At 71.5% G+C, this 115343-nt stretch carries 96 protein-coding genes, 1 other RNA gene and 2 pseudogenes (2 of these 99 cut by a window edge); 66 read left to right on the plus strand and 33 right to left on the minus strand.

Going from position 1 to position 115343, the window contains the following annotated elements:
- The 4 genes in view from ACWCSU_RS01945 to ACWCSU_RS01960 are tightly spaced (at most 58 nt apart) and all read left to right on the plus strand, a layout consistent with a single transcriptional unit that may run on beyond the window.
- Positions 1-682: the final stretch of a glycosyltransferase family 39 protein gene (locus tag ACWCSU_RS01945; RefSeq protein WP_449932921.1), read on the plus strand. The gene continues 1343 nt to the left of window position 1, outside the view; the window shows 682 of its 2025 coding nt (coding positions 1344-2025); its start codon lies off the left edge, out of view; it ends in the stop codon at positions 680-682.
- Positions 683-715: 33 nt separating this feature from the next.
- Positions 716-1543 carry a hypothetical protein gene (locus ACWCSU_RS01950; protein WP_449932923.1) on the plus strand — a complete coding sequence of 276 codons (828 nt, stop codon included), beginning with the start codon at positions 716-718 and terminating at the stop codon, positions 1541-1543.
- Between the two features lie 58 nt (positions 1544-1601).
- Complete coding sequence (locus ACWCSU_RS01955) at positions 1602-2531, plus strand: glycosyltransferase family 2 protein (protein ID WP_357702668.1); 930 nt, start codon at positions 1602-1604, stop codon at positions 2529-2531.
- Positions 2532-2534: 3 nt separating this feature from the next.
- Positions 2535-3599 carry a glycosyltransferase family 4 protein gene (locus ACWCSU_RS01960; protein ID WP_449932926.1) on the plus strand — a complete coding sequence of 355 codons (1065 nt, stop codon included), beginning with the start codon at positions 2535-2537 and terminating at the stop codon, positions 3597-3599.
- Here the strand turns inward: ACWCSU_RS01960 and ACWCSU_RS01965 are convergent.
- The gene (locus ACWCSU_RS01965; protein WP_357702672.1) at positions 3500-4459 is read right to left on the minus strand and encodes a lysylphosphatidylglycerol synthase transmembrane domain-containing protein; all 960 of its coding nucleotides are present in this window, start codon (positions 4457-4459) and stop codon (positions 3500-3502) included. The genes ACWCSU_RS01960 and ACWCSU_RS01965 overlap by 100 nt on opposite strands.
- A gap of 144 nt (positions 4460-4603) precedes the next feature.
- Here ACWCSU_RS01965 and ACWCSU_RS01970 point away from each other — a divergent pair, with 144 nt between their 5' ends.
- The 7 genes from ACWCSU_RS01970 to ACWCSU_RS02000 all read left to right on the plus strand — a co-directional run bounded on the left by ACWCSU_RS01970 (position 4604) and on the right by ACWCSU_RS02000 (position 14063).
- Positions 4604-5431, plus strand: coding sequence for a class I SAM-dependent methyltransferase (locus tag ACWCSU_RS01970; protein ID WP_357702674.1), 828 nt, complete (start codon positions 4604-4606; stop codon positions 5429-5431).
- Positions 5428-6336 (plus strand): lysylphosphatidylglycerol synthase domain-containing protein, encoded by a 909-nt coding sequence (locus ACWCSU_RS01975; protein WP_364086376.1) that lies wholly within the window; start codon positions 5428-5430, stop codon positions 6334-6336. The genes ACWCSU_RS01970 and ACWCSU_RS01975 overlap by 4 nt, the downstream gene beginning before the upstream one ends.
- A 95-nt stretch (positions 6337-6431) precedes the next feature.
- Positions 6432-7550 (plus strand): glycosyltransferase family 4 protein, encoded by a 1119-nt coding sequence (locus tag ACWCSU_RS01980; protein ID WP_357702678.1) that lies wholly within the window; start codon positions 6432-6434, stop codon positions 7548-7550.
- Between the two features lie 32 nt (positions 7551-7582).
- The gene (locus tag ACWCSU_RS01985) at positions 7583-8662 is read left to right on the plus strand and encodes a sugar phosphate nucleotidyltransferase (RefSeq protein ID WP_449932930.1); all 1080 of its coding nucleotides are present in this window, start codon (positions 7583-7585) and stop codon (positions 8660-8662) included.
- Positions 8663-8736: 74 nt separating this feature from the next.
- Complete coding sequence (locus ACWCSU_RS01990; RefSeq protein ID WP_357702735.1) at positions 8737-9630, plus strand: DNA-3-methyladenine glycosylase family protein; 894 nt, start codon at positions 8737-8739, stop codon at positions 9628-9630.
- Positions 9631-9681: 51 nt separating this feature from the next.
- Positions 9682-12234, plus strand: a complete 2553-nt coding sequence (locus ACWCSU_RS01995) for a bifunctional FO biosynthesis protein CofGH (protein ID WP_449932932.1) — start codon at positions 9682-9684, stop codon at positions 12232-12234.
- Positions 12235-12350: 116 nt separating this feature from the next.
- Positions 12351-14063, plus strand: a complete 1713-nt coding sequence (locus tag ACWCSU_RS02000; RefSeq protein ID WP_397040584.1) for a substrate-binding and VWA domain-containing protein — start codon at positions 12351-12353, stop codon at positions 14061-14063.
- Between the two features lie 41 nt (positions 14064-14104).
- Here the strand turns inward: ACWCSU_RS02000 and ACWCSU_RS02005 are convergent, their stop codons facing one another.
- The 4 genes from ACWCSU_RS02005 to cofD all read right to left on the minus strand — a co-directional run bounded on the left by ACWCSU_RS02005 (position 14105) and on the right by cofD (position 17584).
- Entirely contained in the window at positions 14105-14530 is a 426-nt protein-coding gene (locus ACWCSU_RS02005) for a DoxX family protein (protein WP_357702686.1), read from the minus strand.
- Positions 14531-14545: 15 nt separating this feature from the next.
- Positions 14546-15277, minus strand: a complete 732-nt coding sequence (locus ACWCSU_RS02010) for a lytic polysaccharide monooxygenase (RefSeq protein WP_357702688.1) — start codon at positions 15275-15277, stop codon at positions 14546-14548.
- A gap of 100 nt (positions 15278-15377) precedes the next feature.
- Positions 15378-16649: a coenzyme F420-0:L-glutamate ligase gene (locus ACWCSU_RS02015; RefSeq protein WP_449932935.1), complete on the minus strand. Its 1272-nt coding sequence runs from the start codon at positions 16647-16649 to the stop codon at positions 15378-15380.
- Positions 16646-17584, minus strand: a complete 939-nt coding sequence (gene cofD, locus ACWCSU_RS02020) for a 2-phospho-L-lactate transferase (protein ID WP_357702692.1) — start codon at positions 17582-17584, stop codon at positions 16646-16648. Before cofD ends, ACWCSU_RS02015 begins: the two co-directional genes overlap by 4 nt.
- A gap of 182 nt (positions 17585-17766) precedes the next feature.
- Here cofD and ACWCSU_RS02025 point away from each other — a divergent pair, with 182 nt between their 5' ends.
- The 4 genes from ACWCSU_RS02025 to ACWCSU_RS02040 all read left to right on the plus strand — a co-directional run bounded on the left by ACWCSU_RS02025 (position 17767) and on the right by ACWCSU_RS02040 (position 25243).
- Complete coding sequence (locus tag ACWCSU_RS02025) at positions 17767-20445, plus strand: hypothetical protein (RefSeq protein ID WP_449932938.1); 2679 nt, start codon at positions 17767-17769, stop codon at positions 20443-20445.
- A 321-nt stretch (positions 20446-20766) separates the two neighbouring features.
- Positions 20767-21027: a WhiB family transcriptional regulator gene (locus ACWCSU_RS02030; RefSeq protein ID WP_020546325.1), complete on the plus strand. Its 261-nt coding sequence runs from the start codon at positions 20767-20769 to the stop codon at positions 21025-21027.
- Between the two features lie 104 nt (positions 21028-21131).
- Positions 21132-23942 (plus strand): glycosyltransferase, encoded by a 2811-nt coding sequence (locus ACWCSU_RS02035; RefSeq protein ID WP_449932940.1) that lies wholly within the window; start codon positions 21132-21134, stop codon positions 23940-23942.
- Positions 23939-25243: a DUF5719 family protein gene (locus ACWCSU_RS02040; protein WP_357702698.1), complete on the plus strand. Its 1305-nt coding sequence runs from the start codon at positions 23939-23941 to the stop codon at positions 25241-25243. The genes ACWCSU_RS02035 and ACWCSU_RS02040 overlap by 4 nt, the downstream gene beginning before the upstream one ends.
- A gap of 24 nt (positions 25244-25267) precedes the next feature.
- Here ACWCSU_RS02040 and ACWCSU_RS02045 read toward each other — a convergent pair whose 3' ends face one another.
- Positions 25268-25627, minus strand: a complete 360-nt coding sequence (locus ACWCSU_RS02045; RefSeq protein WP_357702700.1) for a metallopeptidase family protein — start codon at positions 25625-25627, stop codon at positions 25268-25270.
- 133 nt (positions 25628-25760) lie between these two features.
- Complete coding sequence (locus ACWCSU_RS02050) at positions 25761-26060, minus strand: ArsR/SmtB family transcription factor (protein ID WP_357702702.1); 300 nt, start codon at positions 26058-26060, stop codon at positions 25761-25763.
- Between the two features lie 207 nt (positions 26061-26267).
- On the opposite strand from ACWCSU_RS02050, the gene ACWCSU_RS02055 reads away from it, so the two are divergent.
- From ACWCSU_RS02055 to ACWCSU_RS02075, 5 genes are read left to right on the plus strand one after another with little or no spacing between them, the layout of a single operon-like run.
- Positions 26268-26636: a DUF3499 domain-containing protein gene (locus ACWCSU_RS02055; RefSeq protein ID WP_352323386.1), complete on the plus strand. Its 369-nt coding sequence runs from the start codon at positions 26268-26270 to the stop codon at positions 26634-26636.
- 41 nt (positions 26637-26677) lie between these two features.
- Entirely contained in the window at positions 26678-28030 is a 1353-nt protein-coding gene (locus ACWCSU_RS02060) for a phosphomannomutase/phosphoglucomutase (protein ID WP_364086398.1), read from the plus strand.
- Positions 28027-28194, plus strand: coding sequence for a Trm112 family protein (locus tag ACWCSU_RS02065; RefSeq protein ID WP_352323388.1), 168 nt, complete (start codon positions 28027-28029; stop codon positions 28192-28194). Before ACWCSU_RS02060 ends, ACWCSU_RS02065 begins: the two co-directional genes overlap by 4 nt.
- The gene (locus tag ACWCSU_RS02070; protein ID WP_449932944.1) at positions 28191-29297 is read left to right on the plus strand and encodes an SIS domain-containing protein; all 1107 of its coding nucleotides are present in this window, start codon (positions 28191-28193) and stop codon (positions 29295-29297) included. The genes ACWCSU_RS02065 and ACWCSU_RS02070 overlap by 4 nt, the downstream gene beginning before the upstream one ends.
- Before the next feature lie 48 nt (positions 29298-29345).
- The gene (locus tag ACWCSU_RS02075) at positions 29346-30272 is read left to right on the plus strand and encodes a cation diffusion facilitator family transporter (protein WP_357702708.1); all 927 of its coding nucleotides are present in this window, start codon (positions 29346-29348) and stop codon (positions 30270-30272) included.
- Positions 30273-30275: 3 nt separating this feature from the next.
- Here ACWCSU_RS02075 and ACWCSU_RS02080 read toward each other — a convergent pair whose 3' ends face one another.
- The gene (locus tag ACWCSU_RS02080) at positions 30276-30611 is read right to left on the minus strand and encodes a MerR family DNA-binding transcriptional regulator (protein ID WP_357702710.1); all 336 of its coding nucleotides are present in this window, start codon (positions 30609-30611) and stop codon (positions 30276-30278) included.
- A 96-nt stretch (positions 30612-30707) separates the two neighbouring features.
- Between ACWCSU_RS02080 and ahcY the strand changes: the two genes are divergently transcribed.
- Together ahcY and ACWCSU_RS02090 are read left to right on the plus strand one after the other, a co-directional pair.
- The gene (ahcY, locus tag ACWCSU_RS02085) at positions 30708-32141 is read left to right on the plus strand and encodes an adenosylhomocysteinase (RefSeq protein WP_449933718.1); all 1434 of its coding nucleotides are present in this window, start codon (positions 30708-30710) and stop codon (positions 32139-32141) included.
- Between the two features lie 65 nt (positions 32142-32206).
- Positions 32207-33442, plus strand: a complete 1236-nt coding sequence (locus ACWCSU_RS02090) for an adenosylhomocysteinase (RefSeq protein WP_449932946.1) — start codon at positions 32207-32209, stop codon at positions 33440-33442.
- 17 nt (positions 33443-33459) lie between these two features.
- Here the strand turns inward: ACWCSU_RS02090 and ACWCSU_RS02095 are convergent, their stop codons facing one another.
- A complete protein-coding gene (locus ACWCSU_RS02095; protein ID WP_357702716.1) occupies positions 33460-34092 on the minus strand; it encodes a DUF305 domain-containing protein in 633 nt (210 codons plus the stop codon).
- A 167-nt stretch (positions 34093-34259) separates the two neighbouring features.
- On the opposite strand from ACWCSU_RS02095, the gene ACWCSU_RS02100 reads away from it, so the two are divergent.
- Positions 34260-35666, plus strand: coding sequence for an LVIVD repeat-containing protein (locus ACWCSU_RS02100; RefSeq protein ID WP_449932949.1), 1407 nt, complete (start codon positions 34260-34262; stop codon positions 35664-35666).
- Between the two features lie 15 nt (positions 35667-35681).
- Here the strand turns inward: ACWCSU_RS02100 and ACWCSU_RS02105 are convergent, their stop codons facing one another.
- Positions 35682-36608 (minus strand): RDD family protein, encoded by a 927-nt coding sequence (locus ACWCSU_RS02105; RefSeq protein WP_449932951.1) that lies wholly within the window; start codon positions 36606-36608, stop codon positions 35682-35684.
- Between the two features lie 51 nt (positions 36609-36659).
- Here ACWCSU_RS02105 and ACWCSU_RS02110 point away from each other — a divergent pair, with 51 nt between their 5' ends.
- Positions 36660-37652: a stage II sporulation protein M gene (locus ACWCSU_RS02110; RefSeq protein WP_357702721.1), complete on the plus strand. Its 993-nt coding sequence runs from the start codon at positions 36660-36662 to the stop codon at positions 37650-37652.
- On the opposite strand, the gene ACWCSU_RS02115 is transcribed toward ACWCSU_RS02110, so the two are convergent.
- From ACWCSU_RS02115 to ACWCSU_RS02135, 5 genes are read right to left on the minus strand one after another with little or no spacing between them, the layout of a single operon-like run.
- Positions 37649-39022, minus strand: coding sequence for a DUF58 domain-containing protein (locus ACWCSU_RS02115; protein ID WP_364086415.1), 1374 nt, complete (start codon positions 39020-39022; stop codon positions 37649-37651). The genes ACWCSU_RS02110 and ACWCSU_RS02115 overlap by 4 nt on opposite strands.
- A 55-nt stretch (positions 39023-39077) precedes the next feature.
- Positions 39078-40034, minus strand: coding sequence for an AAA family ATPase (locus ACWCSU_RS02120; RefSeq protein WP_357703060.1), 957 nt, complete (start codon positions 40032-40034; stop codon positions 39078-39080).
- Positions 40035-40047: 13 nt separating this feature from the next.
- The gene (locus ACWCSU_RS02125) at positions 40048-41226 is read right to left on the minus strand and encodes a DUF4350 domain-containing protein (protein WP_449932955.1); all 1179 of its coding nucleotides are present in this window, start codon (positions 41224-41226) and stop codon (positions 40048-40050) included.
- Positions 41223-41849 (minus strand): DUF4129 domain-containing protein, encoded by a 627-nt coding sequence (locus ACWCSU_RS02130; RefSeq protein WP_364086420.1) that lies wholly within the window; start codon positions 41847-41849, stop codon positions 41223-41225. Before ACWCSU_RS02130 ends, ACWCSU_RS02125 begins: the two co-directional genes overlap by 4 nt.
- Positions 41846-43153 carry a glycerophosphoryl diester phosphodiesterase membrane domain-containing protein gene (locus ACWCSU_RS02135; RefSeq protein ID WP_357703054.1) on the minus strand — a complete coding sequence of 436 codons (1308 nt, stop codon included), beginning with the start codon at positions 43151-43153 and terminating at the stop codon, positions 41846-41848. The genes ACWCSU_RS02130 and ACWCSU_RS02135 overlap by 4 nt, the downstream gene beginning before the upstream one ends.
- Before the next feature lie 268 nt (positions 43154-43421).
- Here ACWCSU_RS02135 and mtrA point away from each other — a divergent pair, with 268 nt between their 5' ends.
- The 6 genes from mtrA (at position 43422) to ACWCSU_RS02165 (ending at position 50626) form a co-directional block, all read left to right on the plus strand.
- Positions 43422-44099 carry an MtrAB system response regulator MtrA gene (gene mtrA / locus ACWCSU_RS02140; protein WP_043620615.1) on the plus strand — a complete coding sequence of 226 codons (678 nt, stop codon included), beginning with the start codon at positions 43422-43424 and terminating at the stop codon, positions 44097-44099.
- 17 nt (positions 44100-44116) lie between these two features.
- Positions 44117-45865 carry an MtrAB system histidine kinase MtrB gene (gene mtrB / locus ACWCSU_RS02145; protein WP_397040605.1) on the plus strand — a complete coding sequence of 583 codons (1749 nt, stop codon included), beginning with the start codon at positions 44117-44119 and terminating at the stop codon, positions 45863-45865.
- Positions 45852-47576 (plus strand): LpqB family beta-propeller domain-containing protein, encoded by a 1725-nt coding sequence (locus tag ACWCSU_RS02150; protein ID WP_357703050.1) that lies wholly within the window; start codon positions 45852-45854, stop codon positions 47574-47576. The genes mtrB and ACWCSU_RS02150 overlap by 14 nt, the downstream gene beginning before the upstream one ends.
- A 203-nt stretch (positions 47577-47779) precedes the next feature.
- The gene (locus ACWCSU_RS02155; RefSeq protein WP_449932958.1) at positions 47780-48373 is read left to right on the plus strand and encodes a ComF family protein; all 594 of its coding nucleotides are present in this window, start codon (positions 47780-47782) and stop codon (positions 48371-48373) included.
- A gap of 627 nt (positions 48374-49000) precedes the next feature.
- Positions 49001-49663 carry a ribosome hibernation-promoting factor, HPF/YfiA family gene (gene hpf, locus ACWCSU_RS02160; protein ID WP_357703046.1) on the plus strand — a complete coding sequence of 221 codons (663 nt, stop codon included), beginning with the start codon at positions 49001-49003 and terminating at the stop codon, positions 49661-49663.
- A 264-nt stretch (positions 49664-49927) separates the two neighbouring features.
- Positions 49928-50626: a response regulator transcription factor gene (locus ACWCSU_RS02165; protein WP_357703044.1), complete on the plus strand. Its 699-nt coding sequence runs from the start codon at positions 49928-49930 to the stop codon at positions 50624-50626.
- 625 nt (positions 50627-51251) lie between these two features.
- Here ACWCSU_RS02165 and ACWCSU_RS02170 read toward each other — a convergent pair.
- Both ACWCSU_RS02170 and ACWCSU_RS02175 read right to left on the minus strand, forming a co-directional pair.
- Complete coding sequence (locus tag ACWCSU_RS02170; protein ID WP_357703042.1) at positions 51252-52445, minus strand: winged helix-turn-helix domain-containing protein; 1194 nt, start codon at positions 52443-52445, stop codon at positions 51252-51254.
- 251 nt (positions 52446-52696) lie between these two features.
- Positions 52697-52957 carry an HGxxPAAW family protein gene (locus ACWCSU_RS02175; protein WP_357703040.1) on the minus strand — a complete coding sequence of 87 codons (261 nt, stop codon included), beginning with the start codon at positions 52955-52957 and terminating at the stop codon, positions 52697-52699.
- Positions 52958-53182: 225 nt separating this feature from the next.
- Between ACWCSU_RS02175 and secA the strand changes: the two are divergent.
- Both secA and ACWCSU_RS02185 read left to right on the plus strand, forming a co-directional pair.
- A pseudogene (gene secA / locus ACWCSU_RS02180) lies at positions 53183-55699 on the plus strand (preprotein translocase subunit SecA); the annotation flags it as partial.
- Positions 55700-55801: 102 nt separating this feature from the next.
- A pseudogene (locus tag ACWCSU_RS02185) lies at positions 55802-55972 on the plus strand (SEC-C metal-binding domain-containing protein); the annotation flags it as partial.
- Between the two features lie 77 nt (positions 55973-56049).
- Here ACWCSU_RS02185 and ACWCSU_RS02190 read toward each other — a convergent pair.
- From ACWCSU_RS02190 to ACWCSU_RS02200, 3 genes are all read right to left on the minus strand, one after another.
- Entirely contained in the window at positions 56050-57312 is a 1263-nt protein-coding gene (locus tag ACWCSU_RS02190) for a PTS transporter subunit EIIC (protein ID WP_449932962.1), read from the minus strand.
- Positions 57313-57391: 79 nt separating this feature from the next.
- Positions 57392-58708: a PTS transporter subunit EIIC gene (locus ACWCSU_RS02195; protein ID WP_357703034.1), complete on the minus strand. Its 1317-nt coding sequence runs from the start codon at positions 58706-58708 to the stop codon at positions 57392-57394.
- A 69-nt stretch (positions 58709-58777) separates the two neighbouring features.
- On the minus strand, positions 58778-59518 hold the full coding sequence (locus tag ACWCSU_RS02200; RefSeq protein WP_357703032.1) for a GntR family transcriptional regulator: 741 nt from the start codon (positions 59516-59518) through the stop codon (positions 58778-58780).
- Between the two features lie 176 nt (positions 59519-59694).
- Here ACWCSU_RS02200 and ACWCSU_RS02205 point away from each other — a divergent pair, with 176 nt between their 5' ends.
- From ACWCSU_RS02205 to ACWCSU_RS02250, 10 genes are all read left to right on the plus strand, one after another.
- On the plus strand, positions 59695-60729 hold the full coding sequence (locus tag ACWCSU_RS02205; RefSeq protein WP_357703030.1) for an SIS domain-containing protein: 1035 nt from the start codon (positions 59695-59697) through the stop codon (positions 60727-60729).
- 51 nt (positions 60730-60780) lie between these two features.
- Entirely contained in the window at positions 60781-61017 is a 237-nt protein-coding gene (locus ACWCSU_RS02210; RefSeq protein WP_125632338.1) for a glucose PTS transporter subunit EIIB, read from the plus strand.
- A gap of 10 nt (positions 61018-61027) precedes the next feature.
- Positions 61028-61474, plus strand: coding sequence for a PTS sugar transporter subunit IIA (locus ACWCSU_RS02215; RefSeq protein WP_357703028.1), 447 nt, complete (start codon positions 61028-61030; stop codon positions 61472-61474).
- A gap of 170 nt (positions 61475-61644) precedes the next feature.
- The gene (locus ACWCSU_RS02220; protein WP_357703026.1) at positions 61645-61908 is read left to right on the plus strand and encodes an HPr family phosphocarrier protein; all 264 of its coding nucleotides are present in this window, start codon (positions 61645-61647) and stop codon (positions 61906-61908) included.
- Positions 61905-63569: a phosphoenolpyruvate--protein phosphotransferase gene (gene ptsP, locus ACWCSU_RS02225; protein ID WP_357703024.1), complete on the plus strand. Its 1665-nt coding sequence runs from the start codon at positions 61905-61907 to the stop codon at positions 63567-63569. The genes ACWCSU_RS02220 and ptsP overlap by 4 nt, the downstream gene beginning before the upstream one ends.
- Before the next feature lie 70 nt (positions 63570-63639).
- Complete coding sequence (locus tag ACWCSU_RS02230; RefSeq protein WP_449932968.1) at positions 63640-64935, plus strand: glycoside hydrolase family 3 protein; 1296 nt, start codon at positions 63640-63642, stop codon at positions 64933-64935.
- Positions 64936-64994: 59 nt separating this feature from the next.
- On the plus strand, positions 64995-65642 hold the full coding sequence (locus ACWCSU_RS02235; RefSeq protein ID WP_357703020.1) for an HAD family hydrolase: 648 nt from the start codon (positions 64995-64997) through the stop codon (positions 65640-65642).
- Between the two features lie 31 nt (positions 65643-65673).
- Complete coding sequence (locus tag ACWCSU_RS02240) at positions 65674-66186, plus strand: DUF6912 family protein (protein WP_357703018.1); 513 nt, start codon at positions 65674-65676, stop codon at positions 66184-66186.
- 12 nt (positions 66187-66198) lie between these two features.
- Positions 66199-66825: an HAD family hydrolase gene (locus tag ACWCSU_RS02245; protein WP_357703017.1), complete on the plus strand. Its 627-nt coding sequence runs from the start codon at positions 66199-66201 to the stop codon at positions 66823-66825.
- 94 nt (positions 66826-66919) lie between these two features.
- Positions 66920-67627 carry an HAD family hydrolase gene (locus ACWCSU_RS02250; RefSeq protein ID WP_364086448.1) on the plus strand — a complete coding sequence of 236 codons (708 nt, stop codon included), beginning with the start codon at positions 66920-66922 and terminating at the stop codon, positions 67625-67627.
- A gap of 43 nt (positions 67628-67670) precedes the next feature.
- Here the strand turns inward: ACWCSU_RS02250 and ACWCSU_RS02255 are convergent, their stop codons facing one another.
- Positions 67671-69278 carry a penicillin-binding transpeptidase domain-containing protein gene (locus ACWCSU_RS02255; RefSeq protein ID WP_449932971.1) on the minus strand — a complete coding sequence of 536 codons (1608 nt, stop codon included), beginning with the start codon at positions 69276-69278 and terminating at the stop codon, positions 67671-67673.
- Positions 69279-69364: 86 nt separating this feature from the next.
- Here ACWCSU_RS02255 and ACWCSU_RS02260 point away from each other — a divergent pair, with 86 nt between their 5' ends.
- Genes ACWCSU_RS02260 through ACWCSU_RS02270 form a run of 3 tightly spaced genes read left to right on the plus strand, consistent with a single transcriptional unit; the run spans position 69365 to position 73168 of the window.
- Positions 69365-70294: a LysR family transcriptional regulator gene (locus ACWCSU_RS02260; protein WP_397040624.1), complete on the plus strand. Its 930-nt coding sequence runs from the start codon at positions 69365-69367 to the stop codon at positions 70292-70294.
- Positions 70291-71148 (plus strand): serine hydrolase, encoded by an 858-nt coding sequence (locus ACWCSU_RS02265; protein WP_357703009.1) that lies wholly within the window; start codon positions 70291-70293, stop codon positions 71146-71148. Before ACWCSU_RS02260 ends, ACWCSU_RS02265 begins: the two co-directional genes overlap by 4 nt.
- A 58-nt stretch (positions 71149-71206) precedes the next feature.
- On the plus strand, positions 71207-73168 hold the full coding sequence (locus ACWCSU_RS02270) for an acetoacetate--CoA ligase (protein WP_449932974.1): 1962 nt from the start codon (positions 71207-71209) through the stop codon (positions 73166-73168).
- 13 nt (positions 73169-73181) lie between these two features.
- Here ACWCSU_RS02270 and ACWCSU_RS02275 read toward each other — a convergent pair whose 3' ends face one another.
- Entirely contained in the window at positions 73182-73817 is a 636-nt protein-coding gene (locus ACWCSU_RS02275) for a GNAT family N-acetyltransferase (RefSeq protein WP_449932976.1), read from the minus strand.
- Between the two features lie 441 nt (positions 73818-74258).
- On the opposite strand from ACWCSU_RS02275, the gene ACWCSU_RS02280 reads away from it, so the two are divergent.
- A complete protein-coding gene (locus ACWCSU_RS02280) occupies positions 74259-75023 on the plus strand; it encodes a L,D-transpeptidase family protein (protein ID WP_449932978.1) in 765 nt (254 codons plus the stop codon).
- A 1-nt stretch (position 75024) separates the two neighbouring features.
- On the opposite strand, the gene ACWCSU_RS02285 is transcribed toward ACWCSU_RS02280, so the two are convergent.
- The 4 genes from ACWCSU_RS02285 to ACWCSU_RS02300 all read right to left on the minus strand — a co-directional run bounded on the left by ACWCSU_RS02285 (position 75025) and on the right by ACWCSU_RS02300 (position 80566).
- On the minus strand, positions 75025-76524 hold the full coding sequence (locus ACWCSU_RS02285; RefSeq protein WP_449932980.1) for an FAD-binding oxidoreductase: 1500 nt from the start codon (positions 76522-76524) through the stop codon (positions 75025-75027).
- 86 nt (positions 76525-76610) lie between these two features.
- Complete coding sequence (locus tag ACWCSU_RS02290) at positions 76611-78218, minus strand: NADH-ubiquinone oxidoreductase-F iron-sulfur binding region domain-containing protein (RefSeq protein WP_357702999.1); 1608 nt, start codon at positions 78216-78218, stop codon at positions 76611-76613.
- Positions 78219-78249: 31 nt separating this feature from the next.
- The gene (locus ACWCSU_RS02295) at positions 78250-79080 is read right to left on the minus strand and encodes a ferric reductase-like transmembrane domain-containing protein (protein ID WP_449932983.1); all 831 of its coding nucleotides are present in this window, start codon (positions 79078-79080) and stop codon (positions 78250-78252) included.
- 55 nt (positions 79081-79135) lie between these two features.
- Positions 79136-80566, minus strand: coding sequence for a DUF1996 domain-containing protein (locus ACWCSU_RS02300; RefSeq protein ID WP_449932985.1), 1431 nt, complete (start codon positions 80564-80566; stop codon positions 79136-79138).
- A gap of 218 nt (positions 80567-80784) precedes the next feature.
- On the opposite strand from ACWCSU_RS02300, the gene ACWCSU_RS02305 reads away from it, so the two are divergent.
- The 3 genes from ACWCSU_RS02305 (at position 80785) to ACWCSU_RS02315 (ending at position 86665) form a co-directional block, all read left to right on the plus strand.
- Positions 80785-81339: a sigma-70 family RNA polymerase sigma factor gene (locus tag ACWCSU_RS02305; RefSeq protein ID WP_364086468.1), complete on the plus strand. Its 555-nt coding sequence runs from the start codon at positions 80785-80787 to the stop codon at positions 81337-81339.
- Positions 81339-81536: a zf-HC2 domain-containing protein gene (locus ACWCSU_RS02310; protein WP_357702991.1), complete on the plus strand. Its 198-nt coding sequence runs from the start codon at positions 81339-81341 to the stop codon at positions 81534-81536. The genes ACWCSU_RS02305 and ACWCSU_RS02310 overlap by 1 nt, the downstream gene beginning before the upstream one ends.
- Positions 81537-81805: 269 nt before the next feature.
- On the plus strand, positions 81806-86665 hold the full coding sequence (locus tag ACWCSU_RS02315; protein WP_449932988.1) for an NAD-glutamate dehydrogenase: 4860 nt from the start codon (positions 81806-81808) through the stop codon (positions 86663-86665).
- Positions 86666-86684: 19 nt separating this feature from the next.
- Here ACWCSU_RS02315 and ACWCSU_RS02320 read toward each other — a convergent pair whose 3' ends face one another.
- Entirely contained in the window at positions 86685-87716 is a 1032-nt protein-coding gene (locus tag ACWCSU_RS02320) for a hypothetical protein (RefSeq protein ID WP_449932990.1), read from the minus strand.
- Positions 87717-87763: 47 nt separating this feature from the next.
- Here ACWCSU_RS02320 and prfB point away from each other — a divergent pair, with 47 nt between their 5' ends.
- From prfB to ssrA, 6 genes are all read left to right on the plus strand, one after another.
- Positions 87764-88879, plus strand: coding sequence for a peptide chain release factor 2 (gene prfB, locus ACWCSU_RS02325; RefSeq protein ID WP_357702985.1), 1116 nt, complete (start codon positions 87764-87766; stop codon positions 88877-88879).
- 378 nt (positions 88880-89257) lie between these two features.
- Positions 89258-89947, plus strand: coding sequence for a cell division ATP-binding protein FtsE (ftsE, locus tag ACWCSU_RS02330; protein ID WP_020541427.1), 690 nt, complete (start codon positions 89258-89260; stop codon positions 89945-89947).
- A gap of 20 nt (positions 89948-89967) precedes the next feature.
- Positions 89968-90876 (plus strand): permease-like cell division protein FtsX, encoded by a 909-nt coding sequence (ftsX, locus tag ACWCSU_RS02335; protein ID WP_449932992.1) that lies wholly within the window; start codon positions 89968-89970, stop codon positions 90874-90876.
- 23 nt (positions 90877-90899) lie between these two features.
- Complete coding sequence (gene smpB / locus ACWCSU_RS02340; RefSeq protein WP_357702981.1) at positions 90900-91367, plus strand: SsrA-binding protein SmpB; 468 nt, start codon at positions 90900-90902, stop codon at positions 91365-91367.
- A 20-nt stretch (positions 91368-91387) separates the two neighbouring features.
- Complete coding sequence (locus ACWCSU_RS02345) at positions 91388-93253, plus strand: penicillin-binding transpeptidase domain-containing protein (protein WP_449932994.1); 1866 nt, start codon at positions 91388-91390, stop codon at positions 93251-93253.
- Positions 93254-93554: 301 nt separating this feature from the next.
- Positions 93555-93939: a transfer-messenger RNA gene (gene ssrA / locus ACWCSU_RS02350) on the plus strand.
- Positions 93940-94016: 77 nt separating this feature from the next.
- On the opposite strand, the gene ACWCSU_RS02355 is transcribed toward ssrA, so the two are convergent.
- The 3 genes from ACWCSU_RS02355 to ACWCSU_RS02365 all read right to left on the minus strand — a co-directional run bounded on the left by ACWCSU_RS02355 (position 94017) and on the right by ACWCSU_RS02365 (position 96210).
- The gene (locus ACWCSU_RS02355; protein WP_449932996.1) at positions 94017-95387 is read right to left on the minus strand and encodes a hypothetical protein; all 1371 of its coding nucleotides are present in this window, start codon (positions 95385-95387) and stop codon (positions 94017-94019) included.
- 71 nt (positions 95388-95458) lie between these two features.
- Positions 95459-95707 (minus strand): SRPBCC family protein, encoded by a 249-nt coding sequence (locus ACWCSU_RS02360; protein WP_449932998.1) that lies wholly within the window; start codon positions 95705-95707, stop codon positions 95459-95461.
- Positions 95708-95805: 98 nt separating this feature from the next.
- A complete protein-coding gene (locus ACWCSU_RS02365) occupies positions 95806-96210 on the minus strand; it encodes a hypothetical protein (protein WP_357702973.1) in 405 nt (134 codons plus the stop codon).
- 99 nt (positions 96211-96309) lie between these two features.
- Here ACWCSU_RS02365 and ACWCSU_RS02370 point away from each other — a divergent pair, with 99 nt between their 5' ends.
- The 3 genes from ACWCSU_RS02370 (at position 96310) to ACWCSU_RS02380 (ending at position 98470) form a co-directional block, all read left to right on the plus strand.
- A complete protein-coding gene (locus ACWCSU_RS02370) occupies positions 96310-97278 on the plus strand; it encodes a GlxA family transcriptional regulator (RefSeq protein ID WP_357702971.1) in 969 nt (322 codons plus the stop codon).
- Positions 97279-97362: 84 nt separating this feature from the next.
- Positions 97363-97944, plus strand: a complete 582-nt coding sequence (locus ACWCSU_RS02375) for a hypothetical protein (RefSeq protein ID WP_449933001.1) — start codon at positions 97363-97365, stop codon at positions 97942-97944.
- On the plus strand, positions 97928-98470 hold the full coding sequence (locus ACWCSU_RS02380; protein WP_449933003.1) for an OmpA family protein: 543 nt from the start codon (positions 97928-97930) through the stop codon (positions 98468-98470). Before ACWCSU_RS02375 ends, ACWCSU_RS02380 begins: the two co-directional genes overlap by 17 nt.
- A 24-nt stretch (positions 98471-98494) precedes the next feature.
- Here ACWCSU_RS02380 and ACWCSU_RS02385 read toward each other — a convergent pair whose 3' ends face one another.
- Together ACWCSU_RS02385 and ACWCSU_RS02390 are read right to left on the minus strand one after the other, a co-directional pair.
- A complete protein-coding gene (locus ACWCSU_RS02385; protein WP_357702965.1) occupies positions 98495-99574 on the minus strand; it encodes a S1C family serine protease in 1080 nt (359 codons plus the stop codon).
- Between the two features lie 19 nt (positions 99575-99593).
- The gene (locus tag ACWCSU_RS02390; protein ID WP_449933005.1) at positions 99594-101024 is read right to left on the minus strand and encodes an AMP-binding protein; all 1431 of its coding nucleotides are present in this window, start codon (positions 101022-101024) and stop codon (positions 99594-99596) included.
- Between the two features lie 869 nt (positions 101025-101893).
- On the opposite strand from ACWCSU_RS02390, the gene ACWCSU_RS02395 reads away from it, so the two are divergent.
- The 8 genes from ACWCSU_RS02395 to ACWCSU_RS02430 all read left to right on the plus strand — a co-directional run bounded on the left by ACWCSU_RS02395 (position 101894) and on the right by ACWCSU_RS02430 (position 115074).
- On the plus strand, positions 101894-102676 hold the full coding sequence (locus ACWCSU_RS02395) for a hypothetical protein (protein ID WP_449933007.1): 783 nt from the start codon (positions 101894-101896) through the stop codon (positions 102674-102676).
- A gap of 70 nt (positions 102677-102746) precedes the next feature.
- Entirely contained in the window at positions 102747-104924 is a 2178-nt protein-coding gene (locus ACWCSU_RS02400) for an acyl-CoA dehydrogenase (protein ID WP_357702959.1), read from the plus strand.
- Positions 104925-105001: 77 nt separating this feature from the next.
- A complete protein-coding gene (locus ACWCSU_RS02405; RefSeq protein WP_449933009.1) occupies positions 105002-106555 on the plus strand; it encodes a hypothetical protein in 1554 nt (517 codons plus the stop codon).
- 124 nt (positions 106556-106679) lie between these two features.
- The gene (locus ACWCSU_RS02410; protein WP_260477562.1) at positions 106680-106811 is read left to right on the plus strand and encodes a hypothetical protein; all 132 of its coding nucleotides are present in this window, start codon (positions 106680-106682) and stop codon (positions 106809-106811) included.
- 85 nt (positions 106812-106896) lie between these two features.
- Positions 106897-108117, plus strand: coding sequence for a glycosyltransferase family 4 protein (locus ACWCSU_RS02415; RefSeq protein WP_449933012.1), 1221 nt, complete (start codon positions 106897-106899; stop codon positions 108115-108117).
- Positions 108114-112265: an alpha-(1->3)-arabinofuranosyltransferase domain-containing protein gene (locus tag ACWCSU_RS02420; protein ID WP_449933014.1), complete on the plus strand. Its 4152-nt coding sequence runs from the start codon at positions 108114-108116 to the stop codon at positions 112263-112265. The genes ACWCSU_RS02415 and ACWCSU_RS02420 overlap by 4 nt, the downstream gene beginning before the upstream one ends.
- Positions 112262-114100 (plus strand): hypothetical protein, encoded by a 1839-nt coding sequence (locus ACWCSU_RS02425; RefSeq protein ID WP_449933016.1) that lies wholly within the window; start codon positions 112262-112264, stop codon positions 114098-114100. Before ACWCSU_RS02420 ends, ACWCSU_RS02425 begins: the two co-directional genes overlap by 4 nt.
- Positions 114097-115074, plus strand: coding sequence for a DUF3068 domain-containing protein (locus ACWCSU_RS02430; RefSeq protein ID WP_449933018.1), 978 nt, complete (start codon positions 114097-114099; stop codon positions 115072-115074). Before ACWCSU_RS02425 ends, ACWCSU_RS02430 begins: the two co-directional genes overlap by 4 nt.
- Here the strand turns inward: ACWCSU_RS02430 and ACWCSU_RS02435 are convergent.
- Positions 115015-115343, minus strand: the 3' portion of a protein-coding gene (locus ACWCSU_RS02435) for a class I SAM-dependent methyltransferase (RefSeq protein WP_449933020.1). 409 nt of this gene lie beyond the right edge of the window; the window shows 329 of its 738 coding nt (coding positions 410-738); the start codon falls outside the window, past its right edge; the stop codon is at positions 115015-115017. The genes ACWCSU_RS02430 and ACWCSU_RS02435 overlap by 60 nt on opposite strands.

The following is a 115343-nucleotide window of genomic DNA, read 5'->3' on the forward strand; positions in this document are numbered from 1 at the left end:
GCTGCGCAGGCTGCTGCGCGACGGCAGGCCGTTCGTCTGGCTGCTGCCGCTGGCGGTGATCGGCTGGACGACGGTCACCACGCTGCTGCGCCCCGAGATCACCCCCGACCAGCCGTGGGCCTCGCGGCGGCTGGTCCCGGTCGTGATCCCCGGGCTGATCGTGCTGGCGGTGTGGGGGCTGGGCTGGTTGCGTGAGCGGTCGTGGCCGCGCGAGCCGGTACGGCGGTGGGCGACGGTCGCGGGGGTGCTGCTGGTGCTCGCGCCGCCGGTGGTGACCTCGATCGGCACCGCGTTCACGCCGGTCGAGCGGGGGGAGGCGGCGGCGGTCCGGACGATGTGCGCGGCGATCCCGCCCGAGGCGTCGGTGTTGTTCGTCGAGCGGGTGACCGGCGACCGGTTCACCCAGCTCGTCCGCGGGATGTGCGGCCGTCCGGCGGCGCAGGTGACGCGGCCCCCGACGCAGGACCTGGCGGAGGAGCCGGCGGTCCGGGCGGCCGTCGAACGGGTCAGGGCGGCCGGCCGGGTGCCGGTCGTGCTCGCCGCGGACCCCGCCCAGGTAGCCCCCTACGGAACCCCGCGCCAGATCATGGGCCTGGTGACCCGCCAGGACGAGCGCTCGCTCGTGGATCCGCCCGACGGCACGTGGTCTCTGCGGGTGAACGTGTGGATGGCGGTGGGTTGACCCCGGTCCGGGAAGATCGCGATAGTTCTGGACATGTCTGACACCGACGAGCTGTCGTTCGGCGACGACCGGGAGCCCTGGTTACGGCCCTGGATCAGAGCCCACCAGAGGACGGCGGCGATGATCGTGGCGGCCGTCCTGGTGGTGGCGGCGCTCGGCGGGGGCGGCTGGTTCCTGTACCGGCGCTCGCTCCTGCCCTCACCTCCTCCCGTCGGCGCGCTGCCCGTCGTGGACGGCTTCACCGTCACGCTGTGCACCGAGGGGACCCAGGGCTGCCCGGAGGGGACCGCCGAGCGGGTGCTGGCGCTGGTCCGGCAGATTCCCGAGGCGGTCGCGCCCACGCTGGTGCCCGCCGACGAGATCGAGCGGCGCTGGGCCCAGAAGGTGATCATCGACGAGGGACTGGCCAAGCCCCGCGAGGCGAGCTGGATCCCGCAGATCGAGGCCGGGCTGCGCGGCCCGGCCGACTACGGCGCCGTCCGGCGGCGGCTGGCCGGGGAGCCGGGCATCCTGGTCATGCCCCGGATGCCCGGCTTCTGGGAGGGCAAGGCCGACCTGAGCGTCGTGATGTGCAGCCGCCGGCGGCAGTACCCCGCCTGCCGGGCCGCGGCGACCGAGGCCCAGCGCGACGCGGTCGTGGCGCGGCTGCGCGAGCTGGACGGCGTGGACGAGGTGTTCCTTCAGGACAAGCCGTTCGGCCTGCGCCTTTCCCGGCTCTACCAGGGCGACGTGCCGGCTCTCACGCTCGACGCCGTCTCCGAGGTGTTGTGCGTACGGTTCGACGACCCGGCAAGGGCCAAGGCCGTCGGTCAGGAGATGCTCAGGATGCCCGGCGTAGGATGGTCGCAGCTGATCAAGTGAGTCTGAAGCCCGTCGATGTGGACTCGGCTTCCAGCGGGGCAGAGTACCCTCGACCCCCGTGAGCACGCTTGAGACCCCCAAGAGTGGACCTGCCGTGGAAGAAGCGCCGTACGTCACGATCGTCCTGCCCTGCTACAACGAGCAGGACCACGTCATCGACGAGGTCGAGCGCATCACGCGGGCGATGGACTCCAGCGGCTACACCTACGAACTGGTCGCCGTCGACGACTGCTCGACCGACCAGACCCTGGCCCGGCTCAAGGAGGCCGCGCCCGACTATCCCCACCTGCGCATCCGCGCCTTCCACCGCAACGGCGGCTCCGGCACCGTGCGCCGGATCGGCACGCAGGAGGCCAAGGGCGAGATCGTCGTCTGGACCGACGCCGACATGACCTACCCCAACGAGCGCATCCCCGAGCTGGTGCAGATCCTGGAGAAGGACCAGACGGTCGACCAGGTCGTCGGCGCGCGCACCAGCGAGGAGGGGTCGCACAAGATCCTGCGGGTGCCGGCCAAGTGGGTGATCCGCAAGGTGGCCGAGAAGCTCGCCGGGCAGAAGATCCCCGACCTCAACTCGGGCCTGCGCGCCTTCCGCAAGTCGGTGGCCCGGCCGTACCTGCGGCTGCTGCCGCCCGGGTTCTCGTGCGTCACGACGATCACGCTGTCGTTCCTGTCGAACCAGCACGACGTCTACTACCTGCCCATCGAGTACGCCAAGCGGGCCGGCAAGTCGAAGTTCAGCTTCGTCTCCGACGCCTACCGCTACATCCTGCAGGTGCTGCGGATGATCATGTACTTCAACCCGCTCAAGGTGCTCATGCCGCCCGCGCTCTGGCTGGTGGCGATCGGCATGGTGAAGGGCGTCTGGGACATGATCCGGCAGCCGTTCTACTTCCCGGCCAACACGGTCATGATCTTCCTGTCGGGCCTGCTGATCGGCTCGGTGGCGCTGCTGGCCGACCTGATCGTGCGGTCGCGGGGGGAATAGCGCGTGCGCATCGCGATCGTCGGCCCGACCTACCCGTACAAGGGGGGCGGGGCGCAGCACACCACCGAGCTGGCGCACCGGCTGGCGGCCCAGGGCCACGACGTGGTGATCGAGTCGTGGCGGGCCCAGTACCCGTCGTTCCTCTACCCGGGGCAGCAGACGATCTCCGAGCCCGAGGGCACGCCGTACCCGAGGACCGCGCGGCGGCTCGACTGGCGGCGGCCCGGCGGGTGGTTCGCGGCGGGGCGGCGGCTGCGCACGGCCGACCTGGTGGTGCTGGCGGTGCTGAGTCCTGTGCAGGTTCCTCCGTATCTGGGGATCCTGTCCGGTATCGGGCGGAAGGTCCGGACGGTCGCGCTCTGCCACAACGTGCTGCCGCACGAGCGGAAGCCGTACGACCAGCCGCTGATGAAGGCGCTGCTGCGGCGGGTCGACGGCGTGCTGGCCCACTCCGAGCAGCAGGCCGAGCTGGCCAGGGGGCTCGCTCCGGGCAGGCCGGTCGGGGTGGCGGGGCTGCCGCCGCATCTGCCGTCCACGTCGGCCGAGCAGTCGGGCGGGGTGCGCGGGCGGTTGCTGTTCTTCGGGATGGTGCGCCCGTACAAGGGGCTCGACCTGCTGTTGCGGGCGTTGCCCGAGGGCGTCTCGCTGACCGTCGCGGGCGAGTTCTGGGGCGGGCTCGACGGCACGAAGGCGCTGATCGACGAGCTGGGCCTGGCCGACCGGGTCGAGCTGCGGCCCGGGTACGTCCCCGCCGCCGACGTGCCCAAGCTGTTCGCCGCGGCCGACGCGCTGGTGCTGCCGTACCGGAGCGCGACCGCCAGCCAGAACGTCTGGCTCGGCCACGAGCACGGCGTGCCGGTGATCGCCACCCGGGTGGGCGCGCTGGCCGACCACGTGACCGACGGCGTCGACGGCCTGCTGGTCGAGCCGGGCGACGCCGGGGCGCTGCGCGCGGCGATCGAGCGCTTCTACGCCTCGGGCGAGCCGGAGAGGTTGCGGTCGGGGGTCAAGGCGGTCGATCCCGAGCCGTTCTGGGCCGCGTACGCGGGCGCGCTGCTCGCGCTCTGACGGCCGAGCACGAACGCGACCCCCGCGGCGACCGCGTCGGCCAGCGTGAACGCCAGCCGCGACACGATCGCCACCGCGATGGCCGGGGCGGTGCCGATGACCGGCCCGAGCACCAGCACGAGCGCGCCCTCCCGCACGCCCACCCCGGCGGGCACCACGAAGGCCAGGATGCCGGTGCACCAGGCGAACGCGTACGCGCCGGTCGACACGAGGTAGAGGTCGGGGCGGCCGGACAGCAGCCAGGTGTGCAGGCCGTAGACGAACCAGCCGAGCGCCGTCCAGGCGACCGTGACGACGACCGTGCGGCCGGGCAGCACGCTCTCCAGCGGTTCCTTGCGGGCGATGCGCAACGCCAGGTTGAGCCCCCAGGTGAGCACCTTGGGATGCAGGCACACGATGATCACCGGCACGAGCAGCACGACGTACCAGGCCCGGCGGACGGCCTCGTGCGAGCTCAGCGTTGCGGCGGCGATCGAGATGCCGACGCCCAGGTTGACCACCAGCCCGAGCGAGATCGTGGCGAACGTGCGCCGCGGCGGGCTCCCGTGGTCGCGCCCGAGGTCCATCATGGCCGCGTACGCCCACACCGCGCCCGGGATGTACTTGCCGAGCTGTCCCACGAACATGATCCGCCCGGCCACCCGCAGCGGCAGCCGCGTGCCGAGCCCCGCCATGATCTGCCGCCAGGCCACCAGCATGCAGACCTGCCCGGCCAGCACCGCCCCGAACGCCCCGAGCACCGCCCACGGCGACAGCCTGGTCAGGGCCTGCGTCGTGTCGTGCCAGTTCCTCGCCAGGCCGTAGCCGAGGAAGGCGAGGGCGACCAGCGCGAGCAGGACGCGCAGCAGGCGGCGCAGCATCAGGCCAGGCTACGCGGGAGCCCGGGCGGAGAGCCAGCATGCCGGGCAGGTCGCGCAGAGCCGGCCTGCCGGGCGGTCGTGGAGAGCCGGCATGTCGGGCAGGTCAGCGTACCGGGGCCCGCGGCGCGGGTACTGTTGGGCGGCGTGGGCAAGCAACGCGTCGCGCAGCTCGAGTACTCCGAATTCCAGTCGGCCATGCTCGACGAGGACAAACGCCGCCGCAAGGCCGCGAAGATCATCGCCGTGCTGGAGCACTTCCAGGGGCCGCTCGGCGGGCTGACCGTGGGAGATGTCGGCTGCTCGGCCGGGTTCATCGCCGACGAGCTGGCCCAGGCCGGGGCCAAGCACACGCTGGGCATCGACATCGACGTGCCGGGGCTGCGCAAGGCCGCCGACCGGTTCGGCGAGCGGGTGGCGTTCGTCTGCGGCGACGGCACGGCGCTGCCCTTCCCCGACGGGTCGATCGACGTGCTGGTGTTCAACCACATCTACGAGCACGTGGTCGACCCCGACGCCGTGGTGGCCGAGATGCACCGCGTGCTGTCCGACGACGGGGTGCTCTACCTCGGGCTCGGCAACCGGCTCGGGGTCGTCGAGCCCCACTACAAGCTGCCGTTCCTGTCGTACCTGCCGCCCGCGCTGGCCGACCGCTACGTGCGCGCGTCCGGCCGGGCCGACCACTACTACGAGCGGTTCAGGACGCGGCGGGGGCTGCGCAAGATGTTGCGGGCCTTCCACGTCTGGGACTACACGTTCCCGGTGCTGGCCACGCCGACCAGGTTCGCCGGCTCCGAGCTGTTCCCCGGCCTGCCCGGGCGGCTGGTCAAGGCCGTGCTGGCGCGCGTCCCGCGCGAGGTGCTGCGGCTGCTGCTGCCCGTCGTCCCGACGTACCTGTGGGTGGCCACCAAGACGCCGCGCAGGCCCGCGGGGCCGGCGCTGCCGCAGCCGCCCGAGCGGGTCCTGCCGCTGTGAGCCTCGTGGAGGAGACCGGCGCGAGCGCGATCCCCAAGCGGTCGCTGCCGCGCCGGCTGCTGCGCTTCGGCTTCCTGGCCGTCGCGCTCGCCTTCGGCGCGTGGGCGGTGGCCAGGCAGTGGGACGCCGTGGTGGCCGGGTTCGCCCGGCTGTCGTGGCCGGCGCTGGCCGGGTCGCTCGTCGCGGTGGTCGCCGCGCTGCTCGGGGCCATGCTCACCTGGCGCACCCTGCTGGCCGACCTGGGCTCGCCGCTGCCGCTGCGGCCGGCCGCCAAGGTGTTCTTCGTCGGCCAGCTCGGCAAGTACATCCCCGGCGCTGTCTGGCCGGTGCTCGCCCAGATGGAGATGGGCCGCGACCTGGGCGTGCCGCGCCCGCGCAGCGCCACGGCGTTCTTCCTGATGATGCCCGTCCAGATCGCCAGCGGCCTGCTCGTCACGCTGGTCACGCTCGGCTGGCACCGGTTCGGCTGGGTGCTGCTGTTCATCCCGCTGCTGCTGGTGCTGCTGGAGCCCAAGGTCGTCAACGGCGTGATCGGCTTCGGCCTGCGCAAGCTCGGGCGGGAGCCCCTGGAACGTCCGCTCACCCGTCGTGGCATGCTCACCGCGCTCGGCTGGGCGCTGGCCGGCTGGACGGCCTACGGCGTGCACTTCTTCTTCATCGCCCCGCAGGGCGGCCTGCTGTTCGCCGTCGGGGCCTTCGCCCTGTCGTGGTGTCTGGGCATCGTGACCTTCGTCGTGCCGGCGGGGGCCGGGGTGCGCGAGGCGGCGATGGTGGCGGTGCTCGCCCCCGTGCTCGACAGCGGCGCGGCCATCGCTGTGGCCCTCTGCTCCCGCATCGTCATCGTCGTCGGGGACCTGATCTGCGCGGGCTTGGCGGGAATCGCCTCACGTCGCGACTCGGTGTGATTTGCCCCACGATTTGGGGGAGGGTGGTCATAAGCTGAATCGAAGAGGGGGCCCGCCAGGTCCCACGTCGATCTTGAGGGGAGAAGATCCACGTAATGCCTCGAGTGCTCGTCGATGCCGCCGCGGTCCCCGCCGACCGTGGCGCGTTGATCCGGTACGTGGACGGGCTCGTGGCCGCGCTCCACCGGGCCGGGAACGATCTGGCCGTGGTCTGCCAGCGTGCGGACGCGGAAAGGTACCGGCGCCTGGCGCCTTCGGCCCGGGTCATCCCCGGCCCCGTCGCCATCACCAACAGGGCCGCCAGGCTCGCCTGGGAGCAGACCGGCGTGCCGCTGCTCGCCCGCCAGACGGGGGCCGAGGTCATCCACGCCCCCTACTACTCCATGCCGCTGCGTTCCGGCGTCCCGACCGTCGTGACGGTGCACGACGTGACCTGGTTCACCGAGCCCGAGCAGCACAGCCCGGCCAGGGCCGCGTTCTTCCGCTCGGCCACGCGCACCGCCGTCCGGCACGCCCAGCGGGTCATCGTGCCGTCCAAGGCGACCAGGGACGAGCTGGTCCGCGTGCTGTCGGCCGACCCCACCCGCATCGACGTCGCCTACCACGGCGTCGACGTGGCCCACTTCCACCCGCCGAGCCAGGACGAGATCCGCCGGGCGGCCATCAGGTGCGGGCTGCACGGCCGGCCGTACGTGGCCTTCCTCGGCAACCTCGACCCCCGCAAGAACGTGCCCAACCTGATCCGCGGCTTCGCCGCCGCCGTGAAGCGGCTGGAGACGCCGCCCGCGCTGGTGCTCGGCGGCGGCGTGCACGAGGACGACGTCGACGCCGCCTGCCGTGAGGTGGAGGCCACCGTCCGGGTGATCAGGCCGGGATACCTGCGCGCGCCCGACCTGCCGGGGTTCCTGGGCGGGGCGCTCGTCGTGGCGTTCCCCTCGCGGGGCGAGGGCTTCGGCATGCCGGTGCTGGAGGCCATGGCCTGCGGCGCGGCCGTCCTGACCAGCCATCGCACCTCGCTGCCCGAGGTGGGCGGCGACGCCGTCGCCTACACTGAACCGGACGCGGACAGCATCGCCGACGCCCTGGGCGAGCTGCTGGCCTCCTCCGAGCGGAGGCGGCAGTTGCAGGAGGCCGGGCGGGCACGGGCACGCGAATTCACCTGGGAGGCCTCCGCGGAGGCGCATCTCAACTCTTATCAACGCGCAATCGAATAGTTCGCTACTCTCACGGAGTGATGGAGAGCTCTTTGCCAGACCTCGAGGCGATCCTCCTGGTCGGGGGGCAGGGCACACGCCTGCGTCCGCTGACACTGGGCACGCCCAAGCCGCTGCTGCCGACCGCCGGAGTGCCGTTCCTGGCCCACCAACTCGCCCGCGCCCGGTCCTTCGGCGTACGCCGGATCGTGTTCGCGACCTCGTACAAGGCGGCGATGTTCGAGCCCGCCTTCGGTGACGGGTCGGCACTCGGGCTCTCGCTCGAATACATGACCGAGGAGACGCCGCTCGGCACCGGCGGGGCCATCCGCAACGCAGCCGAGGCGCTCACCGCGGGGCCCTCCGACCCGGTGCTCATCCTCAACGGCGACATCCTGTCCGGGCACGACATCGGCGACCAGGTGCGCACCCACTGCGAGCGCGAGGCCGCCGTGACGCTGCACCTGACGGAGGTGGACGACCCGACGCGGTTCGGCTGCGTCCCGACCGACGAGTCCGGACGGGTCACCGCGTTCCTGGAGAAGACCCCCAACCCGGTCACCAACCGCATCAACGCCGGTTGCTACGTCTTCACCCGCTCGGTGATCGACTCGATCCCGCGCGGCGAGGTCGTCTCCGTGGAGCGCGAGACGTTCCCCGGGCTGATCGACTCCGGCGAGCTGGTGCTCGGGTACGCCGACCGGACGTACTGGCTCGACGTGGGCACTCCCGCCGCGTTCGTGAAGGGCTCGCGCGACCTGGTGCTCGGGCGGCTCGACTCGCCCGCGCTGCCCGGCCCGCAGGGCGAGCACCTGGCGCTCGACGGGGCCGAGATCTCGGCCGAGGCCAAGGTCCAGGGCGGCACCGCCGTCGGCGCGCGGGCCGTCGTCGAGGCGGGCGCGTCCGTGGTGGGGTCGGTGCTGTGCGACGACTGCGTCGTCGAGTCCGGCGCCACCGTGAGCGATTCGGTCGTGGGCAAGGGCGCGCGGATCTGCGCCGGCACGGTCGTGCGCGACGCGGTGATCGGCGACGGCGCGGTGGTCGGGCCGGGCAACGAGCTCCAGGGCGGGGTGCGCGTCTGGCCCGGCATCGAGCTGCCCGAGCGCGCGGTGCGCTACTCCAGCGACGTCTGACCCGGCCCTGACCCGCTCGGCCGGGCCGTGCGGGTGAGCGACCACCCGCCGCCGCGCGGCAGACTGGACGGGTGATGGAACGCAGGTGGGAGCCCGACGGGCCGCTCGACGTCGAGCTGGCCCTAGGCCCCCACAGGCGCGGCACCGGCGACCCCGCCTGGCGCCGCACCCCCGACGGCTCGGTCTGGCGCACCTGCCGCACCCCCGACGGCCCGAGCACCCTGCGCGTCACCGTGACGGCCGGATCCGTGCACGCCCAGGCGTGGGGGCCCGGCGCCGGCTGGTCGCTGGAGACCCTGCCCGCCCTGCTCGGCGCGCTCGACGACGTCTCCGGCTTCCGCGTCCGGCACGACGTGCTGGCGGACGTGGCCCGCAAGCACGCGGGGCTGCGCATCGGGCGTACCGGGCGGGTCATGGAGGCGCTGGTGCCCGCCGTGCTGGAGCAGAAGGTCGTCGGCCGGGAGGCGTGGCGGGCCTGGCGCCACCTGCTGCGCCACTACGGCGAGCCCGCGCCCGGCCCGGCCCCCGACGGCATGCGGGTGGCGCCCGAGCCGGTCGTGTGGCGGCAGATCCCGAGCTGGCACTGGCACCGGGCGGGCGCGGAGGCCGTCCGGGCCAGGACGATAGCCAACGCCGCCTGGCACGCCGCCAAGCTGGAGGCCGCCGCCACCACCGAGGAGCTCGACCGACTGCTGCGGGCCCTGCCCGGGATCGGCGTGTGGACGTCGGCCGAGGTGCGCCAGCGCGTCTTCGGCGACGCCGACGCGGTGAGCGTGGGGGACTTCCACCTGGCCAAGCTGGTCGGCTACGCGTTGACGGGGGAGAAGACCGACGACGAGGGGATGATGCGGCTGCTGGAGCCGTACCGGGGGCACCGGCACCGGGCGACGGTGCTCATCTGGCTCAGCGGCGTGCGTCCGCCCGCGCGGGGGCCGCGGATGCCGGCGCGCGACTACAGGTCCTTCTGACACCCGGCCCTGAGTGCGGGTCACGAACTCAGGTGTGCGTACTGTGCCTCTATGAGTGTTGTCAGTGATTCCGCGCTCCGCCGTGCCCTCGCCCGTGCCCGTGACGGCAAGGCGCTCGACCTCACCGAGGCCGTCGTGCTGCTGCACGCGCGCGGCGAACAACTCGACGCGCTGCTCGACCACGCCTCCCGCGTGCGCGACGCCGGGCTGAAGGCCGCCGGCAGGGAAGGGGTGATCACCTACAGCAGGAAGGTGTTCATCCCGCTGACCAGGTTGTGCCGGGACCGTTGCGGCTACTGCACGTTCGCCACCGCGCCGCACAAGCTGGAGTCGGTGTTCCTGAGCCCGGACGAAGTGCTGGAGATCGCCCGGCAGGGCGCGGCGATGGGTTGCAAGGAGGCGTTGTTCACGCTGGGGGACCGGCCGGAGGACCGCTGGCACCAGGCCCGCGAGTGGCTGGACGCGCACGGCTACGACGACACGCTGTCCTACGTGCGGGCCATGGCGATCAGGGTGCTGGAGGAGACCGGGCTGTTGCCGCACCTCAATCCCGGTGTGCTGAGCTGGCGTGACCTCCAGCGGCTCAAGCCGGTCGCGCCGTCGATGGGCATGATGCTGGAGACCACCTCGCGGCGGCTGTTCGAGGAGAAGGGACAGCCGCACTACGGCTCCCCCGACAAGGACCCGGCGGTACGGCTGCGCGTCCTGGAGGACGCCGGACGCACCAACGTGCCGTTCACGACCGGCATCCTCATCGGCATCGGCGAGACCGTCGAGGACCGGGCCGAGTCGATCTTCGCCATCCGCCGGGTCGCCCGCGAGTACGGCGGCGTCCAGGAGGTCATCGTCCAGAACTTCCGCGCCAAGCCGGACACGGCCATGCGCGGCCTGCCGGACGCCGACCTGCACGAGCTCGCCGCCACCATCGCCGTCGCGCGCCTGGTCCTCGGCCCCCGCGTACGCCTCCAGGCCCCGCCCAACCTGGTCGACTCCGAGTACGCGCTCATGATCCGCGCCGGCATCGACGACTGGGGCGGCGTCTCGCCCCTGACCCCCGACCACGTGAACCCCGAACGTCCCTGGCCGCAGATCGACGACCTGGCGGTCCGTACCGCCGAATCCGGCTTCGACCTGCGGGAACGCCTGACGATCTACCCCGAGTACGTGCGGGCCGGCGAGCCCTGGCTGGACCCCCGGCTGTTCGCGCACGTCGAGGCCCTGGCCGACCCCGCCACCGGCCTCGCCCGCGAGGACGCCGTGCCGGTGGGCCGTCCCTGGCAGGAGCCCGACGGCGGGTTCGCCGCCTCCGGACGGGTGGACCTGCACGTCGAGGTGGACACCACCGGCCGCGCGACCGACCGGCGCGACGACTTCGACCACGTCTACGGCGACTGGGCGGCCCTGCGCGACCGGCTCGGCCCGGTCGCGGCCTCGACGCCGAGCGACGTCCGGCAGGCGCTCAGGCGGGCCGAGGCCGACCCGGCCGGGCTGACCGACGCCGAGGCCGTCGCGCTGCTGGGCGCGGAGGGCGAGGCGCTGGACGAGCTGGCCGCCATCGCCGACGCGCTGCGCAAGGAGGCCGCCGGCGACGAGGTCACCTACGTCGTCAACCGGAACATCAACTTCACCAACGTCTGCTACACCGGCTGCCGCTTCTGCGCCTTCGCCCAGCGCCGGACCGACGCCGACGCGTACACGCTCAGCCTGGACCAGGTGGCCGACCGGGCCGAGGAGGCGTGGGCGGCGGGCGCGTCCGAAGTGTGCATGCAGGGCGGCATCCATCCCGACCTGCCGGGAACCGCGTACTTCGACATCGCCAAGGCGGTCAAGGCCAGGACGCCCGGCATGCACGTGCACGCGTTCTCCCCGATGGAGGTCATCAACGGAGCCTCCCGGACGAACCTGTCCGTACGCGACTGGCTGGAGGCCGCCAAGGAGGCCGGCGTGGACTCGCTGCCCGGCACGGCGGCCGAGATCCTGGACGACGACGTGCGCTGGGTGCTGACCAAGGGCAAGCTGCCGGCCAAGGAGTGGATCGACGTCATCACCACGGCCCACGAGGTCGGCATCCCGACCACGTCCACGATGATGTACGGCCACGTGGACCACCACCTGCACTGGGTCAGGCACATCAAGCTGATCAGGCAGTTGCAGGAGCGCACCGGCGGGTTCTCGGAGTTCGTGCTGCTGCCGTTCGTGCACACCAGCGCGCCGATCTACCTGGCCGGCATCGCCCGTCCCGGCCCCACCGCCCAGGAGAACCGCGCGGTGCACGCCCTGGCCAGGATCCTGCTGCACGGCGCGATCTCCAACATCCAGTGCTCGTGGGTCAAGCTCCAGGACGACCTGTGCCGCCAGGTGCTCCAGGGCGGCGTGAACGACCTCGGCGGCACCCTCATGGAGGAGACGATCAGCCGGATGGCGGGGTCGGAGAACGGCTCGTACAAGACGATCAGCGAGCTGCGCGAGATGGTCGAGGTCACCGGCCGTCCGGTGCGTCAGCGCACCACCGAGTACGGCAGCCCCACGGCCGAGCGGCTGGCCGCCGCGCAGGCGAGCGACGGGGTGTGCCAGAGCGTGAGAAGAATCTTGCCGATGGCGTAGTTATAACAAGTTCTAACAAGGCTTGCGCCCGGCACGGGAGGCACTGGAAGAATCATCACTCCACTGGAGAGAGGTTCATCGTGCGGTTTGGTCGACACCGTGCCGCGCTGCCTCCCGTGCAGCGACGCAGGAAGGCGCTCCAACGCGGCCTGCTGGCCGGCCTCGCCGCCGTGGCCGTCGCCGCCGGCAGCCTCTATGTGGTCCTCGGCGGCGGTCCCGCCCTGTGCGTGTCACGAGAGCCTGTTCTGGTCAGCGTGGCCGCCGCCGTGGACGTCGCGCCGGCGGTCATGGAGGCCGCCGGGCGCTTCAACGAGACCAAGACGTCGGTCGGCGGGCGGTGCGTGCTGGTCCAGGTGACCGAGCAGCCGTCGGCCACGGTGCTGCGCACGCTGATCGGCGACCGGGCCGGCGTGCTGCACGAGCGTCCCGACGGCTGGATCGCCGACTCCTCCGCCTGGATCAGGCTGGCCCGCAGCCAGGGCGCGAGCGCGCTGCCCGCGGGGGAGACCGTGGTGGCCACCTCGCCGCTGGTGTTCGCCACGCGGTCGTCGCTGGCCCGGCGCTTCTCGGTGGGCGGGACCGAGATGAACTGGCGGATGGTCTTCCCGCCGACCCTGCGCGGGCGGCTGACGCCCAACTCCGACGAGCCCGACGTCGTACGGGTGCCCGACCCGTCCCTGGTGGGGGCGGGGATCGCGACCGTCGCCGCGGCCAGGGACGTCGTGGGCACCGGGCCGGCCGCCGACAAGGCGCTGACCGCGTTCGTCCGGTGGGCGCAGGCCGGGTCGGCCCCCGACTACCGCAGCATGCTCGACGCCGTGGACGACCGCGGGTTCTGGCAGCGGCCGGTGGTCATCGTCCCGGAGCAGTCGGTGTGGAACCACAACCGGGTGCCCTCGTCCGACCCGGTCGTGGCGTTGCACCCGCGCGAGGGCACGATCGACCTCGACTACCCCTACGTCGTCACGGCGGCCGATCCGGCCGTCGCGGAGGCGTCCACGGCCTTCGCCGACTGGCTGAAGGGCGCTCAGGCGCAGGAGATCGTCCGGCGGGCCGGGTTCAGGTCGGGCGACGGCAGGCTGGGGCCGCTCTCGCCGGGCCCGCAGATCCCGTCGCAGGCGCCGCGGACCAGGCCGTCGGTGTCGCAGCAGGACATCGACGAGGCGCTGCGCGCCTGGAGCAGGCTGGCGCCGCCGACCAACATCCTCGTCCTGGCCGACACCTCCAGGCACATGGCCGAGCCGCTGAACGGCAGCACCAAGGTGCGCATCGCGCTGGCCGCGGCCAAGATCGGGCTCCAGCTCTTCCCGAACTCCACGCACATGGGCATGTGGGAGTTCGCCGACAAGGTGGGGAACACCAGGAACTACCGGGAGCGCGTCAGGCTCGGCCCGATCAGCGAGCCGGAGTCGGGCCAGGTGCTGCGGCGCAGCGTCCTAGACGAGCTGACCAGCACGATCGCCCCCCACCCCGACCTGGACAGCTCGCTCTACGACGCGATACTGAGCGGGTTCCGCAGGGTCGGCGGCGACTACCGCGACGACATGAACAACACGCTGCTGGTGATCACGGCCGGCCAGGACGACGGCAAGGGCGTCAAGCTCCCGCGGCTTCTCGGCACGCTGCGGAACGAGTGGGACCCGGACAAGCCCATCCAGATCGTCATCATCGCGTTCGGCAAGGACGTGGACCGCGGCAGCCTGTCGCAGATCGCGGCGGTCACGAACGGCTCGCTGCACGTGGCGCAGGAGCCCGGGGAGATCATCGACGTCTTCCTCGGCGCGCTGGCCCGCAGGCTCTGCCACCCCACCTGCAAGCCGGCCGCCTGAGGGGATGCCGGTCGCCCGGCACCCCCCGGCCTGGATCTGGCCTAGATCTGCTGCACGGTGGCGTTCTCGCCGCGATGGTGGAGGTGGGACACGAGCTTGTCCAACGACCACGCGCCGCTGCCCAGCAGCGCCAGCATCAGGAACGACCACGAGAACATGGCCGCGGTCTCGCCCCCGTTCTGCAACGGGAACAAGCCCTTGGGCAGGTGGACGGTGAAGTAGGCGTAGGCCATCGTGCCCGAGCAGAGCAGGGCGGCGATACGGGTGGCGAGCCCGATGAGGACGAGGCCGCCCGCGCCGAGCTCGATCACCCCCGCCCACCAGTCGGGCCACTGGCCTACGGAGGGGGTCGTTCCGCCGTACGGACCGCCGAGTACGCCGAACAGAGTGGCGGCCCCGTGGCAGGCGAACAGCAGGCCCACCACGATGCGGAACAGCGACAGCGCGGCGTCACGAAGCTTGGTCATCGACGTGTCCAGACCTCAGACCCGCTGCCAGAGTGCCGGGACGTTCGGCGGCTCCCAGCCCGCGATGGCCGTGTGGGGCTGCAGGCACCGGTAGGAGACGCCGTTGTAGGTGACCGTGCTGCCCGTGGTGTAGGCCGTGCCGGCCTTCCAGGTGCCCGAGGCCGTCGTGGTCGGCGTCGGGGTCGGGGTGGGCGTGGGGGTCACGGTCGGGGTCGGAGTGGGGGTGGGCTGACCGCCGCCGCCGATCTGCAGGTCGATGCAGGAGTAGAAGGCGTTGGAGGTGTCGGAGATGTTCCAGATCGCCAGGACCTTCTGGCGGCCGGAGTAGCCGGACAGGTTCACCGTGTGCGAGATGGTCGACGGCGGCTGCTGGCCGTTGCCGTTGAAGACGGCGACCCGGGTGCCGCCGATGTAGTACTCGTAGTTGAGCGTGGCGTGCCTGGCGGTGAACGTCCAGGTGAAGGTCACCGAGCTGCCCACGGAGGTGGCCGGCCACGGCTTGCTCTCGTCACTGAGCTGGGCGAACTGGCCGAGGTTGGCGTTGCAGCTGCGCAGGCCCTTGGGGCCTTCCACGCTCTGCGGCTCATAGACGATCTGGCCGCAGTCGGCCACCTTGCCCTGGGCGCAGTTCGCCTGCCGGCTGGGGGGTGAGTTCACATAGCCGTGGGCGAACGCGGGAGAGGTGTTGAACACCGCCGTGGCGATGGTGATCACCGCCACGGCGACTAACGTGAGAGTCCTTCGCATTGAAGCGGCTCCTTTACATGGGGGGATAGTCCAAATGTAAAGGAAAGTTTCCTAACGGTAAACGGTCGGCTTACCAGAATTCCGGACTCTCGTCAGAGGCTCAGCGCGTCACGATGTAATCGCGCGGGTCACGGGGGGCGCGCTCGCGCGGCGGCGCCGCGGCGTGCCCGATCGCCACGCAGCCCATCGGATCCCACGACTCCGGCAGGTCGAGCACCCGCCTCACCACCGGACGGCAGAACATCGTGGAGGACACCCACGCCGAGCCCAGCCCCTCGACCGCGAGCTGGATGAGGAAGTTCTCCACGCCGGCGCCCGTCGCCACGACGAACATCTCCCGCTCGGCGGCGTTGCGCCGGTCGTCGCGGTAGGTGTGGGAGCCCTCCATCACCAGGCACGGCACCACCAGGTAGGGGGCGTCGCGCAGGACGTCGCCGCGCCTGACCCGCTTGGCGATCGACTCCTCGGTGAAACCGTCGCCGCGCAGGTCCTCGATCCACGCCTCGCGCATGGCGTCGAGCAGCTCGGTGCGCGTGCGCGCCGACTCGACCAGCACGAACCGCCAGGGGGTCGTGTGGTGCGGCGCCGGCGCCGCGATGCCCGCGGCCACCGCCCTGCGCACCGCCCCGCCGTCGACCGGCCGGTCGGAGAACCCCCTGATCGTACGGCGGGCGAACACGACGTCGCGGGAGCCGAAGCGGAACAGGTCCTCGTCGGCCGGACGGACGAGCGGCCTGACCCCCGGCCCGTCGTCGTCGGTCACCAGATGGCCGAGGCCGCGCACGATCGCCACGGGAACGCCGTCGAGCTTGCCCTTGACCAGCTCGGCCGCGCTCGCGATCTCGTCGGCCAGCGCGGTGACGGTGGCGCTGAGCGCGTTGCCGTAGGAGTCGGAGGTGCCCCGGAAGTCGTCGAGCGGACGCACCCCGGAGACGCCGATCGCCACGTCGGTCTGCCCGTTGCGCCACGGACGCCCGAACGTGTCGGACACGATCACCCCCACCCGCGCGTCGAGCCCGGCCCTGATCCGCGCCGCGGAGGCGTCGGGGTCCTCGGGCAGCAGCAGGACGGTGCCGGGCTCGGTGTTGGAGGCGTCGACCCCGGCCGCGGCCATCACGAAACCGTGGCGGGTCTGGGCGATCACCGTGTCGCCGACCCTGGCGACCACCCGCTCGGTCTCCTCCTCGATCGCGCCGGCCCGGTCGGGCGCCCGGCGGACGCGCCCCTCCGCCTTGCTCACGATCTTCGAGGTGACCACCACGATGTCGCCGTCGCGCAGGTCGGCCTCCTTGAGCAGGGCCGCCACCTCGTCGCCCGGCCGGACCTCGCCGATGCCGGTGACGGCGATGACCTCGATCCGTCGCGTGCTCATCGGGCCAGCTCCAGGGCCAGGTCGAGCGCCGTACGGGCGATGTCGGCGGTTGCCTCGGCGTCGTGCATGAGGATCGGACGGGACACCACGCGCACGCCGTCGAGCGCCACCCCGGAGTCCTCCTCGGCCACCAGCCAGCCGTCGACCAGGCCGGAGCCGTAGAGGTCGAGCACGGCCTGGGCCGAGGTCTCCACGCCGATGGCCGTCAGGCACGCGTCGGCCATGCCGCGCACGGGCGCGCCGCCGATGATGGGGGAGACGCCGACCACGGTCTTGGCCGCGACCGCCTCGCGGATGCCCGGGACCTGGAGGATCGTGCCGATGCTCACCACCGGGTTGGACGGCGGCAGGATGACCACGTCGGCCTGCTCGATCGCCTTCAGCACGCCCGGCGCGGGCTTGGCCGTCTCGACACCCACCAGCGCGAACGACTCGGCCGGGACCGAGGCGCGCAGGCGCACCCACCACTCCTGGAAGTGCACGGCCCGTTTGCCGCGCTCGTCGGAGATCACCACATGTGTCTCACAGCGGTCATCGGTCATCGGCAGCAGCCGCACGCCCGGCTGCCAGCGCGCGCACAGGGCCTCGGTGATCTGCGAGAGCGGGTAGCCCGCCTCCAGCATCTGCGAGCGGACGATGTGGGTGGCGAAGTCGCGGTCGCCCAGCCCGAACCACTGCGGCTCGACCCCGTAGGCGGCCAGCTCCTCCTTGACGACGTGGGACTCGTTGGCCCTGCCCCAGCCCTGCTCCTCGTCGATGCCGCCGCCCAGGGTGTACATGACGGTGTCGAGGTCGGGGCAGACGCGCAGGCCGAACAGGGTGATGTCGTCACCCGTGTTGCCGATGACGGTGATCGAGGCGTCGGGTGCGGTGGCGCGCAGGCCGCGCAGGAAACGGGCGCCGCCGATACCGCCGGCGAGGGACACGATGTGCATGTGTCCCAGTCTTCCACCGGCCTCTGACATCCCCGTGGGGGGAGTGGTTCTGTCCTACTTCATGGCAGAGAAGTTCCAGGTATGGGGGTAAATGGGATGGAAGAGGTTCTTGGGACGCCCGCCGCGAAAGTCGGCAATGTGGCAAACTCCCTTCGGGCCAAAGGGTCCGATGGGGGTTACTCATGAGCAAACTCAATGCCGCCCGACTACGGGAGCCGGCAGCCTGGATCATGCTCGTCACCGGGCTGCTGGACGTCGTCCTGACGATCGGCCACATCCTGATCGGCGCGGGCAGCTCGCTCGACGGCGGGTTCGCCGGCCGTGCCGCCGCGAACCTGCCGGGCCTGACCAGCCCGGTCGTGACCGGGCTGTTCGTGGGTGCCGTGCTGCTGGTGACCAGGGCGGGCGAGCGCTTGCCCAAGGCCAGGACCATCGCCTACGGCTCGGCCGCCGGCCTCGGGCTCGCCGCCGTGTTCGGCGCGCTGGCGCTGATCGTCGGGCTGTTCGCCGGGGGCGGCTTCCGCGGGGTGGTCGAGTACGTCCTCACGGGCGTGCCCACGCTCGCGCTGACCGTCGTCGGCCTGGCCTACCTGCTCCCCGAGGTCATGTCCGACCGTTCCGCCATCCCCACCCTCGACGGGTACGGCCGCCCGACCACCCACTACGGCCAGCCCCAGCAGTTCGGCCAGTCCGACCAGCCCCAGTACGGCCGCCCCCAGCAGTTCGGCCAGCCGGACCAGCCCACCTACGGCCAGCCGGACCAGCCCGCTTACGGCCAGTCCGACCAGCCCGGCCACGGCTCCGACCAGCCGTCCCAGCCCGCGTACGCGCAGCCGCACGCCGCGCCGACCCCCTACGGCCAGCAGCCCGCGCTCGCGCAGCTCCCCCCGGGCCAGGACGCCCAGTCCGCCGCTCCCGACCTCCAGCCCGCCTCCTCCGGCTACGCCCCCCAGCCGCCGTCGGGCCAGATCCCCGCAGCTCCGGGCTACGCCCCCCAACCCCCCTCGGGCCAGCAGACCCCGGGCTACGCCCCCCAGCCCCCCTCCTCCGGCTACGAGCCCCAGCCCGCCTCCAATGGGTACGCCCCCCAGCCGCCGTCCGGCCAGCAGTCGACCGTCGCCTTCGGCCAGCAGTCGGCCAGCAACCATCAGGACCAGCAGGCGCCCTACGCCCAGCAGGACCAGCAGGCCCCTTACGGCCAGCAGGACCAGCAGTCGGCCTTCGGCCAGCAGGACCAGCAGGCCCCCTTCGGTCAGCAGGACCAGCAGTCGGCTTTCGGTCAGCAGCCCGGCTACGGCGCCCAGGCGACGAACCCCGGCGGGCAGCCCGGCGGAGGCTACGGCCACCAGCCCCCGAGCTACGGCGGCCAGCCGGAGCCCTCCGGCTATGGCCAGCCCGAGCCCTCCACCCCCGGCTACGGCCAGCCCGCCCCCGCCGGACCTGCCTTCGGCCAGTCCGACCCCTCGGGCTACGGCCAGCCCGCGCCCGGCTTCGGCCAGCACGACGCCACCGCCCCCGGCTACGGCCACCAGCCCGAGACCCCCGTCCCGCAGGCGGCCGACGCCCAGTCCCCCTACGCCCCCCAGCCCCCCGGCGCCCAGCCCGCCTACGGCCAGGCCGAGGTTTCGGCTCAGCAGTCCGCTTTTGGCCAGGGCGAGGTTCAGGGACAGCCCGCCTACGGCCAGGCCCAGCCGCAAGGCCAGCAGCCCGCCTACGGGCAGCCCGACCAGACGCCGTTCGGCCAGCCGTCGCAGGGGCCGTCGCAGGGCAGGCAGCCCGAGCCTCCCTTTGCCCAGCCCTCCCACGGCCAGCAGCCCGACCAGGCGCCCTTCGGTCAGCACGGCGGGCAGCCCGAGCCGTACCAGCAGCAGCAGCCCTACCAGCCGGCCAGGGCCGCGCTCCCCGCCGCGTCCACCGACCAGCCCGGACGCCAGCCCGACTCCCCGTTCCCCCCGGCACCCGAGCGCCCGTACGGCCAGGCCGACCAGCCCTTCGGGCACCCCCAGGGCCCGGCCGGACAGCCGTTCGCACAGCCGGGCACGCAGCCGGGCGCGCAGCAGGACCAGGGCTTCCCGCCGCAGAGCTTCGGCCAGGACCAGGGGTACGCCCCACCGGCCTACACCCCGTCCGAGACGCTCCCCGACTCCGGCTACCAGCCGCCCGCCGGCGAGTACACCCCCGCGCCCTACGTCCCGGCCGACAGCCAGCCCAGCGCGTACGGCCAGGCCGGCTACCCCACCCCCGACAACCCGTACGCCCCGAGGGACGGCTCCCAGAGCACCTTCGGCGACCAGGCGTACCCGAGCGGCGAGACCAGCCCGAGCGTCCCGTACCCGCAGGCGGAGCAGCAGCAGCCGTACCTCGACCGCCAGAGCGCCTTCGACCAGCAGGGCGGCCAGCCGTTCACCGGCTACTCGGGCCACGAGTACGCCACCCCCGCCTACCAGGAGCCGGACCCGCCCGTCGACCCGCGCTCCCAGCAGCTCCTGGACGCCTACCAGCAGGCCGAGACCTACCAGAGCTCGACGGCCGCCTCCGGCACTCAGCCCGACCTGAGGGTCCCCGACTACGGCGGCCAGCCGGCCAGGCCGTACGACGACCCGTTCGGCCACCCGCAGCAGGGTCAGCCGTACCAGCAGCAGCAGCAGAACGCGTTCGAGCCCCAGCAGCAGGGCCAGTACGAGCCCCAGACCTACCGCCCCACCCACCAGGCCCCGGCCGGGTGGACCGAGGCGCAGGGCGAGTCGACGATGCGGCTCGACCCCTCGCAGTTCGGGGACGCCCTCGGCGCCCAGAACCGCCCGGGTGACGACCCAATCGACCCAACGGCCATATACACGCCCAACGAGCCACGCAGGTAACGGACCGGCAAACGACGGCTAGAGAGAAGGTGGCCCAAAGGGCGGGCGTCTACCCCGCCCTGCTACGGTTCCGACCGCTGACAGCGTTGAACGAACCGGGTCGAAGCCTTGCTGTGCAGGGGGTCTCGGCCTGGTGCGAACACCACATGCCGAGCACACCGGGGCGAGAGTCGGTCTTTCCCCGGATACCGTCATGCCGCTTGACGTCACGTACGGCACGCGCGTGTAATTACAACCATGTTGTTACGCCTTCCCTTGGGTGGGTAGGAGGAAGGCGTCCATGGGGGGCTCCATTGCGGGCGGGCGGCAGGGAGGTGTGCAGTGACCGATCCGGTCATCGCACAGGATCAGCTTGACGCTGAAGAACTCGGATGGCAGGAGCGTGCGTTGTGCGCGCAGACCGATCCGGAGGCGTTCTTCCCGGAAAAAGGCGGCTCCACCCGAGAAGCCAAGAAGGTCTGTCGATCGTGTGAGGTCCGTGCCGAGTGCTTGGAATACGCACTCGAACACGATGAGCGATTCGGCATCTGGGGTGGGTTGTCGGAGCGGGAGCGCAGACGGATCAAGCGCCAGGCCGTTTAGGGGATATGAGCGAAAGGGTCACGCGGTAGCCCGCGTGACCCTTTTTCGCGTGTGGTCACACCTGTAGGGTGGGCGCGCCTGATCAACGCTGGAGTCGCCCGACCATGACACGTCCCCTCGTCACCGTGATCGTCGTCGCCCATGATGGCGGGCGCTGGCTGGGGGAGACGTTGCGCGCGCTGGCCGGCCAGAGCCGCAGGCCGGAGCGCGTCGCGGGCGTCGACAACGGCAGCAGGGACGGCTCGGCCGACCTGCTCGCGCAGACGCTCGGCCCGTCCAACGTGCTCGCGCTGCCGCGCTCGGCCTCGTTCGGGGACGCGGTGGCGGAGGTGCTGGACAAGCTGCCGCCGTGCGGCCAGAACGAGTGGCTCTGGCTGCTGCACGACGACTGCGCCCCCGACCGGCGGGCGCTGGAGGCCCTGCTCACGGCGGCCGAGCAGGACCCCAAGGCGGCGGTGCTCGGCCCGAAGCTGCGCGACTGGCTCGACCGCAGACGCCTGCTCGAACTGGGCGTGACCGTCGGCCTCACCGGGCGCAGGGACACCGGGCTGGAGCCGCGCGAGTTCGACCAGGGGCAGCACGACGGCACCCGGGAGGTGCTCTCGGTCTCCACGGCGGGCATGCTGGTCCGCCGCGACGTCTGGGAGCGGCTCGGCGGCCTCGACCCGCTGTTCCCGCTCTTCCGCGACGACCTCGACCTGTGCTGGCGGGTACGCAACGCCGGCCACAGGGTGCTGGCGGTGACCTCGGCGGTGGCCTGGCACGCCGAGGCGGCGGCGCGCAGGCGACGGCGGATCACGGTCAGCGGCGACCATCCGCGCAGGCTCGACCGGCGGAACGCGATGTTCGTCATCATGGCGAACCTGCCGTTCCGCGTGATGTTGTGGGCACTCGTCCGGAACCTGGCCGGGTCGGCCCTGCGCACCCTGCTGTTCCTGCTGGGCAAGCAGCCGGCGAACGCGCTGGACGAGATGGTGGCGCTGGGGTCGATCCTGGTGCACCCGTTCCGGCTGCTGAAGGCGCGAAGGGTCCGCCGCGACGGCCGTAAAAAGGGATTTATCCGTATAAAGCGGTTGATGACGCCGCCGGGAGGCGCCTACCGGCGGCTGACCGACATGGTGCAGAGCTTCCTCGCCGGCGAGACCCCTGTGGACTCCACCGGCCGCCACCACCACCACTCCGCCACCGAGGACGACGAGGCAAGCACGCCGGCGGACACCGGCGCGGTCAAGGGCTTCCTCCGGCGTCCGGGCGTCGTCCTCATGCTCGCCCTCGCCGTGATCTCGCTGGTCGCCGAACGGTCGCTGCTCGGCGGCGACCGGCTGGGCGGCGGCGCGCTGGTCCCGGTGACCGGCGGCGCGGGGGACCTGTGGCGGTTCTACACCGAGGGCTTCCACGACATCGGGCTCGGCTCCACCGACTGGGCGCCGCCGTACGTGGCGCTGCTGGCGGTGGCCTCGACGCTGGCGCTGGGCAAGACGTGGCTGGCCGTGTCCGTGCTGCTGCTCGGCTCGGTGCCGCTGGCCGGGGCGTCGGCGTACCTGGCGACCAGGCACATCATCCCGGCGGTGCCCGCGCGGGCCTGGGCGGCGGGGACGTACGCGCTGCTGCCCGTCGCGACCGGCGCGATCGCGGCCGGGCGGCTCGGCACGGCGGTGGTGTTCGTGCTGGTCCCGGTGTACGCCGCGCTCGGCACCACGCTGCTGTCCGGCGAGCGGCGCCGCGCCGGGCGCGCGGCCTGGGCGCTCGGGCTGCTGCTGGCCGTGGGGACCGCGTTCGTCCCGCTGGTGTACCCGCTCTTCGCGGTGCTCGGCGTGCTGGCCGCCGTCGCGTACGGCGGGGTGCGGCGCGGCGTGGTGACCTCCATGGCGGTCGCGCTCGCGGTGCCCGTCGTGCTGCTGTTCCCCTGGCTGGCCGGGCTGGTCGCGGACCCGGGCCGCATCCTGCTGGAGGCGGGCCTGCACGATCCCGCCCTGGTGGAGGCGGGGCTCGCGCCGGAGTCGCTGCTCGCGCTCAGCCCGGGAGGGCCGGGGCTGCCGCCGTTCTGGGTGACGGCCGGGCTGGTGGTGACCGCGCTGGCCGCGCTGCTCATGCGCCGCCAGCGGATGATCGTCGCGATCGGCTGGGGCGTCACGCTGTACGGCGTGCTGGCGGCCATCCTGGTCAGCCGGATCGGCGTCGAAGGGGCGCGGGCCTGGCCCGGCGTGCCGCTGGCGTTCGCGGGGACCGGGCTGCTGGTGCTCGTGGGCCTGACCGCGCACCGGCTGGCCGAGCTGCGGGCCGGCGGCGGGCTGCGCAGACTGGGCGCGACCCTGGTGGTGGCCGCCGCCGTGAGCACGCCGATCCTGGCCGCCGGCTACTGGATGGCGTACGGGGTGCGCGGCCCGCTGACCGGCGACGCGCCCGAGACGCTGCCCGCGCTGGCCACCTGGAGCACCCGGCACGGCGAGCGCACGCTGCTGATCAAGGGGCACGCCTTCACCGTGCTGCACGGCCGTACCCCGTTGATCGGCGAGGCCGAGCTGCCGGTCGCGTCCGAGGGCCGTACGAAGGTCGCGGTCGCGGCGCAGGGCCTGGTCGGCGGGCGCGGCGGGACCGACGCGGCGACGCTGGCCGAGCACGGGATCGCCATGGTGGCCGTGGCCGCGCCGGTGCCGCCGGAGCTCGCCAGGTCGCTCGACTCGCAGCCGTCGTTGGAACGCATGAGCCTGTCGGAGGCGGGCGGCCTGTGGCGGCTGGCCGAGCCGGTCACCCGCGTGGCCGCCGAGCCGGCCGACGTCCTGCACACGCCCTGGTTGTGGGCCCAGGGGGCGCTGGCCCTGATCGTGCTGGCCCTGGCCACGCCCGGACGCCGGGAGAGCGGCGCGGTCGAGGGCGTCGAAGCGCCCGTGCCCGCGCCGGCGGGGGTGCGATGAAGGCGTTCGTGGAGAACAGGTTCGGCCTGCTGGTGCTGGTCGTGGTGGCGCTGTCGGCCCTGTACGGCGTCGCGTTCGTCACCCGTCCGGCCCCCGCCCCGGCCAAGGCGGAGGGGCCGAGGAAGGTGGCCGTCGAGTCGGTGACCGCCGTCTGCCCCGGTGCCAAGGGCGCGCAGATGAACGTCTACCTGCCCGGACGCCTGTCCCGCGAGGTCATGAAGAACGCCGAGCCGTACGTGACGAACGGCCCGGGAGCGCTCGAAGCCGGATACACCACCCGGGTGACCTCAGGCGCGGCCCGCGGGCTGTCCGGGGTGCGCTGCACCGAGCCGGCGCAGGCCGCCTGGCTGGTCGGCCCCGGTCCCGCGGCGGCCGACGTGGTCCTGCACCTCACCAACGCCGACAAAGCCCCGGCCCAGGCCGACGTCGAGGTGTACGCGGCCGAGGGCCTGGTCTCCGGCGACAAGGGCCGCGGCCTGGAGCTCGCGCCGGGCGAGCACAAGGAGATCGACCTCAGGACGCTCGCGCCCTCGGCGGACGTCATGGCCGTCGGCGTCACCACCGTCTTCGGCCGACTGGCGGTGGCGGCCAGGGCGTCGATGCAGGCCGGCGGCGTGGACTGGCTGCCGCTCGCCGCGCCCCCGGCCACCCGCGTGGTGGTGCCCGGCATCCCCGGCGGCGGCGGCAGGCGCGAGCTGCTGGTCGCCGCCCCCGGCGAGAACGACGTGTCGGTGCAGGTCAAGGCGGTCAGCCAGGACGCCGAGTACGCGATGAAGGGCCGCGAGACCATCGACGTGCCGGCGGGCAGCGTGGTCGCGATGGACGTGACCACCGGGATCGGCGGCGAGTCGGCCGCGCTCGTGCTCACCGCGCCGGAGCCGATCGTGGCCGGGCTCGTCGTCGCCGGCACCGGCGTGCGGCAGGACGTGGCGTTCACGGCGGGCACGCCCCCGCTCGACCTGGGCAGCGCGGTCGCGGGCAACGGGCCCGGCACGCGGCTGCTGTTCACCGCGCTCGGCGGTCCCGGCGAGGTCCGGGTGCAGGAGGTGCCGGTGAAGGGCGAGCCGGGCAGGCCGTACGACGTGGCGGTGCCCGCCGGGCGGACCAAGGAGGTGCGGCTGCGCGGCAAGGGCGAGTTCGCCGTGGTCGTCACGCCCGTGTCGGGCCAGGTCTACGGCGGCCGGGTCATCGAGGAGCGGCAGAAGGACGGGCTGCTCGTCACGGCCCAGCCGCTCGCGCCCGCGCGCATGTGGACCATGCTGCCCGCGCTGACCGACAGCCCCCTCGCCGTGCTGCCCTGACCCGGGTCACCCGGGCCGGACGGGTCAGCGGCGGTCGTCGTAGCCCGGGTCGACGGTCTCGGGGGCGAGGCCGAGCAACGTGGCGACCTGCTCGACCACCGTGTCGTGCACCATCGCGCCCAGGGTGTCGCGGTCGCGGGCACGGGCCTCCAGCGGGCGGCGGTAGATCACCACGGAGGCGGGCGACTGGCCGCTGGCCGCGTCGGCGCGGCCGAACGGGATGGGCTCGGTGCCCATGCTCGGGCCGTCGCCCAGCTCGTTGAGCGGCGGCACCTCCTCGACCGCGAACTCCACGGCGGACAGCTGTTTGTCCCATCGCGGCCGGAGCCGGTCGACGGCGTCGAGCACGAGGTCGTCGAAGCGCTCGCTGCGGGAACGGGCCATGGGGACGTGGGAGGGGGCGAGGGGGCCGCGCAGGCCACGACCGTGGCGATCGCGCCGTCTGGGACCGCGCTTTGGAGTCACCGACCAAGTGTAAGGGCACCCGCCCGCGAACCCCCGGAACCCCCGCCCCGCGTCATCGCGGTCCGGAGCGGGGGTCGAGGAACTCGCGGTACTGCTCCATCCACGTCAGCACGTCGCGCAGCGGCTCGGGACGCAGCCGGCACGGGCGCCACTGCGCCTGCCGGCCCTGCTCCACGAGCCCCGCGCGGGCCAGCACCTTCACGTGCTTCGAGACGGCCGGCAGCGTGAGGTCGAACGGTTCGGCCAGCTCGCCGACGGTCGCCTCGCCCTCGGTCAGCCGGGCGAGCATCGCCCGCCGCGTCGGGTCGGCGAGGGCCGCGAAGACGGCGTTCAGCTGATCGTCCCGGCTCATCACTTTCCTTGGTGGTTAATTAACTGATGGAGAAAGTACAGGGCGACCGGTGTGGCGTCAACGGCGACGGGGCAAGGTTGTCCCTCAGGCGCGCGCATCGGTGCATGTGGGTGGAAAGCCTGCGACAGGTGTCCGAATTGTGGCGACACGCTCGTTAAGAGCGCTCAGATAGTGGCGCCTCGCACTCTTAGCAGATACGGTCCCTCCGTGAGCCCCGTCCGCCGCTGTTCCCGCACCGCTTGCAGCCAGCCTGCCGTCTTCACGCTCACGTACGTATACGCCGACTCGACCGCAGTTCTCGGCCCTCTGGCGACGTACGCCGAGCCACACTGTTACGACCTGTGCGCCGAACACGCCGAGCGGCTGACCGCTCCCCGCGGCTGGGAGGTCGTCCGGCTCCCCACCGACGGCAACTCCCCCAGCTCGGACGACCTGGAGGCGCTGGCCAACGCGGTCAGGGAGGCCGCCAGGCCCACACCGTCCGGCAGCGGCGAGCCGGTCGGCCAAGGGGTCGAGGTCGGGCGCAGGGGCCACCTGCGCGTTCTTCGGTCGGCCCAGCAGCACCGCGACCGGTAGGCTCGTTTCACACGACAAACGACCTAGGGCGGAGCTGAAGAGTGGGCGACCTCGCCAAGATCTTCAAGGCGTACGACGTTCGCGGGGTGGTTCCCGGCGAGCTCGACGAGCCGATCGCCGAGGCCGTGGGGGCGGCGTTCGTCGAGGTGACCGGGGCCGTGTCCGTCGTCGTCGCCCATGACATGCGCGAGTCGTCCGTGCCGCTGGCCGAGGCGTTCGTCAGGGGCGCCCGCTCGCGCGGGGCCGACGTCGTGTTCGCCGGGCTGGGCTCCACCGACCTGCTCTACTACGCCAGCGGCAGCCTGGGCCTGCCCGGCGTGATGTTCACCGCCAGCCACAACCCGGCCCAGTACAACGGGATGAAGATGTGCCGCGGCGGCGCGGTGCCGATCGGCGGCGAGACCGGCCTGAGCGAGATCCGCGACCGCGCGGCCGAGCTGGTGGGCGCCGCCACCGCCGCCCCGACCGGGTCGCTGATCGAGAAGGACCTGCTGTCCGGCTACGCCCACCACCTGCGCTCCCTCGTCGACCTGTCGGCGATCCGGCCGCTCAAGGTCGTCGTCGACGCGGGCAACGGCATGGCCGGCCACACGGTCCCGGCCGTGTTCGAGGGCCTGCCGCTGGAGCTGGTCCCGCTCTACTTCGAGCTCGACGGCGACTTCCCCAACCACGAGGCCAACCCGCTGGAGCCGCAGAACCTCCTCGACCTGCAGCGGGCCGTCGTCGAGAGCGGCGCCGACCTGGGCCTCGCCTTCGACGGCGACGCCGACCGCTGCTGGGTGATCGACGAGCGTGGCGCGTCCGTCTCGCCGTCGGCCGTCACGGCCCTGGTGGCCACCCGCGAGCTGGCCAAAGACCCCGGCGGCACGATCATCCACAACGTGATCACCTCGCTCGGCGTGCCCGAGATCGTCCGCGAGCACGGCGGCGAGCCCGTGCGCACGCGCGTCGGCCACTCCTTCATCAAGGCGGAGATGGCCCGCACCGGCGCGATCTTCGGCGGCGAGCACTCGGCCCACTACTACTTCCGCGACTTCTGGTTCGCCGACTCGGGCCTGCTCGCCGCGATGCACGTGCTGGCCGCGCTGGGCGAGCAGGACCGCCCGCTGTCGCAGGTGGTGGCGGCCTACTCCCGCTACCACGCCTCCGGCGAGCTCAACAGCGCGGTCGCCGACCAGGGCGAGGCGCTGGCGCTCGTGCGCGCGGCCTTCGCGGGCCGCGGCGAGGTCGACGAGCTCGACGGCCTGACGATCACCGGCCCCGACTGGTGGTTCAACCTGCGCGCGTCCAACACCGAGCCGCTCCTCAGGCTGAACGCCGAGGCGGCCGACGAGAGCAAGATGAAGGCGATCAAGGACGAGGTCCTCGCCATCGTGGGAAGGGTGTCACTGTGAAGATCGACGACTGGCTGCTGGAGATCCTGGCCTGCCCGGCCTGCAAGGCGCCGCTGCGCGCCGAGGCCGAGACCGAGGAGCTGGTCTGCACGGACTGCGGTCTGATCTACCCCGTGCGCGACGACATCCCCGTCCTGCTGGTCGATGAGGCAAGGAAGCCGTGACCTGGGAGCCCGGGCGGCTCGATGACCAGCATCACCTCACCGAGGCCGATCCGGGCGGCATGCTGCTCGCGGTCGCGGCCTCGGCCGCCCAGGTGCGCACGGGTCGCCGTGCCGCGGTCGAGGCCGGCGTCGACCGGCTGGTCGGCCAGGGCCGCCCGCGGGCCGTCGTGGTCGCGGGCATGGGCACGGCGGGCCTGACCGGCGACATCCTCGCGGCGGTGTGCGGCAACGGCGTGCCGCTGCCGATCATGACGCTGCGGTCCTACCAGCTCCCGGGCTGGGTCGGCGCGACCGACCTGGTCATCGCCGTCTCCGCCACCGGCGACGAGGAGGAGACGGTCTCCCTCGCCGTCCAGGCCGTCCGGCGGGGGTGCGGGCTGCTGGCCGTGTGCCCGCCGGGCTCGCCGCTGGAGGCCGTGGCCGTGCAGGCGTCGGCGATCCACGTCCCGGTGCGGCCCGACGGTCCGCCCAGGGCCGCCCTGTGGCTGCTGACGACCCCGGTGATCGTGGCCGCGTCCGCGCTCGGGCTGGTCACGGCCGGGCCCGAGGTGTTCGAGCGGGTGGCCGCGACCCTTGAGGACATCGCCAACCGCTGCCGTCCCTCCAGCGAGTCCTTCGTCAACCCGGGCAAGTCCCTCGCCATGGATCTGGCCGAGAGCATCCCGATGATCTGGGGTTCCTCGCCCGTGGCCCGTGCCGCGGCGTACCGGCTGGCCTGCCAGCTCAACGAGACCGGCAAGTACCCCGCCGTCTTCGGCGAGCTGCCCGAGGCGGGCCACAACCAGGTGGCCGCCCTGGAGGGGCCGCTGGCCGAGCGGGACATCTTCGCCGACACGGCCGGGCCGACGCTCAGGCTCGTCATGCTGCGCGACGTCGAGGAGCATCCTCAGGTGACGCGGCAGCGCGAGGCGTCGCTGCGGCTCGCGCGCGACCGGGACGTGCCGGTCAGCGAGCTGACCGCGGAGGGGCTGCATCCGCTCGAACGGCTGGCCGCGCTCGTCGGCCTGGCGGACTACGCCGCCACCTACCTGGCCCTCGGCTACGCGCTCGATCCGACGCCTGTGGCCACGATCACTGAGCTTCGGGCAAGGGTTTCGCAATAGGATCCCATGTCAGGTCCATGCAGGTGATCTTATGAGCGGAGACGACCGGTGAGCGCGAGTGGTGGCACCAAGGCAATCATTGCGGCGCTGAGCGCCAACCTGGCGATCGCGGTGGCGAAGTTCGTGGCGGCGTTCTTCACCGGGTCGTCCTCGATGCTGGCCGAGGGCATCCACTCCGTCGCCGACTCGGGCAACCAGCTCCTGCTCCTGATCGGCGGCAAACGGGCCCAGCGGGCCAGCGACAAGGCCCATCCCTTCGGCTACGGGCGCGAGCGGTACTTCTACGCGTTCGTGGTCGCCGTCGTGCTGTTCACCATCGGCGCGGTCTTCTCGATCTACGAGGGCTGGCACAAGATCTCCTCGCCGGCCGAGGTCGATGCGCCGATCTGGGCGTTCGCGGTGCTGATCTTCGCGATCATCGCCGAGGGCTTCTCGTTCCGTACGGCGGTCAAGGAGTCCAACCCGCTGCGCGGCAAGCAGTCGTGGTTCGCCTTCATCCGCCGTTCCAAGTCGCCCGAGCTGCCCGTCATCCTGCTGGAGGACCTGGGCGCGCTGCTCGGCCTGGTCTTCGCGCTGTTCGGCGTGACGATGGCCGTCGTCACCGGCGACGGCGTCTGGGACGGCATCGGCACCCTCATGATCGGCGTGCTGCTGGCCGTCATCGCGATCGTGCTGGCCGTCGAGACCAAGTCGCTGCTGCTCGGCGAGGGCGCCTCGCCCGAGGTCGAGGAGCAGATCCGGGTCGCGCTGGAGGGCGCCCCCGAGGTGACCAGGATCATCCACATGCGCACGCTGCACCTCGGCCCCGAGGAGCTGCTGGTGGCGGCCAAGATCGCGGTCGCACACGACGACACGGCCGGCGAGGTGGCCCGCGGCATCGACGAGGCCGAGCGACGCATCCGCGACGCCGTGCCGATCGCGCGGGTGATCTACCTGGAGCCCGACCTCGACCGGCTGCGTACGACTGCCGGCTGACGCTCAGCCCCGGGGCCGCAGCAGCCTCAGGGCCTTCTCCTTCTCGAAGTCCAGGGCCCTGCGCGGCACCTGGATGCGGCCGATGCGCACGCCCAGCTCGCGCACGGCCGCGGCCACCTGGGGCTCGCTCAGCACGCGCAACGCGAAGGCCAGCTCGGCGGGCGAGACGTCGAACCGCTTCTCCAGCTCCACCCCCTGGGCCACGGCGGCGAGTTCGTCAGGACCGAATCTGCGGTGCGCACCGCGCTCCCGGACGGGCGGCAGCAGGCCCAGAGCCTCCCGGTATCGGAGCATTCGTGGGGACATGCCGAGCCGCTTGGCTGCTTCCGTGATGCGCATCCTTACATTCTTACGTCAGTTTCGCCGTCTCGGAGATGCGAGGCCGCCCGAGCGCCGCCTAAACTCGTCCGCGACACCAATCGTGACGCGAGGGGAATCCCGATGGACTTCAAGGTCGCCGACCTTTCACTTGCCGACTTCGGCCGCAAGGAAATCCGGCTCGCCGAGCACGAGATGCCCGGCCTCATGGCGATGCGCAAGGAATACGCGGCCTCCCAGCCCCTCCGCGGCGCGAAGATCATGGGCTCCCTGCACATGACGATCCAGACGGCCGTGCTCATCGAGACGCTGGTCGCGCTCGGCGCCGAGGTCCGCTGGGTGAGCTGCAACATCTTCTCCACCCAGGACCACGCCGCCGCCGCGGTCGTCGTAGGCCCCGGCGGCACCCCGGAGGACCCGAAGGGCGTCCCCGTGTTCGCCTGGAAGGGCGAGACGCTGGAGGAGTACTGGTGGTGCACCGAGCAGGCCCTCACCTGGCCGAACGGTGACGCCCCCAACATGATCCTCGACGACGGCGGCGACGCCACGCTCCTCGTCCACAAGGGCGCCGAGTACGAGAAGGCCGGGGCCGTGCCCCCCGCCGGCGCCGACGACCCGGAGGAGTGGCACGTCATCATCGACCTGCTCACCCGCACGGTCGGCGAGGACAAGCGCTGGACCCGCATCGCCGAGAGCATCAAGGGCGTGACGGAGGAGACCACCACCGGCGTGCACCGTCTCTACGAGATGCACAAGAACGGCCAGCTCCTCTTCCCGGCGATCAACGTCAACGACTCGGTCACCAAGTCGAAGTTCGACAACAAGTACGGCTGCCGCCACTCCGTCATCGACGGCCTCAACCGCGCCACCGACGTGCTCATCGGCGGCAAGGTGGCCGTGGTCTGCGGCTACGGCGACGTCGGCAAGGGCTGCGCCGACGCGCTGCGCGGCCAGGGCGCCCGGGTCATCGTCACCGAGATCGACCCGATCTGCGCCCTCCAGGCGGCCATGGACGGCTTCCAGGTCACCACGCTGGAGGAGGTCGTCGGCATCGCCGACATCTTCGTCACCACCACCGGCAACTTCAACATCATCACCGCCGCGCACATGGCGCAGATGAAGCACCAGGCGATCGTGTCCAACATCGGCCACTTCGACAACGAGATCGACATGGCCGGCCTGGCCAAGCTGCCCGGCATCGTGAAGAACAACATCAAGCCGCAGGTCGACGAGTGGGTCTTCGCCGACGGCCACTCGATCATCGTGCTGGCCGAGGGTCGCCTGATGAACCTGGGCTGCGCCACCGGCCACCCCAGCTTCGTCATGTCCAACTCCTTCACCAACCAGGTGATCGCGCAGATCGAGCTGTTCACCAAGACGGCCGAATACCCGACCGGCGTCTACACGCTGCCCAAGCACCTCGACGAGAAGGTCGCCCGCCTGCACCTCGACGCGCTCGGCGTCAAGCTCACCGAGCTGACCAAGGAGCAGGCGGCCTACATCGGCGTGCACGTCGAGGGCCCGTACAAGTCCGACCACTACCGCTACTGATCCGCAGGGCGGCTCCGGGAGGGCCTGGTCCCTCCCGGAGCCGCTTCTTTCGCGAGGGGCTGGGCATGGATCTCTGGGAAAGCGGCGAGCGGCAGATCTCCTGGGCGGCGCGCTCGATGCCGGTGCTGACCGCCATCGGCGAGCGGTTCGCGCTCGAACGGCCGCTCGACGGGCTGAAGATCGCGGCCTGCCTCCACGTCACGGCCGAGACGGCCGTGCTCATGGGCGCGTTGAAGGCGGGCGGCGCCGAGATCGCGCTGGCCGCCTCCAATCCGCTGTCCACCCAGGACGACGTGGCCGAGGCCCTGCGCGCGTACGGGATCGCCGTGCACGCCCGTGCCGGGGTCGATCGCGCCACCTACTACCTGCACATCCACCGGGCCCTCGACCTCGGGCCCGACCTCGTGCTGGACGACGGCTGCGACCTGGTGAACATCCTGCACACCGAGCGCACCGACCTGCTGGACGGTGTGAGCGGCGGCTGCGAGGAGACCACGACCGGCATCATCCGGCTGCGGCAGATGGCGGCCGAGCAGGCGTTGCGGTTCCCGGTCGTGGCCGTCAACGACACCCGTACGAAGCGCATGTTCGACAACCGGTACGGCACCGGGCAGTCCACGCTCGACGGGATCATGCGGGCCACCAACACCATGCTCGCCGGCCGTACGGTCGTGGTGGCCGGGTTCGGGTTCTGCGGGCGCGGCGTGGCCGAGCGGGCCAAGGGGCTCGGCGCCCGGGTCATCGTCACCGAGATCGACGCGGTCAAGGCCCTCGACGCCACCCTCCAGGGCTACGAGGTGCGTCCCATGGCCCAGGCGGCGATGGTCGGCGACCTGTTCGTCACCGTGACGGGCAACCGGGACGTCATCAGGGCCGAGCACCTGTCGGTCATGAAGGACGGCGCGATCCTGGCCAACGCCGGCCACTTCGACGTGGAGATCGACGTACGGGCCCTCGACGAGATGGCGCACGAGGTGCACCGGGGGGTGCGCCCGAACACCGACGAGTACGTCATGCCCGACGGCAGCCGACTGCTGCTGCTGGCCGAGGGCCGTCTGGTCAACCTGACCGCCGCCGAGGGGCATCCGGCGGCCGTCATGGACATGTCGTTCTCCGCGCAGGCGCTGGCCGTGGCCTGGCTGGCGGGGCAGCGGGCGGGCCTGGCGCCCGGCGTGTACGACGTGCCGGAGGAGATCGACCACGAGGTGGCCAAGCTCAAGCTGGCCGCCGCCGGCATCGGCATCGACACGCTGACCCCCGAGCAGGAGGACTACCTCCACTCCTGGCGGGTCGGCTCCTGACGGGCTGCTGAGAGCCCCTAGAGGGCCGCCTGCATCTCCTGCATGCGGCGGATCTCGGCCGTCTGGGTGACGCTGACGTCCGTGGCCAGCTCCTCGATCTTGATGTGCGAGCCGCGGGTCAGGACTTGGTCGGACATTTCGAGCGCGCCCAGATGGTGTTTGATCATCAGTTCCAGGAACAGCCGGTCGAAGTCCTTGCCCGTGGCCGCCTTCAGCTTCGCCATCTGCTCGGGCGTGGCCATGCCGGGCATGTCGCCGTGCGCCGCGTGATGGTCGGGCACCTTCTGGTCCTGCTGCTTGAGCCAGGTGGACATGAACTGGATCTCCGGGCCCTGCGCCGCCTTGATCCGGTCGGCCAGGCTCTTGAGCTTGACCGAGTCCGCCCTGGTGGGAGCCAGGATCGTCATGTCGAGGGCCTGCTGGTGATGGACGATCATGTCCTGGACGTACGTGATGTCGGCGGCGTTGGCCGTGGGCCCGGGGACGGCGGTGGCCGCGTCGCCGGGGGCCAGCGTGCGGGCCTGCTCGCCCGGACGGCCCGGGGCGAGCACCGGCGCGGTGGAGTCGGCCCGCGGCTGGGAGGAGGCGCCCGAGGAGCAGCCGGACAGGGCAATCAGCGTGCCCGCGATGACGATGAGCGCGCCGCGCACTCGGCCTCCTGACTGGCTTGGGACGAGAATGCGGACTCTAGGCCATGAATCGCCCGAAGGAAAGAGGTCGAAACGGAACAAGATTTGACACATTGGACGCTGGCCAGGTCGCGGGGAGTGAGCGACGATGGCGGAGATTTATGCCCCCTTTATAGGAGGACCACGGAGTGTTCACCCCCCGCAGGGCCCTCATCCTGGTAGCCGCCCTCGTCGCGGCAACGGGCGCCACCCTGCCCGCCCAGGCTGCGGACATCCCGGCTCCAGGCGAGATCGTCATGAGCTCGAACATCACGCACGTCGCGAACGTGCCCAAGCCGGAAGCGCTGTCCGACATCCACACGGACATGGCCTTCCAGGGCGACTACGCCTTCGTCGGCAACTACTACGGCTTCTCCATCTACGACATCAAGCACCCGAAGAAGACCTCGCTCGTGAGCTCGGTCGTGTGCCCCGGCGGCCAGATGGACATGTCCGTCTACGGCAACCTGCTGTTCGGCTCCGTCGACTCCTCGCGCAACAACGACTCGTGCAGCAGCACGTCCCAGAGCGCCTCCGTCAAGGAGTCGTGGGAGGGCATGCGCATCTTCGACGTCAGCGACAAGTCCAACCCCAAGTACATCAAGTCGGTCGAGACGAACTGCGGCTCGCACACGAACACGCTGGTGCCCGACCCGGCCGGCAAGAACGTCTACATCTACGTCTCCTCCTACGGCCCCAACGCCAATTACCCCGACTGCAAGCCGCCGCACGACCTGATCTCGATCATCAAGGTGCCGCTGGACAACCCGACCGCCGCGGCCGTCATCGCGACGCCGAACCTGTTCCCCGACGGGGGCAACCCCGGGCTGCCGCTGCCGTACCCGAACGGCAAGTCGGCCACCACCGGCTGCCACGACATCACCGCCTACCCCGAGAAGGGCATCGCCGCGGGCGCCTGCATGGGCGAGGGCGTGCTGCTCGACATCTCCAACCCCGAGCAGCCCAAGGTCACCGCGAAGGTGCGCGATGACGTGAACTTCGCCTTCTGGCACTCGGCCACGTTCAACAACGAGGGCACGAAGGTCGTCTTCACCGACGAGCTGGGCGGCGGCAGCCGGGCCACCTGCAACGAGGCCATCGGCCCGAACAAGGGCGCCAACGCCTACTACGACATCGTCGGCGGGCAGCTCGTGTTCAAGGGCTACTTCAAGATCGCCCGTCACCAGGCCGACACCGAGAACTGCGTCGCGCACAACGGCTCGCTGATCCCGGTCAAGGGCCGCGACGTCATGGTGCAGGCGTGGTACCAGGGCGGCATCTCGGTGGTGGACTTCACCGACTCCGCCAACCCGCAGGAGATCGCCTACTTCGAGCGCGGGCCGGACGAGACCGCCCCGCCGCTCGACGGCGGTTTCTGGTCGGCGTACTACTACAACGGCTACATCTACGGCTCGGACTTCAACCTGGGCCTGGACGTGCTCAAGCTCAACGACCCGCGGACGAACCAGGCCAACAGCGTCAAGATGGGCCAGCTGAACGCTCAGACGCAGGGCTCGTACCCCGAGCACGGGCGCGGCGTCCCCGGCGGCAAGTAGTCCCGCGCCGCCGGCTCACTGCGGCGGCGCGAACCCGCCCGGAGTCGCCTTCGGCGGCTCCGGCGCGGGCCCCGGCTGAGGCCGGTGAGGAGCCTGCACCGGGTGGGGCGCCTGCTGGTACGGCCCCTGCTGCGGATACGTCGGATACGGCGAGTACGGCGTGGGCCTGGGCGCGGACCCGGCGACCAGGGCGGCGGCCTGGCGCGCGAAGCGGGCCTCCGCCCGCCGCCGGCGCTCGGCCAGCACCGCGCTCAGGTACGCGTGCGGCGGCACCCCCGCGGGCGCGGCCGGCGACACGAAGGCCGCCGTCTGCCTCGCGATGCGCAGCCCCATCTCGTGCTGGACCTGCGGCGTGAGGTCGTGCCAGCGCGTCAGGTACTGGCGGGCGGCCTGCGCGAGCTCCTCGGGAAGCTGGGAGAGCTCCAGGGTGGCGGCCCAGGCGGCCAGCGGCGGCGGCATCAGGATGGCCTGCCCGCTCTCGCGCGGCGCCCGGTCGGAGATCACGATGGTCCCGGCGAAGATGTCGCCGAGCCGCTTGCCCTGCTGCGAGACCAGCGAGGAGATCAGCGCGGGCGCCCCGGAGAGCATCCAGAACTCCACCAGCCCGGCCAGACCGCGGAACAGCGCCTGCCGGAAGCGCTCCGGACTGCCGTCGTCCGCGACCACCCGCAGGCCGAGCGCCAGCTTGCCGAGGCTGCGCCCCCTGGTGAGCGTCTCGAAGAGCACCGGATAGCCGACCATCACCAGCACCAGCAGGACGATCATGACCGCGCCGAACATGGCCTCGTCCGTGACGATCGCGAACGCGCCCAGGAGCATGTACGCGCCGATCAGCACGATGACCTGCACCGCCATGTCGATGACGACCGCCACCGCGCGCGAGGGCATCTGGGCCACCCGCACCTCGACGACGACGGCGTCCCCGGTCACAACCTCTGACATATGTGGAGCCTAACGGCAATGCCGCACTGAACGAGCGGCCACAATGGTCGGGTGGACATCGACGCGTTCGTCACAGCACACCGCCCCGTCTGGGACCGGCTCGACCACCTGGTCAAGAACCGCTCCTCGCTGACCGGCGCGGAAGTGGACGAACTGGTCGACCTCTATCAGCGGGTGTCGACGCATCTGTCCATCGTGCGCTCCTCCTCCCGCGACGCCGCGCTGATCGGACGGCTGTCGGCCCTGGTCGCCAGGGCGAGGTCGGCGGTGACCGGCGCGCACACGCCCGCCTGGCGGGAGCTGGTCAGGTTCTTCACCGTCTCCTTCCCCGTGGTCGCCTACCGGGCGCGGCGGTGGTGGCTGGCCACGGCGCTGGCCAGCATCGCGGTCGCGTGGGTGCTGGGGGCGTGGGTGGCCGCCAACCCCGACGTGCAGGCGTCGATCGCCTCGCCCGACGAGATCGCCCAGCTCGTCGACCACGACTTCGCCGACTACTACTCCGAGAATCCCGCCGCCTCCTTCGCCAGCCACGTGTGGGTCAACAACGCCTGGGTGTCCGCCCAGGTCGTCATCTACGCCATCCTGCTCGGCATCCCCATTCCCTTCATCCTCTACAGCAACGCCGCGAACGTCGGCGTCTCGGCCGGGCTGATGGCCTCCAGGGACAAGCTGGACATCTTCTTCGGCCTGATCACGCCGCACGGCCTGCTGGAGCTGACCGGCGTCTTCCTGGCGGCCGCCGTCGGCCTGCGCCTGGGCTGGACGGTGATCGACCCCGGGCCGCGCAGACGTCTGGAGGCGCTGGCCGAGCAGGGCAGGGCGGTGATGAGCGTGGCGCTCGGCCTGGTCGTGGTGCTGTTCGTGTCGGGGCTGATCGAGGCGTTCGTGACCCCGTCGGGGCTGCCCACGGCCGCGCGGGTGGGCATCGGGGTGCTCGCCGAGGCGGCCTTCCTGGCGTACGTGATCGTCTTCGGCCGCAGGGCCCTGCGCGAGAACGAGACCGGCGACGTCGAACGCGCTCCCGACGTCGCCCCCACCGCTTAGAGCCGGCCCGCGGCCTTCAACGCCAGGTAGGCGTCCGCCAGCGCGGGCGCGATGTCCTCGGGCGGCGCGTCCACGACCTCGACGCCGTGCCGGCGCAGCCTGGCCGTGATGCGCCTGCGGGCGAGCTGGGCCTGCTCGGCCGCCGCCGCGTCGTAGACCTCCTCGGTGCTGCCGCGCCTGGCCGCCATGGCCGCCACCCGCGGGTCGGACACGCCCGCGACCAGCACCAGGTGCCGCGAGGAGAGCTGGGACAGCACCGGCATCAGGCCCTCGTCGAGCGCCGCCGCGTTGAGGTCGGTGAGCAGCACGACCAGGCAGCGCCGCTTGGCCCGGGACAGCACGGCGGCCACCATGCCCTGCCCGTCGGCCTCGACCAGCTCGGCCTCGATCGGCGCCATCACGTTGACCAGCGACGACAGCAACTCGGTACGGGACGCGCCGCTCACCCACGCGCGCACCGCCCGGTCGTAGGCCAGGAAGTCGACCTGGTCGCCGGCCCTGGCGGCGAGCGCGGCCAGCAGCAGCGCCGCGTCCATCGACCAGTCGAGGCGCGGCCAGCCGGGGGCGGGCCGCGGGTCGGGACGTACCAGCAGCCCCGGGCCCTGCGCAGCGGCCCCGGTCAGGGGGACCGGCGCGTCGCCCACCCGGCCCGCCGACGTGCGGCCGGTGTCGAGCACGATCAGCACCCGCCGGTCGCGCTCGGGCCGCCAGGTGCGCACGACCACGTCGTTGCGGCGCGCGGTGGCCCGCCAGTCGATGGACCGCACGTCGTCGCCCACCACGTACTCGCGCAGGGAGTCGAACTCGGTGCCCTGCCCGCGCACCAGCGCCGGATGCCGGCCGTCGAGCTCGCGCAGCCGCGCCAGCCTGGACGGCAGGTGCTTGCGGGACAGGAACGGCGGCAACACGCGCACCGACCACGGCGAGCGGTGGTTGCCCTGGCGGGCGGCCAGGCCGAGGGGCCCGACCGAGCGCACGGTCACCGCCACCGACGACCGGTCGCCGCGCCTGGTCGGGTTGAGCGTGACCACGATCCTGCGCCGCTCACCGGCCGGCACGTCGAGCGCGGCGACCCGGGGTTCGGCCCCGGCCGAGGGCGGCCAGGCGTCCCTGATCCGTCCGCGCACCCGCCGGCGGCCCGGGTTCTCCACGATCAGCTCGACCGTGGCCGTCTGCCCCAGCCGTACGAGCGTGTCCCCCGAACGGTGGAGCCGCAGCGGCCGCACGGCGCCCGCGAACACCAGGTCCACGATGATCGCGGCGGCCAGCAGCAGGCAGACCCCGGCCAGCGCGGCGGCGGGCTGCGGCGCGAGCAGCACCACCACGATCCCGGCCGCGGCGAGCAGTCCGGCGCGTCCCGTCAGAGCCATCGGCGCCTCCCGGGCGACAGCGTCGCGGACCACTCACGTTCGTCGGAGCGGGCCATCAACGCGGGACCGGGACCGAGGCCAGGATGCCGTCGAGCAGGCCGTCGGCGGTCGCGCCCTCCAGCTCGGCCTCGGGCCGGAGCTGGACGCGGTGCCGCAGCGCGGGCCTGGCCAGCGCCTTCACGTCGTCGGGCGTCACGTAGGGCCGCCCGGACAGCCACGCCCACGCCCTGGAGGCCGCCAGCAGCGCCGTCGCGCCACGCGGCGAGACGCCGAGCTGCAGCGACGCCGAGCTCCTGGTCGCGCGGGCCACGTCGACGATGTAGCCGAGCACCTCGGGGGCCACGTGCACCTGGGAGACCGCCTCGCGGCCGGCCGCCAGGTCCTCGGCCGTGGCCACGGGCTTGACGTCGGACAGGTCACGCGGGTCGAAGCCGCGCGCGTGTCGTTCGAGCACCGAGATCTCCTGCTCGCGCGGCGGCAGCGGCACGGTCAGCTTGAGCAGGAACCGGTCGAGCTGGGCCTCGGGAAGCTGGTAGGTGCCCTCGTACTCGACCGGGTTCTGGGTCGCGCAGACCACGAACGGGTCGGGCAGCGGCCGGGCCGAGCCCTCCACGCTCACCTGACGTTCCTCCATGGCCTCCAGCAGCGCCGCCTGCGTCTTGGGCGGGGTGCGGTTGATCTCGTCGGCGAGCAGCAGGTTCGTGAAGACCGGCCCCTCCCTGAACTCGAACTCGCTGGTCTTCGCGTCGTAGATCAGCGAGCCCGTCACGTCGCCCGGCATCAGGTCGGGCGTGAACTGCACGCGCTTGAAGTCGAGCGACAGGGCCGCGGAGAGGGTGCGCACCATCAGCGTCTTGGCCACGCCCGGCACGCCTTCGAGCAGCACGTGCCCCCGGCACAGCAGGGCGATGACGAGCCCGGTGACCACGGCGTCCTGGCCGACCACGGCCTTGGACACCTCGGCCCGCAGCGCGCCGAGCGCCTCCCTGGCCGCCTCGCCCGAGGGGGCCACGCGGAATGTCTCCTCAGAGTTCACTGACCTGCCTTTCGATGGAGTCCAAGTACCCGGCCAGCGCGACGAGCCCGGCGTCGTCGGCCGGCGGCGGGCCGTACAGTGCGGCGCCGACCACCCGCGGGTCGTCGGCGATCCGCGCGGCCAGGGCCGCGACCAGCTCGTGCGGCCCGGCGCCCTGGGCCAGGCCCAGGCGGGGCGTGAGCCGGTCGATCGTGCCGGCGCGCAGCGAGTCGGCGGCCCGCTGCCTGGCCTTCCTGGCGCGGTAGAGCCTGCCCCGGCCCTCGACCGTCTCGGCGGCCCGCACGATGACGGGCAGCTTCTCGGTGACCACCGGCCCGAGGCGGCGCCCGCGCCAGAACGCGATGAGCACCACGGTCAGGCAGGCCATCAGGAGCGCCCAGGGGATGCTCGGGGGCATCAGGTCGTACATCGACTTGCCCTCGGAGCCGGGCAGGTCGAGCGGGGGCGGGTTGTCGGGGCGTACCAGCCAGGTGACGGGCCTGCCGGTGCCGACGAGGTTGAGGGCGAGGGCCGCGTTGCCGTCCTCGGGCAGGCGCAGGTTGGTCATGAACGCGCCGTCGCCGACGACCGTGGTGGTGGCGCCGTCGGGGGTGCGGTAGCTGACCAGCGAGTGGCCCTCGCCGGCCGGGTAGCAGGCGGCGGCGCCCGGCGGGCCGGTCAGGACCAGGCCGCCGATGTACGCGCTGCCGGCCCGCGTGGCGGCGGGCAGCCCGCATTCCGGGTCGCGGGAGCGCACGCGCGACGGCTCGCGCAGGGTGCGCGCCTCGGGGGCCAGCACGTCGAGGCCGGGCAGGTCGCCGACGATCAGCCGGTCGCCCGGGATCCGCGCGAGCCGGTGCTCGTCGAGGTAGGTCAGGTCGGTGACCAGCAGCAGCCGGCCGCCGTCCGCGGCCTTGCCGGCGGCCGCCTCGACCGAGTCGACCCGGTCGACCTGGACGCCCCTGGCCCGCAGCAGCTCCGCCAGCGCCTTCGACCCGGCCAGCGAGGTGTCGGCCGGGTCGAGGAAGCGCGAGGGGCCGCGCTGCGGGCCGAACAGCACCGCGGCCGCCGCGAACAGGACGACGACCAGGCCGAGCACGACGATCATGCGGCCCGCCCGCCAGGTGGAGCGGGCGGTGGGGGAGGTGGGGGCGGAGGCGGCCGGCGGCGCGGAGGTGGACAGGCTCATGACGGGACGCCTCCCACGGCCAGCGGGACGGGCCGCGCCTGGCGCAGCCGCTCGTCCAGGTCGCTCATCGCCTGGTAGGCGGCCTGCGTGCCGGGCACGCCGCCGTAGCTGACGTCGTCGAACGAGCGGGCGGCGGCGGCCAGCTCGGCGGCGAAGGCGGGCAGCGCCGCGCCCGCCTCGGCGGCCAGCTCGTCGGCCGTGCGGCCCGGCATGCCGTCGACCAGGGCGCGTTCCTCCAGGTCACGGGCGATGGCGCGAAGGCGTTCGCGGACGGCCTGCGTCCAGTCGCCCTCGGCGGCCAGGCGTTCGGCGGCCCTGCGGTGCTCGGCGGCGTTGAGCACGCGTTCGCCGTAGAGGCCGCCGACGGCCATGGCGTTCCTGCGCGCGGTCCCGCGCAACCGCCAGGCGACCAGCAGGATCACGCCGAGGATGATCAGCGCGATCACGATGGCGGCGATGATCCCGCCGGTCGAGCCGCCGCCCGTCGCCGCGTCGGTCAGGTCACCGATGAACTGGTTGAAACGCCGATAGAGCAGGTCGAACAGGGATTCCTTCTCGTATCCGGGCTTGAGGAGCTCCTCGGCCGCTCTGCGGGCCGCCTCCTCCCGGTCGACCGGGCTCACGACCCGGCTGAGTTGGACGGGTGCCAGAGCTCGTCGGCGGAGGAGTGCACCCACCCCTGGCGCTGCTGCTCGATCGCCGCGGTCTGCAGCACGAGGTCGAACGCCTCGCCGCGCATGCGCCGGTCGGCGTAGAGCAGCCCGGAGACGCCGGCCTGGAAGGGGTAGGAGAGCATCGCGCTCAGCGTGCCGCCGACGGCGATGAACACGGCCGCGGCCACGGCCGAGCCGGGCGAGCCGCCGCCGAGCACGCCGATCACCGTCCCGCCCAGCGTGAACGGCACCGACAGCACCCCGGACAACAGCCCGACCAGCAGCGACGTCAGCAGCAGGATGCCGAGCACCCGCCAGAAGTCACCGGTCACCAGGTGCCACGAGCGCCGCATCGCGTCGATCGGCCCCCGCCCCTCCAGCACCACGGCGGGCGCGGCGAACGCGAAGCGCGTGGTGATGAACAGGTAGTACGGGATGAAGAGCAGGACGAACAGGCCCATCACGCCGAGCATCAGGCCGACGCCGTCGGAGGAGGAGACGTTCATCGCGAGCGCGAACAGGATCACCAAGAACACGGCCACGGGCACGACCATCATGACGGCCATCAGCCCCACGACCCCGAACAGCGCGGGGATGCGGCCCTTGCAGAGGTGCCACGCCTCGGCCGCGGTGATCTTGCCGCCGAAGACGGCCCGGCCGAGTATGCGGGTCAGCACGCCGGTCAGCACCGTGACCACGACGAACTGGACCGCGTACGAGACCAGCATGCCGCCGTACTGGGCGATGACGCCGTTGACGCTGTCGTAGCCGGCGGAGGCCGACGCCGGGTCCTCCAGCGCGTCGCCCATCGAGCCCAGCATGAGCGCCTGGCCCACGGCCAGCGGCACCGCGCCGAGCAGGGCGGCGATGGCCGACAGGCCGAGCACGGCCTTGGGGTTGGACCTGACCAGCTTGATCGTGCCGTCGAGGATGTCGCCGAGCCCCAGCGGGCGCAGCGGGATGATGCCGGGACGCAGCGCGGGCGGCGGCATGTAGCCGTAGCCGGGCTGCTGGTAGCCGTACTGGGGTTGGCCGGGTTGCGGATGACCGGAGTGCGGGTGGCCCGGCTGGGGGTAGGGTGTTTGAGGCCCCGGCGGGCCGTAGGGCGGCGGCTGGGGGGCTTCGCCCTGCGGCTCGTACGGTTGGCCGTACGGCGTCTGCGTGGGCGAGCCCGGCGCGGTCCACGGGGAAGCCTGCGGGGCGCTGTAGGGCGGGGGCTGTTCGGCAGACCAGCCTGGGGGCGTCTCGGGCGTGCGTCCGTGACCGTCTGACATATCCCAATCCTGGCACGCTGGGCGGGTGGCTGGTGTCACGGAGGGCATTCGCCGGCTCATCCAGCCCTCATTTATCGGCGAATCAGGGCAACGAAGGCTGCCGGGGATGGCCGAAAGTCGCTCCGTTACCGCAGACTGGGTTTGTGGTTGCGGGGGGAACCTAAAATTCGCCTTTCGTGAGGCTCATGTCCCACACATGGGCCGACCAAGGGTAACCTTCAGCGATCGTGCGGGTATGTCCCACAATGCGTAGAACGAATGAGGGGCCATGAAAGGTCGCGTGCTGGTCGTCGACGACGACGCCGCTCTCGCCGAGATGCTCGGCATCGTGTTGCGCGGAGAAGGCTTCGAGCCGTCCTTCGTCTCCGACGGCGACAAGGCCCTCGACGCGTTCCGGGATACACGCCCGGACCTTGTCCTGCTCGACCTGATGCTGCCGGGCGCCGACGGCATCGACGTGGCGCGCAGGATCAGGGCGGAGTCGGGGGTCCCGATCGTGATGCTCACCGCCAAGAGCGACACGATCGACGTGGTGCTCGGGCTGGAGTCCGGCGCCGACGACTACATCGTCAAGCCGTTCAAGCCCAAGGAGCTCGTGGCGCGGGTGCGGGCGCGGCTGCGCCGTACCGACGAGCCGACGCCCGAGATCCTCCAGATCGGCGACATCACCATCGACGTGGCCGGCCACTCGGTCAAGCGCGGCGAGGAGACGATCAACCTCACGCCGCTGGAGTTCGACCTGCTCGTCGCCCTGGCCCGTAAGCCGCGCCAGGTCTTCACCCGCGAGGTCCTGCTGGAGCAGGTCTGGGGCTACCGGCACGCCGCCGACACCCGGCTGGTGAACGTGCACGTGCAGCGCCTCCGCGCCAAGATCGAGAAGGACCCCGAGCACCCCGAGATCGTCGTGACGGTCCGCGGCGTGGGCTACAAAGCCGGCCCCGCCTAGCCTTCCCCCGCCCCGCCATGCCCCCGACCAGGCCCTCGACCAGGAATGCCCGCCGACGGACGGTCCGCCAGATTCTCGGCGGCGTCCGCCGGAGGGTGCGTCGTGCGGCGGGCCGGGTGCGCAGCGTGTGGCGGCGCTCGCTCCAGCTCCAGGTGGTCACCAGCACACTGGTGATCTCGGTGACCGTCGTGGTCGTCCTCGGCACGTTCCTGTCCGACGAGATCAACAGGTCCGTGATCGCGAGCAGCCAGCAGTCCGCGCTCAACGAGGCCTACGCCGACCGGCTGCAGATCGCCGACGCGCTGATCCCGCCGTCCGACGACGGGGCCAAGGCCGCCGACGCCGACCAGAAGGTCAACCCGCTCGACCAGGTCATGGACACCGTCACCGGGTCCGGCGAGGACGGCTCCAAGAAGCGCTACGACGTCCTCATACTCAACGAGGCCACGCCCGGCATGTCGCGGGCCTCGGGCCGGGTGGTGCAGGCCGACGTGCCCGCCTCGCTCCGGCAGCGCCTGCAGAGGTACATGAACCGGGCCGAGTACGGCAAGACCGAAGTGTCCATCGAGACGATCAGGTTCGCCGGGCAGAGCCAGGCCACGCTCACGTTCGTGGTCGCCGGGGTCGTGCACGAGACCCTGACCGGCGAGGACTACCAGGTCTACCACTTCTTCCCGTTCAACGAGGAAGAGGAGCTGCTGTCCAACGTCCGGCTCGCCATCGTCGTGGTGGGGCTCGGGCTCGTCCTGCTGCTGGCCGCCATCGCGTACCTGGTCACCCGGCAGGTGGTCACGCCCGTACGGCTGGCCCGCCAGGCCGCCGAGCGCCTGGCCGCCGGCAAGCTGGACGAACGTCTCAAGGTGCGCGGCGAGGACGACCTCGCCCGGCTGGCGAACTCGTTCAACGAGATGGCCGCCAACCTGGCGCTCAAGATCCACCAGCTTGAGGAGCTGTCGCAGGTCCAGCGCCAGTTCGTCTCCGACGTCTCCCACGAGCTGCGCACGCCGCTGACCACCGTCCGCATGGCCGCCGACCTGCTGTACGACGCCCGCGAGGACTTCGACCCCATGGCCGCCCGCTCGGCCGAGCTGATGCAGGCCCAGCTCGAACGGTTCGAGTCGATGCTGGCCGACCTGCTGGAGATCAGCCGCTACGACGCCGGCGCCGCCACGCTCGACATCGACTCGGTGGACATGCGCGACGTCGTCCACCGGGCCATCGCCGACTCCGAGGCGCTGGCCGAGCGCCACTCCACCCGCTTCGACATCCGCCTGCCGCACGAGCCGTGCATGGTCGAGGTCGACAACCGCCGCGTCGAGCGCATCCTGCGCAACCTGCTGTTCAACGCCATCGAGCACGGCGAGGGCAGGGAGATCGTGGTGACCGTGGGGGCCGACCGCGACGCCGTCGCCGTCGCCGTCCGCGACCACGGGATCGGGCTCAAGCCGGGCGAGGAGACGATGGTGTTCGACCGGTTCTGGCGGGCCGACCCGTCCAGGGCCAGGACCATCGGCGGCACCGGGCTCGGCCTGGCCATCTCCCGCGAGGACGCCGTGCTGCACGGCGGCTGGCTCCAGGCGTGGGGGCAGCCGGGCGAGGGCTCGCAGTTCCGCCTCACGCTGCCCCGGCTGGCCGGGGCCGACCTCAAGGGCTCGCCGCTGTCGCTGGTGCCGCCCGAGATCGAGATGCGGCGCACCTGGCGCAGCCACATGACGCCGGTGCTGCTCCCGGCCTCGGGGGACGGAGGCGGCCATGACGAGGACTAGGCGGATGGGGGCCGCGGTCGCCATCGCCGCGGCCGTGGCCTGCGCGGGGTCGGGCTGCACCGTGATCCCGGTCACCGGGCCGTACACGGTGAGCGACGCCGGGGGCGGCGACCCGCTGAACAAGCCGTTCCAGCGCATGATCGCCGTCGCGCCGCGCGACGACTGGGACCCGGAGCTGCTGGTCAAGGGGCTCCAGGCGGCCATGGCGGCCTACCCCGACGACCCTTCCGTGCTGGCCAAGTACCTGACGCCCAAGGCCCAGGCCAAGTGGAAGCCGTCCGGGCCGGTGACGGTGATCGAGGACGTGTACCAGGTGGACCCGGTGGAGGGCGACGCCGCGGAGACGTACGGGCTCAAGGCCAAGCAGGTCGCCCGCATAGACCCCGACGACGCGTACGTGCCGCTGTCGGGGAACGCGCCGGAGCGGCTGTTCGTGCTGAAGAAGGACGCCCGGGGCGTCTACCGGGTGGACGACCTGCCGGACGGGCTGCTGCTCACCAAGTCCGACGTGGCCCGGGCGTACCGGCTGACCAACCTGTACTACCTCAACAGCGCCCGCGAGCGGCTGGTCGTCGACCGGGTGTGCCTGCGGCTCAAGCCGACCGAGACCTTCGCCCAGACCATCGTCAGGCGGCTGCTCAAGGGGCCCAGCGGCGCGCTGCGCGGCGCCGTGGGCACCGTGTTCCCCGAGGGCACCGAGGTCGAGTCGATCGGCACCGGCGACGACCGCGTCGTGATCAACTTGTCGGGCCCGCTCCTGCCGCTCGACCTCGGCGAGAAGGCCGCGCTGGTGGCGCAGCTCAAGTACAGCCTGACCAACAACAAGGTCGCCATCAGCCGCACCATCGAGGTGCAGGTCGAGGGCGAGCAGTACTGGACCGAGCCGCCCAACTCCGAGACCCACTGGCTGGACAACGGCGGCAACACGCCGTACTACACCAACAAGGGGTCCGTGCACGTCATGAGCAACAACGAGGGCGCGGGCGTCGCCGTGTCCGGACCGGCGGGGGAGTCGAACACCGACTTCAAGGCGTTCGCGCTGTCCACGCAGCAGACCGGCGCGATCGTCGCGGCCCGGACCTCCACCGGCATCTCGATCGCCGGGCTCACCCCCGAGGGCCGCTGGCAGCAGGTCATCGAGGGCGCCGACCTCACCGACCCCACCTGGCGCCGCGACGGCTCCCTGTGGACGTTCGACCAGCACAACAAGGTCGTCCTGCGGTACGACCCCAACGGCGGACACGGGCCTGAGCGCGTCTCCGCCCCCGGACTCGACGGCCTCGACGTCACCGCGCTCAGGATCGCCAGGGACGGCGTGCGGGTGGCCCTGCGCACCGGCAAGAACACCGTGCAGCTCGGCGCGCTGAGCGAGGGGCTCAACGGGCCCATGCTCGGCAACCTGCAGACGCTGACCTCGACGGAGGTCGAGTACGAGATCGAGGACATCGCCTGGGAGGACGACGAGCACCTGCTCGTCCTCATCAAGAGCAAGGCCGGGCAGATACTCAACGAGATCGACATCGGCGACGGCGAGACGATCGGGATCCCGCTGAAGGACCGGCTGGAGCGGGTGACCGCGCTGATCGGGCGGGTGCTCGCGGAGGCGAACACCGACAAGGGGCCCAAGATCATCGAGCTCAACCCGGACCGGCAGGGCTGGACGAGCAAGATCGACCCCAGCGCCAAGAACCCGTTCTTCCCCCTGGGCTGACCTCTCCCGCTTCCCCCTGGGCCCGCTTCCCTTTGGATGACCGCTGCCCGTGAGCGCGCGGGGCTCGGGTTTCCCGGAACTTGTCGGTGGCGGGGGGCATGCTGGGCGGCGTGTTCGGGGGCGTGCTCGATGTGTTCCTGCCGCAGTCCTGTGTGGGCTGCGGCCGTGCCGGTGCTCGGTGTTGTGCGGGGTGTGCGGCCGAGATGGCCGCCGTCCCCGCCAGGCGGGGGCCGCGACCGGGCCCGGCCGGCCTGCCCGAGTGCTGGTCGGCCACGCCGTACGAGGGCGCGGCGCGCAGGGCGATCCTGGCCTACAAGGAGCGCGGCGCGGTGGCGCTGGCCGGCGTGCTGGCGCAGGTGCTGGCGTTCACCGTGCTCACCGCCCTGAGTGCCGGGGCGGGTGTCGGGTGGGCGCGGGGGCCGTTCGCCGTCGTGCCGGTGCCGAGCGCGAGGAGGGCGCTGCGGGGCCGGGGGCACGATCCCATGGGCCGGGTGACCGTGCTCGTCACCCGTCACCTCGTGGCGTCCGGCCTGCGGGCCGAGCCGTGGGCGGGGTTGCGGCAGGCGCGCCGGGTGGCCGACCAGGCGGGCCTGAGCGCCACGCAGCGCGTCGCGAACCTCGCCGGGTCCCTCTGTGTCGCCGGACGCGCGAAAGGCCCTCCAGCGCCCTCTGCGCTGCTCCTGGACGACATCGTGACCACGGGCGCCTCGCTCGCCGAAGCCGCCCGCGCACTGCGCGCTGCCGGCGTACGGGTGCCGATGGCGGCCACCGTCGCCGCGACACGCCGAAGATCTTGAAAACGCTTGACATCACTGTCGGTAAAGAAAGATCCAATTCTTAGGCCCATCTTGAAGGATGGATTTCCTGTTGGGGGAAGAAGAAGTGGTGCAGCTCAGGCCGTCGGAAGGCGCGTGGCCACTGGGCTTGCCGACAGGGCGCTCCGAGGTCCCCCGGGCGTCCGGAACCCCGGAAAAGTCACGGAACGTGATCCTTTGGCCGACGCTCCGGCTGACATTCGCGCAGGATGCGGATAGCGTTCTGACATGGCACCCGTTCGGGTCCGTGGTTGCGCAGAGTCGGTGTCCCCGGCTCTGCTAGCCGATGCCAGCCGCAGGCAAAACGGTCCACGTAAGGCGACTCTTTGTCGACCGATCACGGTGCGGCTTAGGGATAAGTCCTGCCTTCCCGAGGGTCCAGATGTCCCTCGTCAGAAGAGAAGGGCAGTAGTGGCAACAGAGCTGCGAAATCCTCAGCAGGCGGATGTGGGGTCGAAGACCAGGTCGGCCGGACGGGTGCCACCCGAGAACCCGGTGACGTCGTGGCGGAAGAGGGTAGCGGTGACAGAGAGGCGGACCCGAAACCCCGTCCGGAACGCACAGAGTCGGGCGCTCTTGCTCAGTCGTTAGACGAAGGGGGGCTGTTGCATGGACATCATCGTCAAGGGTCGGCACACAGGAGTGAGTGACCGGTTCCGAGACCAGGTGACGACCAAGCTGGCCAGGATCGAACGTCTGGACAACAAACTCATCCGAGTCGATGTGGAGGTGTCGAAAGAACGCAACCCTCGCCTCGCCGACCAGCGCGAGCGTGTCGAACTCACCATCCATTCCAAGGGCCCGGCCATCCGCGCCGAAGCCTCGGCCGACGACCGGTTCGTAGCCCTCGACATCGCCCTCGACAAGCTGGAAGGCCGCCTGCGGCGGCTGGCCGACCGGCGCAAGGTTCATCACGGCAACCACTGCCCGCCCTCGGTGGCGGAGATCACCGCGACGCTCCCTGACGTCGGCCTGCCGCCTCTCGGGGCCAAGCACGTCCCTGAGCCGGCCGAGTCCTACGAGGACCTGCCGGTGCAGGACGAGAAGCTCGACGACGACATCGTCCCGATCGAGATGGACGGCGACGGACCGCTCGTCGTCCGGGAGAAGTTCCACAAGGCGGAACCCATGACCATCGACCAGGCCATGCTCGAAATGGAACTGGTCGGGCACGATTTCTACCTGTTCCGTGACAAGGAGAGCGGCCTGCCGAGCGTGGTCTACAACCGGCGCGGGTACAACTACGGCGTGTTGCGGCTCATAGAGCCCTGATCGCACGCTAAAAGATCTTCTCGACCACCCGAGGACCGTGCCATACGTGCCATCATGGCGGTCCGACGGCTCTGGCCCCCCGACGAGGAGGACACGTGAGCGAGCTCAGTCAGGTTCAGATGAGCGAGCGAAGCGAGGGTACTGACGGGACAACCGCCATGCGGACAGCCGCCACGGCCCCGACCGGGCGTGACAACGGAGCGGCCGTCCGATGAGCAGGTTCCCCGTGAGCAAGGCAGGCGCAAGACGGACCGAGGAGGGCTCGTGACCGAGTCCGGCGAGGTCCGCACGGCAGAGAGCGAGCCGATCCGCGTGCTGATCGTTGACGATCACGAGCTGATCAGGCGCAGCCTGGCGTTGACGCTGGCCGCGGAGCCCGACATCGAGGTGGTCGGTGAGGCGAGCGACGGGCAGGAGGCGGTCGAACTGGCCGATCGCCTCATGCCCGACGTCGCCCTCATGGACGTACGCATGCCCCGGCAGGACGGGATCGAGGCGACCAAGAGCATCAGGGCCTCCGTCCCGAGCACCCGGATCATCATGCTGACCGTGAGCGACGAGGAAGAGGATCTCTTCGAGGCCATCAAGGCCGGTGCCACCGGTTATCTGCTGAAGGACGTGCAGATCAACGACGTGCCCGCCGCGGTGCGCGGTGTGCACGAGGGACAGTCCTTAATCAACCCGGCGATGGCCGCCAAGCTCATCAGCGAGTTCGCGAACATGAGCCGCAAGGAGGCCGAACGCCCGCCGCAGCTCCCCGTGCCCAGGCTGACCGACCGCGAGATGGAGGTCCTGCGCCTGGTCGCCAAGGGCATGAACAATCGCGAGATCGCCAAGCAGCTGTTCATCTCCGAGAACACGGTGAAGAACCACGTCCGCAACATCCTCGACAAGCTGCAGCTGCATTCGCGGATGGAAGCGGTGGTGTACGCGGTGCGGGAACGCATGCTGGAGATCACCTGAGGCCACCCGGCCCCGCACAGAACACCCCGAAGCCCCTCCGCTGACAGCGACCACAACACGATCCCCGGCCCACCCTCGGTCCCGGTCCCGGTCCCGGTCCCGGTCGATCCCGGTCCTGGCCCTGGTCCTGGTGCTGGCTCGATTCCTGGTTCCGGTGCCCGGCCCCGGGTGTCCAGCCCCGGCCCTCGTCCGGTTTGCGAGTGCGCTGCTTCCCGGCTGTGGCTGTAGCCGGCGGCCCGCTGCTGAGAGGGCCGTTCCAGCGCCAGGAAGCGCCGAGCTCCCGTAGCGCGGGGCACCCCACCGATGCCCTCCCCGGCCCCGCCGCTCTGGCGCGCAACCCGCAGGGCGCGGCCCGTTGAGGGCGCCCAGTGGCCCCGGCACGCAACCCGCCGGGTACGGCCGGTCGAGAGCGCCCAGCGGCGCTACAACCCCCGATCCCCGCGCCCGGCTCCAGCCGGGCCGCTCGCCCCTTCAGGGCAGCCCCTCCCCGAAGCCCCCGGCCCGAGCGCGGGCTGAGGTCAGGGGCGGGGGAGGGAGTGCGGAGCGCCGAAGAGAGGGGACGGGGGGGCGGGGTGGTGTCGGGGAGCTCCGAGGCGGGTTGGTGGGGCGTCCGTTTCTCGGGGGCTTACGGCTGGGGTGCGGTCAGGAGGGGGGCCAGTTCTGGGGGATCGGTGCGTTCGACGCGTACGGAGTCGCAGCCCACCCATTCGGCGGCCGACCACAGCGCGTCGCGCAGGGCGTCGGCCCACTTGGCGGGGGACAGGCCGGGCTCCAGGTGGACCTGGCGGGCGACCAGGGTGGTGCCCTCGCGGGCCGGGTCGACCCGGCCGATCAGGCGGCCCCCGGCCAGCACGGGCATCGTGAAGTAGCCGTGGACGCGCTTCTCCTTGGGCACGTACAGCTCAAGCTGGTACTTGAACCCGAAGACGCGCTCGGTGCGGCCGCGGTGCCAGATGAGGGAGTCGAACGGGGACAGCAGCGTCGTACGGTGACGGCCGCGCGGCTCGGACTCCAGCGCCTGCGGGTCGGCCCACGCGTTGGCGTGGCCCTTCTTGGCGGGCCAGCCCGCCACCTTGACCGGCGCCAGACCGGCGGCGCCGCTGAGCAGGGCCTGGTCGAGCATCGCCGCGTACTTGCCCTTGAGGCGCAGGAAGTCGAGCAGGTCGGTACGGTTGGCCACCCCGAGCGACCGGCCCGCGATGGCGGCCAGCAGGACGATGCACTCCTCGTCGGACAGGTCGTCGGCCAGCGAGTCGGCGGGTACGACACGCTCGGTCAGGTCGTAGACGCGCCGCCAGCCGACGCGGCGCACGCAGGCGATCTCGCCGATGTCGAGCAGCCACTCCAGCCCGATCTTGGAGTCGGACCAGTCCCACCACGGGCCGCCGTTCTTGGCGCCGCCGACGTCGGACGTCGTGAGCGGGCCCGAGTCGCGCACCTGCTGCAGCAGCTTGTCGACGCTGTCGGGGACCTCGTGCCAGCGGTAGCGCCGGTCGCGGTAGGCGCGGCGCCGGAAGGCGTAGAGCGGCCAGTGCTCGATGGGCAGGATGCAGGCCGCGTGACACCAGTATTCGAAGCTCTGGGCGGGATCGTGCCAGTAGGCGCGCTCGACCGCGGGCCTGCCCACCGCGCCGAGGCGCGCGTAGGCGACCAGCTCGTGGGAGCGGGCCAGGACGGAGATCGTGTCGAGCTGTACGGCGCCGAGCCGGCGAAGCATGCCGCGCACCCCGCCCTTGCGCACGTCGGCGCCGATGAGCCCCTGGGCGCGCAGAATGACCCGACGCGCTTCGTCAGCGGTCAGGTCGGTCACGTTCGTCATACGGCGAACCCCAGGGGGCCTTGGGGGACGGTAGGGCTATCCATGCAGGAAATTTAGCGGCGCCCACCGACAGAATCGCTCCGCCCCAGGTGGGGATGGCCGGAGGCGTCCCACCGCCTGCGCGCCGGGGGAGCGACACGCCGATGTCCTGGCGTTGGGGAATTGGATGCCGAGAACAGGGGGTTCCGGAGGGGCCGGGCATGGGAACGGCGGGCGCCCGGATGGTCGGGGCCCGCCGTGTGCCGGAGTGGTCAGCGGTGGTCTTCGGCGTGCATGCCGACGCGGGGTGCGTCGATCACCACGTCCGTGAAGATGTCGAAGACGAGGGCGAGGATGCCGCCGACGACGAACGCACCGGCGCCGACCCAGACCAGCGTCCAGTTGTCGGCCGTCAGTCCGAAGCCGGCCACGATGGTGCCCACCACCATGACAGTCACGGCCAGCCACGAGGAGGCGCGCCCGCCGTGGTTGCCGAGATTCTGCGCGTGCTCGGACTTCTTCCCCTCAACCATGACTAAATCCTTCCTTTGCCGGATATCCCGCTATTGGTGCGAACCGGCGCTCAACCGGCATACCCTCTGCCTTGACCCCATTCTCCCAGACGTGTCCGGCGCCCTCGTCGTCACGGTGGCTGTGTCTGGTTGTGGAACCGCCTACGATGGCAACCGGGGAAGTTTGTCTCGGCCTCTCCTCCTGGCGGCGCCGCCGGGGTAGACCTGCGAGGAGCTTTACATAAAGTGGCAGCCATTCTCGACAAGATCCTACGTGCCGGCGAAGGCAAGACTCTGCGCAAGCTCAAGCGGATCGCCGATCAGGTCAACTCCATCGAGGACGACTTCACGAGCCTGTCCGACGCGGAGTTGCGCGCCCTGACGGACGAGTTCAAGCAGCGTTACGCCGACGGCGAGAGCCTCGACGACCTGCTTCCCGAGGCGTTCGCGACCGTCCGTGAGGCGGCCCGGCGCGTGCTCGGCCAGCGGCACTTCGACGTGCAGATCATGGGCGGGGCCAACCTGCACATGGGCAACATCTCCGAAATGAAGACGGGTGAGGGCAAGACCCTGACCTGTACGCTGCCGGCTTACCTCAACGCGCTGGCGGGCAACGGCGTCCACGTCATCACCGTCAACGACTACCTGGTCAAGGTCGGCGCCGAGAACATGGGCCGCGTCTACCGGTTCCTGGGCATGGAAGTCGGCATGATCCTCTCCGGCCAGGCGCCGGATGAGCGGCGCAAGCAGTACGAAGCGGACATCACGTACGGCACCAACAACGAGTTCGGCTTCGACTACCTCCGCGACAACATGGCGTGGTCGCTGGAGGAGTGCGTCCAGCGCGGCCACCACTTCGCCATCGTCGACGAGGTCGACTCGATCCTCATCGACGAGGCCCGCACGCCGCTGATCATCTCCGGCCCCGGCGAGCAGTCGGGCAAGTGGTACAGCGAGTTCGCCAAGATCGTTCCCAGGCTGCGCAAGGGCGTCGAGGCGAAGAACCCGGGCGAGGAGAGCACCGGCGACTACATCGTCGACGAGAAGAAGCGCACGGTCGGCGTCCTGGAGGCCGGCGTCGAGAAGGTCGAGGACTGGCTCGGCATCGACAACCTCTACAAGCCCGAGCACACCCACCTGGTCGGCTTCCTGAACAACGCGCTCAAGGCGAAAGAGCTGTTCAAGAAGGACAAGGACTACATCGTCTCCGACGGTGAGGTGCTCATCGTCGACGAGTTCACCGGCCGCGTGCTGCACGGCCGGCGCTACAACGAGGGCATGCACCAGGCCATCGAGGCCAAGGAAGGCGTGAAGATCAAGGACGAGAACCAGACTCTCGCCACGGTCACCCTCCAGAACTACTTCCGCCTCTACGCCAAGCTGTCCGGCATGACCGGTACGGCGGTCACCGAGGCCAACGAGTTCCACCAGACGTACAAGCTCGGCGTGGTCCCGATCCCGACCAACCGGCCGATGGTCCGCAAGGACCAGCCCGACGTGGTCTACAAGACCGAGGACGCCAAGTTCAACGCGGTGGTCGAGGACATCAAGGAGCGCCACGAGGCCGGGCAGCCGGTCCTCGTCGGCACGACCTCGGTGGAGAAGTCCGAGCGGCTGTCCAAGGCGCTCAAGCGCCGCGGCGTGGTGCACGAGGTCCTCAACGCGAAGAACCACGCGCGTGAGGCGGCGATCGTCGCCGAGGCGGGCCGCAAGGGCGCCGTCACCGTCGCCACGAACATGGCCGGTCGAGGCACCGACATCATGCTCGGCGGCAACTCCGAGTTCCGCGCCGACCTTGAGCTGCGCCAGCGCGGCCTCGACCCGGTCGAGACGCCGGAGGAGTACGAGAAGGCCTACCCCGAGGCGCTGGAGAAGGCCAGGGCGGCCGTCAAGGCCGAGCACGACGAGGTCACCCAGCTCGGCGGCCTCTACGTGCTGGGCACCGAGCGCCACGAGTCGCGCCGCATCGACAACCAGCTCCGCGGCCGTTCCGGTCGTCAGGGCGACCCCGGCGAGTCGCGCTTCTACCTCTCGCTCGGCGACGACCTCATGCGCCTGTTCAACGCGGCCAGGGTCGAGATGATCATGAACAGGCTGAGCATCCCCGACGACCAGCCGATCGAGTCGGGCATCGTCTCCAAGGCCATCGCCTCCGCCCAGCACCAGGTCGAGCAGCAGAACTTCGAGATCCGCAAGGAAGTTCTGAAGTACGACGAGGTCATGAACCGGCAGCGCAAGGTGATCTACTCCGAGCGCCGCCGCGTGCTGGAGGGCGCCGACCTGCACGACCAGGTGCGCGGCTTCGTCGGCGACGTGATCGACGGCTACGTCGCGGGCGCCACCTCCGAGGGCTTCGCCGAGGAGTGGGACCTGGAGAAGCTGTGGAAGGCGTTCGGCGAGCTCTACCCGGTCTCGCTCCGGATCGACGACCTGGTCGAGGAGGTCGGCAGCCGCGAGGAGCTGACCGCCGAGATCATCTCGGAGAAGATCAAGGCCGACGCCCTGGAGGCGTACGCCAGGCGCGAGGAGCAGCTCGGGGCGGAGGCCACGCGTAACTTCGAGCGCCAGGTCATCCTGTCCGTGCTCGACCGCAAGTGGCGCGAGCACCTCTACGAGATGGACTACCTGCGCGAGGGCATCGGCATGCGGGCCTACGCGCAGAAGGACCCGCAGATCGAGTACCAGCGCGAGGGCTTCGAGATGTTCGCCGCGATGCTGGAGGGCATCAAGGAGGACTCGGTCGGCTTCCTGTTCAACCTTGAGGTCGAGGTGCAGGAGAACCCGATCGTCGAGGAGGAGGACGCCGCGGTCACCGAGACGCGGTCGATCATCTCCACCGCCCTGCGCGGGCCGCAGCGCCCGGCCGAGCTCGAATACTCCGCCCCTGGCGAGCAGGGCGACGTCGAGCACACGCGGGTGCGCACCACGCCGGCCGAGCGGGCCGCGTACGGGAACGTCGAGCGCAATGCGCCGTGCCCGTGCGGGTCGGGCAAGAAGTACAAGCGCTGCCACGGCGACCCGAAGAACGCCGTCTGACAGGCTGAGGCGAGAGCCTGAGCGGGCCCCCGTCTCCCCGTGCAAAAGCAGGGGGGCGGGGGCTTCGGCATGCGTGATCAGGCGGGGGGTTCGCGGCCGGGGGTGGGGATGTTCAGGCGGCGGATCAGGAATGCGAAGATCAAATAGTAGAGGACGAAATACAGCAGCCCGAAGCCGATGATCAGGCCGAGCCGATGGGTGTTCGATTTGCTGGCGTTCAGCAGCATGTCGATGGCTCCGCCGGAGAAGGTGAACCCGAGTCGCGCGCCGAATTCCGCCATCAGGGCCATCGACAACCCCGTCAGCAGGGCGTGCACCACGAAAAGCACCGGCGCCACGAATATGAAGGCGAATTCCAGCGGTTCGGTAATGCCGGTGATGAATGCCGTCAGCCCCGCCGACAGCATGATGCCGCCCACGGACTTGCGGCGTTCCGGCGGGGCCGCCCGCCACATGGCGATGGCCGCTCCGAGCAGCCCGAACATCATCACGGGGAAGAAGCCGGTCATGAAGATGCCGGCGCCCTGCTCGCCGGCGAAGTAGCAGTTCAGGTCGCCGGCGGCGTTCCGGGTGGCGCCGTTCAGGCCCGCGTGGCACTCGGGCAGGGTGAACCAGACGATGGTGTTGAGGAAGTGGTGCAGGCCGACGGGGATCAGCAGGCGGTTGGCCACGCCGTAGATGCCGGTGCCGGCGGTGCCGTGGGCCGACAGCCAGTCGCCCATGCTGGACAGCCAGTCGCCGACCGGACGCCAGACCAGCCCGAACACGACGCCGAGCAGCAGGGCGGCAACGGCGGTGATGATCGGGACCGAGCGGCGTCCGCCGAAGAAGGCCAGCCACGGGGGCGGTTTCAGCCGGTAGAAGCGCTGCCACAGCAGTGCCGCCGTGATGCCGATGACGATGCCGCCGAGCACGCCGGTGGGGTTCTGGGCACCGAGGTTGAGCATGGGCCCCTGGGGGGTGGCGACGACGACCTTGGCGTAGACCGCGCCGTGGCCCGCGTCGTAGAAGAGCGTACGGCTGACGCGGTCGAACACCAGGTAGCCGACCAGGGCGGCGAGGGCGGTGGAGCCGTCCGACTTGCGGGCGAACCCGATCGCCACGCCGATCGCGAACAGGACGGGCAGGTTGTCGAACAGGGCGCCGCCGGCCGCGGCCAGGACGTTGGCGACGGGCAGCATCCAGGGAAGCATGCCGCCGAGTCCGTCCTTGCCGAGCAGGTCGTCCTGGCCGAAGCGGAAGAGCAGGCCCGCCGCGGGCAGCACGGCGATGGGCATCATGAGCGAGCGGCCGATGCGCTGCAGCACCGCGAACGTCGCCGACCAGGGCGACGCGCCCATGCCCCTCACCCCCGCTCGGTGGTCCGTCAGCGGGGGAATGCCAGGTTCCTACCACGGCGGGCGAGGCGGAAAACGGGCGCTAGGTCTCGCCGGAGTCGAGGTCGGGCTCGGGTTCTCGGCCCGGTGTCATGATGTCGAACCTGCGGATGAGGAACGTGAACACGACGTAGTAGACGACGCCGTAGATCAGGCCGAGCAGCAGGATGCCCGGAAGGTTCTGGGTGTTGGACTTGCTCACGTTCAGCAGCATGTCCAGCAGGCCCGCGGAGAAGCCGAAGCCGAGTTGCCCGCCGATGAGCGTGGTGAGCGCCATCGCCAGCCCGGTCAGGATGGCGTGCGCGACCAGCAGCGCGGGCGCGACGAAGATGAACGCGAACTCGATCGGCTCGGTGATGCCGGTGACGAACGAGGCCAGCCCCGCCGAGAGCATGATGCCGCCCACCGTGGCCCGGCGGTGCGGGGGCGCGGCCCGCCACATGGCCAGGGCGGCGGCCGGCAGGGCGAACATCATGACGGGGAAGAAGCCGGCCATGAACTGGCCGGAGTGCGGGGCACCGCCGAAGTAGCAGTTCCAGTCGCCGCCCAGCACGTGACCGCCCACCTCGCACTGCGGCACGACGTACCAGACGACCGAGTTCACGAAGTGGTGCAGGCCGAGCGGGATGAGCAGGCGGTTGATCAGGCCGTAGATGCCGGTGCCGATGGGACCGATGGCGGCCAGGGCCTCGCCGGCATGGCGGATCCACTCGCCGAGGACCGGCCAGAGCCAGCCGAAGAGCACGCCGAGCAGCAGCGCGACGATGGAGGTGATGATCGGTACGAATCGGCGTCCGCCGAAGAACGCCAGCCACGACGGCAGCTTGATCCGGTGGAAGCGCTGCCACAGCAGCGCGGTGACCAGGCCCATCACGATGCCGCCGAGCACTTTGGTGGGGTTCTGCATGCCGTAGTTGATGACTTCTTTGATGCCCTCGTCCTGGACCTGGCGCATGGCCACGGTGTCCCGGATGTCGGAGCCGAAGAACATCACCTTGGTCACCCGGTCGAACACCAGGTAGCCGACGACGGCCGCCAGTGCCGTGCTGCCGTCGGCCTTGCGGGCGAAGCCGATGGCCACGCCCACCGCGAACAGCAGCGGCAGGTTCTGGAACAGCGCGTCCCCGGCCGCGGCCAGCACCGCGGCGACCTGGCTCATCCACGTGAACCCCGGGACGTCGGCCAGACCGCCGGAGGCCGGGCCGTTGGAGCCCAGCATGTCGGGCTGGCCGAACCGGGAGAGCAGCGCGGCCGCGGGCAGGGCCGCGATGGGCAGCATCAGCGAGCGGCCCAGCCTCTGGAGCACGTTCATCACGCGTGCGAGCGGCGAAGGCCGGGCGGCGGCGGTGGTCTCGTTCACCGGGCGTTCCTCCGGGGGGTGGGAGTGGGGCGTCCGCCGGGCCGGCCGTCCGGGCCCGGCGGAGTGGCCCTAGCCCCGTCTAACGGGCATTTCGAGTATGGTCCGCAGCTGATAGCGGTCAGCGCGGTAGGTGGACACGCCGAGCTCCGCGCAGACGCCGCCGGAGAAGGACCTGCGCTGGAGCAGCAGCACGGCGCCGCCGCGCGGGAGCTTCAGCAGGTCGGCGTCGCTCGGGTCGGCGATGCCGCCGTCGATGGTGAGCTCGCCGGCGTCCATGACCAGGCCGTAGCGGCTCTCCAGCAGCTCATACAGCGATTTGTCGGACAAGTCGTAATCGGCCAGGTCGGGGGCGAGCTTGACCGGGATGTGTGCCCGCTCGATGGACAGCGGCTCACCGTCGGCCGTACGCAGGCGTTCGATGAAGTGCACTTCCTCACCCGGCTGGATCCCCAGCTCCTTGGCCAGGTGGGCGCTGGCCCGCACGATGCGGCGGTCGAGGTCGCGCGAGCCCGGGATCATGCCGCGCGCCCTCATGTCGTCGGTGAACGACGTGAGCTGCAACGCCAGCTCGATCTTGGGCCTGGCCACGAACGTGCCCTTGCCCGGCACGCGGTGCAGGCGTCCCTCGGAGACCAGGTGGTCGACGGCCTGCCGTACGGTCATCCTGGACAGGCCGAACCGCTGGCAGAGCTCCCGCTCGGACGGGATGGCGGCGCCGATGCTGAGCTCGTTGCTGTCAATGAGGTCCAGCAGGATCTCGCGAAGCTGGAAGTACTTGGGCACCGGGCTATCCGGATCGATGTGCGCCACGGATCCTCCCCTCGATCGGCAAAGAAGAAATCTGGGACTGGTGGTGCGGCAGTCTATGGGCAGATTTCTTGTTTGGTGGTCATGGGCTATGGTTCGTACTGGTCTAGTCCGGACTAGACCACATGTCGCGAAAGACGGTCAAGTGCGAACCGTATGAATCGAGGGATGAGCTCAGGATGACCACCAAGATGCGCAGTGAGATCGCCGAGCAGCCGGAGGCGCTGCGGGCCACGCTCGACGCCCTGCTCCCCAGGGTCGGCGAGGTGAAGGCGGTGGGCGAGCAGACTCGCCAGCTGCTGTTCATCGCGCGTGGAACCTCCGACAACGCCGCAGTCTACGGCCGCTACCTGGTCGAGTCCCACGCGGGACGGATGGGCGCGCTGGCCGCGCCGTCCATCGCGACGACCTACAAGCGCAAGGTCGACCTGGACGGCGTGCTGGCTGTCGCGATCTCGCAGTCGGGTCGTACGGAGGAGATCGTCGAGACCCTGGCCTGGGCCAAGGACTGCGGCGCGAAGACGGTCGGCATCACCAACGGCGGCGAGGACAGCCCGCTCGCCCAGGCGGCCGACGTCGCGCTGTGCACGCTGGCCGGCGAGGAGAAGGCCGTCCCGGCGACGAAGACGTACACCACGCAGCTCGCCGCGCTGGCCGTGCTGGCGCTGGGCCTGGGCGCCGACGTGGACGCCGGGGACCTGCGGCGGGTGCCCGAGGCGGTCGAGAAGCTGATCGCCGAGCCGGGCGACCTGGACGCGGTCGTCGAAGGGCTGCTGGACAAGCCAGGCGTGGTCGTGTCCGGACGCGGGCTCGCCTTCTCCACGGCCCTGGAGACCGCGCTCAAGCTCAAGGAGGCCTGCTACCTGCACGCCATGGGCCTGTCCTACGCCGACCTGCTGCACGGCCCGATCGCCGTGGTCGACGCCGACACCCCGGCGCTGTTGGTGGCCTCGGAGAACAGCCCCACGCTGTCCGGCACGGTGGCCCTGGCCGAGCGGGTCGTGGCGGCGGGCGCGGCGGCGTACACGATCGGCGGCGGCGACGCGCTCGCGCGGGCCGGCACGGCCGCGCTGAACGGCCCCGACCTGCCCGAATGGGTGGCGCCGATGGGCCTGATCATCCCCGGCCAGCTCCTCACCGAAGCGCTGGCCCGGCGCCTCGGCATCGACCCCGACTCGCCGCGCGGACTCAACAAGGTCACGCAGACGGACTGAGCGAGGCGCCTCGTTTAGCCTGGTCAAGGAGTTGGAACGAGGGAGGACCGGATGGCGGCGGATGTGAATGCGATCATCGCCGGTCTCGGCGGTGCCGACAACATCATCGAGATCGAACCCTGCATCACCCGGTTGCGCACCGAAGTGCACGACGCGTCCAAGGTCGACCAGGCCGCCCTCAGGGCGGCGGGGGCGCACGGCGTGATGGCCGCGGGCAACGTGGTCCAGGTCGTCGTGGGGCCCGAGGCGGACACGATCGCCAGCGACATCGAGGACATCATCGGCTAAGGGCGAGACCATGACGACTGTTCTCGCCCCGGTCGAGGGGGCGGCTGTGGGGTTGGCCGCCGTGCCCGATCCGGTCTTCTCCGCGGGCATGGTGGGACCGGGAACGGCGATCGACCCGCTGCGGGGGCCAGGCAAGGCCGTGGCCCCCATAGCGGGAAAGATCATGAAATTGCATCCGCATGCCTACGTCATCGTGGGGGACGACGGCAGGGGCGTGCTGGTGCACCTGGGCATCGACACGGTCCAGCTCAAGGGGAAGGGCTTCCGGCTGCTGGCGGCCGAGGGCGACAGGGTCAGCGCGGGGCAGCCCGTCGTGGCGTGGGACCCGTCGGCCGTCGAGGCGGGCGGACGGTCCCCGGTCTGCCCGGTCGTGGCCCTCGACGCCCCCTCGGAGTCGGTGACCGGCATCGTCCAAGGGGCGGTGCACGTGGGGGACGAGCTGTTCACATGGATGTAGCGGCCGTCGGCGCGGTCCCCGAGATCGCCGTACGGGCACGGTCGTACCGGCAGAAGACGTCACAATAGGCGTGCCCCCAGCCATACCGGGCACCGGCCCGACCACGAGCGGCCGGCCGCCATTCAAGCAGGGGTCCAGCTGGTCTGGACCGGGTAGAGAAGGAGAGGCTCATGGGTGAGCGCAAGGTCACGGTCGCGGCGGAGGTGGGTCTGCACGCCCGTCCCGCGGCGACGTTCGTGAAACGGGCCCAGCTGGCCCCGATGGACATCAGCGTGGCCAAGGCCAGCGGCGGAGGGGCGCCGGTCAACGGCAAGAGCATCCTCGCGATCATGGCGCTCGACGTCCGGCAGGGCGAGACCGTCGTGATCAGCGCCGAGGGCGACGGCTCCGAGGAGATCCTGGACGAACTGGCCACGATCGCCGGAGCGCCATGAACCTGCGGGGGGTTGGGGTCAGCCCGGGCATCGGGCACGGCCCCGCGTACGTTCTGACCGCCTCTGTGCCCGAACCCCCCGAGGGCAGCACCTACACCGGTGAGGCGGAACAGGAGAAGGAGCGGGCGACGGCCGCGCTCTCACAGGTCGCGGGCGAGCTTGAGGCCCGCGGCAACCAGGCGGGCGGCGAGGCCGAGGAGATCCTCAAGGCGCAGGCGCTGATGGCCGAGGACCCCGGGCTGGTGGTGAAGGTCAGGACCCTCATCGACCGGGGTCTCGCCGCTCCGCGGGCGGTCTTCGAGGCGTTCACCAAATACCGGGACGTGCTCAGCGGGGCCGGCGGTTACCTGGGCGAGCGGGCCGCCGACCTCGACGACATCAGGGACCGGGTGATCGCCCTGCTGACCGGGCACCCGATGCCGGGGCTGCCGGTGGCGCCCGAGGAGCCGTACGTGCTGGTCGCGGTCGATCTGGCGCCCGCCGACACGGCGTTGTTGTCCCGGCGGCACGTGGCCGGGTTCGTCACCGAGCAGGGCGGGCCCACGAGCCACACCGCGATCATGGCACGGGCGATGGGCGTGCCCGCCGTGGTCGCCTGCCCCGGGGCGACCGGCATCCCCGGCGGCGTCCGGGTGCTGGTGGACGGCACGACGGGCGAGGTGAGCCTGGAGCCGTCCGACGACCACGTGGCCGGGGCGCGCGACGCGGCGGCGGCGAAGCAGGCGGCGATCAGCGCGGCCAAGGGGCCGGGCCGGACCGCCGACGGGCACGCGGTGCCGCTGCTGGCCAACGTCGCCGGCCCGGCCGAGCTGACGGAGGCGGTGGCCGCCGGGGCGGAGGGCGTCGGGCTCTACCGGACCGAGTTCCTCTTCCTCGACCGCGCCGACGCCCCGGCCGTCGAGGAGCAGCGGCGGGCCTACCGCGCGGCGCTGGAGGCCGTGCCCGGCGGGACCGTGGTCGTGCGCACGCTCGACGCGGGCGCCGACAAGCCGCTGCGGTTCCTGCCCGCCCCCGCCGAGCCGAACCCGGCGCTGGGCGAGCGCGGGCTGCGCCTGTTCAGGCGGTTCCCCGAGGTGATGGACGCGCAGTTGCGCGCGCTGGCCGCGGCGGCCGAGGATGCGCCGGCCGAGCTGCTGGTGATGGCGCCCATGGTGGCCACGGCCGAGGAGGCCGAATGGTTCGCCGACGCCTGCCGGGCGCGCGGGCTGTCCAAGGTGGGCGTCATGATCGAGATCCCGTCCGCGGCGCTGCGGGCCGGGCAACTGGCCGGGATGGTGGACTTCGTCTCGCTCGGCACCAACGACCTGGCCCAGTACGCCTTCGCCGCCGACCGCCAGCTCGGCACGGTGAGCGGGCTCCAGGACCCGTGGCAGCCGGCGCTGCTCGACCTGATCGCCATGTCCTGCGGCCACGGCAAGCCGGTGGGCGTCTGCGGTGAGGCGGCCGCCGATCCCGCTCTGGCGTGCGTGCTGGTCGGGCTCGGGGCGACCACGCTGTCGATGGGGGCGGGGGCTCTGGGGGCCGTACGGGCCGCGCTGGCCGCGCACACGCTGGAGCAGTGCAGGCTGGCGGCGCGCAACGCGCGGGCCCAGGTCACGGCCGCGAACGCGCGCGCGGTGGCGCGCACGCACCTGCCCGGGCTCGCGGCGCTGGGGGTGTGAACGGGGCGTTTTGGGGCCGCGGGCCTCGGACGGGCCTCGGACGGGCCGCGGCATGGATACCTTGGAAGGCATGTTCAGACGGATCGGCCCGGCAGGGCTCCTGGTGTTGGCGCTGACCGCGTGCGGCGGCGGCGGTGGCGCCCCGGCGAGCGCGGCCCCGGCGAGCGACGGGGCCACCACCCCCGCGGGGAGCACGACCCCACAGAGCCCGCCCCAGGCCGAGGCCGACCCGGTGCTGCGGGCCCTGCGGCGGATGACCCTGGAGGAGAAGGTCGGCCAGCTCTTCATGCCCGTCCTGTACGGCACCGCCGCCGACACCGTCTCCGGCGAGAACCAGGCCCGCTACGGCGCCCAGACCCCGGCCAAGGTGATCGCCCGCTACCACCTGGGCGGCGTGATCCTCTTCCCGGCGAACGTCAGGTCCACCGCCCAGGTCGTCAAGCTCACCAACGGCCTCCAGGAGGCGTCGAAGAAGGTCCCGCTGCTGGTCGGCACCGACCAGGAGAACGGCCTGGTGTCCCGCATGTCCGCGCTGATGACCGACTTCCCGGGCGCGGCCGAGATCGGCGCCACCAAGGACCCGGCGATGTCCAGGGCCGTGGCCAGGGCGACCGGCGAGGAGCTGCGGGCGCTCGGGGTCAACCTCGACTTCGCGCCCGTCGCCGACGTCAACATCAACCCGAGGAACCCGGTCATCGGCAGGCGGGCCTACGGGAACGACCCGTCCGCGGTGGCGAAGATGGTCGCGGCGGCGGTCAAGGGCTTCGGCGACGCCAAGGTGGCGTCCACGGCCAAGCACTTCCCGGGCCACGGCGACACCTCCGTCGACAGCCACACCGGCCTGCCGGTGATCAAGCACACCATGGCCCAGTGGGAGCGGATCGACGCGCCGCCGTTCAGGGCCGCCGTCGGCGCCGGGGTCGACGCCGTGATGAGCGCCCACATCGTCTTCCCCAAGCTCGACCCGTCGGGTGACCCGGCGACGCTGTCCAAGCCCATCCTGACCGGCCTGCTGCGGCAGAAGCTCGGCTTCAAGGGCGTGATCTCCACCGACGCGCTCAACATGGAGGGCGTGCGCAAGAAGTACGGCGACGGCGAGGTGGCCGTGCGCGCGGTGCTGGCCGGGGCCGACCTGCTGCTCATGCCGTACGACCTGGGCAAGGCGTACCAGGCGGTGCTGGGGGCGGTGAAGTCGGGGCGCGTCTCGGAGGATCGCCTCGACCAGTCGGTCGTCCGGCTGCTCAGGCTCAAGCAGAAGAGGGGGCTGCTGTCCGCGGCGCCCGTCGCGTCGGCGCAGGAGGCGGCCGGTGTGCTGCGGTCGCCCGAGCACCGCAAGCTGGCCGCCGAGGTGCGGGCCGCGGGGTAGGCGCGAAAGCCGATTCGCGGGGTTCTATCCTAGAACCGGATTCGAGCGAGGAGGCGGTCGTGGTCGCAGGGGTGCTCATCGACTGGGGTGGCGTGCTCACGACCAGCCTGACCGACTCCATCGCCCGGTGGCTGGCGGCCGACCGGATCGACGCCGAGCACTACCGCTCGGTGATGCGCGAGCTGGTCGACCATGCCTACCAGGGCGGCGAGGGCCAGAACGTCGTGCACGCGCTCGAACGCGGCGAGCTCGACGGCCCGGCCTTCGAGCGCGACCTGGCCGCCCGGCTGCTCACCGTCGACGGCGTGCCGCCGGTGGCCGAGGGGCTGCTGGAGCGCATGTTCGCGCAGTTCGAACGGGTCGACGCCATGTACGACATGCTCCGCGACGTACGGAAAAATGGGGTTAAGACGTGTTTGTTGTCTAACTCCTGGTCGAACACCTACCCCCGCCACGAATGGGACGGCCTCTTCGACGCGGTCGTGATCTCCGGCGAGGTCGGCATGCGCAAACCCGAGGAACGCATCTTCCGACACGCCCTCGACCAGGTCGGACTGCCCGGCGAGCAGTGCGTCTTCATCGACGACATCGAGGCCAACATCCTGGCCGCCCGCGCGCTCGGCATCACCGGAATCCACCACCGCGACGCCGACACGACCCTCACAGAGCTGGAGTCCGTTCTCCGGCTCACGCTGCGACGGGCATGATGGTGCCCTTGCGATTTCGGAAAGGTTCGTGATGCGCGTCTATCTGCCGTGCACCCTCCCCGCCCTCGCCCGCGCGGTCGAGGCAGGGGAACTGGGGCCGGCCCCCCTGACCGGTTACGCGGTGACCCCCGCGCTGACCGAGTGGTACGCCTCGGGCGACACCGAGGAACTGGAGTACGTCGCACTGACCGAGGCGGCCCGCGCCTCGCTGCGCATGCTGGCCGCCGACCGCGCCGACGGCGTGGCCGCCGGGCCCAGGCGGGTGGTGGTCGCCGCCGAGGTGCCCGACGGCTCGGTCTCGGCCGGCGTCGGCCTGGAGGAGCGGGCCCGCGTGCGGCTCGCCGCGGCCGTCCCGATGGCGAAGGTGGCCGCGGTGCACATCGACGACCATGACGCCGCCGCCGACATCAAGGCCGCCGTCGAGGCGCTGCCCGCCTCCGACGACGGCGACGACGACGCCCGGTTCACGGTCGACGGCGCGGAGGCCCATGAGCTCATGTGGTATGCCACCCAGGAGATCCCGGACCTGCTGCGTTCAGAATAAGCTTGATGGGACATGACAAAACACATCATCTGGGATTGGAACGGGACGCTCTTTCACGACGTCGAGGCCGTCGTAGGTGCCACCAACGCCCTCTTCAAGCCGTACGCGCTGCCCGAACTGACCGCCGACGGGTTCCGCGCGGTCTACACCCGCCCCATCTGGGTCGCCTACGAGCGCCTGCTCGGCAGGCCGCTGGCCGAGGGGGAGTGGGAACTGCTGGACGACGGGTTCCATGAGCACTACTTCAGGCTGAGCGCCGCCTGCGGCCTGGCCCCCGACGCCGAGGTGGTGCTCGGCGGCTGGGCCGGCACCCAGTCGCTGTGCTCGATGGCCCCCCACGCCCATCTGGTGCCGATCGTCGAGTCCTTCGGCATCACCCGGCACTTCACCCGGGTCGACGGGCTGGTCGGGAGCACGGGGGGCGAGAAGGCCGTGCACATGACCACGCACATCCAGGCCCTCGACGTCGATCCCGGCGAGATCCTGGTGATCGGCGACAGCGTCGACGACGGGCTCGCCGCGCGGCACGTGGGTGCGCGGGCGGTGCTCTACACCGGCGGCATGACCTCGCGGGCCGAGCTGGAGGGCACCGGCCTGCCCGTGGTGGACACGCTCGCCCAGGCGCTCCAGTACGCCTGAGGGGCATGCCGGATCCGCCTCGGGGGAAGCCCCGGGGCGGGCGGCGGCCGTACCCTTGCCGGTAACCCCTCAGGAGGTCGCCATCAACCGCCTTGTGCTCTGGAACGTCGATCTCACCCTGGTCGACGTCGCCATCGTGACCCGGGACGCCTACGCCGAGGCGTTCCGCGCCGTGACCGGCCGGCCGCTGGTCAAGCTCGTGCCGCCGCTGGGCCGCCCCGACTCCGAGATCGTCTTCGAGACGCTGGCCGTCAACGGGATCCAGGCCGAGGACGACCATCTGCCCCGGTTCCTGGCTGCGCTCGCCCTCGCCTTCGCCGACCGGCGCGGCCGGCTGGCCAAGGAGGGCCGGATGATGCCGGGCGCCAAGAGCGCGCTGAAGACGGTGGCCCGGCTCGACGGCGTCGTGCAGTCGGTGCTGACCGGCACGATCAAGGGCAACGCCGTGCACAAGCTCAAGGCGTTCGGGCTGGACAAGTACGTCGACTTCGAGCTCGGCGGCTACGGCGAGGAGGTCTACCCCAAGGCGACGCTGTTGCAGGTCGCCCAGGGGAGGGCCAAGCAGCGGCTGGGCACGCCGTTCACGGCGGCCAACACGGTCGTGATCGGCGACTCCACGCGTGACGTGCAGGCGGCCAGGATCGGCGGGGCCGCCGTGATCGGGGTCGCCTCCGGGCGGTCCACGGCCGCCGAGCTGCGGGAGGCGGGCGCCGACCTGGTGCTGCCGGACCTGTCCGACGCCTCGGAGGTGGTGGCCGCCGTGAACGGCCTGACCTCCCCCCTGGACCGCAAGGCCGGCTGACCCGCCTGCTCCGCCCCGCTGACCTGCGCCGCCGTGCGGTGGATCAGGGCAGGGCGGTGAGGAAACGGGCCGCGACGGGGGCCGCCACGGCCGAGCCGGCGCCGCCGCCCTCCACGACCACCGCGAACGCCACGTCCCCCTTGTAGCCGATGAACCACGAGTGCGCGGGCGGCTCCTTGCCCGAGCCGTACTCGGCCGTCCCGGTCTTGCCCGCGGTGCCCGCGGGGAAGTGCGCGGCCTTGGCGGTGCCGTCCGTGACGACGGCGGGCATGAGCTTGCGCAGGGCGGAGACCACGCCGCGCTCCAGCGGGCGCGGGCGGTCGTCGGAGACCATCCCCTTGGGCACGATCCGCGGCGGGATCCAGGCGCCCGAGGCGATGGCGGCGGCGACGGAGGCCATGTTGAGCGGGCTGGCCAGCACCCGGCCCTGGCCGATGGAGGCCGAGGCGAGGTCGGTGTCGTCCTTGGGGTCGGGGAACTCGGCCCGCACGGCGGGCACGCCCGGGTTGATCGCGGTGCCGAAGCCGAAGCTCCTGGCCACCTCGGCCAGCCTGCCGCCGTTCAGCTCGGCCACGCTCATCTCGCCGAACGTGGTGTTGCACGAGTGCGCGAAGGCGTCCTGGAAGGAGAGCGTGCCGTAGTCCTTGAAGCCGGCGTTGTGGAAGGGGAAGCCGCCGATGTTCTTCTCGGCCGGGCAGGTGACCGTCCTGGCGGGCTCGACCCCGTCCGCGACCAGCGCCGAGGCCGTGACGACCTTGAACGTCGAGCCGGGCGGATACTTGCCCAGCAGCGCCCGGTTGAAGCCGCCGGGCTTGTTGACGACGGCCAGCATCTCGCCGGTCGAGGCGCGCAACGCCACCAGCGAGGCCGGCTTGGTCACGCCTTCGAGCGCCGCGGCCCCCGCCTCGTGCACCTTCAGGTCGATCGTGGTGGTGAGCGGCTCGGTGCCGCCCGGCTTGACCAGCGTCTCGACCAGCTCGTCGCCCTTGTAGAGGCCGATGATGGAGTCGCCGCTCCCGTTGAAGCGGTCGGGGTAGGTCTGCTTGATGCCCTCCACCAGTTGCTGCACCGAGCCGGGGGCGTCCGCGCCGCCGATCTCGGTGCCGTCGGCGGCCCGGACGCTCACCGCGTCGCGCTTCTGGGCTACCAGGCGCAGCGAGAGGCCCTTCTTGAGCTGGGGGTGCAGGACGGCCGGGGTCCAGGCGACCTTCCACGCGCCGTCCTGCTCGACCACCTTGAGCCGGCTGCTGTACTTCCAGTCCCGGCGGCCTTGCAGGTTGACGTTGAAGGCCAGGTAGCCGTCGTCGTCCGGGCCGTCGTCGGCGAAGGGGCCGGTCGACCGGGAGCGGGAGAAGGTGGCCTGCTCGACCTTGAGGTCGGTGCTGAAACGCCGGTGCCAGGCCTCGAAGTCGGTGGGCGGGTCGGCGACGAGCCGGCGCATCTTCGCATAGTCCTTGACGGACCAGGCCGAGAGGTATTCGTCGGTCGTCTGCTCGGGTGAGCCTTCCGTCCGCAACAGCCAGATGGTGGCCCCCGCCGCCACCACCAGCACGAGAAGGACTGCCAGGACCAGCGGCCACCTGCGCCGCCGTCGGCGGCGCGGCTCCTCCGGCCGAAGTCGCCCGTACAGGGCCCCCGTTTGTGATGCCATGGCCTGAGGACACCAGACAGTGAGACGTCCCGTCCAATATTGATATGACGGCTACATAGATATAAATCTGGATATAGTGGCTGGTCATGGACCTGGTCCGGCATCTCCGCTACTTCGTCGTGGTGGCGGAGGAACTGCACTTCGGGAACGCCGCGATCCGCCTCGGCATGGCCCAGCCGCCGCTCAGCCAGCGCATCAAGCGCCTGGAGGAGGAGCTCGGCGTGCCGCTCTTCGACCGGTCCGCCCGCCAGGTGCGCCTGACCGAGGCCGGGCGGCTGCTGCTCGGCGAGTCCCGGGAGATCGTGGCCAGGGTCGAGCGGCTGCGCGAGCTGGCCCGCCACGGCGACGGCGGCGTGCTCAAGATCGGGGTCCCGCCCGACCTGGCCGCCTCCGTGATCGCCGCCCTGGTCGCGGGCTTCCGGGCGGCGAATCCGGACGTACGGCTCGTCCCCGCCGAGATCTGGACGGCCCACCAGGTGTCCGCGCTGGCCGAGGGCACGATCGACGTCGGGCTCGTCCGCCATCCGGTCGCCGCCCCCGGCCTGGACTTCGGCCAGGTGCTCGTGCAGCCCCAAGGCGTGCTGCTGGCCGGGGACGACCCGCTGGCCGAGGCCGGCGAGGTGCACCTGACCGAGCTGGCCGGGCGCGAGCTGCTGATGCCGCCCAAGGAGGGCGAGCCGGGCTGGCACGCAGAGACGCTGGCCGAGTGCCGCCGGCACGGCTACGTCCCCGCCCAGGTGCACCAGGGCGCCGGGCTCGGCCTGGTGCTCGCGGGCCAGGCGGTGGCGTTCGGGCCGAAGGCGGACGTCCCTGGGCTGGCGTGGCGGCCGCTGCTAGGCTCGCCGATCGCGTGCCGGGTCTCCACCGCCTGGCGAGCGGCGACGGGCACGAGGAAGGATTGGGTGGCCGAGTTCTCGGCCGTTGCCGTACGCACGTTGAAGGAGAGCGCCGGGATGACCGACGAGGGCGCCGCGCCCGCGCGGCGGATCAGCCGGAGGCCGGGGATGCTGGCATGAGCGATCCCGACTACGCGGCGCTGTTCCGGATGGCCGGGGTCACCGGCTGGCTGCACGCCTGCGACATCGACTCAGGGCGGGAGGCCGGGCACGACGCCGACGAGCCGGTGCCCCTGGCGTCGGTGTTCAAGCTGCCGCTGCTGGTGGAGTTCTGCCGGCAGGCCGACGCCGGGCTGCTGGACGCGACGGCCCCGACGACCGTCACGGCCGACCGGCGGGTCTCGGGGCCCACGGGCCTGTCGGCCATGCTCGACGACGTGACGATGTCGCTGCGCGACCTGGCGTACCTGATGATGGCGGTGAGCGACAACACCTCCGCCGACGTGCTGCTCGACCGGGTGGGCATGGAGGCGGTCAACACCATGCTGGACGCCTTCGGCCTCGACGGCACCCGGCTGCGGCAGAGCGGCCGGGCCCTGTTCGAGTCCATGGAGCTGGACACCGGCCACGGGTGGCCGTACCTGGATCCCGACGACATCTCCCGCCTGCGGGTGCTCGACCCGGCGCGGACGAACCGCAGCACTCCCCGCGAGATGACCCGCCTGCTCTCCATGATCTGGCGGGACGAGGCCGCCACGCCGGAGTCCTGCTCCTGGATGCGCGCCGTGCTCAACATGCAGGTGTGGCCCCACCGGCTGGCCTCGGGCTTCCCGTACGACGACGTCGAGGTCGGCGGCAAGACCGGGTCGCTGCCGACGCTGCGCACCGAGGTCGGCGTGGTCGAGTACCCCGACGGCGGCCGGTACGCGGTGGCGGTGTTCACCCGCTCGTCCAGCACGGCGGTCATCCAGCCGCGCGCCGACGCGGTGATCGGCACGGCGGCGCGTATGGCGGTGGACCACCTGAGGAGGTAGCAAGTTATGTGGGAGGTCAGGTATGACTTTCCACCTACCGGGCGACAGGATGGGGCACATGGTTGCTGAAGGTGCGCTTCTCTGGGAGCCGACCGACGAGGTCGTGGCCGCCGCCAAGCTGACCCGCTACCTGGAGTGGCTGGGACGGTCCGGAGCGAGCTACGAGGAGGTGTGGCAGTGGTCCGTCGACCGTCCTGAGGACTTCTGGACGTCGGTCTGGGACTACTTCGACGTCATCGGGGAGCGCGGTGACGGGCCGGTGCTGTCGGGCGAGATGCCCGGCGCGACCTGGTTCGCGGGAGCCTCGGTCAACTACGCCGAGAACGCGCTGCGGCGTACCGAGGGCACCGCCCTGGTCTTCGTCTCCGAGGACGGCGCCCGCCAGGAGCTGACGTACGCCGAGCTGCGCGACGAGGTGGCCCGCGTCCGCGCCGGCCTGGCCCGGCTCGGCGTCACCAGGGGCGACCGCGTGGCCGGCTACCTGCCGAACATCCCGCAGGCCCTGATCGCCTTCCTCGCCACCGCCTCGCTCGGCGCGATCTGGTCGGCAGGCTCGCCCGACTTCGGGGTGCCGAGCATCGTCGACCGGTTCAAGCAGATCGAGCCCAAGGTGCTCATCGCGGTCGACGGCTACCGCTACAACGGCAAGACCTACGACCGCTCCGACGCCGTCAACGAGATCGCCGCCGAGCTGCCCACGCTGCGCGCCACGGTCTGGATCCCCTACCTGTCGGCGGCCGGCGACGGCCGCGCCCCCCAGCAGGCCGAGCCCGGTGCCGCGCACACGCGTTCGGTGCCGCACGGCGAGGTGATCGGCTGGGAGGGGCTGCGGGCCGAGGCGGGGCCGCTGGAGTTCGACCGGGTGCCGTTCGGCCACCCGCTGTGGATCCTCTACTCCAGCGGCACGACCGGGCTGCCCAAGCCGATCGTGCACGGGCACGGCGGCGTGCTGCTCGAACACCTCAAGTCGCTCGCCTTCCACCAGGACCTGGGTGAGGAGGACGTGTTCTTCTGGTACACCACCACGGGCTGGATGATGTGGAACTACCTCATCGGCGCCCTGCTGGTGGGGGCCACGCCGGTGCTCTACGACGGCTCGGCCACGTATCCCTCGTCCGCCGCGCTCTGGCGGATCGCCGCCCAGGAGCAGGTGACGTACTTCGGGGTGGGGGCGCCGTACATCATGGCCTCGCTGAAGGAGGGGATCCGGCCGACCGGGCTGGAGCGGCTGCGCGGCATCGGCTCGACGGGCTCGCCGCTGCCGCCCGAGGGGTTCGAATGGGTCGCCGCCGAGCTGCCCGGTACGCCGATCGGGTCGTTCTCCGGCGGCACCGACGTGTGCACCGGGTTCGTCGGGGCCACGATGCTCCACCCGATCAGGGCGGGGATCATCCCGTGCCGGTCGCTGGGGGCGAAGGTGGAGTCGTACGACCCCAAGGGCGAGCCGGTGGTCGGCGAGGTGGGCGAGCTGGTGCTGACCCGGCCGATGCCCTCGATGCCGGTGATGTTCTGGAACGACCCCGACGGGCGGCGCTACTTCGAGAGCTACTTCGACGTCTACCCCGGCGTGTGGCGGCACGGCGACTGGATCAAGATCAACGAGGACGGCGGCTGCGTCATCTACGGCCGCTCCGACTCGACACTCAACCGCGGCGGCGTGCGCATGGGCACCAGCGAGTTCTACCGGGTCGTGGAGCGGTTCGACGAGATCGCCGACAGCCTGGTGATCGACACCGGCCAGCTCGGCCAGGAGGGCCGCCTGCTGCTCTACGTCACCCTCGCCGAGGGCGCCGAGTTCGGCGAGCAGCTCGAACGCGCCCTGTGCGCGGCCCTTCGCCAGGAGCTGTCGCCCCGGCACGTGCCGAACGAGATCCGCGTCGTGCCCGGCATCCCCCGGACGCTGTCCGGCAAGAAGCTGGAGGTGCCCGTACGCAAGATCCTGCTCGGCACACCCGTCGAGGAGGCGGCCAACCCCGACGCCATGGCGAACCCGGAGGTGTTGCGGCACTTCAGGCCGTAGCGACGGCGGATGCTCAGGGCTCCAGGCCGAACAGGGGCAGGCAGGCGTCCAGGTGGTGGATCTCGATGTCGGGCGACGGCGGCCAGTCCTCGCGGGCCATGCGGAAGCGCCGGGTGACGACCGGCTCGCCCTTGCGCGCGTGCACGGTGACGCCGTCGTCGCGGTAGCCGAGCTTCCTGGTCACCGCCAGTGAGGCGTGGTTGTCCTCGAACGCCTCCGTCACGGCGTGCCGCGCGCCGAGCCCGGCGAAGGCGAAGTGCAGGACGGCCCTGCGCATCTCCGTGCCGATGCCGAGGCCCTGGAAGCGCCGCCCCAGCCAGGAGCCCGTCTTGACCTGCCGGGCCACGGGGAAGCTCGTCGCGGTGATGCCCTGGGTGCCGACCACCTGGCCCTCGTGCACCGCGACCAGCTCCACCGACCAGTCGTCGGCGGTGAACTCGGCCCAGCTCCTGAAGTGGTACTGGACCGTACGGCGTACCCGCTCGGCCGGGGCCGCCTCGGACCACGGGCGCAGGAACGGCATGAAGCCGGCGTCGTGGACGCCCTCGGCCGCCCGGTCGGCCAGTTCGTCGAGGTCGTCGAGGGTGGGGTGCCGCAGTTCCAGTCGCGGCGTGGTGATGGAGAGCTCGAAGAGCGGCCAGTTACGCATATCTCGGCATACTTCCACCCGTGCTGACGCTCGCGCGACTCGTTTTTTGCCTGCCCCTGATTTTCTCCGGAAAGGTTTTGCCGAACGGTGTGCTTTCCGGGCTTCGGCTTGGCTAAGGTTGGGGCTGTTCGGAGGGGTGAACAGAGGTCCGGGTGGGTGAACGCGCAGCTCACTCCCCGGCTTCTGGAGGAAAGGCGGATGCGTCCATGGCGCATCCGCCTTTTCTTGGTCGCCCCCTTCTCTGCTTGCCCAAGACGCCGCTAAAGCTTTGACTTTGTTGTCGTATAAAAGCGATATGCCGGTTTTTAGTGGGATTTACCAGTGTCGTGAATTGTTGGTGATCTGGGTAGGCGTTGACCTATGATCACAAAGGTTCGGAGAGCGGTTGTTTTCGCCGCTCTCGGGTGTGGTGGGCTTCCCTTCCTGGCCGGTGCGCCCGCCGTGGCGGACACGGCTGTGCCCGGCACCGCTGGGCCCGGCGCGACCGGGCCCGACACGACTGGGCCCGACACGACCGGGCCTGGCACGACCGGGCGCGACACGGCCGGGCGCGGCACTACTGGGCGCGACACGGCCGGGCGTGGCACGACCGGGCCTGGCACGGAGGTCGTGCTGCGGCCGGGCGACCGCGGCGAGACCGTCAGACGCCTCCAGGAGCGGCTGCACCGGAACGGCTACTACTACGGCAGGATCAACGGCGTCTACGACGAGCAGACCAAGTTCGGCGTGTGGGCCCTCCAGAAGCACCGGCACCTGCGTCCCCAGGGCGCGGTTGGACCGGAGGTGTGGCGGGCCTTCGACCGTCCGGTGCGGATGAAGCCGCTGGTCCCGAACGGCGAGGCCGACCGGGTCGAGATCAACCTGCGTTACCAGCTCCTCGTCGTCTACCGCCACCGCCGCCCGGCGCTCGTCTCGCACGTCTCGACGGGCGCGCGGGTCAGCTACTGCGAGAACGGCCACTGCGGCAACGCGATCACCCCGACCGGCGACTTCCACGTCACCAGCCGCGCGCCGGGCTGGACCGAGGGGCCGCTGGGCACGATGTACGACTCCCTCTACTTCGTCGGGGGCATCGCCATGCACGGCTCGTCCAAGGTGCCGCTGCGGCCCGCCTCGCACGGGTGCGTCCGGCTGCCGCTGCCCACCTCGAAGCGGCTGTTCGACATGGTGAAGATCGGCGAGCCCGTCTACGTGCGGGAGAAGTAGGTCAGATGCCCTGCGGCAGGCGGAACAGCCGGTCGGGGTCGTAGGTCGACTTCACCTCGGCCAGGCGGGCGGCGTTGGGGCCGTAGTAGGCGCCGCGCCAGCCGGTCAGGTCGGGATCGATGTAGTTCACGTAGGCGTGCTCGCCGAAGTGGGGGGTCATCTCGCCGTGCAGCCCGCGCAGCCAGGTCCGGTCCGTGCCCTCCGCGTAGTACTGCACGCTGTAGAGCGCGGCCCGGTGCGGGAACGCCGTGGCGGTCGGCTTCACCCGGCCCACCGCGCCGCCGAGCGCGTCCAGCAGCACGGAGTGCCGTCCGCCGCGCGCCACCCCGTCCACCAGCCTCCGGACGCCGTCGGCCGGGAGCTTGGCGTAGGCCAGGTGCGACTTGGCGGCGAACGCCTCCCTCGGCGTCCGGCGGCACTGCTCCACCGACCGCGAGGCGCATCCCGCCATGATCATCATCGCCTCCCGGTACGACGTGGTCCGCACGGACCTCGACGACGGCGTGCCGATCCGCGCGACCAGCGGGGCGAGCAGGCGGTCCAGTGACGCCTTCGGGCCCTCGTACGTGCCGACGACGAGCACGTCCAGGCCGCGTTCCGCGCGCGTCAGGTGCAGCGACGACCACAGCTCGTCCGGCGCGGACGGGCCCCACGACTGCCAGGCGCGCACCGCGGCCCCCGCCTTCGACCACGGCCAGTGCAGGAAGAACACGGTGAGGTCGCGCGTGGCGTGGGTGCGGAAGGTGAAGGAGACCGCGATACCGACGTTGCCGCCGCCACCGCCGCGGCAGGCCCAGTAGAGGCCGGAGTGGTGGGTGGCGTCCGCGGTCAGCAGGCGGCCGTCGGCCGTGACCACGCGGACGGACTCCAGGGTGTCGCAGGTGAGCCCGTACTTCCTCGACACCACGCCGAGGCCGCCGCCCAGCGTCAGCCCGGCGATCCCGACCGTGGGGCACGAGCCCGCCGGGATGCTCACGCCGTGCCGGGCCAGCCGGTCGTAGACGTCGATCAGCTTGGCGCCCGCCCCGACCGTGGCCCGGCCGGAGGCGTAGGAGACCGCGTTCATCCGGGACACGTCGATCACCAGGCCGGTGCCGGTGGACCAGCCCGCGTAGGAGTGGCCGCCGGAGCGGGCGGTGACCGCGACGCCGGTCGCGCGCGCGAACGCCAGGCACGCCGAGACGTCCGCCGGGCTCGCGCAGTACGCCACGCCGCCCGGCCTGATCCGGTCGTAGGCGGGGTTGAACAGGCGGCGGGCGCTGTCGTACCCGGAGTCGCCGGGCAGCACCAGCGTGCCCGCGAGCTGCCTGCGCAGCCGCGCCCAGTCCGGCGGCGGCGCCGACCGCCCCGCGCCGGCCGCCCCGACGCCGGACACCTCAGCGCCGGACGGCCCGAAGCCGGACGTTCGCGCGCCGGTGGCCGGTGCGCGGGGCGTCCTCGCGTCGGCGGCGAGTGCCAGCGGCGCGAGCGCGGTGAGGTGGAGAAAGTCGCGGCGGTCCATGGTCGTCCCCCGTCGGTCGTGTCGAACCGATCGATGAGACGCGTGGATCTCCGGACAAGTTGGTCACAACTCCATCACTGCAAAAATCACCCCGCCGTCCCTCCGAATCCAAAGATGTTCTGACCGGCCCCCACCCGCGTCAGCCCCGGGGCCTTCCTCAACACACCGTCCTTGACCAGCCGAAGCGGCGACATGGGCGGTTTCGGCCCGTCCCCGTTCGTCTGGGCGATGCGCAACGCCAGCGCCGGGCACATCTCGACCGCCCGCCGCGCGTCCTTGACCATCCATCCCGGCACGTTCCTGAACGACGGGAACCCGTAGTCGTCCAGGTCCACGAACTCCGGCAGCAGGTGCGCGCACAGTCCGTGCCCCTGGCAGCGGGTCCAGTCCACCTCCAGCCGGTACTCGGGCTCCACCTCGGGCTCGGGCATCGGCAGCACGCCGCGCACCGGCCGGCCGCACGAGCCGTGCTCCAGGTGGAGCGCGATCTCGCTCTCGAACGCGTCGAGCGCCGACAGCACGAACTTGGCCGTGCCGTCCGGGTGGAAGCACGCGCCACGCCGCTCGACGGCGCGCACGCACCGGCGTACGGCGTCCACGGAGCCCGTGCCCTCGGCGATCGCGCACAGCGCCCGCGCCACGTCGGGCAACCCCAGGCGGCAGGGACCGCACTGCCCGGCCGACTCGGCGGCCAGGTACGAGGCCACCCTGGCCGCCTCGCCCAGGGGACAGGTGGCGTCGCCGAGCGGCACGATGATCCCGGCCCCCAGCGTGGCCCCGGCCAGCTTCATGCCCTCCCGCGAGATCACCGCGGACCTGGCCACCTCGGCCGACAGCCACGCGCCGTGGTAGCCGCCGACCAGCACGCCGTCCCCGGCCTCGGCCTCGCACAGCGCGAGGACGTCGGCCAGCAGGACGCCGGTCGGCGCCTCGATCACCGCGCCGTTGGCCGCGCCGCCGCTCACCGTGAGCAGGATCGTGCCGGGCTCCTTGCTGGTGCCCACCTCGGCGTACTTCTCGGGGCCGTACTCGGCCAGCAGCGCGAACTGCGCGTAGGTCTCGGTGTTGGACAGCAGGGTCGGCAGCCCGTCCACGCCGCTCGTCGCGGCCCGCCGCTTCCTTCCCGGCGGGATGGCCTCCTCGCCGTTCACGCCGCGGACGAGCGCACCGCCCTCCCCGCTGATGAACCTCTCCGCCAGCCCGACCACCCGGATCGGGATGCGGCTCTCCGAACCGCCCGACACGTTCGCGGCCCGGCGTTCGGCCACTGCGGCCGACACGGACGACTCGGCCACCTCGCCCGCGACGGTGGCCACGACCACCTCTCGGGCGCCCAGGGCCTCCGCCGCCAGGATGGCGCCGTCCAGCACGAGGTGCGGGTTGCGGGTGAGCAGCATGGCGTCCTTGGAGCTGGCCGGCTCGCCCTCGGCGCCGTTGACCAGCACCACGCTCTCGCCGGTGCCCGCCGCGTCCGCCACGGCCCGCAGTTTGCGCCCGAACGGGAAGGCGGCGCCGCCCCGTCCGCGCATGTCCACCTCGTTCACCATGGAGATGAGCTCGGCCAGCTCGCGCGGGCGCGGTTCGCCGTGCAGCGTCCGGTGCGCGGGCAGGTCGAGCCGCCGGCAGTGGTCGAGCCCGGCGGTCAGCCGCGCCGGACCCATCCGCAGCACGCGCGGCACCCGGTGCGGGATCACGACCGGCTCCCTGAGGTCGCGCGGCGCGGGCTCATCCGGCCTCCCGGTACCTGCGTCGCGCGTCGGCCAGGCTCACCGGCGCGTCTGCCGGCGCCCCGGCGGTGGCCGCCGCCGCTGCCGCCGTGGCACGCGGCCGCTCGACGGGCACGTCCGCCGCGACCCCGGCCGTCACGACGGGCGCCTCGACCCTCTCCGGTACGACGGGCGGCCTGCGCAACGTGGCCAGCACGCGCACGACCAGCGCCGAACCGACCGCGGCCAGGCACGCCACGTACGACCAGGCCACCCAGCCGGCCGGCGGACGGCCCGCCGTCAGCCCGTGCATGATCGCGATGGGCCAGGCCAGGTAGGCGGCCGAGTGCAGCAGCCGCCACAACCACGGCGTGCCGCGTACGGCGAAGCGGCCTCGGAGCATGCCCGTGACCACCGCCACGATCATGAGATCGAAGGCGAGCGCGCCGAGCCCCACGTAGAGCCCGGCGACCGGCACGACCGCGGCCCCCGGCGGCGCGTGTCCCAGGCCGACCATGAGGACGATGTGCGTGACCAGGTAGGCCAGGCCGATGAGTGCGGTGGCCCGGTGCGCGAGCTGCGCCCTGACCCGGTTGGGCGGGGACAGGAACACGCGTTCGGTGGTGAGCAGGCCGAGCGCGACCGTCGCGGTCAGCAGCACCAGGGCGAACACGCCCGCGTAGAACTCTAGGAAACTGACTCCCCGGCCGAGCAGCGCGACGCCGCGTTCGGTCCTGGCCAGCGCGAACACCGACAACAGGACGGCGGTCAACGAGGCGCTCGCCCCCAGCCGGACGTTCCTTGTGTCCAGCTTTGTGGGGGCGTGCCGGGGGTGTCGTCTGTGGAGCATCTGTTTCCCTCCAAGGTCGGGTGAGGGTACGACTCGGAAGGCTGATGGGGACGTGTCAGCAGCGGCGCCCCCGGTTGATGCACGAGACGACGAACTGCATCAGCCGATCGGGCATGACGTTGGCGAAATCCGCGTGGTCGGTAACCGGGTTGTGCTTCTGTTCAGGGAACGCGTCCACGGCGAACGACGGACCCTGTGGAACTGTGTAGGCGAGGATCATGCGCAGTTGCGGAATCGCCCTGGTGCCTTGCGGACAAGCGCCGTTCTGCCCGGGGAAGCCCACGTGCGTGCGGTGATTGGCGCTGTCGGTGTTCTGACCGTCCCAGCAGCTGGGGAAATCCAGAATACGAAGAACCTGACTTCCGCGCGGGCAAAGCGGATATTTATCGGGACTTATGCGATTTGTGAATCCTGTGCAGGTCCAGCGGGCCCGCGCGTTGGCCGCGCCGTTCGTCCCGGCCTTGGCGTCGCCGGTGATCAGCCGCAGGAACCTCGGCATCGCGACGACCCTGGAGGTCGCGTTGCCCCGGAACTGCAGGGTCACCGCGCGGGCGCGGATCACCTGGCCCACGTTGCCGTCGGGGTCCTGGGCGTTCGCGTCCACTTTACGGTCACGGAGAACCGGCCAGAAGTAAGTGGATTTATCCCCTGCGCGGCAGGTGGTGTCGGCGGCGGCCAGGCTCTCGTCGGTGGAGAAACCGTCCGTGGACAGGTTGCCCACATAGTCGTGGAGGTGGTGGGCGCCGTTGCTCACGCCGGGGGCCACGATGAAATTGTCGGGGTTGTTGTGGCCATTGCGATTGGTGCCGCATTGAGCGACGAATGTGCCGCGTGAGCCGTTCCTGCCGATGCCGGCGTCGAGCCTCAGAGGCTGCACCTGGCGGATGTCCACGAAGTCCTCGACGAACGGGCCCAGATTCAGACAGTCGTCGTCCTGGGTGGCCGTGGGAGAGGGGGAGGCGGTCCTGGTCGGCCGTCCGCGCCGGTCCGACGACTGGTCGCCGGGGTCCTGCGGGTCCTGGGGATTCTGGGGGTCTTGGGGGTTCTGCGGGTCCTGAGGGTTCTGGGGGTCCTGGGAATTCTGGTCGGGGTTCTGGGGTGCCTCCGGGGTGGGGGTCCGGGGCGAGCGGTTGCGTCTGAACAGGCCGGTGGACTCCTCCGGATCCGGCGACTGCGCGGGGTCGCGCAGCCCGATCCCGCCGCCCTGCACCTGCTGGTCGGGCGCCTGCTGATCAGGGGCCTGCTGGTCGGGGAACTGCTGGTCGGGCGCTTGCTGGTCCGGCGCCTGTTGGTCGGGGGCCTGCTGGTCCGGTGCCTGCTGATCAGGGACCTGCTGGTCGGGGGCGCGGTCGCCCTGGCGACGGGCGTTCTCCTGGCTGGCCTGGGCCGGGTCGCAGAGGTCGGCCCGCGCCGGCACCACCCCGATGACGGCGGCGGACACCAGGCTCCCCGCCGCCACGGCAAGAGCGGACATGGCCGCGGCCATGCGCCCAGTTCTCCTCATGGTTGTCTCCTCGTTTCGACCGCCTCGGCGGCGGCGGGCGGCCACCACGGAGCCGCCGGGCATGAGGGTCTCGCCGCACGAAGCCGTTGCATGGTGGGAGGTACGCGGGCTTACACCATCAGGTTCAGCCATGACCGGAGATAGTTAGAAATAACTGGAGTTATCGGAGTGGCTGCCGGACGGATAACGAAGGTGTAAAGATGTGCCCCGTGCTAGGTCACCTCGACGGCAGGTTCGAGAGTGCGGATGCCGAGGCGGAACATCGCATCGCGGTGCTCTACCAGGAGTTCGGCGGCCCTCTGCTGCGCCACGTACGCAAATCGACTGGTAACGATCTGCAATGGGCTGAGGACGTCGTACAGGAGACGCTGGTCAGGGCCTGGCGTAACTCGGCAAGACTGCAATGGGAACCGAGCCTTTTATGGGCGTGGCTGCTGACAGTGGCCCGCCGCATCGTTATCGATGGACGTCGACGGAAGAGCGCCCGGCCTCACGAGGTCGAGCCGCCCGAGGTCGACCAGATGTCAGTGCCGGACGGCTCCGAGCGCGCCCTCTCGGCGATCGTGGTCGCCGACGCGCTGCGCAGCCTGTCCGACGAACACCGCGAAGTCATTGAGCAGACCTATCTCCGAGACCGTACGATAAGTGAGGCGGCGGAGATTCTGGGGATACCGCCGGGCACGGTGAAGTCCCGGCTCTACTACGGGATCCGGGCTCTCCGCGAACAGCTGCGGGACAAGGGGGTAGCCGGCTGATGCACGACGGGGTGGCCGCCTACGCCCTCGGTGTCCTCGACGATGAGGAGCACGAGGCGTTCGAGCGCCACCTCGACGCGTGCGAGCGGTGTCAGGCCGAGCTCGTGGAGCTGGCCGAGCTTCCCGACCGGCTCGACGACCTCAAGAACGTCCCCTCGGCCTCCGGCGATGATCCCCCCATGTCGATGTCACGTTGACGTCTATGCCCTTTTCGGGTGATATCGGTACGGCGAGGCGTACGCCCGGAATCAGGCCGGGTGTTCAGGGGGAGGTGTTCGGTGGGCATCGACGGTGATGCGCCCGTTCCCCCGCATCGGCGGATCCGCACCGGGCCGGGCACGCGTGGCCCGGCCGGTGTCCCCTGTCTCCGCGGACGTACGCGTCTGCACTACTTCCCCTTGCCATGGGAACGAAGAGCCTGGCTATGAACAGCCATGGCAAACCCTCACAAAGGAGTGAGAGCGAAATGCCGCTCGACGAGGCCAAGGATGAGCTGCTGCAAAGAGCCGCGGAAAGTTGCGCGGTCGGCAGCGAGCACATGAGCGCGGAGGAGGCCCTCTCCTTCCTGCGGTTCTACTACCGCCATGTCGCACCCGAGGACCTGCTCGACCGCAACCCCGTCGACGTGTACGGCCCGGCGATGTCCCAGCGACAGCTCGCCGAGGTACGCCCCCAAGGCCGGGCCGTGGTCCGCGCCTACACCCCCACGCTGGAGGAGAACGGCTGGGACCCGGGGCACTCGGTCGTCGAGGTGGTCACCGACGACATGTCGTTCCTCGTCGACTCGGTCACCATGGAGCTCGACCGGCACGACATCGGCGTCCACCTGGTGGTCCACCCCCAGATGCGGGTACGCCGCGACATGACGGGCCGGATGCTCGGCCGCGGCCAGGAGGACGTCACCGGCCAGATGCTGGTCGAGTCCTGGATCCACATCGAGATCGACCGGCAGGCCGACCCCGCGGTGCTCAGGCGCGTCGAGGCCGACCTGCTGCGGGTGCTGGCCGACGTGCGGTACGCGGTCGAGGACTTCAGGAAGATGCGGGCGCTGGCCGTCCAGACGGCCGAAGACCTTAGCATGAACCCGCCGCCGCTGGAGCCCGCCGAGGTCGAGGACAGCCTCGACCTGCTGCGCTGGCTCGCCGACGGGCACTTCACCTTCCTCGGCTACCGCGAGTACCGGCTGGAGCACACCGACCAGGGCGAGATGCTGAAGGCCCTGCCCGGGGCCGCGCTCGGCATCCTGCGCGACGACAAGGTCGGCTCGGACAGCTTCTCCGCGCTGCCCGCGGAGGTGCGCGCCAAGGCCCGCGAGAAGCAGCTCCTGATCATCACCAAGGCCAACAGCCGGGCGACCGTCCACCGGGCGACCTACCTCGACTACATCGGGGTCAAGCTGTTCTCGCCCGAGGGCGAGGTCATCGGGGAGCGCCGCTTCCTCGGCCTGTTCACCCACGTGGCCTACAACGAGTCGATCTCCCGCATCCCGGTGCTGCGGCGCAAACTGGCCGAGGTGCTCAACGCCGCCGGCCACTCGCCCGACAGCCACGACGGCAAGGACCTCATCGAGATCCTGGAGACGTTCCCGCGCGACGAGCTGTTCCAGACCTCGGTCTCCCAGCTCCTGCCGATCGCGCTCGGCGTGCTGCGGCTGCGCGAGCGCAAGCAGGTCAAGCTGTTCCTGCGGCGCGACGACTACGGCCGTTACATCTCCTGCCTGATCTACCTGCCACGCGACCGCTACACCACCAAGGTGCGGCTGAAGATGCAGGAGGTGCTGCTCAAGGCGCTCGGCGGCAGGTCGCTCGACTACAGCGCGATGATCGGCGAGTCCGTGCTGGCCCGGCTGCACGTGGTCGTGCGCGGCGAGCAGCTCCCCGTGCCCAGCGTCGACGTGGAGGAGCTGGAGGCGCGTCTGGCCGCGCTGACCCGCTCCTGGGAGGACGACCTGACCGTCGCGCTCGACGAGATGACCTCCGAGGAGGAGGCTCCCGCGCTGGCCAGGAGGTACGTCTCCGCCTTCCCCGAGGGGTACAAGGCCGACTTCCCGCCCAAGGTCGCCGTGGTCGACCTGCGCCGCCTGGAGCAGCTCGTCGCCGACGGCGAGGAGGTGGCGATCAACCTCTACGAGCCGTACGACGCCACCGAGGGCGAGCGGCGGCTGAAGATCTACAAGGTCGGCTCGCCGATCTCCCTGTCGGAGGCCCTGCCCCTGATCCAGCGGCTCGGCGTCGAGGTCGTGGACGAGCGGCCGTACGAGATCGACCGGGACGGCGACGCGAGCACCAAGAACGCCTGGATCTACGACTTCGGCCTGCGCTACACGCCCTCCGGCGAGGTGGACAGGAACGACTTCAAGCGGCTCTTCCAGGACGGCCTGAGCGCCCTGTGGCAGGGCCGCGTCCAGGCCGACAACTTCAACGCCCTCATCCTGCGGGCGGGCCTGACCTGGGAACAGGTCGAGATCCTGCGCGTCTACGCCAAGTACCTGCGGCAGGCCGGCAGCACGTTCTCGCAGCTCTACATGGAACGCGTGCTGCTGGGCAACGTGCGGCTGGCCCGGCTGCTGGTCCGCCTGTTCGAGGCCAAGCTCGACCCCAAGCGCGGCGACGACGTGCGGGTCGACCTCGTGGAGGCGCTCAACGAGGAGATCCTGGGCGCCCTCGACGAGGTGGCCTCCCTCGACGAGGACCGCATCCTGCGGGCCTACCTGGAGATGATCCAGGCGACCCTGCGCACCAACTACTTCCAGACGGTCGACGGGCAGCGCAAGCCGTACATCTCGCTCAAGGTCGACCCGCAGGCGATCAGCGTGCTGCCGCTGCCCCGGCCGAAGTACGAGATCTTCGTGTACTCGCCCCGCGTCGAGGGCGTGCACCTGCGGTTCGGGAAGGTCGCCCGCGGCGGCCTGCGCTGGTCCGACCGCATGGAGGACTTCAGGACCGAGATCCTCGGCCTGGTCAAGGCCCAGATGGTGAAGAACACCGTCATCGTGCCCACCGGGTCCAAGGGCGGGTTCGTGGTGAAGCAGCCGCCCGTGTCCGGCACCCGCGAGGACATGCTGGCCGAGGGCGTGGCCTGCTACCGGACGTTCATCTCCGGCCTGCTCGACGTCACCGACAACCTGGTGGACGGCAAGGTCGTGCCGCCGGCCGACGTGGTCAGGCACGACGGCGACGACACCTACCTCGTCGTGGCCGCCGACAAGGGCACCGCGACCTTCTCCGACATCGCCAACAGCGTGGCCAAGGAGTACGGCTTCTGGCTCGGCGACGCCTTCGCCTCCGGCGGCTCGGTCGGCTACGACCACAAGGCCATGGGCATCACCGCCCGCGGCGCCTGGGAGTCGGTCAAGTACCACTTCCGCACGATGGGCGTGGACGTGCAGACCACCGACTTCACCGTGGCCGGCATCGGCGACATGTCCGGCGACGTGTTCGGCAACGGCATGCTGCTCTCGCAGCACATCCGGCTGGTGGCCGCCTTCGACCACCGGCACGTCTTCATCGACCCGACGCCCGACGCGGCCCGGTCGTTCGCCGAGCGGCAACGCCTGTTCGACCTGCCGCGCAGCTCCTGGGACGACTACGACGCCTCGCTGATCTCGGCGGGCGGCGGCGTGTTCCCGCGTACCGCCAAGTCCATCCAGATCACCCCGCAGATGCGCGAGGCGCTGGGCATCGAGGCGGGCGTCAACGCCCTGGCCCCCAACGACCTGATCAGCGCCATCCTCCGGGCCCCCGTCGACCTGCTGTGGAACGGCGGCATCGGCACGTACGCCAAGGCCGGCTCCGAGTCCAACGCCGACGTCGGCGACAAGGCCAACGACGGGCTCCGGGTGAACGCCGGAGACCTGCGGTGCAAGGTCATCGGCGAGGGCGGCAACCTGGGCTTCACCCAGCTCGCCCGCATCGAGTTCGCGCTGAACGGCGGTCTGGTCAACACCGACTTCATCGACAACTCCGCCGGGGTGGACACCTCCGACCACGAGGTGAACATCAAGATCCTGCTCGACCAGGTCGTGCGCGACGGCGAGCTGACCGACAAGCAGCGCAACCAGGTCTTCTCGTCGATGACCGACGAGGTCGCCGACCTGGTGCTGCGCGACAACCACGCCCAGAACGTGGTGCTCGACGCGACCCGCGCCCAGGCGGTCGACATGCTCCACATCCACGCCCGCTACCTGCGCAAGCTCGAACGGGACGGGCTGGTCAACCGGGAGCTGGAGTTCCTGCCCTCGGACAAGACGCTGGCCGAGCGGCGGCAGGCCAGGCTCGGGCTGACCGCGCCGGAGTTCTCGGTCCTGCTGGCCTACACCAAGCTGGTGGCCGACGCCGAGGTGCTGGGGTCCGAGCTGCCCGACGACCCGTACCTGGCGTCGTGCCTGGTGTCGTACTTCCCGTCGGACCTGCGCGAGCGGTTCCGCACGTACATGGACGCGCATCCGCTGCGCCGCGAGATCATCACGACCTGCGTGGTGAACGAGCTGGTCAACTCCATGGGCACCACGTTCATGTTCCGCTTCGGCGAGGAGACCGGGGCCTCCACGTCGGACATCGTGCGGGCGTACCTGGTGGCGCGTGAGGTCTTCGACCTGCCGAGCTTCTACCGGGCCGTGGAGGCGCTGGACAACGAGGTGGACACCGCCACCCAGGTCGCCATGCTGCTGGAGGGCCGCAAGCTGCTGGAGCGCGGCACCCGCTGGCTGCTGGTCAACCGGCGTCCGCCGCTCGACCTGGCCGGGTCGGTCGCCTTCTTCCTGAAGGGCGTCAACGGGCTGTCGGCGCACATCCCCAAGCTGCTCACCGGGCCGGACCTGGCCGCGTACGAGGAGCGCCGGGACTCGTTCGTGGCCCGCGGCGTGCCGCAGGAGCTGGCCGAGCGGGTGGCGTCGATGGTGCCCGCGTACTCGACGCTGGACCTGGTCGAGGTGGCGTCGCTGACGGGCCGTCCGGTGAACGAGGTGGCGGAGGTCTACTTCGACCTGGCCGACCGCCTGCAGCTCGCCCGCCTGCGCGAACGCGTCATCGCCCTGCCCAGGGACAACCGGTGGAACTCCATCGCCCGCTCGGCCCTGCGCGACGACCTGTACACCGCGCACGCGTCGCTGACCCGTGACGTGCTGGCCCACAGCAAGCCCGGCCTGCCCCCGGAGGAGCGGCTGGCCGGCTGGACCGAGGCCAACTCGGCCGCCGTGGGACGCGCCCGTCAGACGCTGTCGGAGATCTGGGAGAGCGACCACTTCGACCTGGCGACGCTGTCGGTGGCCCTGCGCGCGATCCGCACGCTGGTGGGCGCCAGCAGCCTGCCGCGCACGGAGGCCTAGGAACCGCCCGAGGGGGCTCTCACTCGCCGCTGGCGCGGGTGAGGGCCCCGTCGTGGGCGATGACGCGGGCGGCGGCCGGGGCCGTCAGCGGCGGCACCGCCGTGGCGTACTGGTGGACCTCGGTGAGCTTGAGGCTGCGGCGCACCGAGGAACCCGAGATGGCCCAGCTCGCCTCCGGCGGCACCGGGATGATGTAGGTGTTGTTGGCGACCGTGCGGGTCGAGGTGTTGCGCGACAGCGAGTACTGGATCAGCGCGCCGCCGTCGGACGTGCGCAGCGCGTAGACCGGCCAGTTGTCGGCGCTGAAGATCGAGTCGTAGCTGAACCCGTCCTTCTTGGCCTTCTCCCGGTCGGTGGCGATCTGCTTGGCCACCTCGGTCGTGTACTGGCCGTCGGCGAGCAGGCCCGCCGTCACCCCGGCCGCCCCCGTCTCGGCCACGCTGGCGTGCACCGGGCCCATGTACTGGGGGCTGATCGTGACGGTCTTGTCGTCGGGGGTCAGCGCCTTGGCGTAGCCGTCGGAGTCGAGCTCGACCTGCGGCAGCCGCTGCCCCGACAGGAGCTGCGCGGCCGAGCTGAGCTGCCAGTCCTCGCCGCTCTTGGCGAACGTCAGCAGCGTCGGCTGCCCGTTGCGCGTCACCAGCGCGCTGAACCAGGGCGCCCGCTCGCCCTGGGCGAACCTGGGCACGTAGAGGGTCGGCGAGCCCCACGTGTAGCGCGGCGGACGGTCGCCGGTGGACTCGTAGGCGGCCTGGGTGAGCGCGAACTGCCCGTCGCGGACCAGGTCGCTGTCGAGCGCGAGCCGCCCCGGCACGATGCTCTCGACACGCAGCACGTCGTCGGTGGGCAGGATCGCGGAGATCGCCTCCGCGGCCTCCTGACGCGTGACGGCGGGAGCCGGCGCGGACGGCGAGGGCGTGGCCGAGCCCGTGGCGGGCGCCTTCCCCTGCGACACTCCGGAGGACGTTTGAGCAGGGCCTGTGCACGCGGTAGCCGCGGCCAGCACGCCGACGGCGAGCGCCAGCATCTTCCCCCGACGGTATGCGCGCACCTCGCCATGTTATTCGTGCACGCGAGGGTCGCGTACCCTAGGGAGACGTGGCAGGCATCGATCCGGCAGAAGAGATCAACGAGCTCGCGAACACGCTCCGCAGCATCCAGGACGTGCTCGACCTCGACGCGATGCGCAAGCAGATCGAGGAGCTGGAGCAGCAGGTTGCCGCCCCAGACCTGTGGGACGACCCCGAGCAGGCGCAGAAGGTCACCAGCAAGCTCTCCCATCTCCAGGGCGAGCTCAACCGCGTCGAGGGCGTCGCACGCCGTCTCGACGACCTGAAGGTGCTCTACGAGCTCGCGGCGGAGGAAGGCGACGACGACACGCGCGTCGAGGCCGACAAGGAGCTGGAGTCCCTCAAGTCCGACATCGGCGCCCTTGAGGTACGCACGCTCCTGTCGGGCGAATACGACGCCCGCGAGGCGCTCGTCACCATCAACTCCCAGGCCGGTGGCGTCGACGCGGCCGACTGGGCCGAGATGCTGCTGCGCATGTACCTGCGGTGGGCCGAGCGCAAGGGCTACTCCACCGAGGTCTACGACACCTCCTACGCGGAGGAGGCCGGCATCAAGTCGGCCACGTTCACCATCAAGGCCGCCTACGCCTACGGCACGCTGCGCGGCGAGCACGGCACCCACCGGCTGGTCCGCATCAGCCCGTTCGACAACCAGGGCCGCCGCCAGACCTCGTTCGCGGGCGTCGACATCGTGCCGGTCGTCGAGCAGACCGACCACATCGACATCAACGAAGACGACCTGCGCATCGACGTCTACCGTTCGTCGGGCCCCGGCGGCCAGGGCGTCAACACCACCGACTCGGCGGTGCGCATCACGCACATCCCGACCAATATCGTGGTCTCCTGCCAGAACGAGCGCTCCCAGCTCCAGAACCGCGCCTCGGCCATGAACGTGCTCCAGGCCAAGCTGCTGGAGCGCAAGCGGCAGGAGGAGGCGGAGAAGATGTCGGAGCTGCGTGGCGCGACCACCACGTCATGGGGCACGCAGATCCGCAACTACGTGCTGCACCCGTACCAGATCGTGAAGGACCTGCGCACGGGCACGGAGGCGGGCAACCCGACGGCGGTGCTCGACGGCGACCTCGACGGGTTCATCGAGTCGGAGATCCGCTGGATGCGCAGGCAGGAGTCAGGCACCGACTAGGTGCCTGAGCACCAGCGTCGCGAAGAGCAGGACGAGGAGCAGGACGGCGACGAGGGCGGGTGACAATCCGGCGAAGCCGTGGTTGTGCATCCGCTCCCTGTTGGCTCGGCAGAGGGGACAGCGGCCCTCGATCACGGGGTGGGCGCACTGCGCGCATACGAGGTGTTCGCAACTCATGACAGCCCCAAGTGTAGCCGCACAATCGTTTTGTTTCCGTTATGGACGTTCCATGCCAGTCTTCCCCCTAGACTGTCGTCTGGCCAATCGGAACGTCGATCATCAGTAAAGACGGCGTCCCCGATCGGCCGGCGGCGGGAATGGGCATGTGCCACCCTCGCTTCCGTCCTGACCCCTAGACTGGCATGCCGTGATGCTCTCGTGATCCATTTCGATAATGTCACCAAGGTCTACGCGAACCAGAACCGGCCCGCTCTCGACCACGTCTCCGTCGACGTGGACAAGGGTGAGTTCGTGTTCCTCGTCGGCCCTTCGGGGTCAGGCAAGTCCACGTTCCTGCGTCTGGTCCTGAAGGAGGAGCGGCCCAACTCCGGGGCGATTCACGTCGCCGGCAAGGACCTGGCCCGCCTCTCCAACTTCAAGGTGCCTCACCTGCGCCGCCGTATCGGCTGCGTCTTCCAGGACTTCAGGTTGCTCCCGAACAAGAACGTCTACGAGAACGTGGCGTTCGCCCTAGAGGTGATCGGCAAGCCCAGGCGGTTCATCCGCAAGGTCGTGCCCGAGGTCATCGAGCTGGTCGGCCTGGAGGGCAAGGCGCACCGCATGCCCGACGAGCTGTCCGGCGGCGAGCAGCAGCGTGTCGCCATGGCCCGCGCGTTCGTCAACCGGCCGATGATCCTGCTGGCCGACGAGCCCACGGGCAACATCGACCCCGCGACGAGCATCGGCATCATGAAGGTGCTCGACCGCATCAACCGGACTGGCACCACGGTCGTCATGGCCACGCACGACGCGGCCATCGTGGACTCCATGCGCAAACGCGTCGTCGAGCTGGAAGACGGGAAAATCGTCCGTGACCAGTCGCGTGGCGTTTACGGCCAGGCGTACTGACAGGGAGCGGCAGACAGAACATGCGGGCGAACTTCATCTTCTCCGAGGTCTGGATCGGCCTCCGTCGCAACCTGACCATGACGATCGCGGTCGTCATCACCGTGGCCGTCGGCATGGCGATGTTGGGCGTCGGCTTGTTGATCAACACCCAGGTCTCCATGCTCAAGACCTTCTGGTACGACAAGGTGGAGATCTCGGTCTTCCTGTGCACCAAGGGCTCCGCGATCCCTGCATGCAACGGCAAGGCGGTCACCCCGGCCCAGACCAAGGCGCTGGAAGCCCGCCTGAAGGGCCTCCAGGGGGTCAAGGAGGTCTTCTACGAGGACCAGACCACGGCGTACGACAACTTCAAGACGGCCTACCAGGGCAGCCCGACGCTCGTCGAGGCCACCCGGGTCGAGGACATGCCGCAGTCGTTCCGCGTGAAGCTGGTCGACCCCGACAACTACCAGCCGGTGGTCCAGGCCGTGAAGGGCCAGCCGGGCGTGTCCCAGGTGATGGACCACAAGCAGCTCATCAACAAGTTCTTCGACATGCTCGACAAGCTGTCCTTCTACGCGCTGGCCGTCGCCATCATCCTGGTGCTGGCCGCGGCGCTGCTGATCGGCAACACCGTCCGGCTGTCGGCGTTCAACCGGCGCCGGGAGACTGGGATCATGCGCCTGGTGGGCGCGTCCAACCTGTACATCCAGCTCCCGTTCGTCATGGAAGGCGTGATCGCCGGCCTGATCGGCGGCGTCTTCGCGGCGATCATCCTGATCGTGACCAAGGTCCTCCTCTTCGAGGAGATCGCGGGCTACTTCGGCAGCGGCATGGCCCAGCTCGGCTGGGACTCGGTGGCCCAGACCATCACGATCACCATGGGCATCGGCGTCGTGATCTGTGTGCTGGCCTCGTTCGTGACGCTCCGCCGATACCTCAGGGTGTGAGGAATCGCCGGTAAGGTCGAAGCATGCCACGTGAGACCGGGCGGAAGGTCATCGCCCAGAACAAGCGGGCCCGGCACGACTACCACCTTGAGGACACCTTCGAGGCGGGGCTCGTGCTCCAGGGCACGGAGGTGAAGTCGCTCCGCGAGGGCCGCGCCTCGCTCGTCGACGGCTACGCCAGCATCGACGACGGCGAAGCGTGGCTGCTCAACGTGCACATTCCCGAGTACACGCAGGGCACGTGGACCAACCACGCCGCCCGCCGCAAGCGCAAGCTGCTGCTGCACCGCAAGGAGATCGAGAAGCTGGCCGCCATCACCAAGGAGGGCGGCCTCACGATCGTCCCCACGGTCCTGTACTTCCAGGACGGCCGGGCCAAGGTCGAGATCGCCGTGGCGCGCGGCAAGAAGGACTGGGACAAGCGGCAGTCGCTGGCCGAGCAGCAGGCCAAGCGGGAGATGGCGCGGGCCCTGCGGCACCGCAACCGATGAGAGCGGCGGCACTCTAACCGATGACACGCGCGCGCCGCACCCTTGCCGCGACCGTCACGCTGGCGGTCGCGAGCATGACGCTGACCGGCTGCTTCGAGGAGTCCTCGCCGCACGACGCGGTGCGTGACTTCCTCGTGGGCTGGCAGTCCGAGGACTACGCCCTGGCCGCGGGTCGCACCGACGGCGACCCGGCCACGGTGGGCAAGGCCCTGGCCAACGCCAAGCTGGAGCTCGACGCGGCCTCGTTCCGCTTCAGGATCAAGAGCGTGAGCGTGACCGGCGAGGAGTCCAAGGCCGACTTCCGCGCCGAGGTCGACCTGGGGGAGAACACCCCCCTCTGGGAGTACGACGGCTCGCTGCCGCTGCACCTGGTCGACGGCCGATGGAAGGTGCGCTGGTCGCCGTCGGTGCTGCATCCGCAGCTCAAGGAGGGCCAGCGGTTCGCGGTCGAGACCAACCCCAAGCCGCGCCAGCCGGTGGTCGACCGATCCGACGATCCCCTGCAGAACGAGCTCTACGTCTACGTGGTGGGCGTGGTGCCGTCCGCGCTGGGCGACCGGGCCGAGGACGTCGTGGCCAAGCTGTCGGCGATCACCGGCTACGCCCAGGACCGGCTGCTGAGCCGGATCAGGTCCTCGCCGCCCGACAAGTTCGTGCCGCTGGTCACGTTCGGGCGCTCGCGGTACCTGTCGATGAAGTCCAAGCTGGCCGGCATCGCCGGCATCGAGACCGACCCGCAGCCGCAGCCCATCGACCCCGCCGCGCCCAAGCAGATCGTCGGCAAGGTCAGCGCGCTCACCCCCGAGGACGAGCAGAAGCTCGGCGGGCCGCAGCGGGCCGGCGACTCGGTCGGTCAGAGCGGTCTGCAGCAGGCGTACCAGGACTATCTGACCGGTTCCACCGAGACCAAGGTGATCACCCTCGATCTCAAGACCGGCAAGCAGGTGGCCAAGCTGCGCGAGTGGCCGGGCCGCCAGAACGTCTCGGTCAAGACCACGATCGACAGCCACGTCCAGGCCGCGGCCGAGCGGGCGGTGGCCGAGACGGCCACGAGCGCGCTGGTGGCCGTGCAGCGCGACACCGGCGAGATCCTCGCGGTCGGCACCAGCGGGCTCAACCAGGAGAAGGACGCGCTGGCGGGCAGGTTCCCCGCGGGCACGGCCTTCTCGATCGTGGCGGCCGACGCGCTGATCAAGGGCGGCGTCAGCACCAAGCAGCGGCTGGCCTGCCCGGCCGAGCGCACGGTCGGCGGCGCCAAGTTCGTGCACACCAGCCAGGCCGCCGGGGTCGCCTCGTCGGCCACGTTCCAGGACAACTTCGCCAAGGGCTGCGTGACCGCGCTGGCCTCGCTGGCGCGCCGGGCCACCGCGGGCGGCCTGGCCACGAGCGCCAAGGCGTTCGGCATCGGGCTGCCGTGGCAGCTCCCGCTGAAGTCGTTCAGCGGGGCGATGCCCGAGCTGTCCAGCGACGCCGACAAGGCCAGGGCCATCGCGGGCCAGAACGTCGAGGTCAGCCCGCTGTCGATGGCGCTGGTCGCGGCGGCGGTGGGTTCGGGCACCTGGCGGCCGCCGGTGCTCGTGACCGCCCCCAAGTCGCCCGATCCGGCCGCGGAGGTCGTCCCCGAACGGCAGCCGGCTCCCGTCGCGATGGATCCGAAGGTGCGCACGGCGCTGACCGCGATGATGCGTGCCGGCGCGGTCGGCAGCCCCGCGCAGGCGGGCCGGGGCCGGGTCTACGGCGTCCGCGCCACGGCGGGCAGCCAGGACAAGCCCATGACCTGGTTCGTCGGCTGGCAGGGGGACGTGGCGGTCGCCGTCCTGGCCAAGAACTACGACGCGGCGGCCGTCGCGGGCAGCTTCTTCTCGGGCCTTCGTGACCCTGCGTGAAAATTCGTGACGGTGAGCAACCTTTCCGGACGTCGGCTGCGTCTTACTGAATGACTGGGCCCGCTCGGGGGGTTGCGGACTCAGTCGCCGTGATGAGATCAGGACTTCATCTCGGGGGAAGTCCTGCCGTCCGGACCGGCTCGACCCTGCCGGTCGGCCCCCGGGAGCGCGTGCTGCTGTGCCACGCTCCCGGGGGTTTCGCCATGCTGGAATTAAGTTGGCGTTGAGGGTGTTGTCCCCTGTAGATTCAGTGTTGCTCGTCTCCGTGTGATCAGCATTGAGGCGTGTTGACAACTGCACAGGGGGTGACTGGCTTCGACTTCGATCTTGCAAGCCAGGTGAAGCGGGCCGAGGACTGCGGACATAACCTCGTTAATCCTGTGACCGCAAAACAATAAGTGCCAATTCCAAGCGCACTGAGGTCGGCCAGGGTTCCCTGGCCCTCGCTGCCTAAGTAGCGAAACCTCTGTCAGCCCGGGAGCGCCTTCGGCCCGGTGTCTGGCATCGTGAGAAGGCTCAACCGATCGACCCGGCCACGGGGGAGATCGGGAAATCAAACAGTGGCTGAGCCCGTCGGCGACTCGCCTGTGTGATCGCCGGGGCTGAGAAAAGCACAACAGGCTGCGCCCGGAGAAGCCCTGACTTGGGGTTGAAGGACGCGGGTTCGATTCCCGCCACCTCCACGTGACCAGAACGCCTCCGACCTGCCGAGATCTCGGCGGGTCGGAGGCGTTCTGCTGTCCGGGGCGTGTTGTCGTGCTGCCTAGAGCGTGCGCAGCCATTGGCGGAAGCGGTCCAGGCCGGGGCTCGGCGTCGGTGACGGCAGGGTGCGGAGCAGCTCGTCGTCGGTGGCCGGGCGGGCGTCGAGGGCCGCCTGGCGCAGCAGCTTCGCGCCCACCCGCAGGCCGCCGAGCACCTGGATGGTCACCGTGTCGCGGCGCATCGCGTAGCCATGGGTGTCCTCTTTGCGGACGTACGTGAGGCCGGGGCCGGCGGTGGTGCACTCCTTGGCGAGGAAGCAGACGTCGTCACCGTCGACGTAACTCGCGTACATCGTGATGCGGACGGTCTGCGCGCCGTTGCCGGTGTGGTCGGCGGGCGTGTAGATCAGGCCCGTCGGGATGCCCGTGAGCTGTGGGGTGTATCCCGGGATCTTCGCCGCGTAGTAGTCGCCGGTCCGCTCCTGGTCGCCCAGCTCGCGGGCGGTGGCCGGGTGCAGGGTCCGGGCGGCCGACCGGAGCAGGGCGTGGTCGACGGCCGCGCTCCCCACCACCGCGACGTACCGGCGTCCCACCCGCACCTGGTAGCCGTGTTCCACCGGGCCTTGCCGGTAGACCAGGCCGCCGGGCTCGGCCGTGCACGACTCGACCGGCAGATGGGCGTCAAGCGCGGTGGGTTGTCCGCATCTGTCCTCGCCCACCATGAGCCGGTCGTACGCGGCGATCGTGATGTACCGGTCGGGCGGGACGGAGGCCGGGTCCGCGGGCATGAAGCCGGAGGCGCCCAGCCCGTCGCCGTAGGCGTTGCCGTCGGGGCGGTAGCCGGGGATGGCGACCACGTACGCGGTCTTCCGGGAGAGGTTGCCGGCACTCAGCCGAGTCTCCAGGTCGTCCGGCGGGTCCTGGCGCAGCACGGCCACACCGGCCGCCAGGAGGGCCAGGATCAGCCCGAGTGCGACCGCCCGGTAGCGCCACCCGCGGACGAACACCCCGGCCACCAGGGCGTGCGGGACCCCGCCGAGCAGGAACGTCAGCAGCGCGTCGCGGCTCACGCCGAGGCCGGCGATGTCGGTCACCCTCCAGCCGAGCAGCCATCCGGCGGTCCCCAGGCCCAGGACCAGCAGCGCCCACAGCAGCCGCCCGCCGAGGGTGGTGCCGAGGACCGACACGTCACGGGTGGCCTTGATCACGAAGACCAGGTAGCCGAGGATGACCGCCACGGCCAGTGCCGCGGCGACGAGGGGCACGGTCTCGTTGACGGCGAACAGCAGGATCATCAGGACCGTCCCCGCCGCCGGCAGGATGAGCGATCCCACCGTCCAGGCCGCGGCGAGATGGGCCAGGACCCGCACCGGCTTCGGCACGGTCGGCCCGGTAGCCCCGGGCGGTCGGTCGTTCTCGATCTCCGCGCGCACGCCGCTCTCCGTTCTTCGCGTCAGCCAATGTGTTGGATGAACGCAGGGCGGCGGGGGTTCGGCGGGCCGGGTCAACGTTCGAGGGTGGTCTTGAGGTGGCGGTTGCGGACGTTGATGTGGCGGCGGAGGCCCAACCGGTCGGCCAGGCGGCCCAGGAGACCGGCGGGGGCGGAGAAGTCCACGATGTCGGTCATGAGGGTGGCGCCCGCATGCGGGGCCGCGTCGAAGCGATGTTCGTGGCGCCAGTGGCGGAACGGGCCGGACACCTGCTCGTCCACGAAGTACGCGGGCCGCTCCCACGCGCTGATCGTCGAGGTCATCCGCCAGGTGAGCCCGAAGTGCCTGGCCTGCCAGGTGACCTGGTCGCCGAGGCCGAGCAGGCCCGTGGTGACGCCCGCGCGTGGTGGAGGTCGTCGGGTCAGTGGGCGCAGCCGGCGTACTCGTCGAGGCGGCGGAACATGGCGGCCAGCATGAGCGGGAACATCGCGACGTGCGCGACGACCATCAGGACGCCGCCGTCGATGACGCCGAGCCACAGCAGCGGATACAGCGGCACGACCGGGACGAACATCGCCGCGCACATCTCCAGCGTCGGCGGCCAGCGGTGGCCGCGGAAGCGCATCCACGCGGCCATGCCCACCGACATGTCGACGGCCATGATCAGGTACGCGAGCTCCGGCGACTCCTCGTGGGAGACGGACAGGCCGACGGCCGACTGGAGGGCGCCGAGCACGAACATGCCGGCGAACATGGCGAGGATCATCTCCACGTAGTGGAGGGCGAACTTCGACCAGCGACGTCCGGTGATGGAAGGCGGTGTCATGCTTCCGACTGTGGCCGGACGGGGGCGGCATAAGGGAAGGGCAAGGTGGTACATGTCCGGAAAGTTGGGTTGTCTGTCTGCCCTACTACAGTCGTGACCATGGAGTACCGGCGGGTCGTGGTCGTCGCCTACGAGGCGGCCGAGCTGCTCGACATCGCGTGCGTCACCTCGACGCTGGAGAACGCCAACTGGCACGGCGCCTCACCGTACTACCAGGTGCGGATGGCCACTCCCGGAGGCCATCCCGTCACCACCGCCAGCGCGCTGGTGCTCCAGGGCCAGCTCACGCTTGAGCGGATCACCGGGCCGCTCGACACGCTCATCGTCTCCGGCGGCACCGGCCACCTGGACGCCGCCGAGAACCCGCTGGTCGTCGGCCACGTCCGCAGGCTGGCGCGGGAGAGCAGGCGGGTCGCCTCGGTGTGCACCGGCGCGTACGTGCTGGCCGCCGCGGGGCTGCTCGACGGCAGGCGTGCCACCACCCACTGGCGGGAGGCGGCCGACCTGGCGGCCCGCCATCCGCGCGTCACCGTGGATCCCGCCCCGATCTACGTCCGCGACGGCGAGGTGGCCACGTCCGCCGGGGTCACCGCCGCGCTCGACCTCACGCTTGCCCTGGTCGAGGAGGACAACGGCGCCGAGCTGTCCAGGACGGTGGCCCGCGGCATGGTCACCTACCTGCAACGGCCGGGCAACCAGGCGCAGATGAGCATGTTCGTCAGCCCTCCGGCGCCGGCCGACAGCCTGGTCAGGCGGACCGTCGAGCACATCTCCGCCAACCTGGCCGCCGACCTCACCGCGGCCACGCTGGCCGCCGCGGCGGGCGTCAGCGAACGCCACCTGACCCGGCTGTTCCTCAGGCATCTGAAGCAGACGCCGGGCAGGTTCGTGCGGCAGGCCCGTACCGAGGGGGCGGCGCATCTGCTGGTCTCGACCTCGCTGCCCATGTCCGCGATCGCCGTACGCTGCGGTTTCGGCACGGCCGAGACGTTGCGCCAGGCGTTCGTGGACCGGTACGGCATTCCGCCGTCCCGGTATCGGCTGACTCAGTCGTCTGCGACCGGTTAATTGCCTTTTGTCCGGCCCGAAAGGAGTAATTCGGGCTAGTGTGACTGACTTGGGCACTTTCCCGAGCATTAAGGTGATCATCAGATGCGAAAGACGATCGCGCTGACCGGGGCGGCCGTCGTCCTGTCGGGGTGCGGCATGCTGCCCGGCGCGCAGTCGCGGACGGCCGCGCAGGAGACGGCGGCCACCACCGCTCCGGCCGCCGCCACCACCTCCTCTGCCTCACCGCCGCAGAGCGCGCCGCCGCAGCAGGACGAGGTCATCGCCACCCGCGAGGCCAAGGTCGGCTCGGGCGGCCAGCACGGCAAGGCCCGCGTCGACATCACCGCGCTCAAGCGCCAGGGCAGGACCGTCACACTCAACTGGACGATCACCGCCACCGACGGCAAGGTCAACGTGCACAACGGCCTCGGCACCGGCACGCTCGACTACACGGTCGCCAACGTCTCCCTGATCGACCCGGTGAACGCCAAGCGCTACCGCGTCGCCCGCAACGGCACCGGCCCGGACGCCACGTGCGTGTGCTCCGGCACCCAGGGCCAGTTCCTGGAGAGCGGGCAGGCCAGCACGCTGTACGCGGTCTTCGCCGCGCCGCCGCCGGAGGTCACCAAGGTCAACGTCGAGATGCCGATGCTGGGCGTGCTCACCGATGTTCCGCTCTCTTAGCCTCGCGCTGGCCCTCGTCCTGACGCCGGCGCCGTCCCCGGTCCAGGTCCCGCCCGACGCCATCGGCCCGGTCGAGGACCTGGTGCTGCCGGTCGAGGACATCGTCGGCGAGATCGAGTCCATGGACGGCGCCGAGAGCGAGACCAAGCAGGGCCGCCAGGTGACGGTCGCGCTCACCAGCGACGTGCTGTTCGCGCTGGACAAGTGGCGGCTCACACCCAAGGCCAGGAAGCGGCTGGCGGACGTGGCCGCCAAGGTCGAGGCGGAGGGCGCGGGCGGCGTCGTCAGGATCGGCGGGCACACCGACGACCAGGGGAGCGACGCGTACAACCTGGTGTTGTCGCGGCGGCGTGCGCAGGCCGTGCGCGCGGCCCTCGCGCCGCTGCTCGGCGGCGGGAACGTCACCCTCCAGGCCGCCGGCTACGGCGAGACGCGGCCCAAGCTGCCCAATCTGGTCGAGGGCAAGCCGGTGGAACGGAACCGGGCGAAGAACCGCCGCGTGGAGATCGTCTTCACGGCCAAATAGTGACGGGCGCGGTCGGGCGGGGTGTCACTCGGCCTTGAGTTCGCCGAGCGTCACCGTGACGGTCTGGGTGCCGCCGTTGGCGCGCAGGATCTCCACCTTGACCTGGTCGCCGGGTTTGTAGGCGCTGACCTCCTCCGCCAGCGCGGCCATGGTCGCGGTCTTCTTGCCGTTGATCGAGAGGATCACGTCGCCGGACCGGATCCCGGCCTTCTCCGCGCCGCCGCCCTTCTCCACGCCGGCCACGCCCACGCCGCTCGGCTGCCCGGTGGCGCCGATGACCGTGCTGCCGCGGATGCCGAGCGCGGCCCGGTGGCTGTTGGTGACCTTGCCGCTCTTGACGATCTGGGCCGCGATGTCGGTGGCCGTGTTGCTCGGGATCGCGAACCCGATGCCGGGTGCGGCCCCGCCGCCGAGCTGGGGGTCGGTGGCGGCGAGCGTCGGGATGCCGATGACCTCGCCGGCCAGGTTCACCAGCGCGCCGCCGCTGTTGCCGGGGTTGATCGCGGCGGAGGTCTGGATCGCGCCGCTGATGGTGGCTCCCGGCGATTCGGGGTTCTGGGGCTCGCTGACGGTACGGCCGAGCGCCGAGACGATGCCGTTCGTGACGCTGCCCGACAGGCCCAGCGGGTTGCCCATGGCCAGGACGATCTGGCCGACCCGCAGCTTGCTCGAGTCGCCGAACCTGGCCGGACGCAGGCCGTCGGGCTGCTCCACCTTGATCACGGCCAGGTCGCCGGCGCCGAACGCCTTGACCAGCTTGGCCGGGCGGGGTGCGCCGCCGGTGGCGATCGTGACGTTCATCTCGGTCGCCTCGCCGACCACGTGCGCGTTCGTGACGATGTGACCTGCCGTGTCGTACACGATGCCGGAGCCGAGGCCCACCTTGGTGTTGATCTGCACGATCGACGGCAGGACGTCCGTGATGACCCGTTCGTACGCGCTCTCCAGCGACTCCGGCCCGCTCCCCGGCGCCGCTGCCGAGGTGGGCGACGGCGAGCCCGGCATGGTCGTGGCCGGCGAGACCGTGGACGTCGAGGTGGACGAGGACGGCCCGCAGGCGGTGAGCAGTGCGACGGCGGCCAGCCCCGCCACGATCTCCCTCATGGGGAGGTCTCTGCCCAGCTCAGCAGGAAAGATACGCCTCCCGGACGTCGCGTCTGCTCAGCTTGCCGGTCGGGGTGCGCGGCAGCGACTCCCGGTACTCGATCACCCGGGGGTGCTTCAACCGGGCCAGCCGGGGCGCGCAGTGCCGCAGCAACTCGGCGGTCAGCGCCTCGCCGCCCGCCACGCCCGGTGCGGGCTGGACCAGTGCCACGACCTTGTGTCCCCACTCGGGATCGGGCACGCCGATCACCGCGACGTCGGCGACCGACGGGTGTTCGAGCAGCGCGGCCTCGATCTCGGCGGGGTAGATGTTGACGCCGCCCGAGATGATCAGGTCGGTCCTGCGGTCCAGCAGGAACAGGTAGCCGTCGGCGTCGAGGTAGCCGATGTCACCCGGGGTGTAGGCGGCGCCGCGCATGGCCGAGGCGGTCTTGCCGGGGTCGCCGTGGTACTCGAAGCGGTTGATGCCGCCGATGTAGACCGTCCCGGGCTCGCCGGGGGGCATCTCGTCGCCGTCGTCGCCGACGATCGTGAAGGCCATCCCGTCGAGGGCCCTGCCCACCGTGCCCGGCCTCTCCAGCCACTCCCGGGACGACACCATGGTCGCCACCGCCGCCTCCGTCGAGCCGTAGTACTCCCACAGGACGGGGCCGAGCCAGTCGATCATGGCCTGCTTGGTGGCGGGCGGGCAGGGGGCGGCGCCGTGATAGAGGTGGGTGAGGGAGGACAGGTCGTACCTGTCCCGGTCCGGTACGGCGAGCAGCCGGTGGAACATCGTGGGCACCATGAACGCGTTCGTCACCCGGTGCCGTTCGATCAGCTTCAGCGCCTCGGCCGCGTCGAACCGTTCGGGGGCCACGATCGTGTGGCCGAACTGCAGCGCCATCATCGCCTGGCCGTACGGGGCCGAGTGGTAGAGCTGCGAGCACACCAGGTGCACGCCGTCGGACGGCAGGCCGAAGTGACGCCAGCTCTTGCGCATCAGGATGGGGTAGAGGTCCTCGGGCGTCAGGTCGAGCAGGCGGCGGCGCACGCCCTTGGGACGGCCCGTGGTGCCGGAGGTGTAGAGCATCATCGAGCCGGCCCGGCGGTGCCCGGGGGCGGTGTCCGGCCGGCCGTCGATCAGGTCGGCGACCGTGAGCGCATCGGGGGAGACGACGACGTCGGCCGCGCAGTCGGCGATGACGTAGTCGATCTCCTCGGCCGTGAAGTGCCAGTTGACCGGCACCAGGTAGGCGCCGATCTGGTAGGTCGCCAGCATCATGGTGAGGGCGTCGAGCCCGTTCTTCAGCACGGTCACCACGGCGCCGCCCGGCCGGACGCCACGCGCGACCAGGCCGTGGGAGGCGCGGTTGGCGCGGCCCAGCAGTTCGCCGTAGGTCGCTTCCTCGTCGCCTAGCAGGGCGGGACGGTCTGGATCGGCGGCTGCTATCTCGTAGAAACCCCTCATGTTCGCAGACCATACAGAATTAGATTCTGCTGGGGGAATAGAGGAATTATCCTCCTCTGTGGTGACGTAACCTCAAGGCCATGGCGGACGTCGGCGACGAGAGATCAGCACAGGACACCCAACCTTTCCGCAAGGTCGTCGTGCCGCCTGCCGAGCAGACCGTCAAGATCCCGCGTCCGCCTCGGCCGGGGGCGTCCCAGCCGATCGGGCCCGCTCCGCAACCGCCGTCCGGCCCCCAGGCTCCCCGCCCCTCCCCTCCCGGCTCCCCTCCCGGCTCCCCTCCCGGCTCCCCTCCCGGCTCCCCTCCCGGCTCCCGGCCCGGCCCGCCGCCCGCCCCGCAGTCCGCCCCGGCGCCCGCTCGGTCGCCCGCGCATCCGTCTGGTCAGCCGCCGTCGGGGCCGCAGGCGCGCCCGCACCCATGGCCGCCATCAGGGCCGCAAGGGCGCCCACCGTCCGGCCCGCAGTTGCGCCCGCAGCCTCCCTCCGGGCCGCAGCCCCTCTCCGGGCCGCAGGCTTCCTCCGGTCGGCGGCCTTCCGGCCCGCAGCCCCTCTCCGGGCCGCAGGCTTCCTCCGGTCGGCGGCCTTCCGGCCCGCAGCCCCTCTCCGGCCCGCAGCCCCTCTCCGGGCCGCAGGCTTCCTCCGGTCGGCGGCCTTCCGGCCCGCAGCCTTCTTCCGGTCCGCAGGCGGGCCCGGCCGGTCCGCCGGGTTCCCTCGGCCCGCTCGGTCGCCCGCCGCAGCCGCCGCAGGGCGGGAACCCGCAGGTTCCGGGTGGGGGACGGCAGGGGCAGGGGAGGGCGGCGGGGCGTCAGCCTGTGCAGGTGTGGCCGCCGGGAGCGCCCGGATCGCCCGAGTCGGGCCCGGGCGGACCTGTGACGCCGGTCGTCACCAAGCCGCACAAGCGCGGCATCGGGGACATCCCCATCCGCGTGGTGTACCTGGCGGGCGCGATCCTCGTCACCGTCGTGGCGGTGCTGCTGGTGTTCGTCGTGTTCTCCGGCGACGTGCCCACGCGCGTCGACTCCACCGGGACGCCGGTCTCCGTCGCCCCGGTACCGGCCGCGACCGCCACCCCGACCGCCTCGCCGACGCCCAGCGAGACGCCGGTCGTCCTCCCGGCGGTGCCCGAGAGCAAGGCGTTCGCCACGTTGCCGGGCAAGGCGTCCGTGGTCAGCGGGATCATCTCCGACCGGACGTCCGGCATCAGCTACCCGCGCCTGGCCGCGCCCTGGGACGCCAAGTCGTTCGCGCCGTTCACCGTCGCCCAGCGCATCGGCAAGGTCGCGGTGCCGCACACCGTGATCGCCTCGGCCATGTTCCCCGGCGACGCCCCCGAGAAGAAGCCCTCCAAGGACGCCGACTACCGCGAGATGGCCACCCGCGCGGCCCGCTGGGCCCTGCGTACGCAGTACCCGGCGGGCGCCACGCTGACCTCCTGGACCGGGTCCAGGAAGGTGCCGGTCGGCAAGGGCTGGTCGCTGGGCTACAAGGTCACGTACGTCTCGGGCGGCAAGACCGAGACCGCCCAGGCCATGGTGACGATCGTCGAGGTCGGCAAGACGAAGCCGGCGATGCTGATGGCCTCGATCCCCGAGAAGAACAAGGCGCGATGGCCTGATTTGAACACACTCGTCCAGCAGGTGAAGCCCCTCTAGGCCAGAAGCATGCTCTAGAATATGGTTCTGGGCATCAGGCGTGGACTTTGACCTGGCTGGAGGATGAGCAATGGCGATCGGATTGAGCGAGGAGCACGAGGCGCTCCGTGACTCGGTGAGCGGCTGGGCCGACCGGAACATCCCCTCGGAGCTGCTGCGATCCGGGTCGGACGGGCGTCCGCCGTTCTGGCCGGGCCTGGCCGAGCAGGGGCTGCTCGGCCTGCACCTGCCCGAGGAGTCCGGCGGCTCGGGCTACGGGCTGCTTGAGGCGGCCGTCGCCGTCGAGGCGCTGGCCGAGAAGCTGGCCCCCGGCCCGTACGTGCCGACCGTGCTGGCGAGTGCGGTCATCCACGCCAGCAAGCGGCACGACCTGCTCGAAGCCCTCGCCGACGGCACGCTGACGGGCGCCGTCGCGCTGTCCGGCTCGCTCACCGGCGCCCGCGCCGACGACGGCTCGCTGGTCGTCTCCGGCACGGCCGACCCGGTGCTCGCCGGCTCGCTGGCCGACGTGCTGGTGCTGCCGGTGACCACGTCCGAGGGCGAGGAGTGGATCGCCGTCGACGCCGCCGCCGTCACCGTCACGCCGGTCGAGTCGCTCGACCTGACCCGTCCGGTGGCCAAGGTGGAGCTGTCGGAGGTGAGCGTGCCCGCCGAGCGGGTGCTCGACGGCGTGGAGAGCCCCGACGTGCTCAACCTGGCCGCGATCCTGCTCGGCGCGGAGGCCGCCGGGCTGGCCTCCTGGTGCGTCACGGCCGCCGCCGCCTACGCCAAGGTACGCGAGCAGTTCGGCCGCCCGATCGGCCAGTTCCAGGGCATCAAGCACAAGATCTCCCGCATGCTCGTCGCCCTTGAGCAGGCCCGCGCCACCGTCTGGGACGCCACCAGGGCCGAGGGCCGCGAGCTGGAGTACGCCGCCGCCGTCGCCGGTGTGATGGCCCCCGACGCGGCCGTCCAGTGCGCCAAGGACGCGATCCAGACGTTCGGCGGCATCGGCTACACCTACGAGCACGACGTGCACCTGTACTACCGGCGCGCCCTCACGCTGCGCGCGCTGCTCGGCTCGTCGGCCGAGTGGGCCGCTTCCGTGACCGCGCTCGCCCTTCAGGGCGTCGGCCGCGAGATGGAGATCGACCTGCCCGAGGGCGCCGAGGAGCTGCGGGAGGGCATCCGCGCCGAGATCGCGGAGATCGCCCGGCTTGAGGGCCAGGAGCAGAAGCGGGCGCTGGCCGGGCGCGGCTTCGTCATGCCTCACCTGCCCAGGCCGTGGGGCCGCGCGGCCAAGCCGCTGGAGCAGGTGCTCATCGCCCAGGAGCTCAAGGCCGCCAAGGTCAGGCTGCCCGCGATGATCATCGGTGCCTGGGTGGTGCCGTCCATCGCCGTGTACGGCACGCCCGAGCAGCAGGAACGTTTCCTGCCCAAGACGCTCGCCGGCGAGATGATCTGGTGTCAGCTCTTCTCCGAGCCGGGCGCCGGGTCCGACCTGGCCTCGCTGCAGATGAAGGCGGAGAAGGTCGAGGGCGGCTGGCGGCTCAACGGCCAGAAGATCTGGACGTCGGTCGCCCACGTGGCCGAATGGGGCATCTGCATCGCCCGCAACTCCTCCGAGGGCACCAAGCACGAGGGCATCACGTACTTCCTGGTGGACATGAAGGCCCCCGGCGTCACGGTCAGGCCGCTCACCGAGATGACCGGCGAGAACCTGTTCAACGAGGTCTTCCTCGACGACGTCTTCGTCCCGGACGACCTGGTCGTGGGTGAGGTCGGCGACGGCTGGAAGGTCGCCCGCAACACGCTTTCCAACGAGCGCGTGTCGCTCTCGTCCGGGTCGGGCGGCACCGGCGCGTCCGTGCCCGACCTGCTCGGGCTGATCGGGCGGCTGGGCCGCGAGCTCACGCCGGCCGAGGAGCAGGAGGTGGCGGGGGTCGTGTGCGAGGGGCACTCGATCAACGCGCTGTCGCTGCGGGTCACGCTCAAGCAGCTCGCCGGGACCGAGCCGGGCGCCGACGCCTCCGTACGGAAGCTGCTGTCCACCTCGCACGCCCAGCACGTCTCCGAGACGGCCGTGAGCCTGCTCGGCGCCAAGGCCGTGGTGGCCGCCGACATGAAGCTCGGCGACGCCGGCTACTGGAACCGGGCGGTGCTCGCGACCAGGGCCATGACCATCTACGGCGGCACCACCGAGGTGCAGCTCAACATCATCGGCGAGCGGATGCTCGGCCTGCCCCGGGACCCCGAGCCGGGCAAGTAACACATGTGAGGTTTCGGCGGCTACTCTCCCTTGTGCCCGGACTGCCCGTCCCGGCGCGAGGGAGAGGCGGTGTCACGGTGCGCGAAGGCCGTGCGGGCCGCTGGGGGCCCGCGGCGCTGGGGCTCGGGCTGGCGGTGCTGGCGCTCGGACCGGCGCTGGCGTGGGGGCTGATGCTCCGGTACGACCTGCTCTTCGTGCCTGACCCGCCGCTCTGGCCCGACCGTGGCGGGTTCCCCCGGGCGGTGCCCAGCGACCTGGTCGTGGCGCTGCTGTCCAGGGCGCTGCCCGTGGAGATCGTGCAGAAGGCGGCCCTGGTCGCCGTCTTCGTGCTGGCCGCGAGCGGGGCGGCGGCGCTGGTGCCGGGGGAGCGCAGGCTCGCCCGGTTCGTGGCCGCCGCGTTCTACGCCTGGAACATCTACCTCGCCCAGCGGCTCATGCTCGGCCAGTGGGCCCTGCTCCTGGGCGTGGCCGGACTGCCGTGGGCGATCCGCGCGCTCACGCGGGACGACCCCGGCGACGGCGCGCGCGAAGCCCTCCCCCCGGCCTCTCGGTCGCGGGCGGGATTCGTGCGGTGCGGGCGGCTGGCGGCGGCGTTGCTGCCCGCCGCGGTCGGCGGGTTCCAGGCGATGCTGGTCTCCTGGCTGACCCTGATGCCGATCGCCGTCGCCCGGCGCAGGGTGCCGGTCGCCGCCGGGGTGCTGGTGGCGTTCAGCCTGCCGTGGGCGGTGCCCGCGCTCGGCTCGGGCGCGGTGACGGACCCGGCGGGGGTGGACGCGTTCGCGGCCCGCGCCGACGGGCCCTTCGGCGTGCTGGGCAGCCTGCTCTCGCTCGGCGGCATCTGGAACGCCGAGGCCGGGCTGCCGGGCCAGGAGTCGTGGTGGACGGCGACCGCCCGCCTCCTCCTGGTCCTCGCCGGTCTGTACGGCTACGCCCGCCTCCGCTCGGCCCCCGTACGGCCCGCGTGGTGGGGCGGACTGGCGGTGGCGGCGGCGGCCGGGTTCTGCGTCGCGGGGCTGGGTGCGTTCGAGGGCGGGCGGGAGGCGCTCAAGTGGCTCATCGCCCTGTGGCCGGGGTTCGGGCCGCTGCGCGACGGCCAGGTCTACCTGGCTCCGCTGGCCCTGCTGACGGCGGTCGGCCTGGCCTCGGTCCTGCGGTCGGGGGCGCTCGCGCTGGTCGGGGTGCTGGCCCCGGTGCTGGCGCTGCCGACGTTCGCGCTGGGGGCGTTCGGCCGGCTGGAGGCGGTGACGTACCCGGCGGAATGGACGGCGGTTCGGCGGATCGTGGACGGCGACCCGGCGCCGGGAGCCCTGGTGTCGCTGCCCTGGGGTGCCCACCGGGCCTTCGCCTGGAACGGCGGGCGGGTGGTGCTCGACCCCGCGACCAAGCTGTTCAGGCGCCGGGTGCTCTGGGACGACACGCTGCTCGTCGGGCTGCCCGGCGGCGGCCGGCTGCGGGTGCGCGGCGAGGACCCGCTGAACCGCCGTGCCGGCGACCTGCTGGCCGCCCACGCCTACGGCGAGCTGCCTGCCAGATACCTCCTCATGGCCGCGGGCGAGAACGGGTTCCCGTCCGCGCCGCCCGGGTGGAGAACGGTCTTCGACGGCGAAGAGCTGCGCTTGCTGCGGCATTGACCGGCTGTTTCATGATGTACCGGAGGGTAACTTGCTTTATCACGGTTTGACCAATGTTATGGATTCAAGACGAAACACGTTCTAGTCTCGGCACACCGCGTCACCGGAAGGAAGGGAGTGCTTCGTGTTGCGACTTCTCGTGGCCCTGGCAATAGGAGCCCTGCTGGCGGTCGGAGCCTCGGTCGCGGTGGTCAACGTGGCCTCACCCTCGCTCACCCCACCCAACCAGCCGCTCTACAACTACGGCACCAGGTGATCCATCCCGCTTGACGCGGGGCCATGCACAGCGAGCACGGAGTGTGGCTCCGCCATGCCCGCATGCCGGCCGACGAGGAGTGACGGTGGTCTTTACCGGTGAGCGCAAGGCGGACCCGGCACGGCTGGCCGAGCCGCGTACGAGCGACAGGACGGCGGACGAGCGGCCACTCGCGGGCGTCCGCGTGGCGATGCTCAACTTCCGCGAGCCCCGGCAGTCCACGGCCGGCGGCGCCGAGGAGTACGCCTGGCAGGTCAGCCGGTTCCTGCTGACCCAGGGAGCCTCGGTCGTGTTCGTGACCGGCCGCCAGCGCGGGCAGCGCCGCGCCGAGGTGCTCGACGGGGTCGAGCTGCGCAGGATGGGCAACCCGTACCTGGTCTACCTGCTGGTCCCGCTCTGGCTGCTGGTCCACCGGCGGCGCGTGGACGTCGTCATCGACACCATGAACGGCATTCCCTTCTTCTCCCCGCTCGTCGTCCGCCGCCGCACGCCCGTGATCAGCCTCGTGCACCACGTCCACGACCGGCAGTTCCACGCCTTCCTGCCCGCCTGGCTGGCCCGGATCGGCTGCTTCGTGGAGGGGGAGGTGGCCCGGCTGGTCTACCGGCGCTGCCTGACGATCACCGTCTCGGAGTCGTCGAGGCGCGACCTGGCCGACAAGCTGCGCTGGCTCGCGCCGGTCACCGTCGTGCCCAACGGCTGCGCCCAGCCCGCGCGGACCGAGCCGCCGGACGCGGCCGGCGACCCCGCCCTCGTGTACGCCGGCCGCCTGATCGGCCACAAGCGCATCGAGCGCGTCGTGGACCTGGCCGCCGAGCTCGGCGACGCCTGGCCGGGCCTGCGGGTGCACGTCGTCGGCCGCGGCCCCGAACGCGACGCCCTGGCCGCGCGGGTCGCCGACCAGGGCCTGGACGGACGCGTCGAGCTGCACGGCTTCCTGCCGGAACCGCGCAAGAACGCCCTGCTGGCCGCGGCGAGGCTCAACGTGACGGCCTCGGAGTTCGAGGGCTGGGGGCTGACCGTGATCGAGGCCGCCGCGCTCGGCGTGCCCACCGTGGCCTACGACGTGGCGGGGCTGCGCGACTCCGTACGGGACGGCGTCACCGGGTGGCTCGTACGGGACGGGGAGAGCCTGGCCGAGGTGACCGGCCGCGCGCTGGAGGAGCTGGCCGACCCGCGGCGGCGGGCGGAGGTGGCCGCGGCCTGCCGCGCCTGGGCCAGGGAATTTACGTGGGCCCGAACTGGGGCTAGCATGACCGGACTTGTCCTGGCGAAACTCCAAGATTGCGGCGGAGCCCCTCAGTGACCCAAGCTTCGCCTGGACCCCCGGGGGAACGCGGGGACTCCATCGTCGAGAGCGCCGTCGAAAGCTACGAGGCCCGGATCAGGCACAGGTTGCGGCTGCTCGCCGCCTGCCTCCTGCTCGGCGCCATCGCGTTCAACACCTCGACCGAGAAGATCATCCCCGAGACGAAGCTCGACATGGCGGTCAACCCGCTGGGCTTCCTCGGCCGGGCGCTGCACCTGTGGGACGGCGCCTACTTCGGCCACCTGCAGAACCAGGCGTACGGCTACCTGTTCCCGATGGGCCCGTTCTACGCGATCTTCCTCAAGCTGGGCATGGAGTCGTGGACCGTCCAGCGGTTGTGGATGTCGCTCGTGCTGTGCGCCGCCTTCCTCGGCGTCGTCCAGCTCGCCCGCGCGCTCGGCATCGGCGGCCCGCACACCCGCGTCCTGGCCGGATTCGTGTACGCGCTCGCGCCGCACGCCCAGGCGCTGATCGGCATCAACTCCTCGGAGTTCCTGCCCAGCGCCGTGTTGCCGTGGATCCTTCTCCCGCTGGTCAAGGGGGCCAAGGGCGGGCTGACGCCGCGCCGGTCGGCCGCGCTGTCGGCGTTCGCCTTCCTGTTCTGCGGCGGCGTGAACGCGGTGGCCGAGGCGGCCGTGCTCGTGGTGCCGATGGTGTACCTGCTGACCAGGCGCGGCGGGCCGGTCAAACGCCGCCTGATCGCCTGGTGGCTGCCGCTGGTCGCGCTGGCCTCGATGTGGTGGGCCGTGCCGCTGCTCACGCTCGGCGGCTACATCTTCTCGTTCCTGCCCTACATCGAGACCGCCACCGCGACGACCGGCGTGACGTCCCTGGTCAACGCCCTGCGCGGCACGTCGAGCTGGCTCAGTTTCCTGACCGTGGACGGCCAGACCTGGCTGCCCGACGCCCACCAGCAGTCCACGGTCCCGTGGCTGATCGTGGTCACCGCCGCCGTGGCCGCGCTCGGCCTGGCCGGGCTCACCCTGCGCCGGCTGCCCGAGCGGCCGTTCCTGCTGATCAGCCTGCTGTGCGGGATCGCCATCATCACCACCGGCCATCCGGGCACGCCGCACGAGCAGTTCATGGTCGGGCTGCTCGACGGCCCGCTGGCCGCCTTCCGCAACCTGCACAAGTTCGACGCGCTGATCCGGCTGCCCGTCGCGCTCGGCTTCGCGGGGCTGCTCTCCCTGGCGCGTCCGCGCCTGCGCACGCCCCTGACCGCGCTGGCCGCCGGGCTCGTGGCCCTGTCGGGCCTGCCCGTCCTGTACGCCGGCCTCGCCCCCGCCGGCGGCTTCGCCGCCATTCCCGACTACTGGCGGCAGGCCATCACCTGGCTCAACCGCAACGCCGGCGACGGCATGGTGCTGGCCGTGCCGGGCGCCAAACGCGGGGAGTACCTCTGGGGCCGCCCCCTGGACGAGCCGCTGCAGGCGCTCTCGCAGGCCCGCTGGTCCACGCACACGATCGTGCCGTGGGGCTCGGCCGGCATCTCGCGGCTCATGGCCGCCGTGGACGACCGCCTGGCCACCGGCCAGGGCTCGCCGGGGCTGGCCGCCACGCTGCGCCGGATGGGGGTGTCGTACCTGGTCGTCAGGAACGACCTGGACCGGGCGACGATCGGCACGGCCTGGCCGGTCCGGGTGCACCAGGCGCTGGAGGACTCGCCCGGCGTCTCGCTCGTGGCCCAGATGGGACCGGGCGTCGGCATCGGCCAGTACGGCAGAGCCGCCGCCTGGCTGGACCAGCCCTACCCCGCCGTCGAGATCTACCGCGTGGCCGGGGCCGCGCCGCTGGTCGGCACCGTGGACGCCACCCGCCCGCTGCGCGTGGGCGGCGCGCCGGAGTCCGTGCTCTCCCTGGCCGAGCAGGGCCTCCTGGGCGACGACCGGCCCGTCCTGCTCAACGACGACGCGGGCGTGGTCAAGGTGCCCGCGCACGACACGATCCTGACCGACACGCTGCGCCGCCGGGAGGTCGCCTTCGCCGACCTGCGCCGCAACGCCAGCGCCACGCTCACGGCCGACGAGCCCCTGCGCGGCAGCTCGCCCTCCAACGACCTGCTCGACCCCGGCTGGGCGCGGTACGTGTCCACGGCGGGCCTCACCGGCGTCGCGGGCGTCACCGCCTCCAGCTCCGAGGCCGACGTCGGGGCCGCCCCCAACAGCCGCGAGCCCGCCCACCAGCCCTTCGCCGCCCTGGACGGCGACCGGCGCACGAGCTGGCGCTCCACCGGCTGGAACGGCGCGGTGGGCGAGTGGCTGGAGGTGACCTTCGCCGACCCGTTGACGATCCCCACGATCCAGGTGGCGTTCGAGAACTCGCCGATCGGCCCGCCGCCCAGCGAGGTCGTCGTGGAAACCGGTGCCGGCTCGCTGCGCCAGAAGGTGCGCGCGACCGCCGACCCGCAGGAGCTGGCCGTGCCGAAGGGCCCGGTCGAGCGGCTGCGCGTCAAGGTCGTCGCCACCGCCTACCAACCGGCCAACCGCCTGGGCGGCCGGGTCGGCATCACCGAGCTGACCATCCCCGGCGTCCAGCCCGGACGGTCGATCGTCGTGCCCGACCCGCGCGAGGACACCGGCGAGCCGGCCACGATCGCGCTGGCCAGGACCGGCGACGTGCCCGGCTGCGTCAGGGGCTCGGCCGCCTGGAGCTGCGCCAAGGGCCACGAGGTGCTGGGCGACGACGGCAACGGCTTCGACCGCACCTTCGTCACCGGCAAGGACGGCGCGTACGGCGTTTCGGGCCGCACCACCGTCACCGACCGCGCCACCGTCGAACGCCTCAGCACGCTGCCCGGCGACCCCCTGAGCGTGCGCGCCTCCTCCACCTCGGTGGACGGCGGCGCGGCGGGCGGGCGCTGGGCCTTCGACGGCGACCCGAAGACGGCCTGGTTCGCCGACCCGCTCGACCCCAGGCCCACGCTGACCGTCGAGCTGGCCCGCGAGACGAAGTTGTCGCAGCTCCGCGTCATCACGCCCGACTCCTACCTCGGCGCCCCTCCCGTCCGGGTGACCATCCGCGCGGAGGGCGGCGTGCGGCAGAGCTGGGTCGGCACGGACGGTCTCATCCGCTTCCCGGAGATGCGGGCCAAGAAGGTCGCGCTGGAGTTCGGGGCGTCGGGCGGGCGGCCCATCGAGATCAGCGACGTGGCCTTCCCCGGCGTACGGCCGCTCGGCGCGCTGACCGGTTTCAAGCTCACGCTGCCGTGCGGCTTCGGGCCGACGCTCACCATCGACGGCAACGAGGTGCACACCGCCATCACCGGCGGCACCCTGCACGACGTGGTCACCGGCCGGCCGGTGACCTTCGAGACCTGCGAGCGGCTGCAGCTCGTGGCCGGTCCGACCCGGCTGTCGGTGCGGCCGGGCGAGTCGTACCGGGTCGAGTCGGCCGTCGTGCGGCACGAGCCGGGCAGCCCGGCGGCCGGGCCCACCGTCATGCGGCCGACGCCGGTCGGCAAGTGGGCGGCCGGTGAGCGGGTCGTCCAGGTCAGCGTGCAGGACGACTCCTACCTGGTGGTCAACGAGAACTTCAACGCCGGCTGGAAGGCCACGCTGGGGGCCGCGGCGCTCAAGCCGGTCCGGCTGGACGGCTGGCGGCAGGCGTGGTTCCTGCCCGCGTTCACCGCCGGGACGGTGACGCTCACGTACGAGCCGGACGAGCCGTACCGGGCGGGGCTCGCGGCGGGCGGGGCGCTGGCGCTGCTCGTCGCCGGGCTGGCCCTGGTGGGAAGGGGCAGGCCGGGACGCCATCTCGCGCCCGTCCTGGCCGCCCGGCCGCGCGTCCGGCACGTCGCGGTCTTCGCCGTGGCACTCGGCTACTGGGTCGGCGGGCCGGCGGGCGCGGGCGTGGCCGGAGTGGCGTTCGTGCTGGGCGCCTGGTCGCGTCCGCTGCGCGAGGCCGAGCACCTGCGCGGGCGGCGGCGCTGGACCCTGCTGCTCGGGCCGGCCGGCGGGATCGCGCTCTACCTGGCCGTCACGGTCGCCACGGCGTTCGGCGCGGGCGGCCTGTGGACGCAACTGCTCTGCCTGCCGCTGCTCGGGCAGCTCATCGTCGAGGTGGCGGCCAGGCGGGCGCCGGTGAGGCAGACGACCGTACCGATCACCGTCGCCGCAGGCGGCCCGACCATGACGAGTGTTCCGTGACCGACACGATCAAGCCGCGTCCGGGGACCGTGATCACGGTTCCCGGCCCGGTGGCGCGGGCCGCCCGCCGGATCCGCCGCCACGGCGTCCTGCTGGCCGGGCTCGTGCTCATCGCCGTGGCGATGGCGGGCAAGGCGGCCGTCGTCCAGGAGGCGTACTTCAAGGAGGACGACTACGAGTTCGTGGCCAGGGCGATGGAGAGCGACCTGTCGTTCGACTACCTGACCCGGATCCATTTCGGCCAGTTCATGCCGGGCGGCTTCCTGCTGGCCTGGCTGGTCTCCCGGCTGCACCCCTTCGACTGGGGGTGGGCGGCCGGCACGGTGCTGGCGCTGCACGCCGTGGCCGCCCTCGGCGTGCTGCGCATGCTGCGGGTGGTCTTCGGCCGGCGGCCGGCGACGCTCGTGCCGTTGCTGGTCTTCCTCCTCGCTCCGGTCACCGTGCCCGCGCTCGCCTGGTGGGCGGCCGGGCTCAACACCGTCTTCCTCCAGGTCGCGCTGCCCATGGCGGTCGCCTCGCACTGGCATCACCTGCGCACGGGCAGGCTGCGGCACGCCGTGGCCGCGGCGCTGTGGGTGCTGGTCGGGCTGCTGGGCTTCGTCAAGGGGTTCGCGCTGCCGCTGCTGCTGTTCGCCCTCACCGCGATCTACCACGGCGGGCTGCGCGCCGCGCTGCGCCGCCACCTGGCCGCCTGGGGCATGTACCTCACCGTGCTGGTGGCCTTCGGCGCGCTCTACGTCCAGCGGTCGTCGGCGGCGCCGAACACCGGGGCGCTGCCGATCTTCGACCAGGCCCTCGGCTTCCTGTGGGAGCTGCTGGGCAGGACGTTCGCCACCACCGTGCTCGGCGGGCCGTGGCGGTGGTTCGCGGGCGGCGACTGGGGAGTGGCCTCGCCGCCGCTGCCGCTGGTGATCGCCTCCCTCGCCGTCCTCGCCGCGCTGGTGGTGATCACCAGCCGGTACCGCAGGCGGGCCCTCCTGGCCTGGGCCACGCTGCTGGGCTACCTGCTCGTCGCCGACGCGCTGCCGGTGTTGTGGGGACGCGTCCACCTGCTGGGCTCGTTCGTCGGCACCGACACCCGGTACGTCGCCGACGCCGTCCCGCTGCTCGCGCTGGTCGTGGGCCTGGTGCTGCTGCCGCTGCGCGGCGAGGAGGAGCCGTACCGCAGGGCGCTGCCGGCGCGGGAGCGGGTGACGGGCGCGGCCGGCGCGATGCTCGGCCTGTTCGCGGGCGCGTCGCTGGTCACGGTGACGCTCTTCGCCGGGTACATGGGCGCCGAACGGCGGCACGACTACATCGAGACCGCCCGCGCCGAGCTGGCCAGGGCGGCCCCCGACAGCGTGATCTACGACCGGCTGGTGCCGACCGAGGTGCTGCCGAACTCGTACCGGACCTACAGCCTGACCTCGCGGGTGCTGGGCGCGATGGCCACGCCCGCGCTCAGGGCCAGGATGCAGGCGCCGCCCGCCGCGCTCGACGGCCTCGTCTTCGACGACCAGGGCCGCCTGCAGCCGGTGGACGTGCAGGGCATCCCGCTCGTGCCCACCACGCGCGACCGGTGCTGGCCGGTCACCGGCGGGACCGTCCAGGTGCCGCTGGACAACCGCGTCACCCGCGTCGAGGGCACCCTGGTCAGGCTGGGGTACGCGGCCCGCTCCGACACGACGGTCACCCTGTGGATGGGCGACCGCGCCACCGACGTGAAGCTGCGCGCGGGCTTCGGCAGGGTCTTCGTGCTCGCCGCGCCGGGGGCCGACCGGATCGTCGTGCACGACATGCCGCCCGGCCTGTGCCTGGGCGACGTGACGCCAGGACAGGCGGTGCCCCGGCCGTGACCCCCCTGAGCCGCAGGAGCCTCGCGCCGGTGCTGGCCGGCGTGGGCGCCTTCCTGCTGACGCTCATCCCCCTGACCCGCCTGTACGTCTACGACCAGGTGCTCAAGGCCCCCCTCGAACAGCAGAGCATGACCAGGGCGACCGCATCGTCGGCCACGTACGTGGACCCGGCGACCATGCGGCAGACGACCGGCGACCTGGTCCAGACCCGGTGGCTGATCGGCGACGTGCTGGCCGGCGACGACGACCGGGCGGTGTGGGGCGAGTCGGTCTCCCTGGCCACCCGCGACGGCCGCCGCCTGGACTACCACGAGCGCCGCCTGGCCTTCGACCGGCGTACCGGCGAGATCGTGAACTGCTGCGGCGAGTACCTGGACGAGGACGTCTCCGTCCGGCAGACCGGGCAGGCCTTCCGCTGGCCCTTCAACGCCGAACGCCGCGACTACCCGCTGTTCGACCTGCGCCTGCGCCGCCCGGTCACGGCCGCCTTCGACGGGGTCGAGCGGGTGCGCGGCGTCGAGACGTACCGCTACGTCCAGCGCACGCCGCGCCAGCTCGTGCCCGGGGAGACGCCGCCGCTGCCGCGCCACCTGCTCGGCCTGCCCGGCAAGGGCGACGTCGGCCTCGGCCGCTACGCCGAGATCCGGCGCACGTACTGGGTCGAACCGGTCAGCGGCCTGCCCGTCAGGACGCAGGAGGAGGTGACCGAGACGCTGGTCACCGCGGACGGCCGGGGCCGGCTGACCGCCCTCGACGCCGACCTCCGCACCTCGGAGTCGGACGTCGCCGCATCCCTGGCGACGGCTGCGGCCTACCGGCGCTGGATCCTGCTGCTCGGCACGGTGGCGCCGATCGGCGGCGGCCTGCTCGGCGTGGGCTGCGTGGTGGCCGCCCTGTGGTTGTCGCGGCGGCGCTCACCTGCGGCGCAGGACGAGGAGCAGGTTCCAGGTGACCAGCTCGCGGATGCCAGGTAGGTGGACGACGTGCCTGGCCCAGCGTGGGTGGTACCGGGGAATCGCGTCGAGGATCTCCACGTCGCGCCGCCCGCGCGCCCAGGCCAGGGGCTTGGCCACGCCGATGGCGTACATGCTCTCGCCGTAGACGTTCTTGGGGGGCCTGCCGTGGGTGCGGGCGTAGCGGCGGGCGGCGTAGTGGCCGCCGAGGTAGTGCCAGGGGGAGGTCTCGTGGCCGCCCCAGGGCGAGAACCAGATCGTGTACGACAGGTACACCACGCCGCCCGGCC

The sequence above is a fragment of the Nonomuraea sp. NPDC001699 genome, assembly GCF_053596455.1.

Coding starts and splice junctions, on each gene's coding strand:
- ACWCSU_RS01950 (WP_449932923.1), top strand. CDS start 716: ATGTCTGACACCGACGAGCTGTCGTTCGGCGACGACCGGGAGCCCTGG.
- ACWCSU_RS01965 (WP_357702672.1), bottom strand. CDS start 4,459: ATGCTGCGCCGCCTGCTGCGCGTCCTGCTCGCGCTGGTCGCCCTCGCC.
- ACWCSU_RS01980 (WP_357702678.1), top strand. CDS start 6,432: ATGCCTCGAGTGCTCGTCGATGCCGCCGCGGTCCCCGCCGACCGTGGC.
- ACWCSU_RS01990 (WP_357702735.1), top strand. CDS start 8,737: ATGGAACGCAGGTGGGAGCCCGACGGGCCGCTCGACGTCGAGCTGGCC.
- ACWCSU_RS01995 (WP_449932932.1), top strand. CDS start 9,682: ATGAGTGTTGTCAGTGATTCCGCGCTCCGCCGTGCCCTCGCCCGTGCC.
- ACWCSU_RS02005 (WP_357702686.1), bottom strand. CDS start 14,530: ATGACCAAGCTTCGTGACGCCGCGCTGTCGCTGTTCCGCATCGTGGTG.
- ACWCSU_RS02010 (WP_357702688.1), bottom strand. CDS start 15,277: ATGCGAAGGACTCTCACGTTAGTCGCCGTGGCGGTGATCACCATCGCC.
- ACWCSU_RS02015 (WP_449932935.1), bottom strand. CDS start 16,649: ATGAGCACGCGACGGATCGAGGTCATCGCCGTCACCGGCATCGGCGAG.
- cofD (WP_357702692.1), bottom strand. CDS start 17,584: ATGCACATCGTGTCCCTCGCCGGCGGTATCGGCGGCGCCCGTTTCCTG.
- ACWCSU_RS02025 (WP_449932938.1), top strand. CDS start 17,767: ATGAGCAAACTCAATGCCGCCCGACTACGGGAGCCGGCAGCCTGGATC.
- ACWCSU_RS02035 (WP_449932940.1), top strand. CDS start 21,132: ATGACACGTCCCCTCGTCACCGTGATCGTCGTCGCCCATGATGGCGGG.
- ACWCSU_RS02040 (WP_357702698.1), top strand. CDS start 23,939: ATGAAGGCGTTCGTGGAGAACAGGTTCGGCCTGCTGGTGCTGGTCGTG.
- ACWCSU_RS02045 (WP_357702700.1), bottom strand. CDS start 25,627: ATGGCCCGTTCCCGCAGCGAGCGCTTCGACGACCTCGTGCTCGACGCC.
- ACWCSU_RS02050 (WP_357702702.1), bottom strand. CDS start 26,060: ATGAGCCGGGACGATCAGCTGAACGCCGTCTTCGCGGCCCTCGCCGAC.
- ACWCSU_RS02080 (WP_357702710.1), bottom strand. CDS start 30,611: ATGCGCATCACGGAAGCAGCCAAGCGGCTCGGCATGTCCCCACGAATG.
- ACWCSU_RS02090 (WP_449932946.1), top strand. CDS start 32,207: ATGGATCTCTGGGAAAGCGGCGAGCGGCAGATCTCCTGGGCGGCGCGC.
- ACWCSU_RS02105 (WP_449932951.1), bottom strand. CDS start 36,608: ATGTCAGAGGTTGTGACCGGGGACGCCGTCGTCGTCGAGGTGCGGGTG.
- ACWCSU_RS02115 (WP_364086415.1), bottom strand. CDS start 39,022: ATGGCTCTGACGGGACGCGCCGGACTGCTCGCCGCGGCCGGGATCGTG.
- ACWCSU_RS02125 (WP_449932955.1), bottom strand. CDS start 41,226: ATGAGCCTGTCCACCTCCGCGCCGCCGGCCGCCTCCGCCCCCACCTCC.
- ACWCSU_RS02135 (WP_357703054.1), bottom strand. CDS start 43,153: ATGTCAGACGGTCACGGACGCACGCCCGAGACGCCCCCAGGCTGGTCT.
- mtrA (WP_043620615.1), top strand. CDS start 43,422: ATGAAAGGTCGCGTGCTGGTCGTCGACGACGACGCCGCTCTCGCCGAG.
- mtrB (WP_397040605.1), top strand. CDS start 44,117: ATGCCCCCGACCAGGCCCTCGACCAGGAATGCCCGCCGACGGACGGTC.
- ACWCSU_RS02150 (WP_357703050.1), top strand. CDS start 45,852: ATGACGAGGACTAGGCGGATGGGGGCCGCGGTCGCCATCGCCGCGGCC.
- ACWCSU_RS02155 (WP_449932958.1), top strand. CDS start 47,780: ATGGCCGCCGTCCCCGCCAGGCGGGGGCCGCGACCGGGCCCGGCCGGC.
- hpf (WP_357703046.1), top strand. CDS start 49,001: ATGGACATCATCGTCAAGGGTCGGCACACAGGAGTGAGTGACCGGTTC.
- ACWCSU_RS02170 (WP_357703042.1), bottom strand. CDS start 52,445: ATGACGAACGTGACCGACCTGACCGCTGACGAAGCGCGTCGGGTCATT.
- ACWCSU_RS02175 (WP_357703040.1), bottom strand. CDS start 52,957: ATGGTTGAGGGGAAGAAGTCCGAGCACGCGCAGAATCTCGGCAACCAC.
- ACWCSU_RS02190 (WP_449932962.1), bottom strand. CDS start 57,312: ATGGGCGCGTCGCCCTGGTCGGCGACGTTCGCGGTGCTGCAGCGCATC.
- ACWCSU_RS02205 (WP_357703030.1), top strand. CDS start 59,695: ATGACCACCAAGATGCGCAGTGAGATCGCCGAGCAGCCGGAGGCGCTG.
- ACWCSU_RS02210 (WP_125632338.1), top strand. CDS start 60,781: ATGGCGGCGGATGTGAATGCGATCATCGCCGGTCTCGGCGGTGCCGAC.
- ACWCSU_RS02215 (WP_357703028.1), top strand. CDS start 61,028: ATGACGACTGTTCTCGCCCCGGTCGAGGGGGCGGCTGTGGGGTTGGCC.
- ACWCSU_RS02220 (WP_357703026.1), top strand. CDS start 61,645: ATGGGTGAGCGCAAGGTCACGGTCGCGGCGGAGGTGGGTCTGCACGCC.
- ptsP (WP_357703024.1), top strand. CDS start 61,905: ATGAACCTGCGGGGGGTTGGGGTCAGCCCGGGCATCGGGCACGGCCCC.
- ACWCSU_RS02230 (WP_449932968.1), top strand. CDS start 63,640: ATGTTCAGACGGATCGGCCCGGCAGGGCTCCTGGTGTTGGCGCTGACC.
- ACWCSU_RS02240 (WP_357703018.1), top strand. CDS start 65,674: ATGCGCGTCTATCTGCCGTGCACCCTCCCCGCCCTCGCCCGCGCGGTC.
- ACWCSU_RS02245 (WP_357703017.1), top strand. CDS start 66,199: ATGACAAAACACATCATCTGGGATTGGAACGGGACGCTCTTTCACGAC.
- ACWCSU_RS02255 (WP_449932971.1), bottom strand. CDS start 69,278: ATGGCATCACAAACGGGGGCCCTGTACGGGCGACTTCGGCCGGAGGAG.
- ACWCSU_RS02260 (WP_397040624.1), top strand. CDS start 69,365: ATGGACCTGGTCCGGCATCTCCGCTACTTCGTCGTGGTGGCGGAGGAA.
- ACWCSU_RS02265 (WP_357703009.1), top strand. CDS start 70,291: ATGAGCGATCCCGACTACGCGGCGCTGTTCCGGATGGCCGGGGTCACC.
- ACWCSU_RS02270 (WP_449932974.1), top strand. CDS start 71,207: ATGGTTGCTGAAGGTGCGCTTCTCTGGGAGCCGACCGACGAGGTCGTG.
- ACWCSU_RS02275 (WP_449932976.1), bottom strand. CDS start 73,817: ATGCGTAACTGGCCGCTCTTCGAGCTCTCCATCACCACGCCGCGACTG.
- ACWCSU_RS02285 (WP_449932980.1), bottom strand. CDS start 76,524: ATGGACCGCCGCGACTTTCTCCACCTCACCGCGCTCGCGCCGCTGGCA.
- ACWCSU_RS02295 (WP_449932983.1), bottom strand. CDS start 79,080: ATGCTCCACAGACGACACCCCCGGCACGCCCCCACAAAGCTGGACACA.
- ACWCSU_RS02300 (WP_449932985.1), bottom strand. CDS start 80,566: ATGGCCGCGGCCATGTCCGCTCTTGCCGTGGCGGCGGGGAGCCTGGTG.
- ACWCSU_RS02305 (WP_364086468.1), top strand. CDS start 80,785: ATGTGCCCCGTGCTAGGTCACCTCGACGGCAGGTTCGAGAGTGCGGAT.
- ACWCSU_RS02310 (WP_357702991.1), top strand. CDS start 81,339: ATGCACGACGGGGTGGCCGCCTACGCCCTCGGTGTCCTCGACGATGAG.
- ACWCSU_RS02315 (WP_449932988.1), top strand. CDS start 81,806: ATGCCGCTCGACGAGGCCAAGGATGAGCTGCTGCAAAGAGCCGCGGAA.
- ftsX (WP_449932992.1), top strand. CDS start 89,968: ATGCGGGCGAACTTCATCTTCTCCGAGGTCTGGATCGGCCTCCGTCGC.
- smpB (WP_357702981.1), top strand. CDS start 90,900: ATGCCACGTGAGACCGGGCGGAAGGTCATCGCCCAGAACAAGCGGGCC.
- ACWCSU_RS02345 (WP_449932994.1), top strand. CDS start 91,388: ATGACACGCGCGCGCCGCACCCTTGCCGCGACCGTCACGCTGGCGGTC.
- ACWCSU_RS02360 (WP_449932998.1), bottom strand. CDS start 95,707: ATGACCTCGACGATCAGCGCGTGGGAGCGGCCCGCGTACTTCGTGGAC.
- ACWCSU_RS02365 (WP_357702973.1), bottom strand. CDS start 96,210: ATGACACCGCCTTCCATCACCGGACGTCGCTGGTCGAAGTTCGCCCTC.
- ACWCSU_RS02370 (WP_357702971.1), top strand. CDS start 96,310: ATGGAGTACCGGCGGGTCGTGGTCGTCGCCTACGAGGCGGCCGAGCTG.
- ACWCSU_RS02375 (WP_449933001.1), top strand. CDS start 97,363: ATGCGAAAGACGATCGCGCTGACCGGGGCGGCCGTCGTCCTGTCGGGG.
- ACWCSU_RS02380 (WP_449933003.1), top strand. CDS start 97,928: ATGTTCCGCTCTCTTAGCCTCGCGCTGGCCCTCGTCCTGACGCCGGCG.
- ACWCSU_RS02385 (WP_357702965.1), bottom strand. CDS start 99,574: ATGAGGGAGATCGTGGCGGGGCTGGCCGCCGTCGCACTGCTCACCGCC.
- ACWCSU_RS02390 (WP_449933005.1), bottom strand. CDS start 101,024: ATGAGGGGTTTCTACGAGATAGCAGCCGCCGATCCAGACCGTCCCGCC.
- ACWCSU_RS02400 (WP_357702959.1), top strand. CDS start 102,747: ATGGCGATCGGATTGAGCGAGGAGCACGAGGCGCTCCGTGACTCGGTG.